The 111698-nt window shown below is 70.6% G+C and carries 106 protein-coding genes and 1 other RNA gene (2 of these 107 cut by a window edge); 66 read left to right on the forward strand and 41 right to left on the reverse strand.

The features are described 5' to 3' along the window. A protein-coding gene (locus ACODT0_RS05750; protein WP_489040827.1) for a hypothetical protein crosses the window boundary here: on the forward strand, positions 1-892 show its 3' end. The gene continues 2861 nt to the left of window position 1, outside the view; only the last 892 of its 3753 coding nucleotides appear in the window; its start codon lies off the left edge, out of view; the stop codon is at positions 890-892. Between the two features lie 364 nt (positions 893-1256). Here the strand turns inward: ACODT0_RS05750 and ACODT0_RS05755 are convergent, their stop codons facing one another. The 13 genes from ACODT0_RS05755 to ACODT0_RS05815 form a co-directional block, all read right to left on the reverse strand. After that, on the reverse strand, positions 1257-1526 hold the full coding sequence (locus ACODT0_RS05755; protein WP_489040828.1) for a hypothetical protein: 270 nt from the start codon (positions 1524-1526) through the stop codon (positions 1257-1259). 378 nt (positions 1527-1904) lie between these two features. Continuing rightward, entirely contained in the window at positions 1905-2876 is a 972-nt protein-coding gene (locus ACODT0_RS05760; RefSeq protein WP_489040829.1) for an NAD(P)H-dependent flavin oxidoreductase, read from the reverse strand. A 14-nt stretch (positions 2877-2890) separates the two neighbouring features. Then, positions 2891-3823 carry an electron transfer flavoprotein subunit alpha/FixB family protein gene (locus ACODT0_RS05765; RefSeq protein WP_489040830.1) on the reverse strand — a complete coding sequence of 311 codons (933 nt, stop codon included), beginning with the start codon at positions 3821-3823 and terminating at the stop codon, positions 2891-2893. 2 nt (positions 3824-3825) lie between these two features. Then, positions 3826-4575 (reverse strand): electron transfer flavoprotein subunit beta/FixA family protein, encoded by a 750-nt coding sequence (locus tag ACODT0_RS05770; RefSeq protein ID WP_489040831.1) that lies wholly within the window; start codon positions 4573-4575, stop codon positions 3826-3828. Positions 4576-4608: 33 nt separating this feature from the next. Next, on the reverse strand, positions 4609-5625 hold the full coding sequence (locus tag ACODT0_RS05775; protein WP_057595488.1) for a Bug family tripartite tricarboxylate transporter substrate binding protein: 1017 nt from the start codon (positions 5623-5625) through the stop codon (positions 4609-4611). A 76-nt stretch (positions 5626-5701) separates the two neighbouring features. Continuing rightward, complete coding sequence (locus ACODT0_RS05780; RefSeq protein ID WP_489040832.1) at positions 5702-7663, reverse strand: acyl-CoA synthetase; 1962 nt, start codon at positions 7661-7663, stop codon at positions 5702-5704. 50 nt (positions 7664-7713) lie between these two features. Next, positions 7714-8712: a Bug family tripartite tricarboxylate transporter substrate binding protein gene (locus ACODT0_RS05785; protein ID WP_057595483.1), complete on the reverse strand. Its 999-nt coding sequence runs from the start codon at positions 8710-8712 to the stop codon at positions 7714-7716. A 35-nt stretch (positions 8713-8747) separates the two neighbouring features. Then, positions 8748-9956 carry a CaiB/BaiF CoA transferase family protein gene (locus tag ACODT0_RS05790; RefSeq protein WP_057595481.1) on the reverse strand — a complete coding sequence of 403 codons (1209 nt, stop codon included), beginning with the start codon at positions 9954-9956 and terminating at the stop codon, positions 8748-8750. A gap of 73 nt (positions 9957-10029) precedes the next feature. Continuing rightward, positions 10030-10839 (reverse strand): oxepin-CoA hydrolase, alternative type, encoded by an 810-nt coding sequence (locus tag ACODT0_RS05795; protein ID WP_489040833.1) that lies wholly within the window; start codon positions 10837-10839, stop codon positions 10030-10032. After that, on the reverse strand, positions 10836-11978 hold the full coding sequence (locus ACODT0_RS05800; protein WP_489040834.1) for an acyl-CoA dehydrogenase family protein: 1143 nt from the start codon (positions 11976-11978) through the stop codon (positions 10836-10838). Before ACODT0_RS05800 ends, ACODT0_RS05795 begins: the two co-directional genes overlap by 4 nt. A 12-nt stretch (positions 11979-11990) precedes the next feature. Beyond that, complete coding sequence (locus ACODT0_RS05805; protein WP_261211448.1) at positions 11991-13199, reverse strand: acyl-CoA dehydrogenase family protein; 1209 nt, start codon at positions 13197-13199, stop codon at positions 11991-11993. Positions 13200-13209: 10 nt separating this feature from the next. Further along, on the reverse strand, positions 13210-14400 hold the full coding sequence (locus ACODT0_RS05810; protein WP_489040835.1) for an acetyl-CoA C-acyltransferase: 1191 nt from the start codon (positions 14398-14400) through the stop codon (positions 13210-13212). Between the two features lie 30 nt (positions 14401-14430). Further along, entirely contained in the window at positions 14431-16566 is a 2136-nt protein-coding gene (locus ACODT0_RS05815) for a 3-hydroxyacyl-CoA dehydrogenase NAD-binding domain-containing protein (RefSeq protein WP_489040836.1), read from the reverse strand. Between the two features lie 143 nt (positions 16567-16709). Between ACODT0_RS05815 and ACODT0_RS05820 the strand changes: the two genes are divergently transcribed. Next, on the forward strand, positions 16710-17612 hold the full coding sequence (locus ACODT0_RS05820) for a LysR family transcriptional regulator (RefSeq protein WP_057595471.1): 903 nt from the start codon (positions 16710-16712) through the stop codon (positions 17610-17612). Here the strand turns inward: ACODT0_RS05820 and ACODT0_RS05825 are convergent. After that, positions 17596-18324, reverse strand: coding sequence for a GntR family transcriptional regulator (locus tag ACODT0_RS05825; protein WP_489040837.1), 729 nt, complete (start codon positions 18322-18324; stop codon positions 17596-17598). The two genes, ACODT0_RS05820 and ACODT0_RS05825, sit on opposite strands and share 17 nt — an antisense overlap. 113 nt (positions 18325-18437) lie before the next feature. Here ACODT0_RS05825 and leuC point away from each other — a divergent pair, with 113 nt between their 5' ends. From leuC to ACODT0_RS05840, 3 genes are read left to right on the forward strand one after another with little or no spacing between them, the layout of a single operon-like run. Continuing rightward, positions 18438-19844 carry a 3-isopropylmalate dehydratase large subunit gene (gene leuC / locus ACODT0_RS05830; protein WP_489040838.1) on the forward strand — a complete coding sequence of 469 codons (1407 nt, stop codon included), beginning with the start codon at positions 18438-18440 and terminating at the stop codon, positions 19842-19844. Continuing rightward, positions 19841-20518, forward strand: a complete 678-nt coding sequence (leuD, locus tag ACODT0_RS05835; RefSeq protein ID WP_489040839.1) for a 3-isopropylmalate dehydratase small subunit — start codon at positions 19841-19843, stop codon at positions 20516-20518. Before leuC ends, leuD begins: the two co-directional genes overlap by 4 nt. Next, entirely contained in the window at positions 20515-21537 is a 1023-nt protein-coding gene (locus tag ACODT0_RS05840) for a tripartite tricarboxylate transporter substrate binding protein (RefSeq protein ID WP_489040840.1), read from the forward strand. Before leuD ends, ACODT0_RS05840 begins: the two co-directional genes overlap by 4 nt. On the opposite strand, the gene ACODT0_RS05845 is transcribed toward ACODT0_RS05840, so the two are convergent. Further along, entirely contained in the window at positions 21538-22311 is a 774-nt protein-coding gene (locus ACODT0_RS05845) for an IclR family transcriptional regulator (protein WP_489040841.1), read from the reverse strand. A 109-nt stretch (positions 22312-22420) separates the two neighbouring features. On the opposite strand from ACODT0_RS05845, the gene ACODT0_RS05850 reads away from it, so the two are divergent. From ACODT0_RS05850 to ACODT0_RS05870, 5 genes are all read left to right on the forward strand, one after another. Next, positions 22421-23404: a Bug family tripartite tricarboxylate transporter substrate binding protein gene (locus tag ACODT0_RS05850; RefSeq protein ID WP_057595460.1), complete on the forward strand. Its 984-nt coding sequence runs from the start codon at positions 22421-22423 to the stop codon at positions 23402-23404. Positions 23405-23420: 16 nt separating this feature from the next. Next, positions 23421-24491, forward strand: a complete 1071-nt coding sequence (locus tag ACODT0_RS05855) for an amidohydrolase family protein (RefSeq protein ID WP_489040842.1) — start codon at positions 23421-23423, stop codon at positions 24489-24491. Next, positions 24484-25167: a 4-carboxy-4-hydroxy-2-oxoadipate aldolase/oxaloacetate decarboxylase gene (ligK, locus tag ACODT0_RS05860; protein WP_489040843.1), complete on the forward strand. Its 684-nt coding sequence runs from the start codon at positions 24484-24486 to the stop codon at positions 25165-25167. Before ACODT0_RS05855 ends, ligK begins: the two co-directional genes overlap by 8 nt. A gap of 104 nt (positions 25168-25271) precedes the next feature. Further along, positions 25272-26525, forward strand: a complete 1254-nt coding sequence (locus tag ACODT0_RS05865) for a putative DNA modification/repair radical SAM protein (RefSeq protein ID WP_489040844.1) — start codon at positions 25272-25274, stop codon at positions 26523-26525. An 11-nt stretch (positions 26526-26536) separates the two neighbouring features. Further along, positions 26537-27979, forward strand: a complete 1443-nt coding sequence (locus ACODT0_RS05870; RefSeq protein WP_489040845.1) for a UdgX family uracil-DNA binding protein — start codon at positions 26537-26539, stop codon at positions 27977-27979. 6 nt (positions 27980-27985) lie between these two features. Here the strand turns inward: ACODT0_RS05870 and ACODT0_RS05875 are convergent, their stop codons facing one another. Continuing rightward, the gene (locus tag ACODT0_RS05875) at positions 27986-29812 is read right to left on the reverse strand and encodes an ATP-binding response regulator (protein WP_489040846.1); all 1827 of its coding nucleotides are present in this window, start codon (positions 29810-29812) and stop codon (positions 27986-27988) included. Positions 29813-30012: 200 nt separating this feature from the next. Between ACODT0_RS05875 and pyrC the strand changes: the two genes are divergently transcribed. From pyrC to ACODT0_RS05900, 5 genes are all read left to right on the forward strand, one after another. Next, positions 30013-31044 carry a dihydroorotase gene (gene pyrC, locus ACODT0_RS05880; RefSeq protein WP_489040847.1) on the forward strand — a complete coding sequence of 344 codons (1032 nt, stop codon included), beginning with the start codon at positions 30013-30015 and terminating at the stop codon, positions 31042-31044. After that, a complete protein-coding gene (locus ACODT0_RS05885) occupies positions 31041-31871 on the forward strand; it encodes an NYN domain-containing protein (RefSeq protein WP_489040848.1) in 831 nt (276 codons plus the stop codon). Before pyrC ends, ACODT0_RS05885 begins: the two co-directional genes overlap by 4 nt. A gap of 11 nt (positions 31872-31882) precedes the next feature. Then, positions 31883-32635 carry a DUF3025 domain-containing protein gene (locus ACODT0_RS05890; RefSeq protein WP_489040849.1) on the forward strand — a complete coding sequence of 251 codons (753 nt, stop codon included), beginning with the start codon at positions 31883-31885 and terminating at the stop codon, positions 32633-32635. A 182-nt stretch (positions 32636-32817) separates the two neighbouring features. After that, entirely contained in the window at positions 32818-33690 is an 873-nt protein-coding gene (gene htpX / locus ACODT0_RS05895) for a protease HtpX (RefSeq protein ID WP_057593941.1), read from the forward strand. 109 nt (positions 33691-33799) lie between these two features. Next, the gene (locus ACODT0_RS05900) at positions 33800-34261 is read left to right on the forward strand and encodes a DUF4304 domain-containing protein (protein WP_296737957.1); all 462 of its coding nucleotides are present in this window, start codon (positions 33800-33802) and stop codon (positions 34259-34261) included. Between the two features lie 10 nt (positions 34262-34271). On the opposite strand, the gene ACODT0_RS05905 is transcribed toward ACODT0_RS05900, so the two are convergent. The 6 genes from ACODT0_RS05905 to tehA form a co-directional block, all read right to left on the reverse strand. Beyond that, positions 34272-35258 (reverse strand): ProQ/FinO family protein, encoded by a 987-nt coding sequence (locus ACODT0_RS05905; protein ID WP_296737960.1) that lies wholly within the window; start codon positions 35256-35258, stop codon positions 34272-34274. 71 nt (positions 35259-35329) lie between these two features. Further along, a complete protein-coding gene (locus ACODT0_RS05910; protein WP_057593938.1) occupies positions 35330-35956 on the reverse strand; it encodes a flavin reductase family protein in 627 nt (208 codons plus the stop codon). A 23-nt stretch (positions 35957-35979) separates the two neighbouring features. Further along, entirely contained in the window at positions 35980-36471 is a 492-nt protein-coding gene (locus tag ACODT0_RS05915) for a VUT family protein (protein WP_296738129.1), read from the reverse strand. An 85-nt stretch (positions 36472-36556) separates the two neighbouring features. Continuing rightward, the gene (locus tag ACODT0_RS05920; protein WP_489040850.1) at positions 36557-38203 is read right to left on the reverse strand and encodes an NAD(P)/FAD-dependent oxidoreductase; all 1647 of its coding nucleotides are present in this window, start codon (positions 38201-38203) and stop codon (positions 36557-36559) included. A 95-nt stretch (positions 38204-38298) separates the two neighbouring features. After that, the gene (gene cysK / locus ACODT0_RS05925; protein ID WP_057593936.1) at positions 38299-39219 is read right to left on the reverse strand and encodes a cysteine synthase A; all 921 of its coding nucleotides are present in this window, start codon (positions 39217-39219) and stop codon (positions 38299-38301) included. Between the two features lie 80 nt (positions 39220-39299). Further along, a complete protein-coding gene (tehA, locus tag ACODT0_RS05930) occupies positions 39300-40301 on the reverse strand; it encodes a dicarboxylate transporter/tellurite-resistance protein TehA (RefSeq protein ID WP_489040851.1) in 1002 nt (333 codons plus the stop codon). 99 nt (positions 40302-40400) lie between these two features. Here tehA and ACODT0_RS05935 point away from each other — a divergent pair, with 99 nt between their 5' ends. Beyond that, positions 40401-41351 carry a cupin domain-containing protein gene (locus ACODT0_RS05935; protein ID WP_489040852.1) on the forward strand — a complete coding sequence of 317 codons (951 nt, stop codon included), beginning with the start codon at positions 40401-40403 and terminating at the stop codon, positions 41349-41351. A gap of 6 nt (positions 41352-41357) precedes the next feature. On the opposite strand, the gene ACODT0_RS05940 is transcribed toward ACODT0_RS05935, so the two are convergent. Further along, entirely contained in the window at positions 41358-42254 is an 897-nt protein-coding gene (locus ACODT0_RS05940; RefSeq protein WP_261211412.1) for a DMT family transporter, read from the reverse strand. Positions 42255-42372: 118 nt separating this feature from the next. Here ACODT0_RS05940 and ACODT0_RS05945 point away from each other — a divergent pair, with 118 nt between their 5' ends. The 8 genes from ACODT0_RS05945 to ACODT0_RS05980 all read left to right on the forward strand — a co-directional run bounded on the left by ACODT0_RS05945 (position 42373) and on the right by ACODT0_RS05980 (position 50363). Beyond that, complete coding sequence (locus tag ACODT0_RS05945; protein WP_057593932.1) at positions 42373-43167, forward strand: AraC family transcriptional regulator; 795 nt, start codon at positions 42373-42375, stop codon at positions 43165-43167. Positions 43168-43344: 177 nt separating this feature from the next. Continuing rightward, positions 43345-43673: RNase P RNA component class A (gene rnpB, locus ACODT0_RS05950), an RNA gene on the forward strand. Positions 43674-43804: 131 nt separating this feature from the next. Further along, complete coding sequence (locus ACODT0_RS05955) at positions 43805-44308, forward strand: MarR family winged helix-turn-helix transcriptional regulator (RefSeq protein ID WP_479671638.1); 504 nt, start codon at positions 43805-43807, stop codon at positions 44306-44308. Further along, positions 44309-46471, forward strand: a complete 2163-nt coding sequence (locus ACODT0_RS05960) for an FUSC family protein (RefSeq protein WP_489040853.1) — start codon at positions 44309-44311, stop codon at positions 46469-46471. Further along, positions 46468-46674 (forward strand): DUF1656 domain-containing protein, encoded by a 207-nt coding sequence (locus ACODT0_RS05965; protein ID WP_057593930.1) that lies wholly within the window; start codon positions 46468-46470, stop codon positions 46672-46674. Before ACODT0_RS05960 ends, ACODT0_RS05965 begins: the two co-directional genes overlap by 4 nt. Positions 46675-46681: 7 nt before the next feature. Further along, positions 46682-47653 carry an efflux RND transporter periplasmic adaptor subunit gene (locus tag ACODT0_RS05970; protein WP_489040854.1) on the forward strand — a complete coding sequence of 324 codons (972 nt, stop codon included), beginning with the start codon at positions 46682-46684 and terminating at the stop codon, positions 47651-47653. Then, on the forward strand, positions 47653-49140 hold the full coding sequence (locus ACODT0_RS05975; RefSeq protein WP_489040855.1) for an efflux transporter outer membrane subunit: 1488 nt from the start codon (positions 47653-47655) through the stop codon (positions 49138-49140). The genes ACODT0_RS05970 and ACODT0_RS05975 overlap by 1 nt, the downstream gene beginning before the upstream one ends. Continuing rightward, positions 49137-50363 carry a multidrug effflux MFS transporter gene (locus ACODT0_RS05980; protein ID WP_261211407.1) on the forward strand — a complete coding sequence of 409 codons (1227 nt, stop codon included), beginning with the start codon at positions 49137-49139 and terminating at the stop codon, positions 50361-50363. Before ACODT0_RS05975 ends, ACODT0_RS05980 begins: the two co-directional genes overlap by 4 nt. Positions 50364-50442: 79 nt before the next feature. On the opposite strand, the gene ACODT0_RS05985 is transcribed toward ACODT0_RS05980, so the two are convergent. The 3 genes from ACODT0_RS05985 to ACODT0_RS05995 form a co-directional block, all read right to left on the reverse strand. Continuing rightward, positions 50443-51027, reverse strand: coding sequence for a hypothetical protein (locus ACODT0_RS05985; RefSeq protein WP_489040856.1), 585 nt, complete (start codon positions 51025-51027; stop codon positions 50443-50445). A gap of 116 nt (positions 51028-51143) precedes the next feature. Beyond that, positions 51144-51860, reverse strand: a complete 717-nt coding sequence (locus ACODT0_RS05990) for an RNA pseudouridine synthase (RefSeq protein ID WP_489040857.1) — start codon at positions 51858-51860, stop codon at positions 51144-51146. Further along, positions 51857-53524 carry an MBL fold metallo-hydrolase gene (locus ACODT0_RS05995; protein ID WP_261211404.1) on the reverse strand — a complete coding sequence of 556 codons (1668 nt, stop codon included), beginning with the start codon at positions 53522-53524 and terminating at the stop codon, positions 51857-51859. The genes ACODT0_RS05990 and ACODT0_RS05995 overlap by 4 nt, the downstream gene beginning before the upstream one ends. 118 nt (positions 53525-53642) lie before the next feature. On the opposite strand from ACODT0_RS05995, the gene ACODT0_RS06000 reads away from it, so the two are divergent. Further along, positions 53643-54650, forward strand: coding sequence for a Bug family tripartite tricarboxylate transporter substrate binding protein (locus ACODT0_RS06000; RefSeq protein WP_261211402.1), 1008 nt, complete (start codon positions 53643-53645; stop codon positions 54648-54650). 24 nt (positions 54651-54674) lie between these two features. Here the strand turns inward: ACODT0_RS06000 and ACODT0_RS06005 are convergent, their stop codons facing one another. Further along, positions 54675-55553, reverse strand: a complete 879-nt coding sequence (locus tag ACODT0_RS06005) for a TorF family putative porin (protein ID WP_489040858.1) — start codon at positions 55551-55553, stop codon at positions 54675-54677. A gap of 155 nt (positions 55554-55708) precedes the next feature. Between ACODT0_RS06005 and ACODT0_RS06010 the strand changes: the two genes are divergently transcribed. The 4 genes from ACODT0_RS06010 (at position 55709) to ACODT0_RS06025 (ending at position 59408) form a co-directional block, all read left to right on the forward strand. Continuing rightward, complete coding sequence (locus ACODT0_RS06010; protein ID WP_057593924.1) at positions 55709-56659, forward strand: LysR family transcriptional regulator; 951 nt, start codon at positions 55709-55711, stop codon at positions 56657-56659. Positions 56660-56730: 71 nt separating this feature from the next. After that, a complete protein-coding gene (add, locus tag ACODT0_RS06015; protein ID WP_489040859.1) occupies positions 56731-57810 on the forward strand; it encodes an adenosine deaminase in 1080 nt (359 codons plus the stop codon). An 11-nt stretch (positions 57811-57821) separates the two neighbouring features. Then, entirely contained in the window at positions 57822-58811 is a 990-nt protein-coding gene (locus tag ACODT0_RS06020; RefSeq protein WP_413761453.1) for a Bug family tripartite tricarboxylate transporter substrate binding protein, read from the forward strand. Between the two features lie 51 nt (positions 58812-58862). After that, the gene (locus ACODT0_RS06025) at positions 58863-59408 is read left to right on the forward strand and encodes a shikimate kinase (RefSeq protein ID WP_489040860.1); all 546 of its coding nucleotides are present in this window, start codon (positions 58863-58865) and stop codon (positions 59406-59408) included. Here ACODT0_RS06025 and ACODT0_RS06030 read toward each other — a convergent pair. The 4 genes from ACODT0_RS06030 to ACODT0_RS06045 all read right to left on the reverse strand — a co-directional run bounded on the left by ACODT0_RS06030 (position 59405) and on the right by ACODT0_RS06045 (position 62285). Further along, positions 59405-60175, reverse strand: coding sequence for an ATP-grasp domain-containing protein (locus ACODT0_RS06030; protein ID WP_489040861.1), 771 nt, complete (start codon positions 60173-60175; stop codon positions 59405-59407). The two genes, ACODT0_RS06025 and ACODT0_RS06030, sit on opposite strands and share 4 nt — an antisense overlap. Positions 60176-60203: 28 nt before the next feature. Further along, complete coding sequence (locus tag ACODT0_RS06035) at positions 60204-60515, reverse strand: DUF1272 domain-containing protein (protein ID WP_489040862.1); 312 nt, start codon at positions 60513-60515, stop codon at positions 60204-60206. Between the two features lie 3 nt (positions 60516-60518). After that, entirely contained in the window at positions 60519-61457 is a 939-nt protein-coding gene (locus ACODT0_RS06040; protein WP_489040863.1) for a DMT family transporter, read from the reverse strand. A 63-nt stretch (positions 61458-61520) separates the two neighbouring features. Further along, positions 61521-62285, reverse strand: a complete 765-nt coding sequence (locus tag ACODT0_RS06045; protein ID WP_479671650.1) for a GntR family transcriptional regulator — start codon at positions 62283-62285, stop codon at positions 61521-61523. 166 nt (positions 62286-62451) lie between these two features. Here ACODT0_RS06045 and ACODT0_RS06050 point away from each other — a divergent pair, with 166 nt between their 5' ends. From ACODT0_RS06050 to ACODT0_RS06080, 7 genes are all read left to right on the forward strand, one after another. Continuing rightward, a complete protein-coding gene (locus ACODT0_RS06050) occupies positions 62452-62664 on the forward strand; it encodes a DUF3311 domain-containing protein (protein WP_057593917.1) in 213 nt (70 codons plus the stop codon). Then, on the forward strand, positions 62661-64136 hold the full coding sequence (locus ACODT0_RS06055; RefSeq protein ID WP_489040864.1) for a sodium:solute symporter family protein: 1476 nt from the start codon (positions 62661-62663) through the stop codon (positions 64134-64136). The genes ACODT0_RS06050 and ACODT0_RS06055 overlap by 4 nt, the downstream gene beginning before the upstream one ends. A 32-nt stretch (positions 64137-64168) precedes the next feature. Continuing rightward, positions 64169-65371: an amidohydrolase family protein gene (locus ACODT0_RS06060; protein ID WP_489040865.1), complete on the forward strand. Its 1203-nt coding sequence runs from the start codon at positions 64169-64171 to the stop codon at positions 65369-65371. Further along, complete coding sequence (locus ACODT0_RS06065) at positions 65368-66639, forward strand: cyanate transporter (RefSeq protein ID WP_489040866.1); 1272 nt, start codon at positions 65368-65370, stop codon at positions 66637-66639. The genes ACODT0_RS06060 and ACODT0_RS06065 overlap by 4 nt, the downstream gene beginning before the upstream one ends. Before the next feature lie 23 nt (positions 66640-66662). Then, entirely contained in the window at positions 66663-67133 is a 471-nt protein-coding gene (locus ACODT0_RS06070; RefSeq protein ID WP_412179316.1) for a nucleoside deaminase, read from the forward strand. 282 nt (positions 67134-67415) lie between these two features. Then, entirely contained in the window at positions 67416-71219 is a 3804-nt protein-coding gene (locus ACODT0_RS06075; protein WP_489040867.1) for an autotransporter outer membrane beta-barrel domain-containing protein, read from the forward strand. A 127-nt stretch (positions 71220-71346) separates the two neighbouring features. Next, positions 71347-71604, forward strand: a complete 258-nt coding sequence (locus ACODT0_RS06080) for a hypothetical protein (protein WP_409976535.1) — start codon at positions 71347-71349, stop codon at positions 71602-71604. Positions 71605-71635: 31 nt separating this feature from the next. Here the strand turns inward: ACODT0_RS06080 and ACODT0_RS06085 are convergent, their stop codons facing one another. The 3 genes from ACODT0_RS06085 to ACODT0_RS06095 form a co-directional block, all read right to left on the reverse strand. After that, positions 71636-71878 (reverse strand): tautomerase family protein, encoded by a 243-nt coding sequence (locus ACODT0_RS06085; RefSeq protein WP_057593911.1) that lies wholly within the window; start codon positions 71876-71878, stop codon positions 71636-71638. An 11-nt stretch (positions 71879-71889) separates the two neighbouring features. Continuing rightward, complete coding sequence (locus tag ACODT0_RS06090) at positions 71890-72651, reverse strand: SDR family NAD(P)-dependent oxidoreductase (protein ID WP_489040868.1); 762 nt, start codon at positions 72649-72651, stop codon at positions 71890-71892. A 125-nt stretch (positions 72652-72776) separates the two neighbouring features. Further along, a complete protein-coding gene (locus ACODT0_RS06095) occupies positions 72777-73748 on the reverse strand; it encodes a LysR family transcriptional regulator (RefSeq protein WP_296738080.1) in 972 nt (323 codons plus the stop codon). A gap of 100 nt (positions 73749-73848) precedes the next feature. Between ACODT0_RS06095 and ACODT0_RS06100 the strand changes: the two genes are divergently transcribed. Together ACODT0_RS06100 and ACODT0_RS06105 are read left to right on the forward strand one after the other, a co-directional pair. Then, complete coding sequence (locus ACODT0_RS06100; RefSeq protein WP_489040869.1) at positions 73849-75072, forward strand: YbfB/YjiJ family MFS transporter; 1224 nt, start codon at positions 73849-73851, stop codon at positions 75070-75072. 38 nt (positions 75073-75110) lie between these two features. Continuing rightward, positions 75111-75464: a hypothetical protein gene (locus ACODT0_RS06105; protein ID WP_296738084.1), complete on the forward strand. Its 354-nt coding sequence runs from the start codon at positions 75111-75113 to the stop codon at positions 75462-75464. 26 nt (positions 75465-75490) lie between these two features. On the opposite strand, the gene ACODT0_RS06110 is transcribed toward ACODT0_RS06105, so the two are convergent. Next, on the reverse strand, positions 75491-75898 hold the full coding sequence (locus ACODT0_RS06110; protein ID WP_296738086.1) for a RidA family protein: 408 nt from the start codon (positions 75896-75898) through the stop codon (positions 75491-75493). 59 nt (positions 75899-75957) lie between these two features. Continuing rightward, positions 75958-76473 (reverse strand): TonB C-terminal domain-containing protein, encoded by a 516-nt coding sequence (locus tag ACODT0_RS06115; protein WP_489040870.1) that lies wholly within the window; start codon positions 76471-76473, stop codon positions 75958-75960. A gap of 483 nt (positions 76474-76956) precedes the next feature. On the opposite strand from ACODT0_RS06115, the gene ACODT0_RS06120 reads away from it, so the two are divergent. Beyond that, positions 76957-77337: a helicase SNF2 gene (locus ACODT0_RS06120; protein ID WP_422098038.1), complete on the forward strand. Its 381-nt coding sequence runs from the start codon at positions 76957-76959 to the stop codon at positions 77335-77337. A 96-nt stretch (positions 77338-77433) separates the two neighbouring features. Here the strand turns inward: ACODT0_RS06120 and dkgB are convergent, their stop codons facing one another. Together dkgB and ACODT0_RS06130 are read right to left on the reverse strand one after the other, a co-directional pair. Beyond that, on the reverse strand, positions 77434-78258 hold the full coding sequence (gene dkgB / locus ACODT0_RS06125) for a 2,5-didehydrogluconate reductase DkgB (protein ID WP_489040871.1): 825 nt from the start codon (positions 78256-78258) through the stop codon (positions 77434-77436). A 126-nt stretch (positions 78259-78384) separates the two neighbouring features. Beyond that, complete coding sequence (locus ACODT0_RS06130; protein WP_203204371.1) at positions 78385-79587, reverse strand: MFS transporter; 1203 nt, start codon at positions 79585-79587, stop codon at positions 78385-78387. Between the two features lie 238 nt (positions 79588-79825). On the opposite strand from ACODT0_RS06130, the gene ACODT0_RS06135 reads away from it, so the two are divergent. Then, on the forward strand, positions 79826-80170 hold the full coding sequence (locus ACODT0_RS06135; protein WP_489040872.1) for a hypothetical protein: 345 nt from the start codon (positions 79826-79828) through the stop codon (positions 80168-80170). 64 nt (positions 80171-80234) lie between these two features. Here the strand turns inward: ACODT0_RS06135 and ACODT0_RS06140 are convergent, their stop codons facing one another. Then, positions 80235-81083, reverse strand: a complete 849-nt coding sequence (locus ACODT0_RS06140) for an alpha/beta hydrolase (RefSeq protein ID WP_412179317.1) — start codon at positions 81081-81083, stop codon at positions 80235-80237. A 214-nt stretch (positions 81084-81297) separates the two neighbouring features. Here ACODT0_RS06140 and ACODT0_RS06145 point away from each other — a divergent pair, with 214 nt between their 5' ends. After that, positions 81298-81933, forward strand: a complete 636-nt coding sequence (locus ACODT0_RS06145; RefSeq protein WP_209542583.1) for a 2-hydroxychromene-2-carboxylate isomerase — start codon at positions 81298-81300, stop codon at positions 81931-81933. 189 nt (positions 81934-82122) lie between these two features. On the opposite strand, the gene ACODT0_RS06150 is transcribed toward ACODT0_RS06145, so the two are convergent. Further along, positions 82123-83040: a LysR family transcriptional regulator gene (locus tag ACODT0_RS06150; RefSeq protein WP_422098031.1), complete on the reverse strand. Its 918-nt coding sequence runs from the start codon at positions 83038-83040 to the stop codon at positions 82123-82125. Between the two features lie 194 nt (positions 83041-83234). Here ACODT0_RS06150 and ACODT0_RS06155 point away from each other — a divergent pair, with 194 nt between their 5' ends. From ACODT0_RS06155 to ACODT0_RS06215, 13 genes are all read left to right on the forward strand, one after another. Further along, positions 83235-83954: a pirin family protein gene (locus tag ACODT0_RS06155; protein ID WP_489040873.1), complete on the forward strand. Its 720-nt coding sequence runs from the start codon at positions 83235-83237 to the stop codon at positions 83952-83954. Between the two features lie 54 nt (positions 83955-84008). Next, a complete protein-coding gene (locus tag ACODT0_RS06160; protein ID WP_489040874.1) occupies positions 84009-84662 on the forward strand; it encodes a hydrolase in 654 nt (217 codons plus the stop codon). 41 nt (positions 84663-84703) lie between these two features. Then, positions 84704-84991 (forward strand): DUF1427 family protein, encoded by a 288-nt coding sequence (locus ACODT0_RS06165; RefSeq protein ID WP_057597235.1) that lies wholly within the window; start codon positions 84704-84706, stop codon positions 84989-84991. An 80-nt stretch (positions 84992-85071) separates the two neighbouring features. Continuing rightward, entirely contained in the window at positions 85072-86979 is a 1908-nt protein-coding gene (locus tag ACODT0_RS06170; RefSeq protein ID WP_489040907.1) for an amidohydrolase, read from the forward strand. Positions 86980-86984: 5 nt separating this feature from the next. Further along, positions 86985-87383 carry a DoxX family protein gene (locus ACODT0_RS06175; protein ID WP_203204380.1) on the forward strand — a complete coding sequence of 133 codons (399 nt, stop codon included), beginning with the start codon at positions 86985-86987 and terminating at the stop codon, positions 87381-87383. Beyond that, positions 87376-88962, forward strand: a complete 1587-nt coding sequence (locus ACODT0_RS06180) for an MFS transporter (protein ID WP_489040875.1) — start codon at positions 87376-87378, stop codon at positions 88960-88962. Before ACODT0_RS06175 ends, ACODT0_RS06180 begins: the two co-directional genes overlap by 8 nt. Before the next feature lie 53 nt (positions 88963-89015). Beyond that, entirely contained in the window at positions 89016-89837 is an 822-nt protein-coding gene (locus ACODT0_RS06185) for an alpha/beta fold hydrolase (RefSeq protein ID WP_093353337.1), read from the forward strand. A 93-nt stretch (positions 89838-89930) separates the two neighbouring features. Then, positions 89931-90806, forward strand: coding sequence for a diaminopimelate epimerase (dapF, locus tag ACODT0_RS06190; RefSeq protein WP_489040876.1), 876 nt, complete (start codon positions 89931-89933; stop codon positions 90804-90806). Beyond that, the gene (locus ACODT0_RS06195; RefSeq protein WP_261211342.1) at positions 90803-91504 is read left to right on the forward strand and encodes a DUF484 family protein; all 702 of its coding nucleotides are present in this window, start codon (positions 90803-90805) and stop codon (positions 91502-91504) included. Before dapF ends, ACODT0_RS06195 begins: the two co-directional genes overlap by 4 nt. Next, positions 91501-92160: a YdcF family protein gene (locus ACODT0_RS06200; RefSeq protein ID WP_489040877.1), complete on the forward strand. Its 660-nt coding sequence runs from the start codon at positions 91501-91503 to the stop codon at positions 92158-92160. Before ACODT0_RS06195 ends, ACODT0_RS06200 begins: the two co-directional genes overlap by 4 nt. Continuing rightward, the gene (locus ACODT0_RS06205) at positions 92144-93190 is read left to right on the forward strand and encodes a tyrosine recombinase XerC (protein ID WP_057597028.1); all 1047 of its coding nucleotides are present in this window, start codon (positions 92144-92146) and stop codon (positions 93188-93190) included. Before ACODT0_RS06200 ends, ACODT0_RS06205 begins: the two co-directional genes overlap by 17 nt. Next, positions 93187-94410, forward strand: coding sequence for a class I SAM-dependent rRNA methyltransferase (locus tag ACODT0_RS06210; protein WP_489040879.1), 1224 nt, complete (start codon positions 93187-93189; stop codon positions 94408-94410). The genes ACODT0_RS06205 and ACODT0_RS06210 overlap by 4 nt, the downstream gene beginning before the upstream one ends. A 121-nt stretch (positions 94411-94531) precedes the next feature. Next, positions 94532-95584: a CobW family GTP-binding protein gene (locus ACODT0_RS06215; RefSeq protein WP_057597015.1), complete on the forward strand. Its 1053-nt coding sequence runs from the start codon at positions 94532-94534 to the stop codon at positions 95582-95584. 52 nt (positions 95585-95636) lie between these two features. Here ACODT0_RS06215 and ACODT0_RS06220 read toward each other — a convergent pair whose 3' ends face one another. Continuing rightward, a complete protein-coding gene (locus ACODT0_RS06220) occupies positions 95637-97085 on the reverse strand; it encodes a YdgA family protein (protein ID WP_489040880.1) in 1449 nt (482 codons plus the stop codon). A 362-nt stretch (positions 97086-97447) separates the two neighbouring features. Here ACODT0_RS06220 and dksA point away from each other — a divergent pair, with 362 nt between their 5' ends. The 12 genes from dksA to ACODT0_RS06280 all read left to right on the forward strand — a co-directional run. Further along, positions 97448-98482, forward strand: coding sequence for an RNA polymerase-binding protein DksA (dksA, locus tag ACODT0_RS06225; protein WP_261211337.1), 1035 nt, complete (start codon positions 97448-97450; stop codon positions 98480-98482). Positions 98483-98528: 46 nt separating this feature from the next. Beyond that, positions 98529-100190: an STAS domain-containing protein gene (locus ACODT0_RS06230; protein WP_261211336.1), complete on the forward strand. Its 1662-nt coding sequence runs from the start codon at positions 98529-98531 to the stop codon at positions 100188-100190. Between the two features lie 58 nt (positions 100191-100248). Continuing rightward, positions 100249-100794, forward strand: a complete 546-nt coding sequence (gene hslV, locus ACODT0_RS06235; protein ID WP_057597019.1) for an ATP-dependent protease subunit HslV — start codon at positions 100249-100251, stop codon at positions 100792-100794. 11 nt (positions 100795-100805) lie between these two features. Further along, the gene (gene hslU / locus ACODT0_RS06240) at positions 100806-102128 is read left to right on the forward strand and encodes an ATP-dependent protease ATPase subunit HslU (protein ID WP_057597020.1); all 1323 of its coding nucleotides are present in this window, start codon (positions 100806-100808) and stop codon (positions 102126-102128) included. A 272-nt stretch (positions 102129-102400) separates the two neighbouring features. Further along, positions 102401-102829, forward strand: coding sequence for a division/cell wall cluster transcriptional repressor MraZ (gene mraZ, locus ACODT0_RS06245; RefSeq protein ID WP_057597021.1), 429 nt, complete (start codon positions 102401-102403; stop codon positions 102827-102829). An 8-nt stretch (positions 102830-102837) separates the two neighbouring features. Further along, a complete protein-coding gene (rsmH, locus tag ACODT0_RS06250; RefSeq protein ID WP_261211332.1) occupies positions 102838-103761 on the forward strand; it encodes a 16S rRNA (cytosine(1402)-N(4))-methyltransferase RsmH in 924 nt (307 codons plus the stop codon). A 108-nt stretch (positions 103762-103869) separates the two neighbouring features. Continuing rightward, complete coding sequence (ftsL, locus tag ACODT0_RS06255; RefSeq protein ID WP_057597023.1) at positions 103870-104235, forward strand: cell division protein FtsL; 366 nt, start codon at positions 103870-103872, stop codon at positions 104233-104235. Next, positions 104232-105980, forward strand: a complete 1749-nt coding sequence (locus ACODT0_RS06260) for a peptidoglycan D,D-transpeptidase FtsI family protein (RefSeq protein ID WP_489040881.1) — start codon at positions 104232-104234, stop codon at positions 105978-105980. The genes ftsL and ACODT0_RS06260 overlap by 4 nt, the downstream gene beginning before the upstream one ends. A gap of 2 nt (positions 105981-105982) precedes the next feature. After that, positions 105983-107539 carry a Mur ligase family protein gene (locus ACODT0_RS06265; RefSeq protein ID WP_489040882.1) on the forward strand — a complete coding sequence of 519 codons (1557 nt, stop codon included), beginning with the start codon at positions 105983-105985 and terminating at the stop codon, positions 107537-107539. Further along, positions 107536-108996 (forward strand): UDP-N-acetylmuramoyl-tripeptide--D-alanyl-D-alanine ligase, encoded by a 1461-nt coding sequence (locus tag ACODT0_RS06270; protein WP_489040884.1) that lies wholly within the window; start codon positions 107536-107538, stop codon positions 108994-108996. The genes ACODT0_RS06265 and ACODT0_RS06270 overlap by 4 nt, the downstream gene beginning before the upstream one ends. Before the next feature lie 22 nt (positions 108997-109018). Continuing rightward, a complete protein-coding gene (mraY, locus tag ACODT0_RS06275) occupies positions 109019-110197 on the forward strand; it encodes a phospho-N-acetylmuramoyl-pentapeptide-transferase (RefSeq protein ID WP_057597027.1) in 1179 nt (392 codons plus the stop codon). A 10-nt stretch (positions 110198-110207) separates the two neighbouring features. Further along, positions 110208-111698 carry the 5' portion of a Mur ligase family protein gene (locus ACODT0_RS06280; RefSeq protein WP_489040885.1) on the forward strand. Its footprint extends 804 nt past the window's final position, so only the first 1491 of its 2295 coding nucleotides appear in the window; the start codon lies at positions 110208-110210; the stop codon falls past the right edge of the window.

A 111698-nucleotide genomic window follows, 5' to 3' on the forward strand; every position in this document is an offset into this window, starting at 1 on the left:
CACTGGAGACGACCTCACCGTTGCGTTGATGCGCTATCTAGCCGAAGGCAGGGCGATGGGCGCGATGGCCGCAGGGCACAGCCGGTTGGCCGAAGTGGACTCGCCAACATTGTTCCGCATGCTTGACGAGGCCGTTGCCCAGATCAACATGGCATTGTCCGCGAGCGGCACGATGACTACGTACTACATAGAGGCAGTTTTCAAGGCCCTTGAGGGACGCTCAGATGTCTCTGATGACGAGGTTGCCCAGCGGGAGTATGCGTACTTACCTATATTCGATCGCCGGAAGGGTCCGCTGAAACTTCATCAACTCATTGTTCAACGTCCGGAACTGTTCCTTGAGTTCATTAAGCTGGTATTCAAACCCGCATCGGGTGAGGCGCCGCAAATGGACGACGCCAAGCGTCGTCACGCGACAGCAGCGTATCGACTGCTGAGTGGCGTGAACATCGTGCCAGGCCAGACAGGGAGCGACGTCGACGAAAAAACCGTTGTGGAGTGGTGTCTTGCGGTCCAGAAACTCGCTGCTGAGGCAGATCGAGTGCGCATCACGGAGCAGTACATCGGCCACGTTCTCGCTCATGCGCCAAACGACGATTCGGACAAGGGGTGGCCACACAGCGCGGTGCGAACCGCAATCGAAAGACTGGCAAGTGACGACGTTGATAGCGGCATCATTGTGGAGCGGCACAACATGCGTGGCGTTTTCGGCAAGGCGATTGGCGAGGGAGGCGAGCAAGAAAGGACGTTTGCAGAGCAAGCGAAGAAGTGGGCAAAGATCGCTGCTGGCTATCCGCGGACTTCGGCCATGCTGTTCAATCTGGCGAATAGCTGGGAAAAGAGTGCCGAGGGTGAAGACATCCGCGCGGCGAAAGACCGGCTCCGGAATTGAGTGTTCGAATCAGGTGGCGCTGTTCATCGGGTAATGTGCTTCGATTGATCAAGGTCGAAGCCATTAATCCATTGGCAGTTGGTCTACTGCATTGTTGTTGCCACGATGGATCATTTTTGCCGGGAATGTCTGCTGTGCGCCGACTGGCACTGGGCCGGAAGACGCAATAGACTGGAATCGCTGCAAACTGATGCTTGCATTGTCTGTCGATGATCAGCATGGAGTGCATCGCTCTCACCCGGTCCTGTCCCACACGCAACCTCAGCTAAACCAGATTCCCTACAGCGCGAGGATTTCAGCCGCGTACCTCAAAGAACCCGTTCACTAGGGCAGGCTGCGAAATCCGCAGCCCGCAGACCAGCCCCTACCCGCCAGCCTCAAGCGCCCCATGTCGCGCCTTCTCGCTCATCTGAAACAACTCCCCCGCCTCGCGCGCAAGTCCAGCCGCAAGCCAGATCAGGTTGTCCAGTTGTCGAGGCCCATCACCGCTGCACCAATCGATGTCTTTCCCGTGGCAGACCCACAGCAGCGCTTCGAGTTGAGAGAGGGTGTTTTCGAGGAGATCCGCCGGGCCTTGGGCGGTTTCTCCGGGAGATACCGGCGTGCGACGCCGGGCTATAGTCTTGGTAGCCATTTATGTGCGCTCCTTAGAGGTGGTTGCACGTTTTTGGTTAGACGGCCGGGGTGCTCACTACACCCTGGCCGTCGCCTTTTGATACCTCGCATCCGCATCGCTGCTTTCGCACCGACGACCTGCCGCGAGGCAAGCAGCCTTCGAACATCTCAGTGGATTGGTGTGTTGCGCCTTTCTGCTCCCACGGTTGGGGTAGCGAGTGACAGGGGCATCAACTCTAGGGAAGAAGTGGGCGGGTTGCCGTGCCGTTCGGCACGAAGTCGCGGCAACCGCCAATAAATGCAGCTTCGGCAATGCACGGCGCACAGGCCTCGAAGAGGCCGTGGCGTGCAGGTCCCGGTCGGCGTGATCGCCGCCGGGATGCGGGCAGGAAAAGACTCAGTCCATCCAGGACCGCGCCCGGTCCAGATGCTCTCGGCACTCGCGCACCATGCGTTCCAGCAGCTCCGCGCAAGTCGGGATGTCGTCGATCAGCCCGATGCATTGGCCGGCCGAGACCACGCCGTCCTGCACCGCGCCCGACTCCAGCGCGGCGCGGCCGCGCGCGCCAGCCACCAGCGGGCGGATCTCCTCGAACTCGCAGCCACCCGGACGGTTCTCCGTGGCCACCACCTCTTCGGAGATCGCGTTGCGGAACACGCGCGCGGTGTTGCGCATGGTGCGGAACATCAGCTTGGTGTCGCGCTCGCTCGCATCCACCAACGCCCGCTTGATGTTGTCGTGGATCGGCGCTTCCCTGGTCACGCAGAAGCGCGTGCCCATGTTCACGCCCTCGGCGCCGAGCGCGAGCGCGGCCGCCATGCCGCGGCCGTCGGCGATGCCGCCCGAGGCGATGATGGGGATGCGCAGCTTGCGTGCCGCGATCGGCAGCAGGATCAGGCCCGGCACGTCGTCCTCGCCCGGATGGCCCGCGCACTCGAAGCCATCGACCGACACGGCGTCGACGCCATTGCGTTCGGCCGACAGCGCGTGGCGCACGGAGGTGCACTTGTGGACGATCTTCACGTCGTGGCGCTTGAGCGCTTCGATGAAGTCCTTCGGGCTGTTGCCCGCGGTCTCCACGATCTTCACGCCGCTGTCGATGATCGCCTGCACGTACTCGGCATAGGGCGGCGGCTTCACGGCCGGCAGGATCGTGAGGTTCACGCCGAAGGGCTTGTCGGTGAGCGCGCGGGTGCGCTCGACCTCGCGGCGCAGGTCGTCGGGCGTGGGCTGCGTGAGCGCGGTCACGATGCCCAGGCCGCCGGCGTTGGAGACGGCCGCGGCCAGTTCGGCGCGGCCCACCCACTGCATGCCGCCCTGCACGATCGGGTAGCGGATGCCGAGCAGCTCGGTGATGCGGGTCTTCATGCGGGCGCTTCCTCTTACAGCGTCTTCACCAGCTCGGGCACGGCCGTGAACAGGTCGGCCACGAGGCCGTAGTCGGCCACCGAGAAGATCGGCGCTTCCTCGTCCTTGTTGATCGCCACGATCACCTTCGAGTCCTTCATGCCGGCCAGATGCTGGATCGCGCCCGAGATGCCCGCGGCGATATACAGCTGCGGCGCGACGATCTTGCCGGTCTGGCCCACTTGCCAGTCGTTCGGCGCGTAGCCCGCATCGACTGCTGCGCGGCTGGCGCCGAGGCCCGCGTTGAGCTTGTCGGCCAGCGGGGCCATCACTTCGGTGAACTTCTCGGCGCTGCCCAGCGCGCGGCCACCGGAGACGATGATCTTGGCGGCCGTCAGTTCGGGGCGCTCGCTCTTCGTGACTTCACGGCCGACGAAGCTGCTCTTGCCGCTGTCTGCGACGCCTTCGGCCGTTTCGACCGTTGCGCTGCCACCGGTGGCGGCGGCTGCATCGAAGCCGGTGGTGCGAACGGTGATGACCTTGGTCGCATCGCTGCTCTGCACGGTGGCAATGGCGTTGCCCGCATAGATCGGACGCTCGAAGGTGTCGGGGCTGTCGACCTTGGTGATGTCGCTGATCTGCGCGACATCGAGCTTGGCGGCCACGCGCGGCGCGACGTTCTTGCCGTTGGCGGTCGAGGGGAACAGGATGTGGCTGTAGTTGGAAGCGATCGCGAGGACTTGCGCCGCGACGTTCTCGGCGAGGTTCTCGGCGAGGCTGGCGCTGTCGGCGGCGATGACCTTGGTGACGCCAGCGATCTGGGCAGCGGCCTTGGCGGCTTCGGCCGCGTTGGCGCCAGCAACGAGCACGTGGACGTCGCCACCGCAGGCGAGCGCGGCGGTCACGGTGTTGAGGGTGGCCGGCTTGATGCTGGCGTGGTCGTGTTCGGCAATGACAAGTGCGCTCATGTTCAGATCACCTTCGCTTCGTTCTTCAGCTTGTCGACCAGCGTTGCAACGTCGGGCACCTTGATGCCGGCGCCGCGCTTCGGCGGCTCCGAGACCTTCAGCGTCTTCAGCCGCGGCTTGACGTCCACGCCCAGGTCCTCGGGCTTGAAGGTGTCGAGCTGCTTCTTCTTGGCCTTCATGATGTTGGGCAGCGTGACGTAGCGCGGCTCGTTCAGGCGCAGGTCGGTCGTGATGACGGCCGGCAGCGTGAGCGAGACGGTCTCGAGGCCGCCGTCGACTTCACGCGTCACGTTGGCCTTGTCGCCGGCGACTTCGACCTTGCTCGCGAAGGTGGCTTGCGGCAGGTCGGCCAGCGCAGCCAGCATCTGGCCGGTCTGGTTGGCATCGTCGTCGATGGCCTGCTTGCCCAGGATGATGAGCGAGGGCTGTTCCTTGTCGACCAGCGCCTTGAGCAGCTTGGCGACGGCCAGCGGCTGCAGCTCTTCCGAGGTTTCGACCAGCATGCCGCGGTCGGCGCCGATGGCCATCGCGGTGCGCAGGGTTTCCTGCGACTTGGCGTCGCCGCACGAGACGGCGATGACCTCGGTCACCACGCCCTTCTCCTTCAGGCGCACGGCCTCTTCGACGGCGATCTCGTCGAAGGGGTTCATGCTCATCTTGACGTTGGCGATGTCCACGCCCGTGCCGTCGCTCTTGACGCGCACCTTCACGTTGTAGTCGACGACCCGTTTGACGGGCACGAGAATCTTCATGGCTGGTCCTTCAATGAAAAACGGAGGAGAGGTTCACTCGAGCTTCGCGCCCGACTGCTTGATGAGGCGCTCCCAGATCGGCCGCTCGGCCTTCCAGGCGGCGGCGAAGAGTTCGGGCGAGCTGTCCTTGATCTCGAAGCCCATGGCCGCGATGCGCTCGCGCACGTCGGGCTGCTGCGTGGCCTTGCGCACTTCCTCGGCGATGCGGTCCACGATGGGCTTGGGCGTCTTGGCGGGCACGGCGATGGCGAGCCAGCCGGTGACGCGGTAGGCCTCGTCCTTGAGGCCCTGCTCGGCCAGCGTGGGCACGTTGGGCAGGGTGCTCATGCGGCGCTCGCCGCTCACGCCGATGGCGCGGATCTTCCCGGAGTCGATGTGCGGCTTGGCAACCAGCGCGCTGGCATAGGCCATCTGGATCTGGCCGCCGATCAGGTCCTGCATCATCGGCGCCTCGCCCTTGTAGGCGACGTGGCTCATGTCGGACTGCGTGGCAAGGCTCATGTGCGCGCCGGCCAGGTGCGGATAGGCGCCGATGCCGTACGAGCCATAGGCGACCTTGCCCTTGTTGGCGACGACGTACTTCAGCAACTCGGGCCCGGTCTTGGCGGGCACGCTGGGATGCACCACCAGCACCAGCGGCGCGGCCGCGATCTGGTAGACCAGCGTGAGATCGCGCGCCGTGTCGTAGGGCAGCTTCTCGTAGAGGAATTCGTTGGTCATCAGCGAATTGCTCAGCCCCAGCACGATGGTGTAGCCGTCGGGCGCCGACTTGGCGACCGCGTCGGTGCCGATGATGCCGGCCGCGCCGGGCTTGTTGTCGACGACGATGGGCTGGCCGAGACCGGCCGACATCTTCTGGCCCAGCACGCGCGCGAGCACGTCGGTGGCGCCGCCGGCCTGGAAGGGCACGACCATGCGGATCGGCTTGTTCGGATAGGGCGCCTGGGCCTGCGCCGGCGCATGGGCCAGCGCGAACAGGGCGGCAGCACCTGCGGTGGTGGCGGTGGCGCGCAGCAGCGCGCGACGGGTCGGGTGTCGGGTGATGGTCATGGTGTCCCTGATGGTTCTTGGGGTCGGAGAAACGAAAGGCGGCGGGCCGTGCGCTGCGGCCCGCCGTGCGGCGGCTTCAGGCCGTCGCCACGCGGGTCTTGAAAGGCAGTGGCTCGAGCGCCTTCTGCAGCCGCTCCGAGAGAGCAGCGGACTGCGCGCCGGCGGCGGCGGAGTCGATGGTCACGCGCACCAGGCTCTCGCCCTCGTGCGTCACGCTCGGGCGCGCGGCTTCGGGCAGGCCGAGTTCGGCGCACAGCTCGGCCACGGTGGCGGCCACCACGCGGCTCGCGGCCATGGCGCGCAGCTCGGGCTTGTAGATCTTGCCGACGTTGGTCATCGGCAGCGCATCGACCAGCGCCACCCACTTGGGCTTGGCCGGTGCCTCGTCGACGCGCGCGGCGGTGAAGGCCAGCAGCTCGTCCTCGGTGGCCACGCCGCCGGGCACCAGGGTCGCGAACACCACGGGCAGTTCGCCCGCGTAGGCATCGGGCGCGCCGACCGCGGCGCAGACCTGCACCGCCGGGTGGGCGCTCAGTGCATCCTCGATCACCTTGGGATCGATGTTGTGGCCGCTGCGGATGATCAGGTCCTTCGAGCGGCCCGTGAGGTTGAGCCGCTCCTCGCTGTCGATCCAGCCCAGGTCGCCGGTCGCGAGCCAGCCGTCGGCCGTGAAGGCCTTGGCGTTGTCGGCCGGATCGACGAAGCCCGAGAACACGTTGGGCGACTTGAACAGCACCATGCCGGTCTCGCCGCGCGCCACCTCGCGGTTGCTCGCGTTGCCGTGCTCGTCGAGCGCCACCACGCGCATCTGCATGTAGGGCAGCCGAAAGCCGACGCAGCCCGCGGGGCCATCGACGCCGGGCGGCGTGATGGTCGAGATGCCGGCCATCTCGGTCATGCCCAGGCTCTCGTGCACGTGCAGGCCGAACAGGCGCTCGAAGCGCGCGGCGAGTTCGGGCGAGAGCACGGCCGCGCCGGTGCGGCAGTAGGTGATCGATGAGATGTCGGCGCCGTCCAGCGGCACGTTGGCCAGCGCGGCCAGCACCGTGGGCACGGCCGACAGCGAGGTCGGGCGGTACTTGGCGACCAGCTTCCAGTAGTTGGCCAGCACCTGCTTGTTGCGCAGCAGCGAGGGCGTGGGAATCACCACCTCCACGCCGGCCGACAGCGACGCCAGCGAGGCCGGCAGCACGCCCGCGACGTGGAACAGCGGATAGCCGTTGATCGAGATGCCGTGCTCGTTCATGCCCGCGACCTGCACGCTGGCCCAGGCGGTGAACACCTGCGCGCCGTGGCTGTGGCGCGCGAGCTTGGGCGCGCCGGTGGTGCCGCCGGTGTGGAAGTAGGCGGCGATGTCGCTCGAGGCGATGTCGCGGCCGCTCACGAGGCGGTCATCGGGTTGTGCCGCGCGCAGCGCCTCGAAGTCGGCCACGCCCTCGGGCAGCGCGCCCGCCGCGCCCGGTGCCTCGTCGTGCGGCGCCACGCGCAGCAGGGTGGTGAGCCCGGGCACCTGGCCGCGCAGCCGCAGCGCCTTCGACCACATGCCCGACTCGGCGTCCGAGCCATAGGCGATCAGCACCTTGGCGCGGGCCGCGGTCATCAGCGCGACCAGCTTCTCGTCGGTGAGCAGCGGATTGAGCGGCTGCACGATGCCGGCCGCCTCGCCGCCCCAGAGCGCGAGGTGGTATTCGAGGCAGCCCGGCAGCAGCACCGCCACCGCATCGTTCGGGCCCACGCCCAGGCCATGCAGCAGGTTCGCGGTCTGGTGGATGCGCGCGAGCAGCTCGGCATACGACCAGCGGATCGGCGCGTCGTCCGGGTTGCCGGTGCGCAGGAAGGTCAGCGCCGTCTTGTCGCCGAAGGCATGGCCCGCGTTGCGAAAGATCTCGTAGGTGCTGCGCACCGTGAGCGCCTGCGCCAGCGGCGTCTGCTCGAGCGCGTGGATGTCGGCGAGGCTGCGCACGGGGCGCGCGGGCCGGAACGGCGCGCCCACGGGCGTCGCGTAGTCGTTGTCGTGCCGGTCGTTCCTGTCGGTCATGGCCTGTCTCCTTGTTCCCTTGAAATCGTCGCCGTGTCGGCCCGGCTGTTTTACTGGTTCGTGATGTGGTTGTCGCGGATGACCTTGCCCCAGCGCTCGAAGTCCTGGCGCATGCGCTCGGCGGTCTGGTCGGCGGTACGGTAGGCCGCGAACGAGCCCACGCCCTGCAGCTTGTCCTGCACTTCCTTGTCGGCCAGCGCCTTCTTGAGTTCAGCGCTCATGCGCTCGACCACGTCCTTGGGCGTGCCGGCCGGTGCCAGCAGGCCGCCCCACGAGGTGGCGTCGAAGCCCGGGAAGCCCTGTTCGGCCACCGTCTTCACGTCGGGCAGGAGGCTCACGCGCTGGCCCGAGCCGACCGCGATGGCGCGCAGCTTGCCCGCGCGGATGTGCGGGATCACGGCCACGAGGTCGGAGAACATCGCGGGCACCTGGCCGCCGATCAGGTCGGTCACAGCGGGCGCGCTGCCGCGGTAGGGCACGTGCTGCATCTCGAACTTGCCGATGTTCTTGAGCTGTTCGGTCGTCAGGTGGCCGAAGCTGCCGGCACCCGCGGTCGTGTAGTTGAGCTTGCCGTTCTCGGCCTTGGCCTTGGCGATCAGGCCCTGCAGGCCGGTCACCTCGGGCAGCGCCTTGGGATTGACCACCAGCACGATCGGCAGGTCGTAGACGCTGCCCACGGGCGTGAAGTTCTTGAAGATGTCGTAGCCGGTCGGGCCGTAGAGGTGCGAGGCCAGCAGCGTGGGCGTGGCCAGCATCACGAAGGTGTAGCCGTCGGCCGGCGCGCGCGCGGCGGCGGCCGCGCCCACGGTGCCCGAGGCGCCGCTGCGGTTGTCGATCACGATGTTCTGGCCGAGCGCGGCCGACATCTTCTGCGCCACGATGCGCGAGGCCACGTCGGTGGGACCGCCGGGCGGGAAGGGCACGATCAGCGTGATCGGCTTGGCCGGCCAGGCCTGCGCGAAGGCGGCACCGGCGGCAAGGGGAAGGGCGAGCGCGAGGAGTGCACGGCGAAGGGGACTGCGGAGGGTACGGAGAGAGAGGGAGGCCATGGACTTCTGCTTCAGGGGAACAAGAGATGGCGCCGTCAGACGACGCCGCTGCTTTTCAGCGCTGCCAGCTTTTCATCCGACAGGCCGAGCAAGGACTGGAGCACGTCGTGCGTGCCTTCGCCCAGGGTGGGCGGCGCGCTGCGCACCGGCAGGCGCTCGCCATCGAAACGGTAAGGAGGCGCGAGCACGTCGACCGTGCCCGCGACCGGATGCGGCTGGCGCGTGACCAGGCCGGCGTCGGTGGCGCGCTTCGATTGCAGCGCCTCGAGCAGGCCCAGTACCTCGCCGCAGGGAATGCCGGCGGCACTCAGTTTTTCGAGCAGCGCGGCGCGCGGGCGCTTCGCGAGTTCGGCATGCAGCTGCGGCAGCAGCACCGCGCGGTTGGCCGAACGCAGGATGTTGGTCTTGAAGCGCTCGTCGGCCGCGAGGTCGGGCCGCTCGATCACCTCGGTGCAGAAGCGCGCGAACTGCGCGTTGTTGCCCACGGTGATGACCAGCGGGCCGTCGGCCGCGTCGAACACGCCGTAGGGCACGATCGAGGGATGCGAGTTGCCGTAGCGCGGCGGGTCCTCGCCCAGCAGCAGCGCCTCGAGGCCGTAGTAGGCGGTGATCATCAGGCCGCAGTCGAACAGCGCCATCTCCACATGCCGGCCGCGGCCGGTCTTCTCGCGCTGGTAGAGCGCGGCGAGGATGGCCTGCGCCGAGTACATGCCGGTGAACAGGTCGACGGCCGCGACGCCGAACTTCAGCGGCGGCTGGTCGGCCTCGCCGTTGAGCGCCATCAGGCCGGCCTCGCCCTGCACCACGAGGTCGTAGCCGGGGCGCGCGGCCTCGGGGCCGGTGCGGTCGTAGCCCGAGATCGAGCAGTAGACGAGGCGCGGGTTCTCCTTGCTCAGCTGCTCGTAGCCCAGGCCCAGCTTGTCGATGCCGCCGAACTTGAAGTTCTGGATCAGCACGTCGCACTGCTTCGCGAGATCGCGCGCGAGCTGCTGGCCCTCGGGCGTCTGCAGGTCGAGCGTGACCGAGCGCTTGTTGCGGTTCACGCTGTTGAAGTAGGCGGTCTCGGTCTTGCCCACGCGCAGGCCCCAGTCGCGCGTGTCGTCGCCGCGGCCCGGGTGCTCGACCTTGATGACCTCGGCGCCCATGTCGGCCAGCACCATGCCGCACCAGGGGCCCGCGAGGATGCGGGAGAGGTCGAGGACGCGCACGCCGGCGAGCGGCAGCGAGGAATTCAGCGAGGGCATGGTGGCTCCGGAAAGACGTGAGACCTCGGCGCGGGTCCGCGCGAGGCCGGGGAAGAAGCGGTGGCGGCCAGCGTCAGGACTTGTCCTGCCGCCGCAGCGCGGCGAAGTCGGCCTTGCGCTTGCCGAGGAAGGCACCGATGCCTTCGGCGGCTTCGGCATCGGCCTGCGACTCCACCATGTAGACGGCCTCGGCCTCGAGTTGTTCCTCGAGCGTGGCGCGGTGCGCCTGGCGGCACAGCGACTTGATGCGCGCGCTCGCGCGCTGCGGGCCGTTCGCGACCTTGGCCGCGAGCGCGATCGCCTCGGCCAGTGCCGCGCCCTTGTCGGTCAGTCGGTTGACCGCGCCCAGCGCATGCAGGCGCTCGGCCGGCAGGCGGTCGCCGGTCAGGCACAGCTCGGTCAGCAGCTGGCGCGAGACGAACTCGGCCAGGAAGGCGGTGGCGCCGCCATCGGGCGTGAGGCCGACCTTGACGTAGGCCACGGTGTAGAAGGCATCGCGCGCCGACACGAGCATGTCGCAGGCCAGCGCCATCGACAGGCCCGCGCCCGCGGCGCCGCCCTCGACGGCCGCGATCACGGGCTTGCCGCAGTCGCGCAGCGCGCGGGTCAGGTTGTGCAGGCCCTCGAGCTTCTCGCGGCGTTCCGACGCGGGCAGCTCGCGGCGCTTGGCCAGCAGGTTGAGGTCGCCGCCCGAGCAGAAGAAATCGCCGGCGCCGGTGAAGACGATGGCACCGACCTCGGGGTCGTCCTGCGCATCGGCCAGCGCGGCCGCGAGCTCGGCATACAGCGTGGGCGTGATCGCGTTGCGCGCGGCCGGGTTGCTGTTGGTCAGGATGCGGACGGCACCCTCTTGCGAGATCAGCACGGTCTTGTCGTTGCTCATGCCGCCACCTCCTTGCCGAGCGAGATGTAGCGCTGCAGATGATGGTCCTCGTCGCCGAGCTGGTGGTCGATCATCACGAGGCGCTTGGCGTAGTGGGGCAGAGGCAGCTCCCAGGTCATGCCGATGCCGCCGTGCATCTGGATGCTTTCCTCGGCCACCAACGCGCCGATGCGGCCGATGCTGAACTTGGCGGCCGACAGCGCGCGCTCGCGCGCGAGGCGGTCGCTGCCGTCGATGGCGGCCGCGGCATTGATGACCGCCGAGCGCGCCTGCTCGATCTCGAGCAGCAGGTCGGCCATGCGGTGCTGCAGCGCCTGGAAGCTGCCGATCAGCGTGCCGAACTGCTTGCGCGTGCGCAGGTAGTCGAGCGTGGCGGTCTTGGCCGCTTCCATCGCGCCCACGGCCTCGGCGCACAGCGCGAGCACGCCGCGGCCGATGGCGCGCTCGAGCGTCGCGGCGCCCTGGCCCTCGGCGCCCAGCAGCGCATCGGCGGGCAGCTTCAGGCCGTCGAACGAGAGTTCGGCGACACGGCCGCCGTCGATCGACGGGCAGCCGCGCACGGTGAGGCCTGCGGTCTTCGCGGGCACGAGGAACAGCGAGATGCCGGCTTCGTCGTCCACCGCGCCCGAGGTGCGGGCCGAGACCAGGAACAGGTCGGCCTGCTCGCCCTGCGGCACCACGGCCTTGGCGCCGTTCAGCACCCAGCCGTCGCCACTGCGCTCGGCCTTCGTCTGCACGCGCGTGCGTTCGTAATGCGTGTCGGCCTCGTCGTGCGCGAAGGCCGCGACGGTCACGCCATTGATGATGTCGACCAGCTTCTCTTTCTGCGCATCCGTGCCGGCCGCGCCGAGCGCCTCGCCGACCATCACCGCGCCCAGCAGCGGCTCGACCACGAGACCGCGGCCCAGGGCCTCGAAGACCACGGCGATGTCGAAGCCGCCGCCACCGAAGCCGCCATCGGCCTCGCCGAACAGCGCGCCGATCACGCCGAGTTCGGCGAACTGCTGGAAGATCTCCTTGCTGAAGCCGTGCTCGGACTTTGCGATGCGGTCGCGCGCATCGAAGGCGTACTGCTCGCTGATGAAGCGGTTGAGGCTGTCGGCGAGCATGCGCCGGTCTTCGCTGTGTTCGAAGTTCATTGCATCTCTCCTTTACAGGCCCAGGATCATCTTGGAGATGATGTTCTTCTGGATCTCGTTCGAGCCGCCGAAGATCGACAGCTTGCGGTTGTTGAAGTAGCGCGAGGCGGCGGCCGAGGCGTAGGCCGGGCCGAAGGTCTCGCCGGTGAAGCCGTCCTTCAGCGCCTCGGCGATGAAGGGGCGGCCATGCACGCCCATCGCGCGGCGCGCCAGCGACGAGATCTCCTGGCGGATCTCGGTGCCGCGGATCTTGAGCATCGAGCTCTCGGCGCCCGGCACGCCGCCGCCGGCCACGGCCGCGATCACGCGCAGGTTGGTGGTCTTCATGTTCTCGAGGTCGATCTCCACGCGCGCCATGCGCGCCGCGAAGGCCGGGTCTTCCGACAGCGGTTTGCCGTTCTTCGTCTGCGTGGCGGCGATGCCCTTGAGCTGTTCGAGCGCGGCCACCGAGAAGCCCACGCCCGCGATGTTGGTGCGCTCGTAGGTCAGCAGGTACTTGGCGCAGGTCCAGCCCTTGTTCTCCTCGCCCACGAGGTTCTCGGCCGGCACGCGCACGTCGGAGAAGAACACCTCGTTGACCTCATGCTCGCCGTCGAGCGTGATGATCGGGCGCACTTCGACGCCGGGCGACTTCATGTCGATCAGCAGGAAGCTGATGCCCTCCTGCTTCTTCGCCTCGCGGTTGGTGCGCACCAGGCAGAAGATCATGTTGGCGTGCTGGCCCAGCGTGGTCCAGGTCTTCTGGCCGTTCACGATGTAGTGGTCGCCCTGGGCATCGATGCCGCGCACGGCCGAGGTCTTGACGGCCGCGAGGTCGGAGCCCGCGCCGGGTTCCGAATAGCCCTGGCACCACCAGTCGGCGCCGTTGAGGATGCGCGGCAGCCAGTGCTTCTTCTGCGCCTCGTTGCCGTACTTGATCAGCACCGGCCCGAGCATGTTCACGCCGAAGGGCACGATGCGCGGCGCGAAGGCCAGCGCGCACTCGTTCTCGAAGATGAACTTCTCCACCGCCGTCCAGCCCGGGCCGCCGTACTGCTCGGGCCAGTGATTGGCGAGCCAGCCGCGCGCGTCGAGGATGGCATGCCATTCCTCCATGTCGGCCTTCTCGAGGATCTTGCCGCCGCGCACCTTGTCCGACAGCCGCGCGGGCAGCTTGTCGGCCAGGAAGGCACGCACCTCGCCGCGGAAGGCTTCTTCTTCGGGGGTGAAGTTCAGGTCCATCGCGCGCTCCTCAATAGATTTCGAACAGGCCGGCCGCGCCCATGCCGCCGGCGATGCACATCGTGACCACGGCGTACTTGGCGCCGCGGCGCTTGCCTTCGATGAGCACATGGCCCGCGAGGCGCGCGCCGGTCATGCCGAAGGGGTGGCCGATCGAGATCGCGCCGCCGTCGACGTTGAGGCGTTCCGAGGGAATGCCCAGCCGGTCCTGGCAGTAGATCGATTGCGAGGCGAAGGCCTCGTTGAGTTCCCACAGGTCGATGTCCTCGACCTTGAGGCCGTGGCGCGCGAGCAGCTTGGGCACGGCGAACACCGGGCCGATGCCCATCTCGTCGGGCTCGCAGCCCGCGACCGCGAGGCCGCGGAAGGCGCCCAGGGGTTTGATGTTGGCGCGCTCGGCGTCCTTGGCTTCCATCAGCACGCAGGCCGAGGCGCCGTCGGAGAGCTGCGAGGCATTGCCCGCGGTGATGAACTTGTCGTCGCCCATCACGGGCTTGAGCTTGGCCAGCGCGTCGTAGGTGGTGCCGCGGCGGTTGCAGTTGTCCTCGGTGGCCGTGACCTCGCGGTGCGTGACCTCCTTGGTCTCCTTGTCGGTCACCGCCATGGTGGTGGTGCAGGCGACGATCTCGTCCTTGTAGCGGCCGGCAAGCTGTGCTTCCTCGGTGCGGCGCTGGCTCTCGGCCGAGAAGCGGTCCTGCGCCTCGCGGCTGATGTTGTAGCGCTGGGCCACGATGTCGGCGGTCTCGATCATCGCCATGTAGAGCGCGGGCTTGTGCTCGACGATCCACGGGTCCATGCCGTTGTCGCCGCTGTCGGTGGCGCTGCGGCTGCGGATCTGCGAGATGCTTTCCACGCCGCCCGCGATCATGGCCGGCGCGCCGTCCACCACGATGCGGCCCGCGGCCATGGCGATCGCCTGCAGGCCCGAGGCGCAGAAGCGGTTGACGGTGGTGCCGGCGATCGAGATCGGCAGGCCCGCGCGCACGATGGCCTGGCGCGCGATGTTGCGACCCGTGGTGCCCTCGGGATAGCCGCAGCCGAGGATGGCGTCCTCGATCAAGGCCGGGTCGAGGCCCGAGCGCTCGACCGCGGCCTTGACCGCGAAGGCCGCCAGCGTGGGGCCGGGGGTGATGTTGAATTCGCCGCGGTGCGCCTTGGTGAGCGGGGTGCGGGCGGTGGAAACGATGACGGCTTCACGCATGGGGATGTCTCCTGGAGGCTGGCTCTGTGATTACTCGGATTGATTGAGGCTCGCGAAGTCGGCGCCGCGCTCGACCAGCTGCACCAGCAGCGGCGACGGCTTCCAGAAGATCGGGTCTTCCTTCGCGAACTCCTGGATGTCGGCCAGCACCTTGGGCAGGCCCACCATGTCGGCGTACTTCATCGGGCCGCCGCGGTGGCGCGGGAAGCCGTAGCCGTAGAGGAAGGTCACGTCGACGTCGAGCGGGCGCAGCGCGATGCGCTGCAGCACGACGTTGGCGCCTTCGTTGATCATCGCGGCCATGTAGCGGCGCATGATTTCCTCCTCGGTGAAGGCGCGTGGCGTGACGCCCGCGCGTTCGCGCTCGGCGTCGATGATCGCGAGCACCTCGGGGTCGGGCTGGCCGGTGCGCGCGCCTTCGGGATAGAGGTAGTAGCCGCGCTGCGTCTTCTGGCCGAACCAGCCGCGCTCGCAGATGCGGTCGGCCACCTGCACGTAGCGCGCCTTCGGGTCGCGCGTGGCGGCCTTGCGCTTGCGCGTGGCCCAGCCGATGTCGCCGCCCGCGAGGTCCGAGACCTGGAACGGGCCCATCGGGTAGCCGAAGTTGCGCACGGCCGCGTCGATCTCGTAGGGCGAGGCGCCGTCCTCCATCATGTGGTCGGCCGCCTGGCGGTACACGGCCAGGATGCGGTTGCCGATGAAGCCGTCGCACACGCCCGCGCGCACCGGCACCTTCCTGAGCTTCTTCGCGAGCTCGAAGCCGGTGGCGACCACGTCGGCGCGCACCTTGGCGGGCACCACGATCTCGAGCAGCTTCATGATGTTGGCCGGCGAGAAGAAGTGCAGGCCCACCACGTCCTGCGGCCGCGAGATGCTGGCGGCGATCTCGTCGATGTCGAGGTACGAGGTATTGGTGGCCAGCACCGCGCCCTGCTTGCAGACGCGGTCGAGTTCGGCGAACACGGCCTTCTTCACGCCCATGTCCTCGAACACGGCCTCGACCACGATGTCGACGCCGGCGAGCGCGTCGTACGAGGTCGAGCCCGAGAAGCGCGCCATCACGGCGGCCTTGGCCTCGGGCGTGATGCGGCCCTTGGCGATCAGGCCGTCGTAGACCTTCTCGACGTTGGCGCGGCCGCGTGCGAGCTGGGTGTCGTCGCGCTCGATCATGGTCACGGGCAGGCCGGCGTCGAGCATCGCCACGGCGATGCCCGCGCCCATGGTGCCGCCGCCGACGATGCCTGCCGACTCGAGCGGCCGCGGGCTGGCGGAGCGGGTCTCGGGCGCCTTGAGCACTTCGCGCTCGGCGAAGAAGGCGTGGATCAGGCCCGCGCGCTGCGGGCTGTCGATGCACTGCAGGAACAGCTTGCGCTCGAGCGCCATGCCTTCGTCGAAGGGCAGCGTGAGCGCGCCCTCGACCGCCTCGACGATCTTCATCGGCGAGAACAGGCCGCGGCTCTTCTTGGCGGTGTCGGCGCGCGCGGCCTCGAGGGCGGCGCGGCTGGCTTCCTGGTCGGCCAGCGCGCCGGCCTCGCGCGTGCGGCGCACCGGGGCGTTGGCGGCGATCAGTTCCCTGGCATACGCCAGGCCTTCGGCGCGCGCGTCGGCCTCGCTGCCGAGGCGGTCGACCAGGCCCAGCGACAGCGCTTCCTTCGCGAGCGCGTGGCGGCCGCTGAGCATCAGCTCGATGGCGGGCTTCACGCCGATCAGGCGCGGCGTGCGCTGCGTGCCGCCCGAGCCGGGCAACAGGCCCAGCGCGACTTCGGGCAGGCCCAGCTTGGCGGTGGGGGAGGCCAGGCGGTAGTGGGCCGACAGCGCCACCTCGAGGCCGCCGCCGAGCGCGGCGCCATGGATGGCGGCGATCACGGGCTTGCTGCAGTTCTCGATCTTCAGGCAGGCCTCGGGCAGCGAGGGCGGCTGCGGCGCCTTGCCGAATTCGCGGATGTCGGCGCCGGCGATGAAGTTGCGGCCGGCGCCGACGATCAACACGGCCTTGGCCGCGGCGTCGGCCTCGGCCGCGTCGATGGCGGCCACCAGGCCGCGGCGCACGTCCACGCCCAGGGCGTTGACGGGCGGGTTGTCGATGGTCACGACGAAGACGTCGCCCTGGCGCTCGAAGGCGACGGGACCGGAGGACGTGGAGGGGCTGGAGGTCGGGGTGGCCATGTGCGTGTCGCTTGTCTCGGTGACGCGCCGGAGCGGCGCGAGGCTCTGGAGGGGTGAACCCCGCATTCTTTGCACCCATCCCCGTTTTGACAATTGCATAGCCGGTTGACAGACTGTCAAAGGATTTTTGACAAAATCCGGTCATGGACCTCCAATCGCTGACCCTGCTGGTCGAAATCATCGATGCCGGCAACCTGAGCGCGGCCGCGCGCCGGCTCAAGATGACCCGGGCCAACGTCAGCTACCACCTGAACCAGCTCGAGCGCTCGGTCGGCGCGCAGCTGGTGCGGCGCACCACCCGGCGCGCCGAGCCCACCGAGATCGGCTTGCGCCTGTACCAGCACGGCACCGCGATCCAGGGCGAGCTGCGCGCGGCGCGCGAATCGGTCACCACGCTGGGCGAGGGGCTGCAGGGCCAGGTGCGGCTGAGCGTGCCCAGCGGCTACGGGCAGCTGGTCATGGCCGACTGGCTGATCGACTTCAAGCGCCGCTACCCGGGCATCGTGCTCGACGTGGTGTTCGAGAACCGCATCGAGGACCTGCTGCGCGACGAGGTCGACATCGCGATCCGCGTGATCCCCGAGCCGCCGCAGAACCTGGTGGCGCGCGCGATGGGCCCGGTGCGCTACGTGGCCTGCGCCTCGCGCGACTACGCGGCGCGGCATCCGCTGCCCGAGCAGCTCGACGGGCTGCATGGCGCGCCGGTGGTCACGGCCGCGGTCATCGGGCGGCAGCTGCGGGTGTCGGCCTACCAGGGCGAGATCCGGCGCGAGGTGGTGCTCGAGCCGACCCTGATCTCGGAGAACTTCCTGTTCCTGCGCCAGGCCATCCTCGCGGGCCTGGGCATCGGGCTGGTGCCCGACTACGTGGTGGCCGAGGACGTGCGCCGCGGCGAGGTGCTGACCACGCTCGACGACTGGCGGTTGTCGATCTTCGGCACCCAGATGTTCATGCTCTACATGCCGAACCGCCAGCACACGCGCGCGATCCGCACCTTCATCGACTACACGCTGGAGCGCGTGCGCGAGGTCAGCCCCGGATCGTGACGTGCGAGTGGAAGCGGTCCGACGGGCCGCGCAGGCGCTGGAACTCGAAGGGCCGGTCGGCCTCGTCGTGGCCGATGCGCAGCACGTCGACCAGCGCCGAGGCCATCGGCACGCCGAGCAGCGCGGCCAGCGGCGCGTCGGCCAGCGTGGCGCGCGTGAGCATCTCGATGCGGCCGTAGCGGATGCCCTGGCCCTGCAACAGCTCGGTCAACGACAGCCGCGAGAAATCGGCCCGCGCGAAGCGCCGGCCCACGTCCTCGATGAGGTGGACGATGCTGTGCAGGATCGGCAGCCGCCCGGTGCTGCGCAGCCGCACCACCTGGAGCACCGGCGTGCCTTCCTCCAGCCGCAGTGCGGCCGCCACGTCGGCGGGCGCGGGCACGAAGCCGAACTCCTTCACCGACGGCTTGCTGCGCGAGCGGCGCTCGGCCATGGTCGCGAGGAAGGACTCCATCGGCATCGGCAGCGGCGCCGAGCGCAAGGGCGCCGACACGTAGGTGCCGCGGCCGCGCTGGCGCTTGAGCAGGCCGCGTTCCTCCAGCGACTGCAGCGCGCGCCGCACCGTGACGCGCGAGACGCCGTACTTCTCGCGCAGCTCCTCCTCGGTGGGGAGCTGGTCGCCGTCGCGCAGCCGCCCGCTGGCGACCATGTCCTCGATCAGGGTCGAGATCTGGTGATGCAGTGCCACGCCGGGCTGCCTGTTGAGGTCCATGGGCAAATCTTAGCGGTCGATGACGGGGCGGACCGGGGCGTTGGCTAAAAGTATTGATGTCAATACAATAGGACCAACAACGCTCCACGACGGCTCACGCCGACCGACCCCGCATGCCCGGCCGCACGCTCTTCGAGAAGATATGGGACGCCCACGTGGTGTCCGACCTGGGCGGCGGCTTCTCGCTGCTGCATGTCGACCGCCACCTGGTCAGCGATCCCGGCAGCAAGGCGCTGGCCGCGCTGCGCCGGCGCGGGCTGCCGGTGCGCCATCCCGAGCTGACCTTCGCGATGCCCGACCACACGGTGTCGACCGCGCCGGGCCGCGAGGGCCACACGCCGAACGCCATCCGCTACCTGGCCGACCTGCGCCACGAGACACGGCTGCAGGGCATCCGCCTGTTCGATGTCGGCCAGCCGGGGCAGGGCATCGTGCACGTGGTCGGGCCCGAGCTCGGACTCACGCTGCCGGGCGCCTCGGTGGTCTGCAGCGACAGCCACACCTGCACCCACGGCGCGCTCGGCGCGCTGGCCTTCGGCATCGGCGCCACCGAGTTCCAGCACGTGGCCGCGACCCAGACCATCGTGCTGCAGCGTCCGCGCCAGATGCGCATCCGCTTCGAGGGCACGCTGCCCGCGGGCACCAGCGCGAAGGACCTGATCCTGCATGCCATCGGCCGGCTCGGCGCCACCGGGGCCTCGGGCTGCGCGGTCGAGTACGCGGGCGCGGCCATCGACGCGCTCGACATCGAGGCGCGCATGACGGTGTGCAACCTGTCGGTGGAGATGGGCGGGCGCTTCGGCATCGTCGCGCCCGACGCGCGCACGCTGGCCTACGTGCGCGGCCGGCCGTTCGCGCCCGGCGGCGCGCAATGGGACCAGGCCGCGGCGCACTGGGCCACCCTGCGCAGCGACGACGACGCGGTGTTCGACCGCGAGGTGAGCATCGACGTCTCGGAGGTCGTGCCGCAGGTCACCTGGGGCACGAGCCCGCAGGACACCATCGGCATCGACGCGCGCATCCCCGACCCGGCGGCCGCCGGCGATCCGGCGCAGCGCGCCGCGCGGCAGGCCGCGCTCGACTACATGGGCCTGCGCGCCGGCGACGCGATCGCGGGCACGCCGGTGGACTGGGTGTTCATCGGCTCGTGCACCAACGCACGCATCTCCGACCTGCGGCTCGCGGCCGAGACCGTGCGCGGCCGGCGCGTGGCGAGCGGCGTGCGCGCCTGGATCGTGCCGGGCTCGGAGCTGGTCAAGCGCGAGGCCGAGGCCGAAGGGCTGGCGCGGGTGTTCCTCGACGCCGGCTTCGAATGGCGCGAGTCGGGCTGCTCGCTGTGCGTGGCGGCCAACGGCGAGGCCGTGCCGCCGGGCCTGCGCGTGGTGTCGACCTCGAACCGCAACTTCGTCGGCCGCCAGGGGCCGGGCGCGCGCACCCATCTCGCGAGCCCGCAGCTCGCGGCCGCCTCCGCCATCGCGGGCTGCCTGGTCGACCCGCGCGCCATGGAGGTCCGGCCATGAGCCCGTTCGGCGTGCTCACGGCCACCGCCGCGCCGCTCGTGCGCGACAACATCGACACCGACCTGATCGTGCGCGTCGAGCCGCTGTTCGGCGGCGTGCCGCGCGAGGAGCTCGGCCCCCATGCGCTGGCCGCGCTGCGCTTTCGCGCCGACGGCAGCGAGGACCCGGCCTGCGTGCTGAACCAGCCGCGTTACCGCGGCGCGGGCATCCTGCTGGCGGGCGACAACTTCGGCTGCGGCAGTTCGCGCGAAGGCGCGGTGTGGGCGCTGATGGCGCTGGGCATCCGCTGCATCGTCGCGCCGAGCTTCGGCGACATCTTCCAGGGCAACTGCTTCCAGAACGGCCTGCTGCCGGTGCGCCTGCCGCGCGCGCAGGTGGAGGTGCTCGCGCGCGCCGTGGCCGAGGGCGCCGATGCCGTGCTCACGGTCGACCTGCAGGCCTGCACCGTGCGGCGCGAGGGCCTGCCGACGCTGCCCTTCGCCCTGCCGCCGCGGCGCCGCGAGGGGCTGCTGCGCGGCCTCGACGACCTCGAGCTCACGCTCGCGCGCAGCACCGAGATCGACGCCTTCCAGCGCCGCGACCGGGCGCTGCATCCCTGGCTGCACCTCGACGGCGCCCGGCGCCCGAGCCTCGCCACCGACCCCGCCCCCCATACCGATAAGGAGACACCATGACACCCGAACAACCCCCGCGCCTGCCACCGGCAGCCGCCACCCGCCGCGGCCTGCTGCGCGCCGGCGCCGCCCTCGCCGCGAGCGGCGCGCTGCCCCTGCGCGCACTGGCGCAGGAGCCCGCTTCCGCCTTCCCCTCGCATCCCGTGCGGATGGTGATCCCGCTGCCTCCGGGCGGTGCCACCGACGTCATCGGCCGCCTGCTCGGGCAGAAGCTCGGCGAGCTCTGGCGCCAGAGCGTGATCGTCGACAACAAGCCCGGCGCCGGCACCATCGTCGGCACTCAGGCCATCGCGCGGGCGCCGGCCGACGGCTACACCTTCGGCATCGTCATCAGCGCCTTCACCATCAATCCCTCGCTGCGCAACGACCTGCCCTACGACGCCACCAAGGACTTCACGCCGCTGAGCCTGCTGGGCTTCCCGGTGATCGCGCTGGTCGCCATTCCCTCGTTCCCCGCCAACGACGTGGCCGGGCTGATCGCCAAGGCGCGCGCCAAGCCGGGCTCGGTCAGCTATGCCTCGCTGGGCATCGGCACCGCCACCCACCTGGCGGGCGAGATGATGAACGTGCGCGCCGAGACCGGCATGGTCCACATCCCCTACAACGGCAGCGCGCCCGCGTACAACGACCTGCTCAGTGGTCGGGTGCAGGTGGGCTTCGTGCTGCTCGACTCGGCACTGCCGCACGTGAAGGCCGGCAAGCTCAAGGTGCTGGCCGTGACCAATGCGAAGCGCAGCCGCATCTATCCCGACTACCCGACCGTCGGCGAGACCATCCCCGGCTATTCGCTCGAGAGCCTGTTCGGCTTCGTCGCGCCGCGCGGCCTGCCCGCGCCGATCGCGGCCAGGCTGTCGGGCGACCTCGTCAAGGTGATCCAGCTGCCCGAGGTGCGCCAGCGCCTGGCCGAGCTCAGCGTCGAGCCCGTGGGTTCGAGCGCGTCCGAGTTCGAGGCGACGATCCGCAGCGAGATCGTGAAGTGGGCGCCGGTGGTGAAGGCCGCGGGCGTGAAGGCCGACTAGTTAAGGGTGCCACTGGCTGCGCGCGCGGCCTTCGAGCGGTTCGTAGCGCGTGGCCGCGAGCGCATCCGACAACCTGCGTGCCGCCTCCATCAGCGTGGCCGCATGGCGCGCGAGTTCGCCGGCCGCGGCCGCGTCGGCCGGCACCGCCACGCTGAGCGCGCCCAGCACCGTGCCGCGCGCGGCGAACACCGGCGCGGCCACGCTCGCGGCGGCCGCGTCGGCTTCGCCCACGGTCAGGTGATGGCCACGCTGGCGGATCGCGTCGAGCGCGGCGCCCGGCGCGCCCGAGAACGCGAGGATCACCTGGCCGGCCGCGCCGCGCTCGAGCGGCAGCGGTTCGCCGACGCGGCTCGGGCTCACGAAGCCGTCGGCGCCGCGCACGCGAAGCAGGCGCACGCGCTGGCCTTCCTCGAGCGCGAAGAAGGAAGCGCTGTGGCCGGTCCGCTCGGCCAGATGCTGCAGCGCCGGCTCGATCACGTTGCGCAGGTCGAAGGCGCGCTGGTAGCGCGCGCCCAGCCGCGCGGCCGCCGGGCCCAGGCGCCAGGCACCGCCCTCGAGCGCCACGAGGTAGCCGGCCGTGGCCAGCGTGCGCGCGAGCCGCAGCGCGGTGGGCTTGGCGAGCGCGGTGCGGCGCGCGATCTCGGCCAGCGCGAGCTGCGCGTCGGCGGTGCCGAAGGCATCGAGGATGGCGAGCGAACGCGCCACCGCGGCCACGCCCTCGGCGCGCGGCACGGGCTTGGCGGTGCGGGTGGGAGCGCGTGCGGAGGAGGCCATCGTTTCGCGGAGTGGAACGGCATTGTGCGGCCGCGTTGCGAATCCTAGGCTCGCGGCTTTCCCGGGGCACTGGGCCCCATCGCTTCGAACATCCGCAGGAGACCCGCTCATGACACCCATCGCCCCGCTGCGCCGCCGCCTTGGCGCGCTCTTCCTGGCCTGCCTCGCCGCGCCCTCGCTGGCGCTCGCGCAGGCGCCGTATCCGAGCAAGCCGATCCGCCTGGTCGTGCCCTTCGCGGCCGGCGGCGCGGTCGACACCGTGGGCCGCGTGGTCGGCGAGCGGCTGTCGACGCAGATGGGCCAGCCGGTGATCGTCGACAACCGGCCCGGCGCCAACGCCAACATCGGCACCGAGAACGTCGCGCGCTCGGCGCCCGACGGCTACTCGCTGCTGGTGGCGGCCAACGGCGTGGTGACCAACAACACGCTCTATCCCAAGCTGTCGTTCAACGGCCTGCGCGACTTCGTCGCCGTGGCGCGCCTGGGCTATGCGCCGCTGGTGCTGGTGGTGCCGGCCAGCGCGCCCTACAAGAGCGTGCCCGAGCTGCTCGCGGCCGCGCGCGCCAAGCCCGGCGACATGAGCTACGGCTCGGCCGGCAACGGCAGCTCGGGCCACCTGGCCGGCGCGCTGCTGGCCTCGGTCGGCAAGTTCGATGCGCTGCACGTGGCCTACAAGGGCGGCTCGCCCGCGCTGGTCGACCTGATCGCCGGGCGCACCTCGTTCATGCTGCTGAACCCGCTCGAGGTGCTGCCGCACATCCAGTCGGGCCGGTTGCGCGCGCTGGCGGTCAGCGGCGCCCAGCGCGCGCCGATGCTGCCGAACGTGCCCACCATGGCCGAGGCCGGCCTGCCGAACTTCGACGCCAGCGTCTGGTGGACGCTGCTCGCGCCGGCCGGCACCGCGCCCGAGGTGGTCGCCAAGCTCAATGCCGAGACGCGCAAGGCGCTGGCCGATGCCGGCACGCGCGAGAAGCTGGGCGCGCTCGGCGCGGTCATCACGCCCTCGAGCCCGCAGGAGGCCGCGGCCTTCCTCAAGAGCGAATCGGCCAAGTGGGAGCAGGTGATCCGCGCGGCCGACATCAAGGCCGATTGAACACGGCGTCGACTTCATGATCATCGACTGCCACGGCCACTACACCACCGCGCCGGCCGCGCTCGAGGCCTGGCGCCGGCGCCAGGTCGAGGCCTTCGGCGCGGGGCGGCCCGCGCCGGCCGCGTCCGAGCTGCGCATCGGCGACGACGAGCTGCGCGAATCCATCGAGGGCAACCAGCTGCGGCTGATGGACGAGCGCGGCATCGACCTCACCGTCTTCAGCCCGCGCGCGAGCTTCATGGCGCACCACGTCGGCGACTTCGCGGTGTCGTCCGCATGGGCCGCGATCTGCAACGAGCTGTGCCACCGCGTGAGCGCGATGTTCCCCGAGCGCTTCGCGGGCGCGGCGATGCTGCCGCAGTCGCCGGGCGTGCCGGTCGCCTCGTGCGTCGCCGAGCTCGAGCGCTGCGTGCGCGACTACGGCTTCGTCGGCGTCAACCTCAACCCCGATCCCTCGGGCGGCTTCTGGAACAGCCCGCCGCTGACCGACCGCCACTGGTATCCGCTCTACGAGAAGATGGTCGAGCTCGACGTGCCGGCCATGATCCATGTGAGCACCAGCTGCAACGCCTGCTTCCACACCACGGGCGCGCACTACCTCAATGCCGACACCACGGCCGTGATGCAGTGCATCGAGGGCGACCTGTTCGCGGATTTCCCGACCCTGCGCTTCGTGATCCCGCACGGCGGCGGTGCCGCGCCCTACCACTGGGGGCGCTTTCGCGGGCTGGCCCAGGAGATGAAGAAGCCGCCGCTCGCGCAGCACCTGCTGCAGAACCTGTTCTTCGACACCTGCGTCTACCACCAGCCGGGCATCGACCTGCTCGCGCGCGTGATCCCGGTCGAGAACATCCTGTTCGCCTCCGAGATGATCGGCGCCGTGCGCGGCATCGATCCCGAGACCGGCCACGCCTACGACGACACGCGGCGCTACATCGAGGCCGCCGCGTTGAGCGCCGGCGAGCGCGCGCAGGTCTACGAAGGCAATGCGCGCCGCGTCTTTCCGCGGCTCGATGCGCAGCTGAACGCGCGCGGCCGGCTGTTCGATCCCCAATCTCATTCCTCGCAAGGAGCCCGCCATGCATGAACTCGGCGTCGTCCATCGCCACATCGAACGCGCCGACGCGAAGGTCGTCGACGCCCTCGCGGCCCTGGGCTCGGCCACGGTACACGAGGCCATGGGCCGGGTCGGCCTGCTCGCGCCGTACATGCGGCCGATCTACCCGGGCGCGCAGGTCAGCGGCAGCGCCGTCACCGTGCTGCTGCATCCGGGCGACAACTGGATGCTGCACGTCGCGGCCGAGCAGATCCGCCCCGGCGACATCGTGGTGGCGGCCGTCACCGCGCCGAGCAGCGACGGCTTCTTCGGCGACTTGCTGGCCACCAGCTTCCAGGCCCGCGGCGCGCGCGCGCTGGTGATCGACGGCGGCGTGCGCGACGTGCGCACCTTGCAGCAGATGGGCTTTCCGGTCTGGAGCAAGGCCATCAGCAGCAAGGGCTGCGTGAAGGCCACGCTGGGCTCGGTCAACATCCCCGTGGCCTGCGCCGGCATGTCGGTGCAGCCCGGCGATGCGATCGTGGCCGACGACGACGGCGTGGTCTGCGTGCCGCGCGCGATGGCCGCGGCCACGCTCGAGAAGGCGCGCCAGCGCGAGGCGCTGGAGGCGTCGAAGCGCGAGAAGCTCGCGAGCGGCGTGCTCGGGCTCGACATGTACGACATGCGGCCGGCGCTGGCGGCGGCGGGGCTGCGCTACATCGACTGAAAGGGCGCGGCGGGCAATGCCCGACCCGCGCGCATGGCCGCAGGGCCATCGGGGCGACGGGACGGTTAACATCTGTATAAACGTACAGTATTTTCCGCCCGCCCATGGACCTCCAGCACAAGCTCGCCATCCTGGCCGATGCCGCCAAGTACGACGCCTCCTGCGCGTCGAGCGGCTCGCAGCCGCGCGACTCGGTGGGCGGGCGCGGCATCGGCTCGACCGAGGGCATGGGCATCTGCCACAGCTATGCGCCCGACGGCCGCTGCATCTCGCTGCTCAAGGTGCTGCTGACCAACCACTGCCAGTACGACTGCCTCTACTGCGTGAACCGCGCCTCGAGCAACGTGCCGCGCGCGCGTTTCCGCGCCGACGAGGTGGTGCAGCTCACGCTCGATTTCTACCGCCGCAACTGCATCGAGGGGCTGTTCCTCTCGAGCGGCATCGTCAAGTCGCCCGACCACACGATGGAGCAGGTGGTCGAGGTCGCGCGCTCGCTGCGCGAGGACCACGACTTCCGCGGCTACATCCACCTCAAGACCATTCCCGATGCCAGTGACGAGCTGATCGCGCGCGCCGGCCGCTATGCCGACCGGCTCAGCATCAACGTCGAGATGCCGACCACCGAGGGCCTGCAGGCCCTGGCACCCGAGAAGGACGAGAGCGCGATCCGCCGCTCGATGGCGCGGCTGCGCTTGCAGATCGACGACACGCGCGAGGAGGCGCGCCGCGTGGTGCCGATCCGCGCGCTGCCGGGCGCGGCGCCCGTGGCCGCGAAGCCGCCGCCGTTCGCGCCCGCGGGCCAGAGCACGCAGATGATCGTGGGCGCCGACGCCACCGACGACCGCGCCATCCTCGCGACCAGCGCCACGCTCTATGGCGCCTACCGGCTGCGCCGCGTCTACTACTCGGCCTTCAGCCCGATCCCCGACGCGGCGCGCGCGCTGCCGCTCGCCGCGCCGCCGCTGCTGCGCGAGCACCGGCTCTACCAGGCCGACTGGCTGATGCGCTTCTACGGCTTCGAGCACGGCGAGATCGTGGCCGAGCGCGACGGCCTGCTGCGGCTCGACGTCGATCCCAAGATGGCCTGGGCGCTCGCGCATGCGGAGCGCTTCCCGGTCGACCTCAACCATGCGCCGCGCGAGCTGCTGCTGCGCGTGCCGGGCCTGGGCGTGAAGGCGGTCGATCGGCTGCTGCAGGCCAGGCGCGTGCGCCGCGTGCGCGCCGACGACCTGCGGCGGCTGCATGTGCCCGCGCGCAAGGTGCTGCCCTTCGTGGTGGCCGATGGGCACCGGCCCGCGGCCGGGGCGATGGCGGCGTCGGCGCGCGCCGAGCCCGCGCGGCAGGCCTCGCTGTTCTGAGCGCCATCGCGATGCAGGTGCGGCTCGACGACGCGGTCGACCTCGACGGTTTCCGGCGCCGCGCGCGGCAACTGCTGGCCGACGGCGTGCCGCCCGAGCGGGTCGAGTGGGGCGTGGCGCGGTCCGATGGCGGAGAGGGCCTGTTCGGCGATGCGCCCGAGCAGGCGATCGCACCGTCGACCGCGGCGCTGCAGCCCGTGCCCGCGGCTTTCGTCGCGCTGTGCGCCGACGTGATCCTGCACCGCGATCCCCAGCGCTTCGCGCTGCTTTACCGCCTGCTCTGGCGCCTCGCGCACGAGCCCGCGCTGCGCCACGATCCGCTCGACGCCGACATGATGCGGGCGCAGCGCATGGCCAAGGCCGTGCACCGCGACATCCACAAGATGCGCGCCTTCGTGCGCTTCACGCAGGTGACGGACGACGACGGGCTCGAGCGCCATGTCGCATGGTTCGAGCCCGAGCACCGCATCGTCGAGGCCAATGCCGACTTCTTCGCGCGCCGCTTCGCGCAGATGCGCTGGGCCATCCTCACGCCCGAGCGCTGCGTCGAATGGGACGGCCATGCGCTGTCGTTCCGCGCGGGCGCCGACCGCCGCGAGAAGCCGCCGCCCGATGCGGGCGAGCAGCTCTGGCTCACCTACTACGCCCACATCTTCAATCCCGCGCGGCTCAAGTTCGCGACCATGCAGCGCGAGATGCCGCGCCGCTACTGGCACAACCTGCCCGAGGCCGCGCTGATCCAGCCGCTGGCCGACGCTGCCGACGCGCGCAGCCAGTCGATGATCGAAGCGCCGGCCACGCCCGCGCGGCGCATCCGCGCGCCGATGGCGCTGCACCCGCTTCCGGCCGAGGGCGCGATGCCGGCCGACCTCGGCGAACTGCGCGCGGCCGCCCATGCCTGTCGCGCCTGCCCGATCGGCGCGCAGGCCACCCAGGCCGTGTGCGGCGAAGGGCCGCTCGCGCCGCGCCACATGCTGGTCGGCGAGCAGCCGGGCGACCAGGAGGACCTCGCGGGCCGGCCCTTCGTCGGCCCGGCCGGCCAGCTGCTCGAGCGCGCGATGGCGCAGCTCGGCTGGGCGCGCGAGGGCGTCTACCTCGCCAATGCCGTGAAGCATTTCAAGTACGAGCTGCGCGGCAAGCGGCGCATCCACAAGACGCCGGGGCAGCGCGAAGCCGAGGCCTGCGCCCATTGGCTCGATGCCGAGATCGCGCTGGTGCGGCCCGGCTCGCTGGTCGCGCTCGGTGCCACGGCGGCGCGCGCGCTGCTGGGCCGGCCGGTGGCGGTGCAGGCCGAGCGCGGCGCCTGGCTGCACGAGCGCGCGGACGGGCGGCCGGTGTTCGTCACGCTGCATCCGTCGGCGCTGCTGCGGCTGCCCGACGCGGAGCGCGAGGCGGCCCAGGCGCGCTGGCGCGAGGAGCTGGCCCGCGCGCGCGACACGGCGCCGGTTGCCTGAAGGGGATCAGGCGCCGGGCTCTTCCGCGCGGCGTTCGGCCGGCACCAGCTCGGCCATGGCCTGCATCAGCATGGCCGCGGTCACCGGCTTGAACAGCACCGGCACGCCCGAGGCGCGCACGCGCTGCAGCCGCTCGGGCGCGGTCTCGCCGGTGATCAGCAGCATCGGCGCGTCGAGCCGGAAGCGCTCGCGCAGCCGCAGGCCGAGCTCCAGTCCGTCGACGCCGCTCGACAGCCGGTAGTCGCACAGCAGCAGCGCGACCGGCGGGTCCTGCGCCGCGGGCCCGGTCAGCAGGGCCACCGCCTCGGCCTCGTCGGCCACCGCCGCGACCTCGATGCCGTAGGCGCTCATGAGTTCGGTCATGGCCTTGCGGATCTCCTCCTCGTCGTCGATCAGCAGCACGCGGCCGCGCAGCGCCGGCACCTCGAAGCGCTGGCGCACCGGCAGCTCGAGGTCCTGCGGACTGAAGGCACCCGCCGAGCCTTCCGAGGCTTCGGCGAGCGGCAGCACGACCCGAAAGCGCGTGCCGCGCCCGATGTGGGAGCGCAGCTCGATGCGGTGGCCGAGCAGGCGCGAGAGCCGCTGCACGATCGACAGGCCGATGCCCAGGCCGCGCGAGCGGTCGCGCCCGAGGTTGTCGACCTGGTAGAACTCCTCGAAGATGCGGTCGCGCTGTTCGGGCGCGATGCCGATGCCGGTGTCGCGCACCTCGATCCACGCCTGGTCGCCGCGCGGGCGCGCGATCACCGTGACGCCGCCCTGCGTCGTGTACTTGAGCGCGTTGTCGACCAGGTTCGACAGCATGCGGTAGAGCAGTTGCGGATCGCTGTGGATCCACAGGCCGCTGGCGCGCACGCGCAGCTGCAGCCGCTTGCGCTCGGCCTGTGCCGAGAAGGTGTGGTGCAGCGGGATCAGCAGGGCATCGAGCGACAGCGCGCGCGGCGCCGCCTGGACCACGCCCGCGTCGAGGCGCGAGATGTCGAGCATGGTGTCGAGCGAGGCGCCCAGCGCATCGACCGCGCGCATCAGCCGCTCCACGTTCTGGATCTCGGGCCGCCGCCGCAGCGTGCTGCCCAGCGCCGCGCCGAACAGCGCGATCGCATGCATGGGCTGGCGCAGGTCGTGGCTGGCGGCGGCCAGGAAGCGGGTCTTCTCGGCGCTCGCGCGCTCGGTGGCCGCGACCTGCTCGCGCAGCTGGGCGGCCAGCGCCTCGTTCTCGAACTGCAGGATCAGCGAGGCCGTCAGGCGCTCGTTCTGCTTCACGCCCTCGCGCAGCGTGAGCACCAGGTTGAGCAGCGCGAAGCCGGCCAGGAACCAGTTCAGCATGTGGCCGTACCAGACCAGCGCGGCGATCAGCCCGCTCATCATCGGGATGCCGTAGCCGAACATCGCGCCCTTGAGCGGCCAGCGCGCCTGCACCGCGCGGGTCCAGCTGCCCATGATCACGACCGTCACGAAGGTGGTCATGGCGGGGCTCTGCAGCGCCACCAGGAACAGGCTGGCCGGCGCGGTCACCGTGCTGACCAGCGTGACGTGGACGGTGTAGCGGCGCGCCCAGCGCGGGCTGTCGGCCAGCGGCACCTCGGGCGTCCAGCGCTTCGACAGCAGCACGTACAGGTCCATCAGCACGATGGCCGAGACGATGCCCAGCACCAGCGCGCGGTGCTCGGGCAGCACGTTGAAGTAGCCGAAGACGCCGATCGCGAGCGCGAAGACGCCGTGCGCCGCGATCGCGGTCGTGTGGCCGGCATAGACCGAGGCCAGGTGCTCGCGCAGCACGCGCAGCTCGAGCGTGGCGTCCCGTGCCAGGCGTCCCGGCATCGTGTCTTTCATCAAGCAGTCTCCCCGCGGGGTGGTTCCCCCGTCTCGCGTTCGCGGCCCGGCCGGGCCCATGGCCGGCTGCCGATGGTGCCCGCCGGCATGGTCATCGGCGCATCCTAGGCGGCCCCCTCGCCCCATGGTAAGTGCCCAAAGTCATGCCCGGCCCGGGCGTCCACACGGTGCGTGAGGGCGGGTGCGACAATCGCCGCGCCATGACTGACACCCTCACGATCACCCGCCCCGACGACTGGCACCTGCACGTGCGCGATGGCGCCGCCCTCGAAGCCGTCGTGCCCCACAGCGCGCGCCAGTTCGGCCGCGCGCTGATCATGCCGAACCTGCGTCCCCCCGTGACCACCGCGGCCCAGGCCGTGGCCTACCGCGACCGCATCCGCGCCGCCGTGCCCGAGGGCAGCGGCTTCGAGCCGGTGATGTCGCTCTACCTGACCGACAAGCTGCCGCCCGAGGAGATCGCGCAGGCGGCCGAGGCCGGCGTGCGCGCGCTCAAGCTCTATCCGGCCGGCGCCACCACCAACAGCGATGCCGGCGTGACCGACATCCGCAAGACCTACAAGACGCTCGAGGCGATGCAGAAGCACGGCCTGCTGCTGCTGGTGCACGGCGAGGTCACCGATCCCGCGATCGACCTGTTCGACCGCGAGGCCGTGTTCGTCGACCGCGTGATGATTCCGCTGCGGCGCGACTTCCCCGAGCTCAAGGTGGTGTTCGAGCACCTGACCACGAAGGAGGGCGCCCACTACGTGCGCGACGCCGGCCGCTTCACGGCCGCCACCATCACCGCGCACCACCTGCTGTACAACCGCAACGCCATCTTCACCGGCGGCATCCGCCCGCATTACTACTGCCTGCCGGTGCTCAAGCGCGAGACCCATCGCGTGGCGCTGGTCGAGGCCGCCACCAGCGGCAGCGACCGCTTCTTCCTCGGCACCGACAGCGCGCCGCACCCGGCGCACCTGAAGGAACACGCGCTGGGCTGCGCCGGCTGCTACACCGCGCTGACCGCCATCGAGCTCTATGCCGAGGCCTTCGACAACGCCGGCGCGCTCGACAAGCTCGAGGGCTTCGCGAGCTTCCACGGTCCCGACTTCTACGGCCTGCCGCGCCATGCCGACAGCGTCACGCTCAAGCGCGAGAGCTGGACCGTGCCCGAGACCGTGCCTTACGGCGATGCCACGCTCAAGCCGCTGCGCGGCGGCGAAACCATCCACTGGAGACTCGCATGACCCCCACGCTGCGGGTGATGCTGCTGATCGACGCCGACAACGTCTCGGCCGACGTGATCGAGCAGGCCGTGCAGCGCACGATGGACGAGTACGGCGCGATCCACGTGCGCCGCGCCTACTGCAATGCCGAGATGGCCGTGAACCGGCAGGCGCTGTTCAAGCGGCTGTCGGTGCGGCCGATGGTCAACCTCTCGGCCGGCAAGAACAGCACCGACATCGCGCTGTCGGTCGACGCCATCGACCTCGCGATCGCCGAGCGGCCCGACGTGGTGGTGCTGGTGTCCTCCGATTCCGATTTCGCGCCGCTGGTGATCCGGCTGCGCGAGAAGGGCTGCCGCGTCTGCGGCATCGGCCAGCAGGGCAAGACGGGCGAGGAGACGGTCGGCATCTACGACAGCTTCATGGACCTCGCGCACCACGGCGTGGCGCCGGCCGCGCGCACCGTGCCCGCCAGGAAGACGGCGGCGAAGAAGGCCGCCGCGAAGACCGCGCCGGCCAAGAAGGCGCCGGCGAAGAAGGCGGCCGCCAAGACCGCGAAGAAGACGGCGGCCAAAAAGGTGGCGAAGGCCGCGGCGCCGGCACCCGTGGCCGCCGTGCCGCCGCCGGCGCCCGAGATCTCCGAGGCCGCCGAATTCGTGCTGCGCGCCGTGCCCGCCCTGCGCGCCGGCACCGACGTGCCGCTCAACGAGGTGGCGAAGGCGCTGCGCGAGGCGGGCCTGCTCGGCAAGAACGGCAGCTCGCTCAAGCTGTTCGACAAGCTCACGGCCGAGTTCAGGCACACGCAGCATCCCGACCGCATCCGCTGGACGGGCGCGGACGCCGCCTGATCCTGCCGGCGATGGCGGGCACGGCCGCGATCGACTGGACCCGGCCCTGGCTCGCGCCCTACCGCGCGCAGGGCGAAGCGGCGGCCAGTGCCATCGCGCAAGGCCTGCCGGTGGCGCGGGCGCTGCAAGGCGCGGGGCCGCCGGGCTTCGTGCCGCAGCATGCGCTGCCCGCGGGCCGGGCCTACGAGGCCCACGTCTTCGCGACCGGCACCGTGCCCACGCGCGACAACCTGCACGACTTCTTCAACGGCCTCGTGTGGCGCGCCTTTCCGCGGGCCAAGCGCCGTCTCAACGAACTGCAGGCCGCGGAGATCGAACGCGCCGGCGTCGGTGCCACGCGCGGGCCGCTGCGCGACGCGCTCACGCTGTTCGACGAGAACGGCGCGCTGCTCGAGGCGCCGCCCGAACTGTGGCGCGCGCTGGCGGCGCGCGACTGGCCGGCGCTGTTCGTCGCGCGGCGCGGGCTGTGGGCGCAGGCGCGGCTGCGCGTGTTCGGCCATGCGCTGCTCGAGAAGCTGGTGGCGCCGCGCAAGGCCGCCACGGCGCACGTGCTGCTGACCGAAGGCATCGATGGGCTGGACGACGAAGCGCTCGCGCGTCGCCTCGACCCCGCCTGGCTCACCGCCAAGCCCTTCGTGCCGCTGCCGGTGCTCGGCGTGCCGGGCTGGTGGGCCGGCAACGAGGCGCCCGATTTCTATGCCGACGCCCAGGTCTTCCGCCCCGCGCGGCCGGCCGCCGAATCCCCCGCGCCAGGCCCCGGATAGCGGGCTGCTAGAACTTTTGCTCCTATCATCTGTCTACCCGCCTGCCGCCGCACGGCCGCGCGCGACGCCTTCCTCCAGAACCAACAACAACCCAGGCAGGGAGGCGGACGCGGCAGGAACGGCTTGAAGCGGGCCGCAAGGCCCTCATCTGGTCGGCAGCGTTCCCCCACGGAGAATTCAACTTGAAACGTATCCTTCTGTTCGTCCTGACCAATGTGATGGTCGTCGCGGTGCTCGGCGTGGTCGCCAGCCTGCTCGGCGTCAATCGCTTCCTCACGGCCAACGGGCTGAACCTCACGGCCCTGCTCGGCTTCGCGCTGATCATGGGCTTCGGCGGCGCGATCATCTCGCTGCTGATCAGCAAGCCCATGGCCAAGTGGACTGCGGGCCTGCAGATGATCGACAACCCCCAGACGCCCGACGAGGCCTGGATCGTCGGCACGGTGCGCAAGTTCGCCGACAAGGCCGGCATCGGCATGCCCGAGGTCGGCATCTTCGAGGGCGAGCCCAATGCCTTCGCGACCGGCGCGTTCAAGAATTCCTCGCTGGTGGCGGTGTCCACCGGCCTGCTGCAGAACATGACGCGCGAAGAGGTCGAAGCCGTGATCGGCCACGAGGTGGCCCACATCGCCAACGGCGACATGGTCACGATGACGCTGATCCAGGGCGTGATGAACACCTTCGTCGTGTTCCTCTCGCGCGTGATCGGCTACGCGGTCGACAGCTTCCTGCGCCGCGGCGACGACCGCTCCTCGGGCCCCGGCATCGGCTACTACGTGAGCACCATCGTGCTCGACATCGTGCTGGGCTTCGCCGCCGCGATCGTCGTGGCCTGGTTCTCGCGCCAGCGCGAGTTCCGCGCCGATGCCGGCGCCGCCGCGCTGATGGGCAACCGCCAGCCGATGGTCAACGCGCTCGCGCGCCTGGGCGGCCTGCCGGCCGGCGAACTGCCGAAGGCGGTCGAGGCGATGGGCATCACCGGCGCCATGGGCAAGCTGTTCGCCACCCACCCGCCGATCGAGGAGCGCATCGCGGCGCTGCAGAACGCGCGCTGAGATCGACCTCGGAACATGCCTCGAGGCATACGGCCGCCACCTTCGGGTGGCGGCTTTTTTCATGGTGCTTCTACACTGCGGCCCCCTCGATTCTCAGGAGTGCCGCACCATGTCCAAGTCGCCCAGCCAGCAGATGTCCGCCGCGCTCAAGGCCGTCCTGGTGCCCGTGTTGAACGAGAGCGGGTTCGACGGCCGCTTTCCGCGCTATCGGCGCGACCGTGCCGAGGTGCTGCATTTCATCAGCATGCAGTACGACAAGGCCGGTACTTCCTTCTTCCTCGAAGCCGCGTGGCAGCCGCCGGGCGACAAGATGACGAGCTGGGGCGAACTGGTGCCGCAGCGCGACCTGCTGCTCGAGCACGCACCGCTCGAGAACCGCGCGCGGCTGCAGCAGGTCGGCGGCCTCAGCAGCCAGCCGTCCGACTGGTTCTCGTACGCGGGGCGGGGCGACGATGCCGCGGGTTACCGGGCGGTCGCCGCCACGGTCGCCGGGCTGCTGCCGCAGGTCGAGGCCTGGCTGGCGCGCGGCGAGGTGGGGCCGAATCTCTCGCCCTACGGCGCGATGCCGTAGGGCCGGGCGCTCAATCCGCGGAGGGCGCGGCTTCCGGAGCGGGCGCCGCCGCCTCGGGCGCAGCCACGGTTTCGGCTTGCGCCACCACCGCCGCAGCGGGCGCCGGTGCCTCGCGTTCCTTGCGCGCGCGCTGCAGCGTGCGCGTCACCTCGCCGGGCTTCATGCCGTACATGTCGGCGAACTCCTGCTCGCCGCGGCCGCTGGCCTCGAAGGCGCGCAGCAGGGCTTCGCGCTTGGCGGCCTGCGCCGCCAGTTCGGCCAGCGCCTCGTCGACCACGGCATTGGCCTTCTCGTCGCGCGAGCGCACGAGCACGGCGTAGGCCTCGCGGTCCAGGCCCGAGCTCTCGATGGCGCGCGCGATGCGCGCCACCAGTTGCGGGCGCAGGTCGCCCTCGGTGCGCTGCGAGCGGCGGCGGTGCAGCTCGAGGATGGCGTGGTGCACGTGCTCGGGCGCGACCGGATCGAGCGCGTTGCCGTCGAGGTCGTGGCGCGGATGGCCGGCGGCCACGCTCTCGAGGTAGCGCGTGGAACGCGCATGCTGGCCCATCGCGACCTTGAGGTCCTCGGCCTTGAAGTCCTCGGGATGGCGCGCGAGCAGGTCCTCGTAGACGCCGAGCTTCAGCGGCACGAAACGCGCGCCGAACAGCTGCGGATAGAGCTCGAACAGGCGCTCGAGCACCGGGTTGACCTTGCGCGCCGGGCGCTCGGGCTGTTGGGGCTGCGCCTGGGCCTGCGGCTGGCGCTGCGGCGCGGCGCCCTGCGGGCCGCGCGGGCCCTGGCCGCGCTGCGGCCGCTGGGACTTGCGGCGCGGGTTGTTGTCGCGCTGCGCCTGGCCCTCGGGGCGGGCGCCGGCCGCGGGCGCGGCTTCGGCGCCGGGCTCCTGCGCGGCATCGGCACCGCCGCGCAGTTGCTGCAGCTGGGAGGCCAGGTCCGGGCGAGGGCCACGCGGCTTGTTGCGCGGATTCGTCTTCGGGGCGGTGGTGGGGGCGTCGGTCATGCTCGGGATTCGGCGCGGGGCGCGAAGTCGGAATTAGGGGTTGGAAGTCGGTGGGCGGCGCGCGGTGCGCGTCAGCGGGGCCGGAACATCTTGAACAGATTGTCGTGCCGGATCTCGAAATAGTCCGCCGGGCCGCCGCCGCGCAGGATCGGCTGCGCCGCGGCGGTGTCGTAGATGCCTTCGCGCAGCAGTTCGCGCGCGATGTGCACGCCCACCACTTCGCCGAGCACCAGCCAGGTCTCGATGGCGCGGCCGTCGGCGGCCTGCAGCTGCACGATCTGCGTCAGCCGGCATTCGAAGGACACCGGGCTCTCGGCCACGCGCGGCACCGCGATGCGGCGCGAAGGCGCGGGCGTGAGCCCGGCGAGCGCGAACTCGTCGACCTCGGGCGGCACCGCGGCGCAGCTCTGGTTCATCGGCTCGGCCAGCGGGCGCGTGGCGAGGTTCCAGCCGAACTCGCCGGTCTCGCGGATGTTGCGCAGGCTGTCCTTGGCCGTGATGCTCGCGAAGCCGACGATCGGCGGCGTGTAGTTGAAGCCGTTGAAGAAGCTGTAGGGCGCGAGGTTGAGCACGCCCCGCGCATCGCGCGAGGAGATCCAGCCGATGGGCCGCGGGCCGACGATCGCGTTGAACGGATCGTGCGGCAGGCCGTGGCCCAGCGCGGGCTCGTAGAAATGGAAGCGGTCGTCGTCCTGCATGGAAGGGATCCCGGGTTCTTCGGTCAGCGCAGGGCCGGGCGCATCGCCTGGCGGCCGATCAGCAGGCGGAACGGCAGCAGCATGAACACGCCGACCGCGAGTTTCACGCCGAGGTCGCCGAGCGCCCAGGTGAGCCAGGGGCCCTCGGTGCCCGCGAACGCAATGCCCCAGAACACGATGCTGTCGAGCACCGCCGCGACCACGGTGGCCACCAGCGGCGCGCGCCACCAGAGGCCGCGGCGCAGGCGGTCGAAGACGCGGATGTCGAGCAGCTGCGAGGCGATGAAGGCGCTGCCCGAGGCCAGCGCGATGCGTGCCGGCGCGAGCAGCAGCGACACCGCCACCGCCACCGCGAAGCCGATCCAGGCCACGCGGCGCGCCATGCCGGGGCCGAAGCGCCGGTTGACGAGGTCGCTCACGAGGTAGGCGACCGGGTAGGTGAAGGCGCCCCAGGTCAGCCAGTCGTTGATCGCGAACTGCACCAGGATGTTGGAGGCGAGCACCACCAGCGCCATCGCGCCGATGGCGAGCGCGAAGGCGCCGGTGCCCGGTCGTGCGAAGGCGAGGGGAGTGCGGTCGTTCGTGGTCGTCATGGCGTTCTCAGACGGCGGCGGTGCGCTGCCGTTCGGCCTCGGCACGCAGGCCGCGCGCCACGGCCTCCGCGACCTTGATGCCGTCCACGCCGGCCGACAGGATGCCGCCCGCGTAGCTCGCGCCCTCACCGGCCGGATAGAGGCCGCGCACGTTGAGGCTCTGGAAGTCCTCGCCGCGCGTGATCTTGATCGGCGAGGAGGTGCGCGTCTCGACGCCGGTGAGCACCGCGTCGTGCAGGTCGAAGCCCTTGATCTTGCGGCCGAAGGCCGGGAAGGCCTCGCGCATCGCTTCGATCGCGAAGTCGGGCAGCGCGCGATGCAGGTCGGTCGGCGTCACGCCGGGCTTGTACGAGGGCATCACCTCGCCGAGCTGGGTGGAGGGCTTGCCGGCGATGAAGTCGCCCACCAGTTGGCCCGGCGCGCGGTAGTCGCCGCCGCCGAGCACGAAGGCGTTGGACTCGAGCGCGCGCTGCAGCGCGATGCCGGCCAGCGGACCCTCGGGGTAGTCGCGCGGGTCGATGCCCACCACGATGCCCGCGTTGGCGTTGCGCTCGGCGCGCGAGTACTGGCTCATGCCGTTGGTGACCACGCGGCCCGGCTCGCTGGTGGCCGCGACCACGGTGCCGCCCGGGCACATGCAGAAGCTGTAGACCGAGCGGCCATTGCTCGCGTGGTGCACCAGCTTGTAGTCGGCCGCGCCCAGCATCGGGTGGCCCGCATGGCGGCCCCAGCGCGCGCGGTCGATCAGGCCCTGCGGATGCTCGACGCGAAAGCCGATCGAGAAGGGCTTGGCCTCGATGTGCACGCCGCGCTCGTGCAGCATCGCGAAGGTGTCGCGCGAGCTGTGGCCGAGCGCCATCACGACGTGGTCGGCGCGCAGCTCGTGGCTCCGGCCGGTGGCCTGGTCGAGCACGGTGAGGCCGCGCAGCTGGCCGTCCTCGATGCGCACGTCGGTCACGCGCTGCTCGAAGCGGATCTCGCCGCCGAGCGCCACGATCTGCTCGCGGATGTTCTCCACCACCTTCACCAACTTGAAGGTGCCGATGTGCGGATGCGCGACGTAGAGGATCTCGGGCGGCGCGCCGGCCTTGACGAACTCCTCCATCACCTTGCGGCCGAGGAAGCGCGGGTCCTTGATCTGGCTGTAGAGCTTGCCGTCGGAGAAGGTGCCGGCGCCGCCCTCGCCGAACTGCACGTTCGACTCGGGGTCGAGCACGCTCTTGCGCCACAGGCCCCAGGTGTCCTTGGTGCGCTGGCGCACGGTCTTGCCGCGCTCCAGCACGATCGGGCGCAGGCCCATCTGCGCCAGCATCAGCGCCGCGAAGATGCCGCAGGGGCCGAAGCCGATCACCACCGGGCGGCTCGCGCCCGCGGGTACGTCCGCCGGCAGCGTGTGGCGCATGTCGGGCGCGTTCTGGATGTGCGGATGGCCGGCGTGCCTGGCGAGCAGCGCGGCCTCGCGTTTCGCGTCGGCGAGCGCCACGTCGCAGATGTAGACCGTCAGCAGTTCGGCCTTGCGGGCATCGAAGCTGCGCTTGTAGACGGTGTGGGAGGCGATCGCCTCGGGCGGCACCTCGAGGGTGCGGGCGATCAGCGCGGCCAGCGCCTCGGGCGCATGGTCGAGCGGAAGTTTGAGTTCGGAGATTCTCAGCATGTCGTGGGGCTTGTGGTTATCAAGCAGGCCGACGATTTTACGCGTTGGGCCGCTATCAAAGGGATAGCTGGCCGCAACGCGGGGAAGCGAGGGGATCAGGCGGGCAGGAAGCCTTCGACCGACAGGTAGCGCTCGCCGGTGTCGTAGTTGAAGCCCAGCACCACCGCGTTCTCGGGCAGCGAGGGCAGCTTCTGCGCGATGGCCGCCAGCGTGGCGCCCGAGGAGATGCCCACCAGCATGCCTTCCTCGGTGGCGCAGCGGCGCGCCATCTCGCGCGCGGGCTCGGCATCGACCTGCAGCACGCCGTCGAGCAGCGCGGTGTCGAGGTTCTTCGGGATGAAGCCGGCGCCGATGCCCTGGATCGGGTGCGGCGCGGGCTGGCCGCCCGAGATCACGGGCGAGGCCACGGGCTCGACCGCGAACACCTGCAGCTTCGGCCACTTCTTCTTGAGCACGCGCGCCACGCCGGTGATGTGGCCGCCGGTGCCCACGCCGGTGATCAGCACGTCGATGCCCTCGGGGAAGTCGGCCGCGATCTCCTCGGCCGTGGTGCGCACGTGCACCTCGACGTTGGCCGGGTTGTTGAACTGCTGCGGCATCCAGGCGCCGGGCGTGCCCGCGACGATCTCCTCGGCGCGCGCGATCGAGGCCTTCATGCCGCCCGCGCGCGGCGTCAGGTCGAAGGTGGCGCCGTAGGCCAGCATCAGCCGGCGGCGCTCCACCGACATGCTGTCGGGCATCACCAGGATCAGCTTGTAGCCCTTGACGGCCGCGACCATCGCCAGGCCGATGCCGGTGTTGCCCGAGGTGGGCTCGACGATGGTGCCGCCGGGCTTGAGCGCGCCGCTCTTCTCGGCGTCCTCCACCATCGCGAGCGCGATGCGGTCCTTGATCGAGCCGCCGGGGTTGGCGCGTTCGGCCTTGACCCAGACCTGCTGCTTCGCGTTGCCGAACAGGCGCTGGATGCGCACGTGCGGCGTGTTGCCGATGGTCTGGAGGATGTTCTGGGCCTTCATGGATGGAATCTCCTTGGATGCGTTCGGTTCGATGGTTGTCGCAACGACAGCGCGCATTGTGAGACCAGCCCGCGGACCTTTCAGCGCGAAGGTGTTGCAACCGGCAGCAGCCGGCCGCGCACCAGCAGCGCCACGGTGCGCGCCACGAGCAGTCCGACGATCGCGTTGGCGGCCACGAACAGCAGCGGCGCGAGCCAGCGCACCGGCCCCGTGGCGCCGGCCGCCACCAGCCGCATCGCGAGCGTCGGCAGCGCGCCCACGCCGAAGCTGAAGGCCCAGTAGCCGGGCGTGAACGACTGGCGCGAGATCCACGGCAGCAGGCGCAGCAGCAGCAGGGCCTGGTAGAGGCCGTAGCCCAGCAGGATCTGCGCGAACAGGTCGGGCACGCCGCCGTTGACCGCGAGCCAGGTGCCGCCGCCGACCACGGCCGGCGCGAGCTGGATGCCCAGCAGCGGGCGCTGCGCCTCGGGCAGCGGATCTTGCGTGGCGGCGCGGTGCAGGATCAGCGATTCGAGCGCGAGCCACGAGAACAGCCCCGCGCCGAAGAACAGCAGGCCCAGCTGCGGCCAGCCGAAGGCCGCGGCCGCGGTGCCGGCGACGAAGTTCTGCGCCACCGCCGGCAGGTAGATCGCCGGCGTGACCGAGGCCGGCGCGCGGCCGCCCTGCCAGGTGCGGCCATAGAGCCGCAGGCCGAGCGCGAGCTGCGCCGTGACCGCCAGCGCGAACACGGCCAGCGCCACCGGGCGTGCGTAGGGCAGCAGCGCGACCGCCGCCAGCATGCTGGCCACCGGGCCCAGCGCCGCGAACGACGACTGCACCGGGTGCTCGAGCTCGGCGCGCGCCTCGTCGGGATGGCGCAGCCACTTGGCGGCGTAGAGCACCAGCAGCACCAGCCAGACGGCGATGCCGGCCCAGGTCAGGGCCTGCGCGGCCTCGGGTGGCAGCTGCCACAGCGGCGTCGCCGCGCGCCAGGCCGCGGCCAGCGCGAGCAGGCCGACGGCGATGCTGAAGAAGGAGACGGGAATCGGGCCGCGGGCCGATGCGGCGGCCGGTGCGGCGGCGGGGACGAGATCGGAAGTCATTCTGTTCACCTCGTGGAAGTCGGTGAATGAACTGTAGGCCTGCATGCTAGGATTTTGAATGCCGATCCGGCTGAAAAAATTGCTCCAACGTCTCACACCATGGATGCCCTGAGCGAACTCGTAGCCTGGCTGGCCCCGCGCGGCCGCATGGACCTGCGCTGCCTGTTCGGCCAGGACTGGGCCGCGCCGCACGAGGCCATCGGCCCGTGGCGCGCGCCCTTCCACATCCTGATGCGCGGGCGCTGCGAGCTGTGGCTGCCGGCCAGCGGCACGCTGCTGCCGCTGGAGGAGGGCAGCCTCGTGATCCTGCCGCACGGCCAGGCGCACGTGCTGCGCACCGCGGGGCGCGGGCCGGAGCCGGGAGAGCCGCCGGAGGACATGCGCCCGATCCGCCTGCGCAAGGGCGAGCTGGTCGACCTCAAGACCAACCTGCCGCGTCCCGCGAAGGCCGACACCGACATCCTCTGCGGCGAGTTCGAGTTCCCGGGCCGGCGCCGCAGCACCTTGCTCGACGCGCTGCCCGATCCGCTGGTGATCCCCTTCGGCCAGCGGCCCGAGTACGGCTGGCTGCAGGGCCTGGTGCGGCTGATGGCGCACGAGATCGAGCAGCAGAACGCCGGCGCGCAGGCCATCGTGGCGCAGCTCTCGGGCACGCTGTTCACGCTGGCGGTGCGCGCCTGCCTCGACACCCGGCCCGAGCTCTCGGGCGTGCTGGGCCTGATGGCCAGCCCGCGGCTGGCGGGCGCGCTCAAGGCCATGCTCGATGCGCCGCAGCACGACTGGACCGTGGCCTCGCTGGCCGAGCGCTGCCACCTCTCGCGCGCCACCTTCGGGCGCGAGTTCGCGCGCCGCACGGGCACCGGCCCGCTCGAGCTGCTGACCAGCCTGCGGATGGAGCTCGCGTCGCGCCTGCTCGCGCAGGGCGGGCAGGACACGGCCTCGGTCGGCGAGGCCGTCGGCTACCGCTCCGAGGCCGCGTTCAATCGCGCCTTCGCGCGCCATGCGGGCCTCACGCCGGGGCGCTTCCGGCGCGCCGCGGCGGCCGGCTGAAGCGGCTCAGGACCCGGCCAGCACCGGGCGCCGCAGTGGCGCCTTCCACAGCTCGGCCAGCAGCACGCCGGCCACCGTCAGCACGCCGCCGACCGCGTGATAGGCCGCGAGCGATTCGCCGATCACCGCCGCCGCGATCAGTGCGGTGAACAGCGGGATCAGGTTGAAGAACATGCTCGCGCGGCTCGGACCGATGTGGGCCACCGTGTGCATCCACACCAGCGGCGCGAGCATCGAGGCGCCGAGGCCCGCGAAGCCGATCAGCGGCAGGTTGGCGGCCGACAGGCCCATGCGCGGCGTCAGCAGGTACAGCGGCAGCAGCACGATCACCGCGCACACGATCTGCAGGTAGAGCAGCTGCAGCGCGGGCACTTCCTTCATGCCCCAGCGCTTGAGCAGGATCACGTAGACCGCATAGGCCAGCATCGCCAGCAGCATCAGGCCGTCGCCCAGGTTGGCGCCGCTCTCGAGCAGCGTGCCGAGGTTGCCCGAGGACACCACCACCGCCACGCCCGCGATCGACACCAGCGAGCCCGCCACCGCGCCGGCCGTGAGCCGCTGGCCCAGCAGCAGGATCGACAGCGCCAGCACCATCATCGGCGTGAGCGAGCCGATGATCCCCATGTGCGTGGCCGTGGTCATGTAGGCCGCGTAGTAGGCGAGGCTCTGGTAGACCACCATGCCCAGCAGGCCGAGCACCGCGATGCGGCCCAGCTGCGGGCGGATCGCGCGCCAGTTGCGCAGCACCGGGCGCAGCGCCAGCGGCGTGAACAGCAGGGCCGCGAGCAGCCAGCGGTAGAAGCTGATCTCGGCCGGCGCGATGGTGCCGGCCGCCATCTTGCTGACGACGGTGTTGCCCGACCAGATGACGACGGCGAGCAGGGGGAAGGCATAGGGCCACATGGGACAGGACTTTCAGGAGGAGGCGGGGCTATCATCGGTGCGTCCGTCCTGCGGCATATAGCTCGATCAGGACAACCGGTCCGGAATTCCGGACGCTCTTTCGAGGAACCGCCCCGCCATGGCCGATCGCGCGCGCTACCTGTCGATCCAGGACGTGGAGCACAAGGCCGGCCCGTTCTATTTCAACTGGGACGAATTCGGCGCCGACACCTTGGCCGCGCCGCACAGCCACAGCTGGGGCCATCTCAACTACACCGCGCACGGCACCATGCAGATGGAGGCCGAGGGCCTGCGCTTCCTCTCGCCGCCGCAGTACGCGGTGTGGATCCCGCCGCGGGTGGTGCACAGCTGCACGCTGCGCCATGCGGTGGTCTACCGCACCGTCTACATCGTGCCCGCGCTGTGCGCCGAGCTGCCCGCGCAGCCCTGCACCGTGCGCATCAGCCCGATCGTCCGCAGCGTGCTGGCCGACTTCGCCGCGCGCGATGTGAACGAGCCCGTCACGCCGGCCGACCTGCGGCTCGCGCAGGTGGTGGTCGACCAGCTCGCGCGCGCCGAGGTGCTGCGCTGCTACCTGCCCGCGGCCGCCTCGCCCGCGCTGGTCGGCGTGCTCGAGGCGCTGCAGGCCGAGCCCGGCGACCACCGCTCGCTGGCCGAGTGGGCCGCGAGCGTGCACATGACCGAGCGCACGCTCGCGCGCCAGTGCCAGCGCGAACTCGGCATGTCCTTCGGCGACTGGCGCCAGCGGCTGCGCTTCCTGCGCGCCATCGATGCGCTGGAGGCCGGCCGCACGGTGCAGGAGATCGCCTTCGACCTCGGCTACAGCACGGCCTCGGCCTTCATCGCGATGTTCCAGCGCGAGGCGGGCACGACGCCGGAGCAGTACCGGCGGGAGTTCTGCGGGATCGCTTGAAGGCAAACAGCCGGACGCAGAGGACGCGAAGATTCCGCGAAGGTCGCGAAAGGACTTCCATAAAAAATCTTTCGGGGTTTCTTTTGCGTCCTTCGCGACACCTTCGCGTCCTCTGCGTCCGGTTGTCCGATCCCGCTTTCGATCGCGGTCGCTTCCTGCGGCGATAATCCGTTCCGTGAAGCGTGCCAGACCGCCGCTGGTGCAAGTGCCGAAAGGCCGCACTGGAGGAACGTCCGGACTGCACAGGACAGCGCAGGAGCTAACGGCTCTCCACCGTGAGGTGAGGATCAGAGCAACAGAGACGAGCCGATTCAGTTCGGGTGAAACGGGCAATCTCTGCGCGCAGCAACACCAAGTAGGCCAGTATCGAGGTGGTTCCGCTGAGCTGGCGGGTAGGTGGCATCGAGCCGTCTGGCGACAGACGGCCCAGAGTAATGGCGGTCACGCCGGGCATTTCGCAAGAGAGGTCCGGTGCACAGAATCCGGCTTATCGGCGCGCTTCACACTTTTATTTCTTCCCCCAACGTTCTTCGTCGGGTCATGCCTCTCGGCGCATGACCCGCCCGTCGGCATGGCCGGCACGATCTGGGGTAAACCCGTATAATCGATAGCAAGCTAACTAATTGGGAGCCTTGCCATGGCCGAACCGGTCACTCCGCCCGCCGGCCGGAAGAAGAAAAAGGAAGCGCGCGAAGCCGCGCTGATGAAGCTCGGCATGCAGTTCTCGACCCTGCAGCGCGGCTACCGCGCCGCGGCCGACAAGGCGGTCGCGCACGTGGGCCTGTCGCAGACCCTGGCCTGGCCGGTGGTGATGATCGGCCGCATGGAGCAGGGCGTGCGCCAGGGCGTGCTGGCCGAGGCGCTGGGCATCGAGGGGCCCTCGCTGGTGCGCTCGCTCGACCAGCTCGTGGAGGCCGGCTATGTCGAGCGCCGCGAGGACCCGGCCGACCGCCGCGCCAAGACCCTGCATCTCACGCCCGCGGGCGAGGCCGCCTGCGAACCCATCGAGGCCGCGCTGAGCCTGATGCGCGCCGCGCTGTTCGAGGGCGTGTCCGACGAGGACCTCGCGGCCTGCCTGCGCGTGTTCGCGGTGCTCGAGGAACGGCTGGGCCGCGGCGCACCGGCCGAGGGGCGACGCTAGATGCCCTCGTTGAGCCTGCCGCGCTTCAGCCGCGCCGAGATCGTCTTCTCCACCAAGAGCTTCGCCGCCGCGATGCTCGCGATGTACCTCGCCAGCCGCGCCGGCCTGCCGCGTCCGTTCTGGGCCCTGATGACCACCTACGTCGTCGCCCATCCGCTGGCCGGCGCGGTGCGCTCCAAGGCGGTCTATCGCTTCTGCGGCACGCTGATCGGCAGCACCGCCACCGTGCTGCTGGTGCCCGCGCTGTCGAACGCGCCCGAGCTGCTGACGCTGGTGCTCGCGCTGTGGGTCGGCCTGTGCCTGTGCATCTCGCTGTTCGACCGCACGCCGCGCTCCTATGTCTTCATGCTCGCGGGCTACACCGCCGCGCTGATCGGCTTTCCCTCGGTGCAGGCGCCCGAGGCGCTGTTCGACACCGCCGTCGCGCGCGTCGAGGAGATCGGCCTGGGCATCTTCTGCGCCACGCTGCTGCACAGCCTGGTGCTGCCGGCCGGCATGGGCCCCACGGTGCTGGGCCTGCTCGACCGCACCCTGCAGGACGCGCGCAAGTGGCTCGGCGACCTGCTGCAGCCGCCCGCCAGCGCCACGGGCACGCCCGCGCGCCGCGCCGATGCCGACCCGAAGCGCCTGGCCGACGACCGGCGCCGCCTCGCGGGCGACATCACGCAGCTGCGCATCCTGTCGACCCACGTGCCCTTCGACACCACGCACCTGCGCTGGACCGCCGGCGCGATCCGCGCCATGCAGGACCGCGTGGCCGCGCTCACGCCCGCGCTGTCGGCGGTGGAAGACCGGCTGCTCGCGCTCGAGCAGGCCGAGGGCGCCATCGCGCCCGACGTGGCCGCGCTGCTCGCGCAGACCGGGCAGTGGCTGCGCGAGGAGGGCGCCGGCACTTCGGACGATGCGCGCCTGCAGGCCTTGCGCGCGACCCTTGCCGCGCTCGCCGCCACGCGACCCGATGCCTCCGTCTCCGCCTGGGGCCGCGCGCTGCGCATCGCGCTCGCGGGCCGGCTCGAGGAACTGGTCGAGGGCTGGCGCGCCTGCGCGCGGCTGCGCGCCGACATCGACGACGGCCTCAAGGGCGCGGTGCCGCCGCGCCGCATCGCCGCGCTCGGCAACCGCGTGCTGCACCTCGACCGCGGCATGGCGCTGCTGTCGGCGCTCGCGGCCGTGCTCGCCATCTGCCTGTGCGGCGCGTTCTGGATCCTCACCGGCTGGTCGATGGGCTCGGCGGCCACCATGATGGCCGCGGTCTTCTGCTGCTTCTTCGCCACCATGGACGACCCGGTGCCCGCGATCCAGGGCTTCCTCAAGTGGACGCTGTGGTCGATCCCGATCTCCGCGCTCTACGTGCTGGTGCTGCTGCCGCTGGTGCACGACTTCGGCATGCTGGTCGCGGTCTGCGCGCCGGTGTTCCTGGCACTGGGCCTGTACATGGCCCGGCCGGCCTACTTCATGGCCGCGATGGCGTTGCTGTTCGGCGTCGCGGGCACGCTGGCGATGCACGACACCGCCACCGCCGACATCGTGAGCTTCATCAACAGCATGCTGGGCCAGGTCTTCGGCGTGGTGGCCGCGGCCTTCGTCACACGGCTGGTGCGCTCGGTGGGCGCCGACTGGAGCGCGCGCCGCATCCAGCGCGCCACCTGGCGCGAGCTCGGCGAGATGGCCGGCGCGGCCGCGGCCACGCCCGCGAGCCTGTCGCCGTCGGCCCAGCGCCGTGGCGTGCCCGGCGACGCCTACGCGGTGCGCATGCTCGACCGCATCGGCCTGCTGGCACCGCGCATCGCGCAGGCCGGCGGCCGCATCGAGGGCGTGGCCGCCGACGACGCGCTGCGCGACCTGCGCATGGGTGCCGACATCGATGCGCTGCAGCGCGTGCGCGCGCAGCTGCCGCTGGCCTCGGCGAGCGCGCTGCTCGGCGACATCGCGCGCTTCTTCCGCCAGCGCGCCGGTGGCCGCGTGGCCGCGCGGCCCGCGAGCCTGCTGGCGCGCATCGACGAGGCGCTGGCCTCGATGCTCGGCACCGCGGGTGCGTCGAGTGCCGACGCGCGCTCGGCCGTCACCGCGCTGGTGGGGCTGCGCCGCAATCTCTTTCCGGAGGCACCGCCGATGCGCGCGGCCTCCGCTGTTCCAGTTCCCGCGCAAGGAGTGTCCCGATGATCGGCGAAGCGAGTTTCTACGGCCTCTACGTGCCCTGGCTGATGCTGCTGGCCGGCGCCGCGCTGCTGGCCCTGTGGGGCGTGCGCCGGCTGCTGGCCGCCACCGGCCTTTACCGCTGGGTCTGGCACCCGGCCCTGTTCGACATGGCGCTCTACCTGCTGCTGCTCTATGCGCTGAGCCGCGCCACGACCTCCCTGCAATGACCACACCATGACCGCCAACACATCCAACGACAACAACAAGGCCGGCGCCCGCACCTGGCCCGCCAGCGCGCTGCGCATCCTCGTCACCGCGGCCGTGGTGGCCGCCGCCGTCTGGGCCGGCTTTCGCCTCTGGGACCACTACGAGCTCGCGCCCTGGACGCGCGACGGCCGCGTGCGGGCCAACGTGGTCCAGATCGCGCCCGACGTCTCGGGCCTGGTCACGGCCGTGCCGGTGCAGGACAACCAGTCGGTGGCCGCCGGCACCCTGCTGTTCGAGGTCGACCGCGCGCGCTACGACCTGGCCGTGCGCCAGGCCCAGGCCGCGCTCGCCGCGCAACGCGCCATGAGCGCGCAGGCCCAGCGCGAGAACGCGCGCAACGCGGGGCTCGAGGCGCTGGTCTCGCAGGAAGCGCGCGAACAGACCCGCGCGCGTGTCGAGCAGGCGCGCGCCGCCGTCGCGCAGGCCGAGGTCGCGCTCGATTCGGCGCGGCTGAACCTGCAGCGCGCCGAGGTGCGCGCGCCGGCCGACGGCCTGGTCACCAACCTCGACCTGCGCCAGGGCAGCTACGCGGCCGCGGGCCGGCCGGTGCTCGCGCTGGTCGATGCGCGCTCCTTCTACGTCGAGGGCTACTTCGAGGAAACCAAGCTGCCGCGCATCCACTTAGGCGACCGCGTGCACGTCATGCCGATGGGCGGCGGCGCGGTGCTCGGCGGCACCGTCGAGAGCGTGGCCGCCGGCATCGCCGACCGCGACCGCTCGACCAGCGCCAACCTGCTGCCGAGCGTGAATCCCACCTTCAACTGGGTGCGGCTCGCGCAGCGCATCCCGGTGCGCGTGAAGCTCGATCCGCTGCCCGCGGGCGCGCGGCTGGTGGCGGGGCAGACGGTGACGGTGCAGGTGCTCGAGCGGGCCGAGGCGCAGCGCGAGAAGACCGCCGCCGATGCCGAGGCCAAGAGCGGCGCCAGGAAGGAAGGATGATGGCCAACGCATCCCGCGCCGTGCTGCGCATCGCCGCGCTGGCCGCCGCCGCGGCGCTCGCGGCCTGCGGCAGCGTCGGCCCCGACTACCGCCAGCCCGACGAGGCCATCGCGAGCCAGCCCGCGGCCGGCCGGCCCTTCGCCGAAGCCAACCCCGCCGCCGGCCTGCAGGCCGTGCCGCTGCCGCCGCACTGGTGGCGGCTGTACCGCGACCCGCGGCTCGACCGGCTGGTGGAGCAGGCGCTCGCGCACAACACCGACCTGCGCCAGGCGGTCGCCAACCTCGAGCGCGAGCGCGCCATCGAGGCCGAGGTGGCCGGCGGCAAGCGCCCCGTCATCGGCGTGAACGGCGGGCCCTCGTTCGGCCATGTCTCGGGCCTGCAATTGCTGCAGAAGGACTACGAGCCGCCGGACCGCTTCAATTACAGCAGCGGCCTGTCGCTGTCCTACCAGGTCGACCTGTTCGGCCAGATCCGCCGCGCCGCCGAGGCTGCCGAGGCCGGCACCGCGTCGGCCGCGGCCGCGCTCGACCTGGTGCGCGTGAACGTCGCGGCCGGCACCGCGCGTGCCTATGCCGAGGCCTGCTCCACCGGCCTGCGCTTGTCGATCGCGCAGAAATCGGTGCGGCTGCAGCAGGAGGCGGTCGACGTCACCGCGAAGCTGCACGAGGCCGGCCGTGCCGGCGCGCTCGACACCGGCCGTGCCCGCGCGCAGCTGCAGCAGCTCACGGCCGCGCTGCCGCCGCTCGTGGCCGAGCGCCAGAACGCGCTCTACCGCCTCGCCACGCTCACGGGCGAACTGCCGCAGGACTTCCCGCGCGAGCTCGCCGACTGCGCCGTGCCGCCGCGCGTGGCCGGCACCGTGCCGGTGGGCGACGGCGCCGCGCTGCTGCGCCGCCGGCCCGACATCCGCCAGGCCGAGCGCAGCCTGGCCCAGGCCACCGCGCGCATCGGCGTCGCCACGGCCGACCTCTATCCGAAGATCACCCTGGGCCTGTCGGCCTCGTCGGCCGGCCCGGCCGAGGACTTCGGCCGCAAGGGCACCTTCGGCTGGAGCCTCGGCCCGCTGATCTCGTGGACCGTGCCCAACACCGGCATCGCGCAGGCCCGCATCGCACAGGCCGAGGCCGGCACGCGCGCGGCGCTCGCGAAGTTCGACGGCACCGTGCTCACCGCGCTGCGCGAGACCGAGTCGGCGCTCGGCAACTACGCGCGCGAGCTCGACCGCCGCGCCGCGCTGCAGGCCGCGCGCGACGAGAGCGCCACCGTCGCCGCGCAGGCGCGCCAGCTCTACCGCAACGGCCGCACCGCCTACCTCGACGCGCTCGATGCCGAGCGTGCGCTGGCCGCGAGCGATGCCGCGCTGGCGGCCAGCGAGGCGCAGCTGTCGGACGACCAGATCGTGCTGTTCATGGCGCTGGGCGGCGGCTGGGAGACGGACGACGGCGACCGGCTCGCCGCCACCGGCAGCGAGGCACGCAAGCAGTGAGCACGAACGCCATTCCCGTGCCGCGCGCCGCGCACGCGCCGCTGTGGCTGCTCGCGCTCGTCACCTTCAGCGGCACCCTGGCCATGCACATCTTCGTGCCCGCGTTGCCGATCGCCGCGCGCAGCCTCGGTGCCGGCATCGGCGAGATGCAGATGACGGTGAGCCTCTACATCTTCGGCCTGGCCGTCGGGCAGCTGGTGTACGGCCCGCTGGCCGACCGCTTCGGCCGCCGGCCGGTGCTGCTCGCGGGCCTCTCCCTCTACACCGCCGCCGGCCTGGCCGCCGCGCTCGCGCCCGAGGTGCATGCGCTGATCACCGCGCGGCTGTTCCAGGCCATGGGCGGCTGCGCGGGCCTGGTGCTCGGGCGCAGCATCGTGCGCGACACCGCCGAGCCGCAGGAGGCCACGCGCCGCCTCGCGCTGATGAACCTGATGGTGACCGTGGGCCCGAGCATCGCGCCGCTGGTCGGCGGCGCGCTGGCCACCGCCCTGGGCTGGCGCTCGATCTTCTACGGCCTGTTCGCGCTCGGCATCGTCGGCCTGCTGTTCACCTGGCGCCTGCTGCCCGAGACCGGCCGGCCCGGCGCCGCCGTCAGCGCGCCCGCGCTCGCGCGCAACTACGCGCGCCTGCTGCGCTCGCCGGCCTTCCTCGGCTTCTCCGTCGGCGGCGGCTGCGCCACCACCTCGATGTATGCCTTCGTCGCCTCGGCGCCGTTCATCTTCGTCGACCAGCTGCACCGGCCCGCGCACGAGGCCGGCATCTACCTCGCCATCCTGGTCTCGGGCGTGTGGCTCGGCAGCTTCCTCACCAGCCACCTGATCGCGCGCGTGCGCGTCGACCGGCTGATGATCCGCTCCAACGCGCTCAGCGTGCTCGCGGCCTTCGTGCTGCTGGGCGCCGCGCTCACCGACCGGCTGTCGGTGCCGCTGATCGTGGCCAGCATGTTCCTGTTCACCGTCGGCGTCGGCATGGCTTCGCCGGCCGCGCTCACGCAGGCCATCGGCGTCAACCCGCAGATCATCGGCTCGGCCTCGGGCCTCTACGGCTTCACGCAGATGGCCGTGGGCGCGCTGTGCACCGCGCTCGCGGGCATGGGGCACCGCAATCCCGCGCTGGCCTCGGCGCTGGTGCTCGCGGGGGCGGGGATCGTGGCGCAGCTGTCGTTCGCGGTGGCGCTGCGGTCGCAGCGCAAGGTGGTGCCCGTTTCAGCTCATTCGGGCTGAGCCATTCCCACCCGTTCGGGCTGAGCCTGTCGAAGCCTCGCGCAAGGCTTCGACAAGCTCAGCCTGAACGGTGACGGGCTCACTTCGCGAACAACCACCCGCCCTTCGGCTGCCGCACCAGCTCGTGCCGCTTCACCGAACGCTCCTCCCCGTCGTCGCCCACGTAGACCACGTCGAAGCGCAGCAGCTTCGGCGACACCATCTTCCAGTTCTGGATCCGCTTGACGGTCACGCAGGCGGTCTTGTCGTGGTACTGCATCTGCGCCATCGGCCCGCCCTGGAAGCCCTGGGCGTCGAACAGCCGGCCCGGCGCCGCGAAGGGATTGAGCACCGCGCCGTTGCGCGCGGTGATGCAACCCTCGGTGCGCAGGAAGGACTCGATGGTCGGGGAGGCGCTGCGCACCACGCGGCCCACGGCCGGCGTCGGCGGCTTGGCGGCGATCTGCTCGCGGATGCGCTCGACCTGGTCCTCGGTGATCGGCGCCAGGCCGTCCCTCGACACGATGGGCGGCGGCGCGGGAGCCGGCGGCGGCGGGGACGCGGGCATCAGCGGCTCGAACACCGAGCAGCCGCCGAGCGAGGCGAGGGCGAGGGCCGCCACCGTGGCGGGCAGGCGGCGCGGGAAGGGCGCGGCCTCGGTGGCGGGAATCGATCCGAACTTCATGGCTTGGGGTCTCCTGTCGGCGGCGCGAAGCCGCTGGCTGAAAAAGCAGGCCGCGAACATGCGGTGCGAGGGTGGAAGCGCGCCGGCTTCCCGTTCTTCTTTCTTCTTCGGGGGCGTCAAAAGCGTTCCTGCGGCGCGAGGTAGCGCCACTGGCCGGGCGCGAGGCCGGCCAGCGGCACGCGTCCGATGCGGATGCGGCGCATCGCGAGGATGCGCAGCTCCATGCGGTCGCACAGGTGCGCGACCTGGCCCGGCTGCGCGCCCTTGAGCGCGAAGCGCAGCCCGGTCTGCTCGGGCGTCTGGCGGCCGATGCTCACACGCGCGGGCGTGCGCTCGAAGCGCGCGAGCTGCTCGGGCGACACGGCACCGGCCACGTCGACCATGATCTCGTGCTCGATGACGGCGGCGTCCTCGTGCAGCTTGCGCTCGATGCGGAATTCCTGCGTGAAGGCCACCAGGCCGCTGGCGCCGGTCTCCAGCGGCGTCATGCAGTGCTGGCCGCGCGCATGCGCGGGCAGGAAGCGCGGCATTCCGTGCGCGGGCGCGAGGTTGGCGGCCACCAGCAGCGTGTGCGCCTGCTCGATGCGCAGGCCGGCCGGCTTGTGCAGCAGCAGCGTCACCGGCAGCACCGGCTCGGGCCGCGCGCCCGCCTCGATCTCCACCTGCTGGTGCGGCTGCACGCGCGATTGCGGCAGCAGTGCCGGCTGGCCGTCGACGCGCACCGCGCCGTTCTCGATCAGCAGCTCGGCCTCGCGCCGCGAACAGCCCGCGAGCGCGGCCACGCGCTTGGCCAGACGGATGCCCTCGGCGTCCTGCCTTTCTGGAGCGCTCATGAACCGACGGCCGCCTGCTGCCGGATGCGCGCCACGTGCGCCGCCAGCGAGCGCGCGGCCACCGGCCACAGCCGCTCGGGCACGTCGTCGTAGGCCAGCGGCAGCCACTGCTCGGGCGTGCCCTCGGGCAGCTTCTGCATGGCGGCCGCGATCTTGGCCTCGCGCTTGAGGCGGTGCGCCTTCAGGTAGGCGATGGCCGTGCGCGCGAAGCCGATCACGTGGCCGTGCGCGGGCAGGATGAATTCGACGCCGCCGGCCTCGCAGTTCGCGTCGAGCTTGTCGAGCGAATCGAGGTAGGCCGTCATGTCGCCGTCGGGCGGATCGACCACCGTGGTGCTGCCGTTGAGGATGTGGTCGCCCGAGAACAGCAGCCCGTCCTCCTCGAGCACCAGGCACAGGTGATTGGCCGCGTGGCCCGGCGTGTGGATCACGCGCAGCGTGTGCGTGAGCGGCTGGCCCTCGGCATCGGTGCCCGCGAGCACCAGCCGCTCGCCGTCGGCCAGCTCGCGCTCGGCCGAGAAGCGCGCGCTCGAGCGCGCCGTGGGCGCCGACGACAGCCCCAGGATCGGCGGCTTCGCGGCGCCGGCCAGCGCCTGCAGCGGCGCCGCGCCCGGCGAATGGTCGGCATGCGAATGCGTGCAGACGATCATGCGGATGTCGCCCCTGGCGGCCTGCCACAGCCGCTCGATGTGGGCGGGGTCGTTCGGGCCCGGATCGATCACGATGTGGCCGGTGGCCGCGTCGCCCACGATGTAGCTGTTGGTGCCCGGGCCGGTCATCGCGCCCGGGTTGGGCGCGGTCAGGCGCTGCACGTTCTTCAGCAGCGCCACCGGCGCATCGCTCTTCCAGTCGAGCGAGTGCAGCATCTGGCCGTCGGGGCAGACCAGCGCGAGTTCGCCGAAGGGCGGGTCGTTCTCCATGTAGCGCTCGTCGCGGCCGTTGACGAAGCCGCCGCGCGGGCAACTGGTCCACAGCGGCTGCTCGCTCGCGCAGGCCGCCAGCACCGCGTCGACGCTCGCATACGAGGCCATGCGCTGCAGCGTGCGCACGGTCGGGAAGATCATGAAGAAGCTGCCGGCCGCGTGGCGCGCGAGTGCATCGGCCGGGCGCACCCAGCTCGGCTCGAACTGCTCGCTCTCGTCGGCCGAGGGCTCCTGCCCCTCGGGCATGCGCGCCACCAGGAAGGGCACGTCGAAGCGCTTGGGCAGGTCGCGGTCGGTGATCCAGTGCGCGAAGGTGAACACGCGGTCGGCCTCGAGCACCAGCCCGCGCGCCGCGCACTGCTCGGCGAAGGGCACGGCCGCGTGGCCGTCGCGGTCCATCGCGGCGATGTCCTCGGCGCCGGCCGGGCGGCCGTCGGCATGGTGCGCGAGCAGCACGCCGAGCTCCTCGAAGCATTCGCGGATCGCGGCCACCGCCTGCGTGGCCTGCAGCGGGCTCTGCGTGGGGCGGCGCGCGGCCGTGCGCGCGGCGACCTCGTCGGCCGCGTCGATGTGGCCGCCGGGAAAGACGTAGGCGCCGGGCGCGAAGCTGGCCTTGGCCGAGCGGCGCGTCATCAGCACCTCGATGCCGGACGCGGTATCGCGCAGAAGCAGCACGGTGGCCGCGGCGCGCACCGCCACCGGTTCGCGCTGGGGATGGATGAGTTGTGTGGGACGAACCATGGGGCGATTATGGAGAGGCGGCGCGCCGGAGGTGTGTCGCGCATAAGCACATGCCGAAGCGGGTATGAGCATCGCGCCAGAATCCGGGCCTGCACCGCCCGAACCGAGGACCACCGCCATGCCCCCTTTCCACTTTCCGAGCCGGCACCTGCGCGCGCTGCTGACGGCCGCTGCATTGTGCGCGTCGATCGCGCCCGTGGCGCATGCACAGGCCGATTGGCCGCAACAGCCCGTAACGCTGATCATGGGTTTTCCCGCCGGCTCCGGTGTCGACGTGGTGGCCCGCACCATCCAGGACCCGCTGACGCGCCAGCTCGGCAAGCCCGTGATCATCGACTACCGCTCCGGCGCGGCCGGCAACATCGCGAGCGAGTACGTGGCCCACGCGAAGCCCGACGGCTACACGCTCTCGTTCGGCACCGCCGCCACCCACGGCAGCAATGCCGCGCTCTACAAGAAGCTGCCCTTCGACGTCGAGGCCGACTTCGTGCCGGTGGCGCCGGTGCTCGACGTGTCGAACGTGCTCACGATCAATCCCGACGTGATCAACGTGAAGACGCTCAAGGAGTTCGTCGCGCTCGTCAAGGCCAACCCCGGCAAGTACAACTACGCCTCCACCGGCAACGGTGCCGGCACCCACATGGCCTTCGCCGAGTTCAATGCGCGGCTCGGGCTCGACATGGTCCACGTGCCCTACAAGGGCGGCCCCGAGGCCATCACCTCGGTGGTGCGCGGCGAGACCTGCTGCATCATGAACCAGGTCCAGACCATCCTGCCGCACTACAAGGCCGGCAAGGTGCGGCTGCTCGGCGTGACCACCGCCACGCCGGTGGCCGCGGTGAAGGAAGTGCCCACCATCGCATCGAGCGGCCTGCCGGGCACCCAGGGCTTCGACAGCTCGATCTGGTTCGGCATCTTCGCGCCCAAGGGCACCGACGCGCGCATCGTCGAGAAGCTCAACGCCGCCGTGAAGACGGTGCTCGAGCAGCCCGAGATCCGCGAGAAGTTCGAGAGCCAGGGCAACACCATCCGCATCGAGACGCCCGCGCAGTTCAGGAAGACGGTGCACGACAACCGCGTGAAGTGGGCGGAGGTCGCGAAGACGGCGAACATCAGCATCGATTGATGCCGAGGGCCGCCGGCGTCTTCGTCAGAGCGTCTTGGCCAGCGTGAGGATGAAGCGCGGCTTGTTCGGCGAGTAGACCTGCTGCACGGTGTAGAAGCCGAAGTCGTACAGCGGGCCGGCCGCGGCGTTGAAGGCGTTCTTCTGGTTCGCGCCCTGCACCGAGCCGGCGAGCGTGAGACCGCCGCCGAAGTCGTAGCTGGCGCCCACGTTGTAGTCGACATAGCTCTTGTAGGGCGTGTTCCTGCGGATGTCGCTCGACAGGGCCGTGTAGCCCACCGCGGCCTTGAGCGTCACCTTGGGCAGGATCTCCTTGCTGTAGCTCAGGTTCAGGTAGCCGGTGTTGCGGCCCTCGAGGCCCGAGCCCAGCTTGTTGCCGGCAAAGCCGAAGTAGTCCTTCGACACCGTGTGCGAGTACTTCAGGGTGAAGGAACCGAGGCTCTCGTCGGCATAGGTGGCCGCGCCATAGAGCTCGGTGGTGTTGCCGACCGAGTTGCCCGGATAGATGTAGGTCAGCGCACCGACGTCCATGTCCAGCGGGCCGGCCTTGAACTTGTAGCCGCCGTACAGGTCGACCTCGACGCTGTTGCCCTGGAGCCAGTTGACGCTGGAGTTCCAGTTGCCGACGTAGAAGCCGCTCTCGCCGAAGGCGTAGTCGAAGCCGCCCTGGATGGCGGGCTTGGCGCCGCGGGTCTTGGCGTAGTCGTTCCGGCCGAGCATGTCCTGGTCCTGGCCGCGGAACTTGTAGTTCGTGGTCAGCGAGATGTTGGCCGTGACCGGCGAGGCGGCCGGTGCCGGTGCATCGCCGGCCGCTTGCGCGAAGGCCGCGCCAGGCAGCGCGAAGGCGGCGGCAATCAGGGTGGGGAGGGCGAGTGCCGAGGAGGCGGCGCGGATCGATCGTTGCATCGAGAGAGCTCGGGGATGAAGGAAGAGCGACAGCGTAGGAGGGGGCGTATCAAAGCCGTGTAAAGACTTCGGGCCGCGGCGCAAAAATCGCGCATGCGGCGGGCGGGCAGAATCGCTGGCCCGCAGACGTTCCATTCCTCTTCGATCCGAACACCATGTCCCTGCCCGACACCGGCGAGCATGACCGCCGACTGGACGAATCGCTGCTGCGCTCGCTCCACGTGCTGCTGAGCGAGGCCAGCGTGTCGCAGGCCGCGGCCAAGCTCGGCGTGGCGCAGTCCGCGCTGAGCCGCCACCTCAAGGTGCTGCGCCAGCTCACCGGCGACGAGTTGCTGGTGCGCGTGGGCAACCGCATGGTGCTGACCGAGCGCGCGCAGGCGCTGGCTGCGCCCACGCGGCGCATCCTGGCCGACATGTCGCTGCTGACCGCCGAGGCCGGCCCCGTCGAGCCGCGCGAGCTGCGCCAGAGCTTCCGCATCGCGACCTACGACTTCCTGCCGCGCCAGTTCTTCGCCGACATCGCCGAACGCGTGGCGCGCCAGGCGCCCGAGTGCGACGTGGTGATCCGCGGCCTGGGCTCGCGCTTCGAGCACTACCGCCAGCTCGCCGACGGCGAGGTCGACATGGTCATCACCATCTGGCCCGAGCTGCCCGGCCACCTGCGCGCCGCCAGCCTGCTGACCGAACCCATGGTCTGCCTGGTGCGCGAGGGCCATCCGCTGGCCAGGGCGCCGATGACGCTCGACGACTACCGGCGCGCGCGCCACCTGTCCTCGCTCGAGCACGTGCCGGGGCAGGGCACCATCATCGATGCGCAGCTGGCCGAGCTCGGCGTGTCGGTCCACACGGCGATGCACACCCAGTTCCTCGGCATGGCGCCGGCCATCCTCGCGCGCACCGACCTCGTGTTCACCACCGGCCGCCTGCTGGCCGAGGACTTCGCGCGCCAGTACCCGCTCGCGATCGTGCCCTTTCCCGCGAAGATCAAGCCGCACCGCTACCGCCTCGTGTGGCACGAGCGCACGCACAAGAACCAGGCCATGCGCTGGCTGCGCGGCGAGCTGACGGCGGCCGCGCGCGAGCTGGCGCACCGGCCCAGGTCATGACGGCGCTGTCATAACCTGCTGCACAGCGCTGTGCTGGGCGCGGGCGGTGGGCGTGGCTATCGTCGCCGTCCATGTCCACCCCTTCCTCCCCCGCGCCGGTCCGTCCGGACCTGCTCGCCCGGCTGCCCAAGACCGACCTGCATTTCCACATGGCCGGCACCCTGCGCCCGGCCACGCTGGTCGCGCTCGCGCGCCAGTACGAACTGCCGCTGCCGCGCCCGGTCGACACGCTCTACAGCTACCGCGACTTCTACGACTTCATCGACGTGCTGCGCATCGCGGCGCAGGCGGTGCGCAGCAGCGCCGATTTCGAGCGCGTGGCCTACGAGGCCGTGGAGGGCGCCGCGCGCAGCAGCAACGCGCGCCATGTCGAGCTGTCGTTCAATCCGCAGTACTTCATGCCCACGGGCGTGCCGTACCGCGTGCAGGTCGAGGGGCTGGTGGCCGGCCTGCGCGCCGCGCGGCAGGACTTCGGCTGCTCGGGCCTGCTGATCGCCTCATTCGACCGCGGCCTGCCGCGCGACAGCGCCGAGCGTGCGATGGACGACATCCTCGGCCTGCGCTCCGACCTCGTCGTCGGCGTGGGCCTCGACGGCCCCGAGCGCGCGGGCCCGCCCGCCAGCTTCGCGGCCCTGTTCGAGCGCGCGGGCCGCGCCGGCCTGAAGCGCACCGCCCATGTCTGCGAGGACAACCAGACGCTCGAGGAGGCGCCGCCTTCCAACGTCGACGACTGCATCCACCTGCTGGGCTGCGACCGGCTCGACCATGGCTACAACCTGCTCGCCAGCGACGACGGCCTGCGGCGCGCGCGCGACCGCGGCGTGCATTTCTGCGTCTGCGGCATCACGAGCGTGGTGCGCAACCAGCGGCGGCGGCTCGACAGCGTGAAGCGCATGGTCGACGCGGGCCTGCCGGTCAGCCTCAACACCGACGACCCCGCGATGTTCCACACCGACCTCAGCCACACCTACGCCACCGTGCTCGAGGGCGGCGGCTGGGGCTGGGAGCAGGCGCGCGCCTTCAGCCTCGCGGGCGTCGACGCCTGCTGGCTCGACGACGACGCGAAGCGCAGCCTGCGCGCCGACTTCGAACGCGAGATCGCCGCGCTCGAGCGCGAGCAGGCTGCTCCCCTGGAAACGAACCGCGACTGAAGGATCCCACGATGCACCTCGACACCGCACGCCGCCGCGCACTGCTCGCGGCCCTGGCCTTCGCTGCCTGCACCACCGCTGCCATCGCGGAGCCCGCCTGGCCCGCGCGCCCGATCACCCTGATCGTGCCCTACGGTGCCGGCGGCAACGTCGACGTCATGGCGCGCTGGATCGCGCCCGAGCTCGCCACGCGGCTCGGGCAGCCGGTGGTGATCGAGAACGTGTCGGGCGCCGGCGGCGTCATCGGCACCGAGAAGGCCGTGCGCGCCAGGCCCGATGGCTACACCCTGCTGCTGTCGGTCGAGAGCACCGTCGTCATCGCGAAGATGGTGACGCCTTCCACCGTGCGCTACGACGGCCTCGCCGACCTCGTGCCCGTCACGCTGCTCGGCGCCCAGCCGCTGGCGCTGGTGGGCAAGCCCGCGCTGCAGCCGAAGACCAGCGAGGCGCTGTATGCCGACCTCAAGGCCGCGCCCGGCAAGTACAGCTATGCGAGCTCGGGCGTCGGTACCTCGCTGCATCTGGGCGGCGAGTTGCTCAAGCAGCGCGGCGGCGTCGACATGGTCCATGTGCCGTACCGCACCGGCGTGCAGATCGTGAGCGACCTCAGCGGCAACCAGCTCGACCTCGCCGTGCTGCCGCTGTCGATGGTCATCCAGCAGGCGCGCGCGGGCAAGCTGCGCGTGTACGGCGTGATGGCGGAGAGCGCTTCGGCCGCCATGCCCGAAGCCTTGCCGCTGGCCAGCGTGCCCGCATGGCGCGGCGCCGACGTGTCGGTCTGGCAGGGCATCTTCGCGCCCAAGGCAACGCCGCCGCAGATCGTTTCGCAGCTGCATGCCGCGCTGGCGCAGGTGCTCGCGAACCCGGGCGTGCGCAGGAATTTCGAGGAGGGCGGCGTCACGCCGCTGGGCGCGGGGCCGAAGGAGTTCGCGGCCTTCCTGAAGGGCGAGGATGCGAAGTTCGGCGCGATCGTCGCGAAGGGGAACATCAAGGCCGAGTAGCGCGATGCCTCAGAATGCCGCAGCGCCCCAGGCGCTTCTCGTTCCTTCGCATTGATCCCCTTCGTTCATCTCATCGGCCCCGGCGGCGCCGGCAAGACCACCGTCGGCCCGCTGCTCGCGCAACGGCTGGCCTGGCGCTTCGTCGATCTCGACCAGGTCTTCATCGCGCAACAGGGCGATGTCGCGGCCTTCCTGGCGCGCCATGGGTACGCGGGCTATGCGGCGCGCAACATCGAAACCTACGAACAGCTTCGCGCCGCGGCGACCGTGCCGACCGTGCTCGCGATGTCCTCGGGTTTCATGACTTATCCGGCCGACGCGAGCGAGCGCTACCCGGCATTGCGCGACGCGATCGAAGCCGATCCGCTCACCGCGCTGCTGCTGCCATCCTTCGAGTTCGAACGCTGCGTCGAACTCGTGGTCGAGCGCCAGCTGCGCAGGCCCTATCTCCGTGGTGATCGGGCGAGCGAAACGCGGCGCATCCGGGAGCGGCATCCGGTCTTCATGGCGCTGCGGTGCGAGCGCTTCATCAGCGAGGGTGAGCCTGCCGCAATCGCTTGCGAGGTCGAGCGCTTCGTGCGTCGCACGCTGACCTAGTCGCGAAGGTCTTTCGAGGCCTTGCGCGTGGCCAGCAACTCGGCCCACCGCGTCAGCAGCACCTCGGCATAGAGCGGTGCGGCGACCTGGTAAGCCCCCAGGGAATACCCGTCATTGGCTTCGACCAGGGCTGTCTCCCCGCTGGCGAGCACGCCGAAGTCGATGCCGTAGGCCGAAGGCGCCTCGCCGCTGCGTCGGTACGCGGCGACGGCCTCCTCGATGACCTGCATGCGGGGGCGTGCCTCCGGATCCCCTTGATAGTGATCGAGGGCGAGCACCTTCTCGCCGGCCACGTAGGCACGGAACTCGGAGCGCCACTGGACGACTTCGGAGCACCAGACCTGCTGTTGCCTCGCGGCACGGCCGAGGAAGTACAGGTCCGCCGGACTCTCGAAGACGCGTCCGGTGAAGGTCTTGAGCCGGTCCGCCGGCTTGACGAAGACGGGCCCCTGACGTCCTTCGTACAGCGCTCTTTCCATGTCTCCCAACGTGGCGGACCAGACGCGGCGGTGCAGCAGATGGCGCAGGGCTTGCGGATAGTCGTTGGGTGCGGGTATCTCGATGCCGAGCTGCTTCATCGCGCCGTGCATCGAAGGCGTCGTGCCCATGATGAAGGCGTGTTCGTCCAGGGCCAGGTTGCGCCGCTCGATCCGCTTGCGCGTGTAGAGCTCGACGGGTATGCCGCGCGATTCGAACACCTCGCGAACCAGCCGCTCTTCCACCTCGAGGCCGTTGCCGCGCTGTTCGAGAAAAGCGATGCGAAACATGGTGGACGGTCCGGCCGGAGGCGACAGCTCAGCGCTGCGCCGGCGGCACCTGCCGCACCTTCTCGATGAAGGCCTCCAGCTCCGCCCCGCGCTCCCACTTCAGATGCTTGCGCTGCACCGACGCCGGCTGCTTGCCCAGGAACACCCCGGGCCGCCTTTCGGTCGCCGGCCGGATCGGCCGCGGCGCGAAGCCGCCGCCGCAGTTGGGGCAGACGTCGTGCAGCACGTGCTGCGCGCAGTCGGCGCAGTAGGTGCATTCGTAGCTGCAGATGCGCGCGTCGGTCGCGTTCGGCGGCAGGTCCTTGTCGCAGTATTCGCAGTTGGGCCTGAGTTCGAGCATGGGTCATCTCCGGAGAAAGGGCAGGGGGATGGCGCCGCGCGCGGGCAGCGTCATCGCGATCACGCCGGCCATGATGCACGCAAGTCCGGCCCAGGCGGTGGGCGCGAGCCGCTCGCCGAGGAACAGCACGCCGATGGCCACGCCGATCGGCACGCGCAGGTAGGCCTGGGCGGAGGTCGACATCGGGCCCAGGGTGCGGATCAGCCGGAAGTAGATCGTGAAGGCCAGCGCGGTCGAGACCACGGCGAGCGCGAGCACGGCGGCAAGCGACGCGGCCGAGGGCGCGAGGGTCCAGGGGCGGTCGATCAGCAGGCTCGCGGGCAGCAGCAGCGCGGCGCCGCTCACGAGCGAGCCCGCGGCCGGCAGCATCGGGTCGAGGCCCTTGAACACGCGGCCGAACATCGCGGCGCAGCCGTAGCAGACCGCGGCCGCGACCAGCGCGAGCTGGGACCACAGCGACCGGCCGAGGCCGCCGAGCGCCTCCACACCGACGATCAGGCAGATGCCGATCAGCCCCGCCGCCACGCCGAACAGCCGCCGCAGCGTGGGCCGCTCGGCGCCGGCCAGGCCCAGGCTCAGCAGGAAGATGAAGATCGGCGAGGTCGAGTTGAGGATGGTCGCGAGGCCGGCGTCGACGCTGCGTTCGGCCCAGGCGATCAAGGTGAAGGGCAGCACGCTGTTGAGGCCGGCCTGCAGCGCGAAGCGGCGCCAGCTGGCCGCGTCGCGCGGCAGCCGCAGGCCGCGCAGCCGCAGCACGGCCAGCAGCAGCAGGCCCGCGACCAGCGTGCGCGCGGCGATCAGCGTGACCGGCGGAAGGGTCGCGACGCCGATCTTGATGAAGGTATAGGAAGCGCCCCAGCAGGTGGCGAGCAGCACAAGCAGCGCCCATTCGAGAACGGGGGCCTGGGGTTTGGCTGACGTGGCGAGGGTGGTGGTCGGCATGGCGCGCCGATCATCGCGAAGGCCGCGCGCGGACACTTCGGCCGCGGCCGAAACGTGCCTGCCTCAGTGGCCGTGCCCGTGGTGCGGGTCGTCCGCGCCGCCGTTGAGCAGCGTCGCGAGGTCGGTCTCCTGCTCGGCCGCCGCGCCCGCGATCACGCGTCGCTCGAGCTCGTCGAGGTGCTCGAGCGCCACGGCCAGCGCCTTGTCGAGCGACTTGCCGGCGGTCAGCGCATCGATGATCTGCTCGTGTTCGCGCGGCGCGCAGCTCGCGGCCTCGGCCGAGTCGTAGAGCGCCTTGTAGAGCTCGGTGTTCGCGATCAGCCGCCCGATGTAGGACAGCAGTTCCTCGCTGCCCGCCATCTGCGCCAGCAGCAGGTGGAAGTCGCCGGCCAGGCGCACGGCGTCTTCGCGCCGGCCTTCCTTGAATGCCTTCTGCTCGGCCTGCACGTGCTTGCGCAGGGTGGCCACCTGCTCGCGCGCGAGCTGGCCGAACAGCGTGGTCACGAGCCCGGCCTCGACGATGCGGCGCGCGCGGTAGGTGCCGCGCATGTCCTCGATCGAGGGGTTGGGCACGAAGGCGCCGCGGTTGTGCTCGAGCACCAGCCGCTTCTCGGAACCCAGCCGCGCCAACACCTTGCGCACCGCGCCGCGCGTGCAGCCCAGCGCCTCGGCCAGCGCGCGCTCGCGCAGCGGCGTGCCGGGCCGCAGCTTGCCGCTGAGCAGCGCCTTGGAGACGGCGGCATAGACGCGTTCGTCCACGTTGGCGCCGTCGGCGTCGGTGGGCTCGGGGGAGGGTGCGGGCGCGGAAGTCTTGCGGGTGGCGGGCATAGGCAGGCGGATTTTGCCTGCGTCGCGCCACCCCGGGGAAAGCCCCCGGATTGACGCGGCCCGGTCCGCTTCGTACCATTCGCGGAAATTTGGTTAACCAAAATAAAATGATATGGTTGACCAAAATTCCAAATATCCACAACCACACACGACAACGGAGACACACATGAAATCCGCCAAATGGCTGGCCGCGCTGCCGGTCGCCGCCTTCTTCAGCGGGGGCTGGCTGTCCTCCGTCGCGCCCACCTTCGTGCTCGGCATGCCCTTCCTGATGGTGTGGAACGTGCTCTGGCTGGTGCTGACCTCGCTGATCATGGTGGTCATCGACCGCGCCGAAGGCGACCTCGACGCACCCGCAACGCAGGGAGACGCGCGATGAACGCCGCGCTCGGCGTGATCGCGCTGTTCGTGGTCGGCGCGCTGGCCCTCGCGGTGCTGGCGCGGCGCGGCCGCACCATGAGCCTCGAGCAATGGGCGCTCGGCGGGCGCGGGCTCGGCGCGATCATGGTGTTCCTGCTGATGGCGGGCGAATCGTTCTCCACCTTCACCTTCCTGGGCGCCAGCGGCTGGTCGTACAGCAAGGGCTCGCCGGCCTTCTACATCCTGGCCTATGGCGGGCTGGCCTACCTCATGGCCTTCTGGATGCTGCCGGCCGTGTGGCGCTACGCGACCGCGCACAAGCTGGTGTCGTTCTCCGACTTCTTCGCCCACAAGTACGACAGCCGCCCGCTCGGCGTGCTGGTGTCGGTGGTGGCGCTCGGTGGCATGGTCGCGCTGCTGACCATCCAGTTGCGCGGGCTCGGCATCATCGTCTCGGAGGCCTCGTACGGCTCGATCGCGCCGCCGGTGGCGATCTGGATCGGCACGCTGGTGATGGTCAGCTACATCCTGTTCTCGGGCATCCACGGCTCGGCCAGCATCGCCATCGTAAAGGACATCCTGATCCTCGCGCTCGCCGTGTTCCTCGGCATCTACCTGCCGTGGCACTACTACGGCGGCGTCGCGCCCATGTTCACCGCCATCCACGCCGCCAACCCCGGCTTCTTCGAGTTTCCGAAGGAAGGCCTGAACCTCACCTGGTACAACTCGACCATCCTGCTGACGGCGCTGGGCTACTACCTCTACCCGTTCAACCTCACCTCGGTGTACGCGGCAAAGAGCGCGAGCGCGGTGCGGCGCAACACCATCCTGATGCCGCTGTACCAGGTGGTGATCGCCTTCCTGTTCCTGGTCGGCTTCGCGGCCATCCTGCAGGTGCCGGGGCTCAAGGGCTCCGACGTCGACCTGGCCCTGTTCGGCCTCGTCAAGCACAGCTTCGACCCCTGGTTCGTCGGCGTGATCGGCGGCACCGGCGTGCTCACGGCGCTGGTGCCGGGCTCGATGATCCTGCTCACGGCCTCCACCGTGATCGGCAAGAACGTCTACAAGGAAGGCTTCGCGCCGCATGCCACCGACCGCCAGGTGTCGCGCGTGGCGCGCGGCGTGCTGCCGCTGTTCGCGCTGGTGGCGGTGTACTTCGTGCTGCGCGGCGGCACCACCATCGTCGCGGTGGCGATCTTCGCTTCCAGCCTGCTCACGCAGCTGCTGCCCTCGCTGCTGTTCAGCCTCCTGAAGAAGCCCTTCGGCAACAAGCACGCGGCCTTTGCGGGCATCGTCGCGGGCGGCGCGGTGCTCGGCTTCCTGATGACCACCGGCGCGAACCTCGCTACGCTGTTTCCCGCGGCGCCGCTGGCCTTCAAGTCGCTCAACACCGGGCTGGTGGCGCTCGCGACCAATGCGCTGGTGTTCGTGATCGTGGCGCTGGTCACGCCGGGCCCGGCGCCGCGCGCGGCCGCGGCGCAGCCCGCCTGATGCTTCATACGACAAGGAACAAAGGAATCCCCATGCCATCGCTCCTGATCCGCAACGTTCGCCCGCTGGGTGCCGCGCCGGTCGACGTGCGGGTGCAGGACGGCCGCATCGCCGAGCTCGGCGCCGAGCTCGCCGCGCCGGCCGGTGCCGCCGTCGAGGACGGCCGCGGCGCGCTGCTGCTGCCCGGCCTCGTCGAGGGCCACACCCACCTCGACAAGACGATGTGGGGCCTGGACTGGTACCGCAACGAGGTCGGCACGAACCTGATCGACAAGATCGAGAACGAGCGCGCCTTCCGCCATGCCAGCGGCCACGACGCGGCCGCGCAGTCGCTGGTGCTGGCCAAGGCCTTCCTCGCGCTCGGCACCACGCGGCTGCGCACGCACGTCGACGTCGACACGCAGGCCGGCCTGCGCCACCTCGAAGGCACGCTGCGCACGCGCGATACCCTGCGCGATCTGCAGCAGATCCAGATCGTCGCCTTCCCGCAGTCGGGCCTGCTCGCGCGGCCCGGCACGGCCGAGCTGCTCGACCGGTCGCTGGCCGCGGGCGCTGACGTGCTCGGCGGGCTCGACCCCTGCGCCATCGACGGCGATCCCGTGAAGTCGCTCGACCTGCTGTTCGACATCGCCCACCGGCACCAGCGCGCTATCGACATCCACCTGCACGAGCCCGGCGCCATGGGCGCCTTCTCGCTCGACCTGATCCTGCAGCGCACCGAGGCGCTGGGCATGCGGGGCCGGGTGGCGATCAGCCATGGCTTCTGCCTCGGCGACGTGAGCGAGCGCGAACGCGATGCCCTGCTCGCGCGCATGGCGAAGCTCGGCGTGGTGCTGATCACCAGCGCGCCGCCCTCGCGCAACGTGCCGCCGCTGCTGGCCTGCCGCCAGGCCGGCGTGACCGTGCTCGGCGGCAACGACGGCATCCGCGACACCTGGTCGCCCTATGGCCGGCCCGACATGCTCGAGCGCGCGATGATCATCGGCCTGCGCTACAACCTGCGCCGCGACGACGAGATCGAGGTCGCGCTCGACACCGTCACGCATTCGGGTGCGCGCGGCTGCGGCTTCGAGGCCTATGGCCTGGCTGTCGGCGACCGTGCCGACCTGGTGCTGGTCGATGCGCAGACCGTGGCGCATGCCGTGGTGGAGCGCCCCGTGCGCCGGCTCGTGGTGGCCGGCGGCCGCATCGTGGCGCGCGACGGCGTGCTGCAGGACGACGTGGCCGCCTTGTGAAGGCGGAGGTTCGCCGCGATGCCGGCACCGCCTTCGCGGCCGTGATCGTTCTGGTGGCGCTGAACCTGCGCGCCTTCCTCACCTCGAGCAGCCCGCTGCTCGGGGCCATTCGCCTCGACACCGGCATCGGCTTCCATGCCGTGGCGCTGTTCACGGTGCTGCCGATGTTCGCGATGGGCGCCACCTCGCTGTGCGGCGCGGCCGTGGGTCAGCGCATCGGCGCGCGCGCCGGTGTCGCGCTGGGCCTCGCGGCCATCGCGCTCGCCTGTGCGAGCCGTTATGGCGCGAACGGCGCGGCGCCGTTGCTCGCCAGCGCGGCGCTCGCGGGCGCGGGCGTCGGGCTGGTGCAGGCGCTGATGCCGGGCGTGGTCAAGCAGGCCTATCCGGCGCGCATCGGCGTGATGACCGGGCTCTATTCGGCCGCGATCATGGGCGGCGGCGGCTTCGGCGCGATCGCCAGCCCCTGGGTCGCGCAGGCGCTCGGCGGCCCGCATCCCGACTGGCACGCGGGCCTTGCGATCTGGGCGCTGCCCGCGGTCTTCGCGCTGCTGTATTGGCTCAACATGCGGCGCATGGAGTTCACGGCCGATGCGCCGCGCCGCGGCCTCTCGTGGCTGCGCTGCTTCGCGAGCCCGCGCGCCTGGCTGCTGGCGATCTGCTTCGGCCTCGTCAACGGCGGCTACACCAGCCTCGTGGCCTGGCTGCCGCACTTCTATGCCCAGCAGGGCTGGAGCGCGCAGCAGGGCGGCTCGGTGCTCGCGCTGATGACGCTGGCGCAGGTGGTGGGCGCGCTCTCCATGCCCGCCATCGCGCGCAGCCGCGGGCGCGATCTGCGGCCCTGGCTCGCGCTCACGCTGGCCGCGCAACTCGCTGGCTTCTGCGCGCTCGCGCTGCATGCGCCGGTGCCGGCCCTGGCCATCGCGCTCGTGCTGGGCTTCGGCCTCGGCGGCGCGTTCTCGCTGTGCATGGTGCTCGCGCTCGACCACCTGCCCGACCCCGCGCAGGCCGGTGCGCTCGCGGGCTTCATGCAGGGCCTGGGCTTCATGATCGCGGCGCTCGCGCCCTTCGTCACCGGCTGGGTGCGCGAGCACACGGGCGGCTTCGCGCTCGCCTGGGCCTACCTCGGCGCCGTGGTGCTCGTGCTGTTGCCGCTGCTGCTGCGCTTCGATCCGCGCCGCTATGGCGCCGCCACCGCGGAGCTGTTCGCGCCGCGCGCCATGCCATCCTCCTCCCTCGCGCCCGAGGGCGCAGCCACTCGAAAGGTCTGAACACCATGTACCAGGAACGCTTCATGCAACGCGCGCTCGCCCTGTCCGCGCAGGCGCTGCACGAACCCGGCACCGAGCCCTTCGGCGCCGTGGTCGTGAAGAACGGCGCCATCGTCGGCGAGGGCTTCAACCATTCGGTCGCGCACCACGACCCCACCTCGCACGGAGAGGTCGAGGCCATCCGCGACGCCTGCCGCAGGCTCGGCAGCGTCGACCTCTCGGGCTGCGAGCTCTACACCTCGTGCGAGCCCTGCGCCATGTGCGTGGCAGCGATGCACATCGCGGGCATCGCGCAGCTCTACTACGCGGCCTCGCTCGCGCAGTCGGGCGAGGCCTTCGACGGCGTGACCGTGGCCGCGCGCCATCCCATCGACGTGGAGGCGCTGCGCATCGAGTCGGGCGCGACGCTCGCGCAGCGCAGGCTGCCGGCCGAGCAGCGGATGGAGGGGGAGGCGGTGCGGATTCTGGCCGAGTGGGCCGCGACGCGGCGATAGCGTCGCGCCGGCCGACGGCGAAGAAAGTACCAGCCGCCGGACAAGAGCGGCACGACGGGATGCGCCCGATGCAAACGGCCATGCCGCATCCGCATGGGAACTCCAGGTAAGCCTCGATTCCTGGCACATGTATTGCGCCCGACAGTGAGAGCCGCCAACGCAACACGGTGGCGATTTCCTGCCTCCAGGCAGTTCACTTTTGGGAGATATGTAATGCATAAATGCAAAAACGGTCGACGGGATGCGCACTCCAGTTTTAAAAAGCACAGCATCCATGCCGCCGTGGCGCTCGCGTTCGGTCCGGCCCTGTCCCTGCAGGCCGGCGCGCAGAGCTACCTGAACTACGACGGTTCCAGGAGCAGCGACCTCGGCGCGGCCGCCGCCACCTGGGCCAATGCCGCGGAGTTCAAGTCCGACTGGGGCCTCGGCGCCCTGAACGCGCAGTTCGCCTATGCGCTCGGGTTCAGCGGCGCGGGCGTGAAGACCGGCGCGGTGGACTCCGGCTACCTGCCCACGCACCAGGAGTTCGCGAGCCGCGGCATCACGGGCGTGGTGGTGTCGGGCACCTATGCCAACGACGGCCGGCAGCTCGAGAGCGGCGGCGACACCTGGAAGGCCGGCGATCCCTTCCTGCGCAACCCGGTGCCGGGCAGCTACATCCCCGGCGTGAACGACAACCACGGCAACCACGTCTCGGGCACCATCGCCGCCGCGAAGAACGGCCTGGGCATGATGGGCGTGGCTTTCGCAAGCCAGTACTACATCAGCAATTCCAACGGCACCGACGGTTCGATCTACGGATCGAACATGGACTACAACTACTTCCATGCCGCCTACGGCAACCTGGCCGCGGCCGGCGTGCGCGTCATCAACAGCAGCTGGGGTTCGCCGCCGGGCGCCGACGACTACGGCAGCGTGGCCGGCCTGGTGCAGGCCTATGCGCGCATCAACGGCGCGGGCAAGAAGTCCTGGCTGGAAGCGGCCGCCGACGTGACGCGGCAGTCCGGCGTGATGCAGGTGTTCGCGGCCGGCAATGCCGGCAAGGCCAACGTCAACATTCGCTCCGCGCTGCCCTACTTCCAGCCCGAGCTCGAGAAGAGCTGGGTCACGGCCGCGGCGCTGAACCAGAACCTCACGCTCGCGAGCTTCAGCAACCGCTGCGGCATCGCCAAGTACTGGTGCGTGTCCGCGCCGGGCGTGGACATCAACAGCGCCTCGGTGGCCGGCGACGACAAGTACACCAAGTCCTCGGGCACCTCGATGGCCGCGCCGCACGTCACGGGCGCGGTCGGCGTGCTGATGGAGCGCTATCCCTACCTCGGCAACGAGGAGATCCGCACCATCCTGCTGACCACCTCGAAGCACCTGGGCAGCGGTCCGGCGGACCAGCCCGACACCGACTTCGGCTGGGGCATTCCCGACCTGCAGAAGGGCATGGACGGCCCGGGCCAGTTGCTCGGCACCTTCACGGCGAAGCTGTCGGCCGGCAGCGCCGACACCTGGCGCAACGGCATCTCCGACGCCGCATGGCGCCAGCGCAAGACCGAGGAGGCGGCCGAGATCGCCGCCTGGGCCGGCGACAAGGCCGCGCTGCAGGCCAGGGTGCAGGCCGTGCCGGAAGCCGGCGCGCCCACGCCCGACCTGATCGCCGGCATGGCCCGCGGCCGCGCGCTGCTGCAGGAGGCGATCAAGTCGAACACGCGCGAGTTCTACACCGCCGCGCGGCTCGATGCCGCGCTCGCGGCCGCGCGCTCCGACCCCTACGGTGCCGTGCTGCTCGGCATGTACGAGGCGGCCCATCCCAACTGGACGGGTCCCTACAGCACCGCGACCGACTACGCCAACTTCATCGCGGGCCGCAGCGACACCGAGCTCGCGACGGCCAGCGTGAACGCGCAGCGCGACGCGATCCTGGCCGCCAACGCGGCGGCCCGCAGCGAGATCGAGATCCGCGGCGCGCGCATCGCCGCGCTGCAGACCAAGACCGATGCCGACTACGTGGGCCGCCTCGTGAAGGCCGGCGCCGGCACGCTGATCCTCACGGGCGACAACAGCTACACCGGCGGCACGCAGCTGCAGGGCGGCACGCTCGGCGTCGGCAGTTCGACCGCGCTGGGCACCGGCACGCTCGCCATGGCCGATGCCACCACCCTGCAGGCCGCGGCCGACGGGCTGGCGCTGGCCAATGCCATCACGGTGTCCGGCATCGGCAACATCGACACCCAGGCCTTCGGCCTCACCTTGGCGGGCGACATCGCCGACGGGGCCAGCCCGGGCGGCCTCGCCAAGCTCGGCACGGGCACGCTCACGCTGTCGGGCCGCAGCAGCTACTCCGGGCCCACCGGCGTGGTCGAAGGTGGCCTGCGTGCCGGCGCCGCGGGCAGCTTCTCGCCGCGCAGCGCCTTCTACCTGGCGAGCGCGGGCCGGCTCGAGCTGGCCGGCTTCGACCAGACCATCGGCTCGCTCTCGGGCGCGGGCGAGGTCGCGCTCGGCACGGGCACGCTCACCACGGGCGGCGACGGCACGTCGAGCGCCTATGCGGGGCGCATCGGCGGCAGCGGCGGGCTGGTGAAGACCGGCGCGGGCGCGTTCGAACTCGCGGGCACCAACAGCTACAGCGGCGATACCGTGGTCGCGGCGGGTGCGCTGCGCGCGGGTGCCGCCAACGCGTTCAGCGCCGCGAGCGCGATGCGCGTGCAGTCCGGCGCGGTGCTGGACCTCGCGGGCCACGGACAGCGCATCGCGGGCATGACCAACGCCGGCCTCGTGTCGCTGCAGGGGGCCGTGCCGGGCACCACGCTCACCGTGGCCGGTCCGTGGGTGGGCCAGAACGGCGTGCTCGGCCTCGGCACGGCCGGTGCCGACCGGCTGCTGCTCAGCGGTTCCACCGCCATCGCCAGCGGCCTCACCACGGTGCGGATCGCCAGCGTGGCGGGCCTGGGCGCACCGACCCTGGGCAAGGGCGTGACGCTGGTGGGCACCGAAGGCGGAGCCAGCGTGCAGGGCAATGCCTTCGTGCTGGCCGGCGAGCATGTCGATGCGGGCGCCTTCCAGTACCGGCTCCACAACGACACCAGCGGCAGCTACCTGAGTTCGTCCACGCCGCTCGGCCTCACGACCTACCGCGTCGAGGCACCGCTGTTCGCGGCGCTGCCCGCGCAGTTGCGCCAGGGCAACCTCGCGATGCTCGGCAACATGCGCCTGCGTGTCGGCGACGACCTGCGCGCCACGGGCGATGCAGCGCTACCCGGTGGCGATCGGCGCGCCTGGGGCCGCGTGATCTCGACCGACCTCGACATCCGGCAGCGCGGTCCGGTCTCGCCCGAGAGCGAAGGGCGCCTCAACGGCTTCCAGGCCGGCACCGACCTGCTGGCCACGCCGAACTGGCGCGCCGGCCTCTACGTGGGCCAGCTCGAGGGCAATGTCGCGGTGCGCGGTTTCGCGAGCGGCGTCGCAGGACTGGGCGCGGGCTCCAACGACCTGCGCAGCCAGTACTTCGGCCTCTATGGCACCTACAGCGCAGAGAGCGGCTTCTACGCCGATGCCGCGCTGCAGGCCGGCCGCCACCGCTACACGCTGCAACCGCTGCTGAACGCCGGCATCGCGGGCAAGGGCCGCAGCCTGCTGGCCTCGCTCGAGATCGGCCAGTCGGTGGCCCTCGGCGAGGGCGGCTGGAAGATCGAGCCGCAGCTGCAGCTGATCCACCAGCGCCAGAGCCTCGACGACGCGAACATCGTCGGCGCGCTGGTGCAGCAGCGCCCCGACAGCGGCTGGATCGTGCGCACCGGCGTGCGCGTCAGCGGCACGGTGGCCACCGGCGCGGGCAGCCTGCAGCCCTATGGCCGGCTGAATGTCTACAAGGCCCTCGACGGCAGCGATGTCGCGCGCTACCTCACGCCGAGCGCCGGCGCGGGCATCGCCACGCCCACCGGCGGCACGAGCACCGAGCTCGCGGCCGGCTTCACGCTGGCGCTGAGCCAGACCACCAGCCTCTATGGCGAGCTCGGCAAGCTCTGGGCTTCGGGCGGCGCGGTGCGTGCGCAGAGTGGTATCAACGGGTCGCTGGGTGTGCGCATGCGCTGGTAGCACGGGTCGGGAAGGGGCGAGGCTGTAGGGCAGCCCGCCCAGCGATGCGCGGCTGTCGCCGACAGTCCGCGCATGCCGATGGCATCACCATGGGTTCATCGACAACCTTTGGAGGACGCTTCCCATGATCAACAAGACCCTGCTCGCACTCGCCACCTCGCTGACCCTGCTGGCCGCCGGCACCGCCAATGCACAGATCGGCAAGGCCGCCTCCGAGGCGACCGATGCGGCCCAGCACAAGATCGACGAGAAGCAGGCCGACAGCAAGGCCAAGAAGAGCGGCCCGGTCGGCAAGGCCGTGAACAACGTGAAGTCGGGCTATCACAAGAACCGCTCGAAGGCTTCGGCAGAGAAGGCCAAGCAGTCGCTGAAGAACGCGGGTTGATCCGCGTTCTTCGATACCGCGCGGCGGCGGCTCAGGCCTGACGGGCCTGCCCCGCCGCTTCCTTCGCTTGCGCCGCCTCCCGCGCGCGCACGACCGTCGTCGTCTCGCCCGCATAGCCCCAGTCGTCGGTGTCGATCTCGTCGATCACGATGTGGGTCAGGTGCGGGTCCTTGCCGAGCACGCGCTGCAGCGTGTCGGTGATCTCCGCGATCACGGTGGCCTTCTGTGCGCGCGTGACGCCGTCGCGCGTGATGCGTACGTTGACGTAGGGCATGGCGTTCTCCTTCAGGCGACGTAGTTGCCGGCGCTGCCCGCGCCATCCACCGGCAGCACCGCGCCGCTGGTGAAGCCCGCATCCACCAGGTAGAGCACCGCGTCGGCGATCTCGTCGACCGTGCCCAGGCGGCCGGCCGGCTGCAGGGTCTTGAGGAAGTCGTGCGTCTCCGGCGCATGCATCGGGCTGTCGATGATGCCGGGCGCTACCGCGTTCACGCGCACGCCATGCGGCGCGAGCTCGAGCGCCAGCGCGCGCGTGGCCGCGTTCAACCCGCCCTTGAGCAGCACCGCCATGAAGGCCGGCACGTTGCCGCGCGGCTGCATCGCGATCGAGGCCGTGATGTTGATGATCGCGCCCGCGCCGCGGCCGATCATGTGGCGCGCCGCGGCCTGCGAGGCGTAGATCGTGCCCTTCACGTTGGTGGCGATCTGCTGCTCGACCTCCTCGGGCGTGAAGTCCACGAAGGGCTTGGCCAGGAAGATGCCCGCGTTGTTGACCAGCGCGTCGATGCCGCCGAAGCGCGTGACCGCGTGCTCGACCAGCGCGGTGGCGATGCGCGGATCGGCGATGTCGCCGGCCACGCCGGTGAAGCGGTCGCCGGCGCCGAACTGGCGCGCGGCCTCGACCAGCCGCGCGTCGCTGCGCGCGTTGCCGACCACGTTCCAGCCTTCGGCCAGCAGGCGGCGCGCGATCGCGAAGCCGATGCCGCTGCTGGCGCCGGTGACGACGGCGGTGCGGGCCTTGCCGCCTTGGGAATGGTGGGTGCTCATGGTGAAAGTCCTTCCGGTATTGCGCCGTGCGAGATGCGGCGGCGTCGTGGAAGGAAGTGTGGAGTCGCTCGATCGAGGAGTGAATGGCCGCGATTCGGCACTCACTCTTCCATCGAACGAGCGAATCAGCCGGTGCGGCGCCTGGCGCGTGGGGTTTCGGCCTTGGGCGTGCAGACCCTGCACCAGTCCGCGAAACCCGCGCGCAGCTTGGGCAGCGCGAAGTCGACGAAGGCCCGCACCTTCGGCACCGACAGCCGGCCGTGCGGCACCACCAGGTGCACCGGCAGCGGCGGCGGCTCGTCCTGCGCGAGGATGATGCGCAGCCGCCCGTCGGCCACCTCGTCGGCCACGTGGTACGAGAAGGAGCGCAGCACGCCGCGCCCCTCGGCCGCCGAGGCCACCGCCGCGCGCAGGCTGTTGACCACGAAGCGCGGCGCGAACTGCACCGTGCGCGGCAGGGTGCCGGCACCGCTGTTGCCGCCCGCGGGCGGAAAACTCCACGAGTCGATGCCGAAGTGCGTCATCGCCACCACCTGGTGCTCGGCGAGGTCGGCCGGCACCGCGATGCGCGGATGCTTCGCGAGGTAGCGCGGCGAGGCCGTCGTGACGCGGCGCACCTCGCCCACCGGCAGCGCCACCAGCGTCGAGTCGGCCAGGTGCGCGATGCGCAGCGCCACGTCGATGCCCTCGTCGATCAGGTTGGCCGGGCGGTCCAGCAGGTGCAGCCGCACCGACACCGTCGGGTGCGCGTTCATGAAGGCATCGAGGATCGGCCGCAGCAGCGCCTCGCCCACCGCGACCGCGGCCGTCACCGTGAGCCGGCCGCGCGGCGCCGAGCGTTCGCCGGCCGCCGCGATGTCCGCTTCCTCGAGGTCGGTGAGGATGCGCCGGCAGGCCACCGCATAGCGCTCGCCCGCATCGCTGAGCCGGATCGAGCGCGTCGTGCGGTGCAGCAGCTCGGCGCCCACATGGGCCTCGAGGAAGGCGATCGCGCGGCTCACGGCGGCCGGCGACTTGCCGAGCTTGCGGCCGGCACCGGCGAGGCTGCCTTCGGCCAGCGCCGCCACGAACACCTTCATGGCGTCGATGCGGTCCATGATTCTTCCTTCTCGCGAAATACTGAATGCCCGAGGATAGGGATTCATTCGCGCACCGGCAATCCGTAGCATCGAATCCATCGATTCGCCGGAGCACATCATGGCCACCCCCCGCAGTGCGGACGCGCGCACTGCCACCGCATCGCAACCGCGCGCCGCCTCCAACTGGCCCGCCATCCTCGCGGGCTTCTGCGCCACGCTCGTGGGCCTGGGCCTCGCGCGCTTCGCCTACACGCCGCTGCTGCCCGCCATCATCGACGCGCACTGGTTCGACGCCTCGGCGGCCACCTACCTCGGCGCCGCCAACCTCGTGGGCTACCTCGCGGGTGCGCTGCTGGGCGGCCCGATGTCGGCGCGCTGGCCGGTGCGCGGCGTGCTGCGCGCGATGATGCTCGCCACCGTCGCCTCGCTCGCGGCCTGCGCCTGGCCGCTCGACTTCGCATGGTTCTTCGGCTGGCGCATCGTCTCGGGCATCTCGGGCGGCGCGCTCATGGTGCTGGCCGCGCCCACCGTGCTCGCGCACATCCCGCCGCGCCAGCGCGGCCTCGCGAGCGGCCTGGTGTTCGCGGGCATCGGCCTGGGCATCGCGGCCTCGGGCACGCTGGTGCCGCTGCTGCTGCGCCAGGGGCTGGGCGCGACCTGGCTCGGCCTCGCGCTGCTGGCCCTGCTGCTCACCGCGCTCGCATGGAACGGCTGGCCCGCCGCGCCGGCACCCGTGGCCACCGCGCACGCCGCTGTCGCGCGCAAGCCGGCCACCGGCGCGCTGCGCGCGCTCACCGTCTCCTATTCACTCAATGCGGTGGGCCTCGTGCCGCACATGATCTTTCTCGTCGACTTCGTCGCGCGCGGCCTCGGGCAGGGTCTCGCAGTCGGTGCGCAGTACTGGGTGGTGTTCGGCCTCGGCGCGCTCGTGGGGCCGGTGCTCAGCGGCTGGCTCGCCGACCGCGTCGGTTTCGCCACCGCGTTGCGCATCGCCTTCGTGCTGCAGGCCGCGGCGCTCGCCTTGCCCGCGTTCGGCCTCATCGGCCATGGCGGGTTGATCGTGTCGAGCGCCGTGGTCGGCGCCTTCACGCCGGGCATCGTGCCGCTGGTGCTGGGCCGCGTGCAGGAGCTGCTCGCGCATCACCCCGCGATGCAGAAGCCCGCATGGAGCCGCGCCACCACCGGCTTCGCGGTGCTGCAGGCCAGCGGTGCCTACGGAATGTCGTGGCTGCTCGCGCACGCGGGCGGCGGCTACGCGCTGCTGTTTGCCGTGGGCGCCGTGGCGATCGTGCTGGCGCTCGTCACCGACATCGTCGCGCGGAGGCTGCACCCCATCGCCTGAGCTGGTTTCCCGCGGCGCATCGCTCTTACACTGGGGCGATGAAGCGAGCCCTGGAAGTCGAGCGCACCCTTCAGCCCGTGGTCGAGCTGAAGGAGCAGGGCGCCGCCTACGGCTACTCGGTGCGCGCGCCGCGCTCCAAGGGCGTGATCCCGCCGAGCTCCTACCGCGACAGCGGTTTCGCCACGCTGCCCGACTGCCTGCGCGACGTGGCCAAGGCGCTGGGCGGCGACTTCAAGCGCATCTACATCCGGCTCGAAGGGCATTGCGTGGGCGAGCGCGACATCGTCGAGCTGCGCGATGCGCCCGATGCGGTGGCCGAGGCCTTGAAGGCGGCTTGCCTCGAGGCCGATGCGGCGGTGAGGCCCGTGGGCGATGCCGCGTCGAAGGATTGAGGAACCGGCACCGCCGGTGCGCGCATTCAGCCCGCTGCCGCGTCGCGCGCCACCGCGATGCACTTGATCTCCACCAGCAACCCCGCGTGCGCGAGCGAGTGCACGCCGATGCAGGTCCAGGCGCACTGGCCGCGAGGAAAGAGGCGGTCCTTCACCGCGCGAAACACCGGCATGTGCGTCGCCATGTCGACGTGGTAGGTGGTCATCTCGACCACGTCCTCGAAGCCGCAGCCGGCTTCGGCCAGCACCGTGCGCAGGTTGTCCCAGGCCGCGACGAACTGCGCCTCGGGGTCGGCGATGACCTCGAGTTCGGGCGTGCGGCCGACCTGGCCCGCGCAGTAGACCGTGGCGCCGACCTTGACGGCGGGCGCGTAGCCCGCGCGTTCGGCGAGGCGCTGCATCGAGGCGGGGATGATGAGTTGTCGTTCCGTCATGGAGAGGCGTGGGGGAAAGGATCGAAGCGGCGAGGAGCCCATGGGCCGATCTCTCGCCGCTATCTGGGTCGCAGCGTGACCGTCAGTTTCGGCAATGTCTTCTCGTTGCCATCCAGCGGCAGCTTGTCGATGCGCTGAAGCGCGCCGAGGGCGATCTCGTCCCAGGCGCGGATGCCGCTGGTCCTGGCCAACTGCACCGCGGTGACGGTGCCATCGGCGGCCACGGTCAGTTCGAACTCGGCCGCGGGGTTGCCGGGAATGGCGCGCACGTCCACACCGGCCAGCCGGGCCGCGATCGTTGCGCGCAACCGGCTGGCGAAGTCTTGCCGGTCGCGCTGCCGTTCGCCGTGCGAGTTCCTGAGGTTCGGTATGGCGTTGATCCGCCACGGTGACACGAACACCAGCGCCTGGGGAGGAACCCGGCCGTCGAGCTCGGGGTAGGGCTGCAGCAATCGCAGCGCCACCGCGGCCGCGCGATCCCAGTCCTGGCTGCCGCTGGAAGAGAACATGGACACATCGAGCGCGGTGCCCTGCGGGGAGAGCGTGACGGTGAAGTCGGCCGAGTGGGTGGGCATCGTGCTTCCCGGCGGAAACTGGATCAGGGGACACAGCATGGCGGCTGTCTGCGTGCCCCATGGCGCGGCCGCCGGCATGGGCGGACACGGGGCGGGTGCCGGCGTGCCAACGTGGGGCGCTGGGGGCGCCGCGCAACCGGCGAGCAGGCCGGCGGCCAACAGCAGGGCCGATGCCATCGCGCCGCGCTGGCGGCTAGGGACTCCCTCAGGGTGCATGGTGTTGTAGTGGTTCTGGCCCGGGGCGCATGGGGCGCCGGCGCGTGCCGCATTCTGCCCAAGCCAGGTGGCGGGGCGCGCGGCGCCTTGGTCCGGCGATGCAATTTACTGTGAGCGTTCGCCCCCACGGATACACAGGCATACGCAACCGCGTTCGCGAGGGCCATGCCCCGAAAACAATCACTTCCGTCAGCAGCAACAACCCCTCTCCTCCAGCCACTGACGACTGTCCGTCTCCTTCTTCTTCAACCTTCCAGAAAGTCCATCATGAAGTCTTCCGTCCTCCTCTCCGTCGCCGTCCTCGCTTCCGTGTTCTCGCTCGGCGCCAGCGCCGAGCAATACCAGGGCGTGCTGCAGTTCCAGTCGACCGCGAGCCGCGCCGATGTGCGTGCCCAGGCCGTGGTCGCCGCCCACAGCGAAGACCCGTACAGCGAAGCCGCCCAGGCCGGCGTGCCGCCGGTGTTCCAGAGCCAGGTCGCGCGTTCGGACGCCCGCTCGCAGGCCGTGGCCGCCGCGCGTGCCGGCAACCTCTATGGCGACGTGAGCGGCGATGGCGTGGCCCGCGTCGTGGCCGGCAACGTCGACCGCCAGGCCGTGCGTGCAGAGGCGCGTGCGACGGCCGCGCGTGGCATCAGCGAAGGTTCTTGATGCGGGCAGCATGCCGCGCTTCGGGCGCAGCAGCTCCAGCGTGCGGGCCGGCCTTCATGGTGCGGCCCGCCGCGCTTTCTCTTTCTTCTTGTTCCCTCAATCCCACGCCGGCGACAGCCCGGCCGGATCCGTCAGCCGCTCGCCACGGTCGAGCGCCGCGATCTGCGTCATCTCCGCGTCGCTGAGCCGAAGCTGCCGCGCCTTCAGATTGCTCTCGAGGTTCGCGCGCTTGGTCGACGACGGAATCACCGCATAGCCCAGCTGCATCGCCCAGGCCAGCACCACCTGCGCCGTGGTCGCGCCATGCGCCTTGGCAATCGCCTCGATCGCGGGGTCGTGGATGACCTTGCCGTAGGCCAGCGTCATGTACGAGGTGATGTGGATGCCCTGGCTCTTCGCGAACTCGGCCACCTTGCGGTTCTGCAGGTAGGGGTGCAGCTCGACCTGGTTGGTTGCGATCTGCGCCGCGCCCACGGCCGCGATGGCTTCCTTCATCAGTGCGATGTTGAAGTTCGACACGCCGATGCGTTTGGTGAGCCCCTGCGCCTTGGCGTCGGCCAGCGCGCTCATGAACTCGGCCACCGGCACCGCGTTGCCGGGTGAGGGCCAGTGGATCAGCGTCAGGTCGACGTGGTCGGTGCGCAGCTTCGCGAGGCTCTCCTTGAGGCTGGGCACCAGCTTGTCCTTGGCGTAGTTGTCGGTCCAGATCTTGGTGGTGACGAACAGCTCGCCGCGCGCCACGCCGCTTTCGGCGATGGCCTGGCCCACCTCGGCTTCGTTGCCGTAGATCTGGGCCGTGTCGATAGTGCGGTAGCCGAGTTCGAGGCCGGTCTTCACCGAGTCGATGACCACCTGGCCCTTGAGGCGGAAGGTGCCGAGGCCGAAGGCGGGGATGGGGGAGGGGGTGTCGTGGTTGCTCATGGTGGGGTCCTTGGTTGAGAAGTACGTGGGTCGAATCGATTGACCGATGAATGGATGGATGGATGAAGGCGAAAGAAGAGAGAAGACGCCGCGCCCTCGTCGCGCGGCGCAGGCGCGCACCGCGCCTCAGTGTCCGACCGGCACCGGCCCCGAGGCGCGCACCGGGATGCCGCTGCGGCGGTCGAGCACGCCGCTCCACTGCGTGAGCGCCAGCGACACCAGCACCACCAGCGCGCCGATCCAGGGCGTGTGCATCAGGCCGAGGTGCGTGACGATCAGGCCGCCGGCCCAGGCCGCGCCGGCAATGCCGAGGTTGAAGGCCGCGATGTTCAGGCCCGAGGCCACGTCGACCGCCTGCGGCGTGAAGCGTTCGGCCTGCTTCACCACGTAGACCTGCAGGCCCGGCACGTTGCCGAAGGCCACCGCGCCCCACAGCAGCACCGCCACCACGGCAAACCACTTGTGCGGCGCCGCGAAGTTGAACAGCAGCAGCACCGCGGCCAGCAGCGCGAAGATGATCTTCAGCGCCGGGATCGGGCCCAGCCGGTCGGCCAGCTTGCCGCCCCAGATGTTGCCCACCGCCACCGACACGCCGTAGACCAGCATCACCCAGCCCACCGCGCCCGCGCTGAAGCCGGCCACGTCGGTCAGGATCGGCGCGAGAAAGGTGAAGGGAATGAACGAGCCGCCGTAGCCGATGGCCGTCTTGGCATACACGAGCAACAGGCGCGGCTCGGCCAGCACCTTGGCCTGCTGCGCCAGCGAGGCCGGCGCCGTGTGGCGGATGTCGCTGGGCACGAAGATCCAGCTGCCCACGAAGGCGATCACGCCGAGCGCCGACACCGCGAGGAAGGTTTCACGCCAGCCGAAGTGCTGCCCGATGAAGGTGCCCAGCGGCACGCCCGTGACCAGCGCCACCGTGAGGCCCGTGAACATGATCGCGATCGCGCTGGCCGCCTTTTCCTTGGGCACCAGGCCGGTGGCGATGGTCGAGCCGATCGAGAAGAACACCCCGTGCGCCAGCCCCGTGAGGATGCGCGCGGCCACCAGCGTTTCGTAGCTGGGCGCCTTCCAGGCCAGCAGGTTGCCGACCGTGAACAGCGCCATCAGGCCCAGCAGCAGCGCCTTGCGCGGCAGCTTGCCCGTGAGCGCGGTGAGCACCGGCGCGCCGATGGCCACGCCCAGTGCATAGAGGCTGACCAGCAGGCCGGCCGAGGGAAGGCCGATGCCTAGATCGGCGGCGACCGTGGGGATGAGGCCAACGATGACGAACTCTGTGGTTCCGATGGCGAAGGCGCTGAGGGTTAGCGCTAGTAGGGCGATGGGCATGAAGAGACTCCTTCTTGGATGTGGAGGAGTGTCTTGCGGTTACCTTTGCGGATAAATGGGGTTGGTGGCAGAAGATAGTTGCCTGTGGGTCAAGTATTTCTACGCTATCTCTTGTGCTCACCCGAGTAAGAGGCCGCTACGAAATTCGTTGCAGGTAGATACACTGCTCAGGTGGCGCCAGGTGGCGCGACCGGGTTTGGAAGCCTGATGAAGCTCTGCGCAACCAGGAGTCCATCACATGGCTGAATCCGTTTGCGCTTGCGCGCAATTTTCCGATCCTTCGACGTTCATTCGTCTCACGTCACTCGACCTGAGCACCCTCGCACTCCAAACCTGCGACGACGCCGACCACCTCAACGAAGTCCTCCGCGCCTACACCGCGCTAGAAAAGCTGGTCGAGCCCGCCAGCCTCCAGGACGGCGAAACCCTAGCCCCCACCCGCACCGAGCTCAGTGCCTTGCTGCGCCTGCTCAACCAATCCCTGATGTCCCGCATCGACACGATCCACGCCGCGGCCCTCACGCTGCGCGAGGCGATCGAAGACGCGAGCCAGCCCCCGACCCAGGCCATCGCCGCGCCATGAAATGGAAAAAAGCCGCCGGCAAAACCGGCGGCTTTCACGCATCAAGCAGTCGCCAGGCGCCAACTCAAGCCGCCATCGGCTCCGGCAACACCGAAGTCAACGCGAAGTCGATCAGCCGCAGCCAGGTTTCCTCCAGCCCCATGATGTTGTGGTGGTCGGAGTTCGCCACGGTCTTCACGCTCACGGGCGTCGGCCAGGCGTCGATGAGCTTCTGCGAGCGCTCGTGCAGCACCACGTCGTCGCGCTCGGCCAGCAGCACCTGGGTCTTGGCGGCGACCTCCTTGCTGTGCTCGATCGAATTGAAGCGATGGCGCAGCAGCAGCGACAGCGGCACGAGCGGAAAGCGCTTCTTCGCCACTTCGAGCATGGAGTCGTAGGGCGTCACGAGCTGCAGGCTCTCGAAGGGCTGGCGCGCCGACAGCTGGATGGCGACGCCGGTGCCGAGGCTGCGGCCGACGACGTGCAGGCGCGCCTGCGGGAAGGCACGGCGCAGGTGGCGCGCGAACTGCTCGGCGTCGGCCACGGAGGCGACCTCCGACGGGCTGCCCTGCGAATCGGCCACGCCGCGGTAGTTGATGGCGGCCATGCCGAAGCCCTCGGGCAGCCAGTGCAGGGCCTGGGCGGTCACGCGCACGTCCTCGCCGCGGCCGGCCAGGTAGAGGAAGAGGTCCTGCACGGCCGCCTCGCCCTGCGGGTGGTAGACGTAGCCACGCACCATGCCGCCGGGCACGGGGTGCGAGTAGGTGGAGAAGTCTTCCGACAGATGCACCACGGGCCGCTTGCGGGCATTGAAGAGGATGTGGCCCTGGCGCGTGGCCAGCAGGGTCCAGTAGGCGGCGAGGCTGCCGATGACGGCGGCCGAGGTCGACAGGGCGAAGCGGGCGATTCTTGCGTTGGTGTTGTATGAGGGCAAAGGGGCTCCCGGGAAAAAGGCCGGCATGTGTGACGCGGGCGGGAGGAGATAGTTTCGCCGCGTTGGGAAGACAGCGCGTAGCGTGGTGTATGACGGTGTTCGCCGATGTACGGCGAGGTTGGCTGCGCGATGTGGAATGCAGCGCCGCGCGACGCCGGTTTTTGTCGGCTTGCGCTGACGCCGGCCGCCAGGGCGCTGCAGATAATCCGGCCCCATGACGACCCTTGCCCTCGACTGCTTCTACAGCCTCTCCTCGCCCTGGGCCTACCTCGGTGGCCCGCAGTTGCAGGACATCGTGCGCCGCCACCACGTGCGGCTGGCGCTCAAGCCCTACGACTTCCAGGCGGTGGTGCCCCAGACCGGCGGCATTCCGCTGAAGACGCGGCCCGAGCCGCGCCGCACGTACCACGCGCTCGAGCTGGCGCGTTGGCGCGACTACCTCGGCATGCCGCTGAACCTGGAGCCGGCGCACTATCCGAAAGGCGCGCCGAGCGACCCGAACTGGAACAAGTACCCGGGCTGGATGGTGATCGCGGCGCAGCTGCAGGGGCTCGATGCGCTGCCGCTGTCGCACGCGCTGCTGCGCGCGCTGTGGGCCGAGGAGCGCGACACGTCGGCGGCGGCGGTGCGCATCGCGGTAGCCGACGAGAACGGCTACGACGGCGCGACCCTGCAGGCGATGGAGCAGTCGGCCGAGGTGCTGGCCGTGTACCGTGCCAACAGCGCGGAGGCGGTGGAGCTCGGGGTGTTCGGGGCGCCGACCTTCATCCTCGGCGACGAGCGCTTCTGGGGGCAGGACCGGCTGGGCTTTCTCGACCGGGCGCTCGACAAGCTGCGCGCGGCGGGGTGACCGGGCCGTGAGGCGGGGTTTCGACAAGCTCAGCCTGAGCGGTTGAGGTTGTTGGGCGGGGCTTCGACAGGCTCAGCCTGAACGGGTGGGGGTGTTCGAACGAAAAACCGCTGGGGCTGAGAAAGCCTTTCGAACCAAAAAAACCGTTCAGGCTGAGCTTGTCGAAGCCCCGCCCGATCTCAACGCCCCTCACTGCACCCACATCGAACGCGGCAGCAGCGCCGGCACCAGCGCCCGGTTGAGCCGCTCGCGCCACCAGCGCAGCGCCTGGCCCTTCGCGCCGGTCTTCCACGCGAGCCAGAAGGCCTCGGGCGGACGCGGCTCCTCGGTGGGCAGTTCGACCAGGGTGCCGCGCGCGAGCTCGAGCGCGATGCAGGCGCGCGGCAGGTAGCCGTGGCCCAGCCCTTCGAGCTGGCAGGCGATCTTGGCGACCATCGAGGGCACGGTGATGCGCGGCTGCCCGGCCAGCAGGCCGACGGTGCGGTCCGACAGCGTGCGCGCGCTGTCGCCCACCACGATGGCGTTGTGCTCGAGCAGGTCGCCGCGCTGCAGCGCTCGGCCGATGCGCGTGAGCGGATGGGTGGGCGCGACGCAGAAGGCGAACTCGAGGCTGCCGACCTGCGTGGCCTGGTAGCCGCCGCCGGCCGGGCCTTCGCCCGCGGCGATGACGATGTCGGCGCGGCCCTCGCGCAGCGCCTCCCAGGTGCCGGTGAGCGCCTCGCAGCCGATGCGCAGCCGGGTGCCGCAGCGCAGGTCCTCGAAGGCGCGCACGTCGCCGATCAGCGCCTGGGTGGGAATCAGCGAGTCGTGCACCAGCCGCAGCTCGGACTCGAAGCCGGTGGCGATCTGGCGCATGCGCGATTCGAGGTCGCTCGCGGCGCTCAGCAGCCAGCGGCCTTCCTTGAGCATTTCCTCGCCCGCGGCGGTGAGGGTGACGCGCGGGCCGTTGCGCTCGAACAGCAGCATGCCGAGCTGCTCCTCGAGCTTGCCCACGGCGTACGAGATGGTCGAAGGCACCTTGTTCAGGCGCGTGGCGGCGGCCGCGAAGGAGCCGTGGCGCGCGATGGCGTCGACGACCTCGATGGCTTCCAGGCTGAGCTTGAGCACGGGGCGGATTCCTGTGAATGAGTACGAAGGTTGAACGATCGAAATAGATGATCGAAAACTTCGATCATAGAAGCTGAAAAGTTTCGCCGATGACCGGGTTTCGGCCCGCGATGATTGATCCATGCCTAGGGGATGAGCCCCGAAGGCGATTGTGAATCACATCGATCAAAAACGTCATCGAAAGGTCATCAACCATGTTGGAACTTCGCGCCGCCACCGACCGTGGAACCGCCAATTTCGGCTGGCTCCAGTCGCGCCACACCTTCTCCTTCGGCCACTACCACGACGCACGGCAGCAGGGCTTCTCCGACCTGCTGGTGATCAACGACGACCGCGTGACGCCGGGCCGCGGCTTCGGCACCCATCCGCACCGCGACATGGAGATCTTTTCGTACGTGCTCGAAGGCGCGCTCGAACACAAGGACTCGATGGGCACGGGCTCGGTGATCCATCCGGGCGACGTGCAGATGATGAGCGCCGGCACCGGCGTGCGGCACAGCGAGTTCAACGCCTCGGCCGTGGACCCGGTGCATTTCCTGCAGATCTGGATCGTGCCCGGTGCGCGCGGCGTGGCGCCGCGCTACCAGCAGGTGCACTTCGGCGCCGAGCAAAAGCGCGGCCGGCTGCGGCTGATCATTTCGCCCGACGGCGACCAGGGCTCGCTCGCGGTGCATCAGGACGCCCGCGTCTACGCCGGCCTGTTCGACGGCGCCGAGACCGCCTCGCTGCAACTGGCCGCCGATCGCTATGCCTATGTGCACGTGGCCCGCGGCAGCGTGGAAGTCAACGGCCAGCGCATGGCCGAGGGCGACGGCGCCCGCATCCGCCTCGCGCAGCAGCTCGATTTTTCCAACGGCGACGACGCCGAGGTGCTGGTGTTCGACCTGCGGCCGAACGAGCTGCCGGCGCTCTGATTTCTTTTTTCCCCCTCTTTGTTTTCCCAACCTCGTTTTTTCAGGAGTCTTCCCATGTCCATCAAAGCCACCCCCACCGCTGGCGCCACCCTGCTGACCCCCACCGACCACACGCTGGTGATGATCGACTTCCAGTCGCAGATGGCCTTCGCCACGCACTCGATCGACGCGGTGAACCTGCGCAACAACGCCGCGCTGGTGGCACAGGCGGCGGCAGGCTTCGGCGTGTCGACCATCCTCACGACCGTGGCCGAGAAGAGCTTCTCGGGCCCGATGTTCGACGAGATCACGGCCGCTTTCCCCGGGCAGAAGATGCTGGACCGCACCTCGATGAACACCTGGGAGGACGCGGCCGTGATCGAGCGCGTGAACCAGATCGGCAAGCCGCGCATCGTGCTCGCGGGCCTGTGGACCAGCGTGTGCATCGTGGGCCCGGCGCTGTCGGCGCTGGACCAGGGTTTCGAGGTCTACGTGATCGCCGATGCCTGCGGCGACGTGTCGACCGAGGCACATGAGCGCGCGATGCAGCGCATGGTGCAGGCCGGCGCGCGGCCGATGACCTCGCTGCAGTACCTGCTCGAGCTGCAGCGCGACTGGGCGCGCGGCGACACCTACGAGCTCACGACCGGCATCGCGAAGAAGGTGGGCGGCGCCTACGGCATCGGCATCAACTACGCCAAGAGCATGTTCGGCGCCCACGAAGGCTGAGCCCCGGCAACGAACGGAACAACGAACAGAGAGCGCCGGCCATGAAGCCCTATGTCGTCTCCCTTGCGCTGGGCCTGCTGGTCGGCGTGATCTACGCGCTGTTCCAGGTGCGCTCGCCGGCGCCGCCGGTGATCGCGCTGGTCGGCCTGCTCGGCATCCTGCTCGGCGAGCAGCTCCCGCCGCTGGTGCGGCAGGTGTTCGAGCGGCCCGCGGCCACCTCGTGGCTGCATCACCAGGTCAAGCCGCATGTGTTCGGCGAACTGCCGAAGTGCGTGCAGCCCGAAGCGGCGAAGACCGCCGCCCACTCGTCCGACAGGAGCGATGCATGAGCACCCCCGACCCGCAACGCCGCCAGCTCCTGGGCGCCCTCGGCGCCTTCGCCGCCACCTCCCTCGCATCCACCCCGACCATGGCCAACACCCAGACCCCCGACCTCATCCTGCGCAACGGCCGCTTCACCACGCTGGACCGCGCCAACCCCACGGCCGATGCCGTGGCCATCAAGGACGGCCGCTACACCCGCGTGGGCCGCGCCGAAGACGTGCTGCCGCTGGCCGGCCCGAGCACCCGCGCGATCGACCTGCAGGGCCAGCGCGTGCTGCCGGGGCTGATCGACAACCACCTGCACATCATCCGCGGCGGCCTCAACTACAACATGGAGCTGCGCTGGGACGGCGTGAGGAGCCTGGCCGACGCGATGGGCATGCTCAAGCGCCAGGTGGCGATCACGCCGGCGCCGCAATGGGTGCGCGTGGTGGGCGGCTTCACCGAGCACCAGTTCGTGGAGAAGCGGCTGCCGACCATCGCCGAACTCAACGCGGTGGCGCCCGACACGCCGGTGTTCATCCTGCACCTGTACGACCGCGCGCTGCTCAACGGCGCCGCGCTGCGCGCCGTCGGCTACACCAGGGACACGCCGGCGCCGCACGGCGGCGAGATCGTGCGCGATGCCGCGGGCAACCCGACCGGCCTGCTGCTGGCCAAGCCCAATGCCGCGATCCTCTACGCGACGCTGGCCAAGGGGCCGAAGCTGCCCTTCGACTACCAGCTCAATTCCACGCGCCACTTCATGCGCGAGCTCAACCGCCTGGGCGTGACCGGCGCGCTCGACGCGGGCGGCGGCTTCCAGAACTATCCCGACGACTACGCGGTGATCCGGAAGCTGGCCGACGACGGGCAGCTCACGATCCGCCTGGCCTACAACCTGTTCACGCAGAAGGCCAAGGAGGAGAAGGCCGACTTCCTGAACTGGACCCGCACCTCGAAATACAAGCAGGGCGACGACTACTTCCGCCACAACGGCGCGGGCGAGATGCTGGTGTTCTCGGCCGCCGACTTCGAGGACTTCCGCGAGCCGCGGCCCGAGATGGGCCCCGAGATGGAAGGCGAGCTCGAGGAGGTGGTGCGCATCCTGGCGCAGAACCGCTGGCCCTGGCGCATGCACGCGACCTACGACGAGACCATCAGCCGCTCGCTCGACGTGTTTGAGAAGGTCAACAAGGACACGCCGCTGGCCGGCCTGAACTGGTTCTTCGACCATGCCGAGACGATCTCCGAGGAGTCGATGGACCGCATCGCCGCGCTCGGCGGCGGGGTGGCGGTGCAGCACCGCATGGCCTACCAGGGCGAGTACTTCGTCGAGCGCTACGGCGCGGGCGCGGCCGAGGCCACGCCGCCGGTCAAGAAGATGCTGGAGCGCGGGCTCAAGGTCTCGGCCGGCACCGACGCGACGCGCGTGGCTTCGTACAACCCGTGGGTGTCGCTGTCGTGGCTGGTCACGGGCAAGACGGTGGGCGGCATGCAGCTCTATCCGCAGCGCAACTGCCTCGACCGCGAGGGGGCGCTGCGCATGTGGACCGAGAACGTCACCTGGTTCTCGAACGAGGAGGGCAAGAAGGGCCGCATCCAGGCCGGCCAGCTCGCCGACCTGGTGGTGCCCGACCGCGACTACTTCGGCTGCGCCGAATCGGAGATCGCCGACATCACGGCGCTGCTGACGATGGTGGGCGGCAAGGTGGTCTATGGCGCGGGCCGCTTCGCGTCGCTCGACGAGGGCGCGCCGCCGCCCGCGATGCCGGACTGGTCGCCGGCGCGCACCTTCGGCGGCTATGCGGGCTGGGCCGACACGAAGGGCGTGCACGGCGCCGAAGGCGCGCCGATGCAGAAGGTCATGCGCAACGCGGCCGCGTCGTGCGGCTGCGCGAACAACTGCAACGTGCATGGCCACAGCCACGCGACGGCCTGGAGCAGCAAGCTGCCGATCGCCGACCTCAAGAGCTTCTGGGGCGCGCTGGGCTGCGCCTGCTGGGCGGTGTGATGGCGATGCGCTGGACCACCTCTTCGGCCGTGCGCTGGATCGCCTTGCTGCTGCTGTGCGCGGCCTACCTGCAGGGCGGGCTCAACAAGGCGATGGACTTCGACGCGGCGATCGCCGAGATGAACCACTTCGGCCTGTCGCCGGCCGGCCCGCTGGCCGCGGCGGTGATCGTGCTCGAGCTCGGCGCCGCGGCGCTGATCCTCGCGGGCTTCTGGCGCTGGCTCGGCGCGCTCGCGCTGGCGGGCTTCACGCTGATGGCGACCTTCGTCGCGCTGCGCTTCTGGGAGATGCCGCTGGGGCACGAGCGCTTCATGGCCGCCAACTCCTTCTTCGAACACCTGGGACTGGTCGGCGGCTTCGTGCTCGTGGCCTGGCTCGACCTCAAGGAACGCCGCGATGACTGAAGCCCTCAAGACCGCCAAGCCCGGCGCCTTCGCCCCGCTGCGCCAGCCGGTGTTCGCGGTGCTGTGGGCCGCCACGGTGCTCGGCAACATCGGCAGCTTCATGCGCGACGTGGCGAGCTCGTGGCTGGTGACCGACCTGTCGGCCAGCCCGACCGCGGTGGCGCTGATCCAGACCGCGGCCACCTTGCCGGTGTTCCTGCTGGCGATCCCGGCCGGCGTGCTGTCGGACATCCTCGACCGGCGCCGCTTCCTGATCTTCGTGCAGCTGGTGCTGGCGGCGGTCAGCGGCACGCTGCTGGTGCTCTCGCACACCGGCGCGCTCACGGTCGAGTACCTGATCGCGCTGACCTTCGTGGGCGGCATCGGCGCGGCGCTGATGGGGCCGACCTGGCAGTCGATCGTGCCCGAGCTGGTGCCGCGTTCGGACCTCAAGGGCGCGGTGGCGCTGAGCTCGCTGGGCATCAACATCGCGCGCTCGATCGGCCCGGCCGCGGGCGGGCTGATCCTCGCGAGCTTCGGCGCGGCCGTGACCTACGGCGTGGACGTGCTGAGCTACGTGTTCGTGATCGCGGCGCTCTTGTGGTGGAAGCGGCCGGCGGCCGTCGACAGCGGGCTGTCGGAGAACTTCCTCGGTGCCTTCCGCGCCGGCCTGCGCTACACGCGCTCCAGCAAGGAGCTGCACGTGGTGCTGCTGCGCGCGGCGGTGTTCTTCCTGTTCGCGAGCTCGGTGTGGGCGTTGCTGCCGCTGGTGGCGCGCCAGATGCTCGGCGGCAGCGCCGGCTTCTACGGCGTGCTGCTGGGCGCGGTGGGCGCGGGCGCCATCGGCGGCGCGCTGCTGATGCCGCGGATGCGCGAGCGGCTCGATGCCGACGGCATGCTGCTGCTGGCCTCGGTGCTGACGGCGGCGGTGATGGGCGCGCTGGTGCTGGCGCCGCCCCAGTGGCTGGCCGTGGCGCTGCTGCTGGTGCTGGGCCTGGGCTGGATCGTGGCGCTGACCACGCTCAACAGCGTGGCGCAGTCGATCCTGCCGAACTGGGTGCGCGGACGCGGCCTGGCGGTCTACCTCACGGTGTTCAACGGCGCGATGGCCGCGGGCAGCCTGGGCTGGGGCCTGGTGGCGCAGCAGATCGGCGTGCCGTTCACGCTGGTGGCGGGCGCCGTGGGGCTGGTGGTGGCGGGGTTGATCTTCCACCGCGTGAAGCTGCCCGCGGGCGAAGCCGACCTGCAGGCCTCGAACCACTGGCCCGAGCCGCTGGTGGCCGAGCCCGTGGCGCACGACCGCGGGCCCGTGATGATCCAGGTCGAGTACCGCATCCGCAAGGACGACCGGCCCGCCTTCATGGCCGCGATGAAGCGCCTGTCGCTCGAACGCCGCCGCGACGGCGCCTATGCCTGGGGCCTGCACGAGCACACGGCCGACCCGGAACGGATCATGGAATGGTTCCTCGTCGAGTCGTGGGCCGAGCACCTGCGCCAGCACCACCGCGTGTCGCAGGCCGATGCGGACCTGCAGGGCGAGGCGCTGCGCTTCCATGCGGGGCCGGGCAAGCCGGAGGTGCATCACTTCCTGTCGCTCTGAGCCTTTCTCCCGCCGACCTCCCGTTTCTTTCAACCACTCACCAAGGAAAAACCATGACCACACTGACCCTTCGCGACGGCACCGAGCTCTATTACAAGGACTGGGGCAGCGGCCAGCCGATCCTGTTCAGCCACGGCTGGCCCCTGAGCGCCGACATGTGGGACAGCCAGATGCAGTTCTTCGCCGAACGCGGCTACCGCGCCATCGCCTTCGACCGCCGCGGCTTCGGCCGCTCGAGCCAGCCCTGGACCGGCTTCGACTACGACACCTTCGCCGACGACATCGCCGAGCTGATCGAGAAGCTCGACCTGAAGAACGTGGTGCTCGCGGGCTTTTCGATGGGCGGCGGCGACGTCACGCGCTACATCGCGCGCCACGGCTCGGCGCGGGTGGCGAAGCTGGCGCTGATCAGCGCGGTCACGCCGCTGTTCATGAAGACGGCCGACCACCCGGTGGGTCCCGAGAAGTCGCTGTTCGACGGCATCCGCGCCGGCCTCGCGGCCGACCGGGCGCAGTTCCTCGACGACTTCAGCACCATCTTCTACGGCACCAACCGGCCGGGCGCGGCGGTGTCGCAGGGCGTGTTCAAGCAGACGCTGCAGATCGCGCTGCAGGCCTCGCTGAAGGCGACGATCGACTGCGTGACCGCGTTCTCCGAGACCGACTTCCGCCCCGACATGGCGAAGATCGACGTGCCCACGCTGGTGATCCACGGCGACGACGACCAGGTCGTGCCCTTCGAGGCCACGGGCAAGCTGGCGCACGAGCTGATCGCGGGCAGCCGGCTCGAGGTGTACGCGGGCGCGCCGCATGCGACCTGCACCACGCACCGCGACCGCGTGAACGCGGACCTGCTGGGCTTCGTGCAGGGCTGAGCGGGGGGCGGCCGGGCGCGGCGGCGGCGCCCGGCCGTTTTTTCCTTTGGGCCCGCTGGCGCCAGGGCCGGTGCCGCTGGCGATAATCCGTCGATGCGAATCCGCTTTACCAAGATGCAGGGAGCCGGCAACGATTTCGTCGTGCTCGACGAAACCCGCGGCACGCTGGGCCTCACCCCCGCGCAGTACCGCTTCCTGGCCGACCGCCATTTCGGCGTCGGCGCCGACCAGATCCTCACGGTGCGGCCCGCGCGCGCCGCGGGCACCGACTTCCAGTACGTGATCCACAACGCCGACGGCGGCGAGGTCGAGCAGTGCGGCAACGGCGCGCGCTGCTTCATGCGCTTCGTGCGCGAGCATGGCCTGACCGACAAGAACACAGTGCGCGTCGAAACCCTGGCCGGCGTGATCGAGCCGCGCATGGGCGACGACGGCCGCGTGACGGTCGACATGGGGGCGCCGATCTTCGAACCCGAGCGCGTGCCCTTCGACACCGCCGGGCTCGATCCGCAGCCCGAGGGCGGCTGGCACACCTGGCACCTGGCGCTGGGCACGCAGGCCGAGAGCGCTATCGTTTCGGTAGCGGTGCTGTCGATGGGCAACCCGCACGCGGTGCAGCTCGTCGACGACGTCGAGACCGCGCCCGTGGCCGAGCAGGGGCCGCAGATCGAACACCATCCGCGCTTTCCGCAGCGCGTGAACGCCGGTTTCATGCAGGTCGTGAGCCGCACGCAGGTGAAGCTGCGCGTGTTCGAGCGCGGCGCGGGCGAAACCCTGGCCTGCGGCACCGGCGCCTGCGCGGCGGTGGTGGCGGGCATCCGGCTCGGGCTGCTGGACCGCCGGGTCGACGTGCAGACGCACGGCGGCATTCTCACCATCGAATGGCAGGGCGAGGGCCGGCCGGTGCTGATGACGGGCCCGGCCACCACGGTGTTCGAGGGCGACATCGAGGTGCCGGACCTGCCATGACCTCCTTCACGAACAACCAAGACGCGAACGCCATGAACCCGATCACCGAAGACGACATCGCGAACTACCTGGCGAACACGCCCGACTTCTTCGAGCGCCATGCCCAGCTGCTGGCGCAGGTGCAGCTCACCAGCCCGCACGGCAACCGCGCCGTGAGCCTGCAGGAGCGCCAGGCCGAGATGCTGCGCGAGAAGATCAAGGCGCTCGAGCACCGCGTGATGGACATGGTGCGCCACGGCACCGAGAACGTGGTGATCGCCGACCGGCTGCAGCGCTGGACCGCGGGCCTCCTGACCACGCGCGACCCGCGCAGCCTGCCCTACCGCATCGCGGTCGACCTGCAGTCGCTGTTCCTGGTGCCGCAGACGGCCATCAAGGTCTGGGACTGCGGCACCGAATACCTCAACGAAGCCTATGCGCAGTGGGTCAGCGACGACGTGAAGGCGCTCGCGACCTCGCTGACCGCGCCGTACTGCGGCCTGAACGCGGGCTTCGAGGCGGCCAACTGGCTGCCCGAGCCGAATGCCGCGGCCTCGATCTCGCTGATTCCGCTGCGCGCCGAGCCCAATGCCCCGGCCTTCGGCCTGCTGGTGCTGGCCTCGCCCGACGCGCAGCGCTTCAACGCCGAGATGGGCACCGACTTCCTCGAGCGCATCGCCGAACTGGCCTCGGGCGCGCTGTCGCGGCTGCGGCCTTGATCCGTTCCGTCGCGGCGCTGGGGCGCCTGTGGCGCCGGGTGCCGCGCGTGCTGCGGGTCGCGGCCTGGACGGTGTTCGGCGTCGGCGTGGTGGTCTATGCGGCCGCCTGGACCGTGGTGTGGCAGGGCGCGCGCGAGGCGCTCGCCAACCCGCCGCAGCGCGCGGCCGACGCCGCGCTGGTGCTCGGCAACCGCGCCTACCTGCGCGGCAAGCCCAATCCCTGCCTGACCGGGCGCGTCGACGAGGGCGTGGCGCTGGCGCGCGCCGGGCTGGCGCGCGAGCTGCTGTTCTCGGGCGGCGTCGACAGCGAGGACGGCCGCATCGAGGCCGAGGTGATGGAGCATCATGCGCGCGCCGTGGGCCATACCGGGCCGATGCGGCAGGAGCGGGTGTCGAGCTCGACGCGGCTGAACCTCGCGCTCTCGGCGCCGATGCTGCAGGCGGCCGGCGTGCGCAGCGTGATCGTGGTGTCGGAGCCCTACCACCTGTGGCGCGTGAAGCGGCTGGCGCGCAACAGCGGCTTCGACCGCGCCTTCGACGTGCAGTACGCGGCCGCGCCCTCGAGCTGCTGGCGACGCTGGGGCATGGTCTTCAAGGGCGCATTGCGCGAGCCGCTCGCGGTCGTGAACAATGCCGCGCATGGCTACCTCTTCTAGCGCGGCCGGGGCCGAGGCCCCGCCCGCCGACTCGGGCTGGATCGAGAAATACCTGGAGTACGTGCGCGTGGAGCGCCGGCTGTCGGCGCGCACGCTCGAGCTCTACAGCTACCACCTGAAGGAACTGGCGGCGAACGCGGCCGAGGCAAAGCTGCCGCTGGATCGCGTGCAGACCGCGCACGTGCGCCGCTGGATGGCGCAGCTGCATGGCTCGGGCCGCGAGCCGCGCGGCATCGCGCTGGTGCTGTCGTGCTGGCGCAGCTTCTACCGCTGGCTCGGGCACGAGAAGCTGATCGGCTTCAATCCGGTGCAGGACGTGCACGCGCCCAAGGCCGACCGTCCGCTGCCCAAGGCGCTGGGCGTGGACGACGCGGTGCGGCTGGCCGAGCTGCACGACACCGAGGCCGATCCCTGGACCGAGACCCGCGACCGCGCGATCGTCGAGGTGCTCTACGGCTGCGGCCTGCGCGTGAGCGAGCTCACGGGGCTCGACGCGCGCGCGAGCCAGACCGCGCGCGGCTGGATCGACATGGACGCCCACGAGGCCAGCGTGCTCGGCAAGGGCAGCAAGCGCCGCATGGTGCCGGTGGGCTCGAAGGCCATCGAGGCCCTGGCGGCCTGGCTCGCGGTGCGCGGCGACTGCGCGGCGCTCACGGCCGCCACCCTGCGCGAGCCGGCCGAGGCGGCGGCGCTCTTCATCAGCGCCAAGGGCGTGCGCATGTCGTCGCAGGCGGTGTGGAAGCTGTTGCGCGGGCGCAGCCTCAAGGCCGGCCTCGCGACGCCGGTGCATCCGCACATGCTGCGCCATTCCTTCGCGAGCCACGTGCTGCAGTCGAGCAGCGACCTGCGCGCGGTGCAGGACTTGCTGGGGCACGCGAACATCGCGACCACGCAGGTCTACACGCGGCTCGATTTCCAGCACCTGGCGCGCGCCTACGATGCGGCGCATCCGCGCGCGCGGGCCCGCGACGACGATGGCGGCAGTGGCAGCAGCCGTGGCGCCAGGAAAACCCCCGACAAGAAAACATGAAAACCCTCCGACTCAAGCCCGGCAAGGAGCGCTCGCTGCAGCGCCGCCATCCCTGGGTGTTCGAATCCGCCATCGCGCGCGGCGGCGCCGATGCCGGCGAGACCGTGCGCATCGAATCGCACGACGGTGCCTTCCTCGCCTGGGCGGCCTTCAGCCCCGATTCCAAGATCCGCGCGCGTGCCTGGAGCTTCGTCGAGACGCAGCGCATCGACGCGGCCTTTCTCGCGTCGGTGGTGGCGCGCGCGGTCGCGGCGCGCGGCCTGTTCGATTTGCAGAGCGACGGCGTGCGGCTGGTGCATGGCGAGGCCGACGGCCTGCCGGGCCTGATCGTGGACCGCTACGGCGACACGCTGGTGGCGCAGTTCCTGTCGGCCGGCGTGGAGCGCTGGAAAGCCGTGCTGGCCGATGCGCTGCTGAAGGCGACCGGCCTGTCGAAGCTCTACGAGCGCTCGGACGCCAGCGGGCGCGAGCGCGAGGGGCTCAAGCCCGTGACGGGCTGGCTGCGCGGACAGGACGAGGCGACCGAGATCGTGATCCGCGAGCACGACTGGAAGCTGTCGCTCGACATCGCCACCGGCCACAAGACCGGCTTCTACCTCGACCAGCGCGACAGCCGCCGGCGCTTTGCCGAGATGGCGCGGCACCGGCGCTTCCGGCGCGTGCTCAACTGCTTCTGCTACACGGGCGGCTTCACGGTGGCGGCGCTCGCGGGCCTGAAGGCGGCGGACGCGGTGAAGGGCGCCTCGCTGGTGTCGGTCGATTCCTCGCTGCCGGCGCTCGAGCGCGCGCGCGGCCACCTGGCGCTCAACGGCTTCGACGCGGCGGCCGACGGCTTCGAGGCCGAGTTCCTCGACGCCAACGTCAACACCGTGCTGCGCGAGTTCCTCGACCAGGGGCGCAGCTTCGACGCCATCGTGCTCGATCCGCCGAAGTTCGCGCCCACGGTGGCGCATGCCGAGCGCGCCGCGCGCGCCTACAAGGACATCAACCGGCTCGCGCTCAAGCTGCTCGAGCCGGGCGGGGTGCTCCTGACCTTCTCGTGCTCGGGCGGCGTGGGCGCCGACCTGTTCCACAAGATCGTGGCCTCGGCCGGGCTCGATGCCGGCGTGGACGGCTACATCGCCGAGCGCCTGGGCGCGGCGCCCGACCATCCGATGACCATCGAATTCCCCGAGGGCGAGTACCTCAAGGGGCTGGCGGTGGTACGAAAACCCGCTTGACCGTGCCGACCGAAGGGGGCTTGGCCCCCGCGGCAACGCAACTCAGTGGCACTGGCTACACTGCCCGCCAGTTTCCCGCTTTCCGATCCATTCCATCCGTTTTCCGCTTCCGGAGCACCCCATGGCCCTGATTCCCGCCACCATCCTCACCGGCTTCCTCGGCTCGGGCAAGACGACCTTGCTCAAGCGCATCCTGACCGAGGCCCACGGCCAGAAGATCGCGGTCATCGAGAACGAGTTCGGCGAGGAGAACATCGACAGCGACATCCTCGTGACCGAATCGAAGGAGCAGATCGTGCAGATGAGCAACGGCTGCGTCTGCTGCACCATCCGCGAAGACCTGCGCGAGGCGCTGCAGCTGCTGGCCGCCAAGAAGCGCCAGGGCCTGCTGGAGTTCGACCGCGTGGTGATCGAGACCACGGGCCTGGCCGATCCCGGCCCGGTGGCGCAGACCTTCTTCATGGACGACGAGATCGCCGAGAGCTACCTGCTCGACTCGATCCTGACGCTGGTCGACGCCAAGCACGCGCCGCAGCAGCTCAACGACCGCCAGGAGGCGCGCCGCCAGGTGGGCTTCGCCGACCAGATCTTCATCAGCAAGAGCGAGCTGGTGTCGGCCGAGGAGACCGAGGCGCTGATCCATCGCCTCAAGCACATGAACCCGCGCGCGCCGCAGCAGAAGGCGCATTTCGGCGACGTGCCGCTCAAGGACATCTTCGACCTGCGCGGCTTCAACCTGAACGCCAAGCTCGACATCGACCCCGACTTCCTGAAGGAAGACGACCACGACCATCACGACCATGACCACGCGCATGGCGAGCATTGCGACCATCCCTCGCACAAGCACGAGGGCCACGGCCACCATCACCACACGGACGACGACGTCAAGAGCTTCGTCTACAAGGCCGACCGCGCCTTCGACCCGGCCAAGCTGGAAGACTTCCTGGGCGCGATCGTCAACATCTACGGCCCGCGCATGCTGCGCTACAAGGGCGTGCTCAACATGAAGGGCACCGAGCGCAAGGTGATCTTCCAGGGCGTGCACCAGCTGATGGGCAGCGACCTCGGTCCCGAATGGGGCAAGGACGAGCAGCGCGAGAGCCGCATGGTGTTCATCGGCATTGAGCTGCCGCGCGAGATTCTCGAGCAGGGGCTCGAGCAGTGCCTGGTGTGAGCTGAGGCTTCCCGATGAAGAAAAGGCGCCGGCCGCGAGGCCCGGCGCCTTTTTACTTGGCGGGCAGCTCGACGGGCTTGCCGATCAGCTTGAGCTGGCCGTCGCTGAATTCGACCTGGCTGGTCACGTCGTCGCCCGCGCGCTTGAGGTAGCCCTGCTGCTCGAACTGTTCGATCATCAGCGCGACCATTTCGGGGGACGCGGCCTGGTCGCCGCTCGCGGTCCCGGCGATCTTCTCGATCCATTTCACCGGCAGCCGCGCGTCGGCCTTGAGCACGCCGCGCTTGAGCATCAGCGCGCTACCGGGCAGCTGCAGGTCCTCCTCGGTCACGCCGGCCATGGCGGCCGAATAGCTGAACTCGGCGTGCTGGCCATCGATCTCGAGCCGCAGCCGGTCGAGGCCGATCTCGGGACCGTGGCTGGCCATGGTCTTGAGGTCGGGCGCGACCCGGTCGAGCAGCGCACGCAGCGCGGCCTGCGAGGCCTTGCCGCCGCGGATGCAGCCGTTGGCGGCGGCCGAGCGGGTCCAGATCTCGGCCAGCTTGCGGTAGGCGCCGACGTCGATGCGGCGCATGCTGCTGACCATCTCGAAGTCGTCGATGCGCGTCGCGCCGACCGAGCCCGTGCCCTTGAAGGTGGCGGTGCCGGCGTAGAGGCCGTTCTCGATGGTGGCGTCGCTGGCGGCGTCGAGGCCCTGCAGCACGATGGCGGGGAAGGGCCTGGCGGGGGCGGCGTCGGGATCGGCCTTCCTGCCGGTCGCCGTGAATTCCAGCGCCTCGAGCCGGCCCGTGCTCTTGCCGGTGGCCAGCATCCAGCCGTGACGGATGTCGAGGTCGGCCCGGGCGCCGAGCTTGCCCATCTTGAGGTTGACGCCGTTGCGCAGGTCCGCGGCCTCGAAGCCGGGCAGGGCGAGTTCGTAGTGCGCCTCGGTGCGCGCGCCGTCGACCCGTACGCGCAGTTGCGCGCCCTGCCAGGAGACGCGGGTCCTGTCCTCGTCGACGAACTGGCCGGGCGCGAGCGCGATCTCGCTGGCGTAGCCGCCGTCGAAGCCGACCCGGGTGTGGGCGCTGAACGGCCGGGCGTCGCCGAACACCTTCCTGGCCTCGGCCTGGCCCTTGATGTCGAGCCGCAGTTCGCTGTCGATGGTGGCCGCGGCCAGGCTGCCGCCGGCCAGCGGGCCGTGGCGGATGGTGTCGCGAAAGCTCAGGCGCAGCGGCTTGGCCGGGGCTGGCGCGGCGTCCTCGCCGTCGTCGTCTTCCGAGGCTTCGGGCCGCGCGGCATCGGCCGGGCAGCCCAGTTCCAGCGTCACGGTGCTGACCGCGCCGAGGAAACCGCGCTCGTAGCCGCGCTCGACCACGCGCACCAGCGCGGTCTGCTCCGGCAGCTCCGCGAAGGCGTTGTCATAGACGGATTTCACCTTGTTGCCGGCCCACCAGGTGCTGCCGGCATAGGCCAGCGCGATCGCGGCGGCCAGGACTCCCAGGACGGTCTTCTTGCTCAAGTTCGGCTTTCTTGTAGGGGTATCCGGGGCCATGAGGCCCCTGGCGCCGGCCCTCCGCCGGCGCGGCGCGATGCTACCGGAGCGCCGTGGGGGTCAAACGCATCGCCCGCGCATTCGAGTTCTCTATACAATCGCGCGCCTGTTGAAAACGCCAGGTCCCCCCGCAAGGGGGCGGCAGGGGTCGACGACAGGAGGGCGCCGCATGTTTGCGGCGGGCTTTCGGGGGTATAACCCCGGGGTTCGCCGACCGGCGGATGCCCTCGACAACGTGGAGCCCGCGCGGCCGACCAGGTCCGCAGTGGCTCCCATGGGAGGAGACACCAGTGAAAGCGCGTTCCAGTTCGTCCAAGGAGCCAGTCACCGTGAAGAAGCCCGCCGCCAAGGCCACGCCAGCATCCAGGACCGACGCCACCAAGGCGACGGCCGCGAAGCCGGCTGTACCGGCGGCCAAGAAAGCATCTTCCGCGACGGCGACCGTGGCGAAGAAGGAAGGCGCCGCAGCGAAGAGCGTCAAGACAGAGAAGACCGCAACGCCCACGGCCAAGGCCGCGAGCGCAACGGCGAAGAAAGCAGTTCATCCCGCCACCAAGCCTGCCAGCGAGCCGGCGGCAAGCGTCCCGGCCAAGAGCGCGAGCAAGACAGCCAAAGCGGGTCCATCGTCCACCAAACCCGTCGGCCCGCGTGCCGTTTCACCTGTTCCCTCGATCCCCATGAAAAAAACGGCTGCCGCCTCTTCCCCCGCCCCGGCGACACCTTCGACCCCCGAGCCCGAAGTCGCCACGGCAACGGCCGCGCCCGCTCCCGCCCGCGGCGGCCGGGTGTCCCGCCTGTCGCAACTGACGGTGCCCTCGATGCCGCAATCGGTGGCATCGACCGCCGCCAAGTCCAGCTTTATCCAGACCGCCTCGCAGGCGCTGGTGCCGCCTCCCCCCGTGAATGTGAAGAAAGATCCGAAGTTGGCCAACAACTGGAAGACCAAGTCCGTCGAAGAACTCAGCGATGCCGAAGTCATCGCGATGCCCGATTCCGAGTACATGAACGAAAAGCAGATGGCGTTCTTCCGCCTGAAGCTCGTCGAACTCAAGCGCGGCATTCTCGAGAATGCCGGCGAAACCACCGAGCACCTGCGTGAAGACACGGTGGTCGTGCCCGATCCGGCCGACCGCGCCACCATCGAGGAAGAGCATGCCCTCGAACTGCGCACCCGCGACCGCGAACGCAAGCTGCTGAAGAAGATCGAGCAGTCGATCCAGCGCATCGACGCCGGCGACTACGGCTACTGCGACGAAACCGGCGAGCCGATCGGCGTCGGCCGCCTGCTGGCCCGCCCGACCGCCACGCTGTCGCTCGAAGCGCAGCAGCGCCGCGAGCTCAAGCAGAAGATGTTCGGGGACTGAGCGCCGGTTCTCCGGCCCGGCCCCGACCGTCGTCCATCGCCCGCGAATGCCAAAGGAAGAAACGGGCCGCCTGCTCTCCAAGGTGGCGAAGTTCGTCCGCAATCCGCTCAAGGATTGGTCGGAGCTGGACAACCCCCCCTCGAATTCGAACGCCTCCGACTCCTCGCTGCCCGACCCGGCCTACAGCCGGGAAATGCTCAAGGAGATGATCGAGCGGCGCCAGCGCAACGATTTCGTGCGCCGGCGCGAGTTCGACATGCTGCGCAAGCTGCGCCAGCGCGAGGCCGCCGCCCACGCCTTCGACGCGACGGTCACGCCGTCGTCGTTCAACATCAACAGCACCTCGGAGAAATCCGAGGGCCGCGCGCTCACGCTCAAGAAGATCGACGAGATCGAGGAGCAGATGTCGCAGCAGTGGTGGAAGGGGCGCGGGCCGAACGGCGAGACGCTGGTCAAGTCGCCGCCCGACGCGGGCGCCGAGACGCTGGCGCCGGCGGACACCGACGCGCTGCTCGAGCCGCCCTCCCGGCCGGTGCCCGCACCGGTGGCGCCCGCGGCCGTGGCCACGGCCTCGCCGAGCGGCAGCCACATGGCGAGCCGGCTCGCGCAGGACGGCGCGCTCGAGGAGGCGGTGATCCGCTTCGCGCACGGCGATGACGTCGGTGCCGAGGCGATCCTGCTGCAGGCGCTGGCCTCCGAGGGCGCAAGCGGCACCGACGAGACCCATGCCGCGACGGTCGAGCGCGACGACGCCCGCTGGCGCGCGCTGTTCGACCTCTACCGCGCCACCGGCGACGCCGCCAAGTTCGCGGCCGCGCGCATGCGCTATGCCCAGCGCATGCGGCGCATGGGCCCCGACTGGGTGGCGCTCGACGAACTGGCGCGCAGCGTGAAGGCGGTGGCGGCCAGCGAGGAGGGCGACAGCGCTCCCGCCGAAGGCGCCGCCGACTGGGCCGCGCCGGCGAAGCTGGGGCGCGATGGCCTGGTGGCGCTCACGCGGGCGCTGTCGCAGGCCGGCTCGGTCTGGACGCTCGACTGGCGCGCGCTGGGCGCGATCGGCTCCGATGCCGCGGCGCCGCTGCGCGTGCTGTTCGCGCACTGGGCCGATTCGCCGGTCAAGCTGCGCTTCATCGGCGCGGCGCAGTTGCTGGCGGTGCTGGCCGAGTCCGCGCCCAACAACGAGCGCGGCATCGACGACGTCTGGTGGCAGCTGCACATGGCCGCGCTGCGCCTGATGCACCTGCCCGACGACTTCGAGCTGGTGGCGCTCAACTACTGCATCACCTACGAGGTGTCGCCGCCGTCCTGGCAGGACCCGCGCGGTGAATACAGCGCCGTGGCCGCGCCGGTGTCCACGCCGTCGCGCATGGGCTCGGTCTGGTCGCTGCTGTCGGTGGGCGGCGAGTCCGAGAGCTTCCCCTCGGCCGGCAGCGGCTTCGCCGCGCTCGCGGGCGACCTGCGCGGCGAGGCGCCCTCGAACCTGCAGCGGCTCGACGCCGACCTGCGCGGGGGCACCGCGCCGGTGATCTCCTGCGCCGCGCTGCTGCGCATGGACCTGGCCGCGGCCGGCGCGCTGCTGGGCTGGGTGCGCGAGCGCGACGCCAAGGGCGAGCGGGTGCAGTTCGTCGACGCGCACCGGCTGATCGCGACCCTGTTCGGCCTGGTGGGCATCGCCGACCACGCGACGGTCGCGGTGCGCAAGAACTAGGCTTCCAAGCCGTCCTGCGCGGACTTGCATTGCCCCGTCCAGGCCCCAGATGGCTGCGATGGAACAATTTCACGGCACCACCATCGTGAGCGTGCGCCGCAAGACCCCCCAGGGCGACCAGGTCGCCATCGGCGGGGACGGGCAGGTCACACTCGGAAACATCGTCATCAAGGGCACGGCGCGCAAGGTGCGGCGGCTCTATCACGGCAAGGTGCTGGCCGGCTTCGCCGGCGCCACGGCCGACGCCTTCACCCTGTTCGAGCGCTTCGAGGCCAAGCTCGAGAAGCACCAGGGCCACCTGTCGCGTGCCGCGGTCGAACTGACCAAGGACTGGCGCACCGACCGCGTGCTGCGCCGCCTCGAGGCCATGCTGGCGGTGGCCGATGCCACCACCTCGCTGATCATCACCGGCAACGGCGACGTGCTGGAGCCCGAGAACGGCGTCATCGCCATCGGTTCGGGCGGTGCCTACGCGCAGTCGGCGGCCAAGGCGCTGCTCGACAACACCGAGCTCACGGCCGAGCAGATCGTGAAGAAATCGCTGGAGATAGCGGGCGAACTCTGCATTTACACGAACATGAACCACACCGTCGAGACGCTCTGAGGCCCGCCACCATGTCCATGACCCCCCAGGAAATCGTCTCCGAGCTCGACAACCACATCGTCGGCCAGCCGCAGGCCAAGCGCGCCGTGGCCATCGCCCTGCGCAACCGCTGGCGCCGCCAGCAGGTCGACGACAAGCTGCGCGCCGAGATCACGCCCAAGAACATCCTCATGATCGGCCCCACGGGCGTGGGCAAGACCGAGATCGCGCGCCGCCTCGCGCGGCTGGCCGATGCGCCCTTCATCAAGGTCGAGGCCACCAAGTTCACCGAGGTGGGCTACGTCGGCAAGGACGTCGACTCGATCATCCGCGACCTGGCCGAGATCGCCGTCAAGCAGACCCGCGAGACCGAGAGCGCCAAGGTGCGCGCGCGCGCCGAGGACGCGGCCGAGGAGCGCATCCTCGACGTGCTGCTGCCGCCCGCGCGGCTGGCCGACGGTACCGCGCCCGACAGCGGCAACGCCACGCGCCAGGCCTTCCGCAAGAAGCTGCGCGAGCACCAGCTCGACGACAAGGAGATCGAGATCGACCTGGTCGAGACGCGCGCGCCGCTCGAGATCATGGGCCCCGCCGGCATGGAGGAGATGGCCGAGCAGCTCAAGGGCATGTTCGGCCAGATGGGCCAGGGCAAGCGCAAGACGCGCAAGCTCAAGATCGCCGAGGCGATGCGCTTCCTGATCGACGAGGAGGCGGCCAAGCTGGTGAACGAGGACGAGATCCGCACCCAGGCGATCGCCAACGCCGAGCAGAACGGCATCGTGTTCATCGACGAGATCGACAAGGTCGCCACGCGCAGCGAGGCGCAGGGTACCGACGTCTCGCGCCAGGGCGTGCAGCGCGACCTGCTGCCGCTGGTCGAGGGCACGGCCGTGAGCACCAAGTACGGCGTGGTGCGCACCGACCACATGCTGTTCATCGCGAGCGGCGCCTTCCACCTGAGCAAGCCCAGCGATCTGATTCCCGAGCTGCAGGGGCGCTTCCCGATCCGCGTCGAGCTGCAGTCGCTCTCGGTGGCGGACTTCGAGAGCATCCTCACGCAGACCCGCGCCTCGCTCGTGAAGCAGTACCAGGCGCTGCTGGCCACCGAGGGCGTCACGCTCGACTTCACGCCCGAGGGCGTGACCCGTCTCGCGAGCATCGCCTTCGAGGTCAACGAGCGCACCGAGAACATCGGCGCGCGCCGCCTGTCGACGGTGATGGAGCGTCTTCTCGATGAAGTAAGCTTCGACGCGGCCCGTCTCGAGGGCCAGACGATCCGCATCGATGCCGCCTACGTGGACCAGCGCCTGGCGGCACTAAGTCACGACGAAGACCTGTCGCGCTTCATCCTCTGAAGTCGCCGCCCTTGCCCCTGTTACAGGGGTAATGCTTCACGCATCACATTCACTGCGTGAGCTAAGTCCTTCTTCCTCAACGAAATTCGCCGATTCCAGAATCTTGGAATCGGCGCTAAGTCGTTGATTCCATTACAAAAAATACCCCGCACGCCTGGTTGCGCCGGAAGTGTTTCCTGCTACAGTGCAAAAAAGTGCAGTTAAGTGGGAAAAAGTGCGAGTAGTGTGCCCTTCGGGCGCTGCGGCCTTCCCACCACAGGGGTTTCTCGGTCGTGTTTCAAGGCGCGTCATCGCTCAGTCTGGATGCCAAGGGGCGGCTTTCGGTGCCGACCCGGCATCGCGACGTCCTGAGCGCCACGGCGGGCGGCCAGCTCACGATCACCAAGCACCCCCATGGCTGCCTGATGGTGTTCCCGCGCCCGGAATGGGAGAAGTTCCGCGAGCGGATCGCCGCGCTGCCGATGTCGGCGCAGTGGTGGAAGCGGGTGTTCCTCGGCAACGCGATGGACGTCGAGATGGACGGCACCGGCCGCATCCTCGTGTCGCCCGAACTGCGTGCGGCCACGGGCATCACGCGCGACACCCTGCTGCTGGGCATGGGCAACCATTTCGAACTCTGGGACAAGGCCACCTACGAGGCCAAGGAGGCCGAGGCCACCCAGGGCGAAATGCCGGATGTGTTTCAGGACTTCGCGTTCTGAGGGGCATCGTGAATACCGCATGGACCCACACGACCGTTCTTCTGGACGAAGCGGTCGAAGCCCTTCTCGCAGGCCAGACGGCCGCGCCCGGCACCTTCGTGGACGCGACCTTCGGCCGGGGCGGGCATTCGCGCGCGATCCTCGCGCGGCTGGCGCCGGAAGGCAGGTTGATTGCCTTCGACAAGGATGCGGAAGCGGTGACCGAAGCAGCGCGCATCTCGGATGCGCGTTTTTCCATCCGGCACCAGGGATTCCGTTCGCTGGGCGAGCTGCCCGGCGCGAGCGTGGCGGGTGTGCTGCTGGACCTGGGCGTGAGCTCGCCGCAGATCGACAACCCGGCGCGCGGTTTCAGTTTTCGTTTCGACGGCCCGCTCGACATGCGCATGGACACCACGCGCGGCGAGAGCGTGGCCGAGTGGCTGGCAACGGCAGAACTCCAACAAATTGCAGAGGTGATCCGTGACTATGGCGAAGAACGGTTTGCTGTTCAGATTGCAAAGGCGATTGTTGCTCGCAGACAAGAACGGGGCGCAATTTCAACCACCACCGAACTGGCCGAGCTCGTGGCTGGCACGGTCAAAACCCGCGAGCCGGGCCAGAACCCTGCAACGCGCACATTTCAGGCTCTTCGGATTTTCATCAACGCCGAGCTTGAAGAGCTGCAACAGGCGCTAGAGGCGAGCCTGTCGGTGCTGCAACCCGGCGGCCGGCTCGCGGTGATCAGTTTCCATTCGCTCGAAGACCGGATCGTGAAGCAGTTCATCGCGAAGCACTCGAAGGAGGTCTACGACCGCCGCGCGCCGTTCGCGGCGCCGAAGGCGATGCGGCTGCGCGCGCTCGAGCGCATCAAGCCCTCCGAGGCCGAGGTCGACGGCAATCCGCGCTCGCGCAGCGCGATCCTGCGCGTGGCCGAACGAACGGAGACGCCATGACACGGCCCCGCGTCCACGGCCTCGGCCGCCCGATTTCCAGCCGCCGCATCCCGGGCGGCTTCGTGCCTTCTGCGCCCGCCACGCGCGGCGAACGGGGAGGCCGCTGAGATGGCACGCCTGAACCTGCTGCTGCTGCTGTCCGTGATCGCCACGGCGCTCTACCTCGTGCACACGCAATACCTCTCGCGCCAGCTCTACACCGAGCTCGATCGCACGATGCAGGAGACGCGCCGGCTCGAGCTCGACCACGACCGGCTGCAGGTCGAGAAGCGCGCGCAGGCCACGCCGCTGCGCGTGGAGAAGCTCGCGAAGGAACAGCTGCAGATGCGCACCACCTCGCCGGCCATCACGCAGTACGTGCGTCCCGACGGCAGCGTGATCCCGGCCGTGGTCGCACCGCCGCCCGCACCACCCGTCAACAAGCCAGCCGCCAACAAGCCGGCCGCCGCCGCAGCCGCAAGGGGGCAGCGATGAGCCGCCGCAGCGTGCGCTACACCACCAGCCCCCTGCTGGCGAGCAAGACGCCGGTGTGGCGCAGCAAGTTCATCGTCGGCGGCATCGCGCTGGGCTTCGTCGTGCTCGCGGGCCGCGCGGCCTACGTGCAGGTGTTCGGCAACAGCTTCTTCCAGCGCCAGGGCGAGGTGCGCTTCGCGCGCACGCTCGAGCTGCCGGCCAACCGCGGCCGCATCCTCGACCGCAACGGCCTGATCCTCGCGTCGAGCGTGGTGGCGCCCAGCATCTGGGCCATTCCCGAGGACGTGGAGCGCGACGATCCCGAGGTGCGCGCCAAGCTCAAGCAGGTGGCCAAGCTGCTCGAGATGTCGCAGAAGGACTTCGACAAGAAGCTCGAGGACGAGGACAAGACCTTCGTCTGGATCAAGCGCCAGGTCGACGAGCCGATCGCCAAGCAGATCGCCGCGATGAACCTCAAGGGCATCTACCAGCGCAAGGAGTACAAGCGCCAGTACCCCGAGGGCGAGGCCGCCGCGCACGTGGTGGGCTTCACCAACGTCGAGGACAGCGGCCAGGAAGGCATCGAGCTCGCGTTCGACAAGGACCTGGCCGGCAAGGCCGGCTCGCGCCGCGTCATCAAGGACCGCCTGGGTCGCGTGGTCGAGGGCGTGGGCGAGCAGGTGCCGCCGCTCGACGGCAAGGACATCCAGCTCAGCGTCGACAGCAAGGTGCAGTTCTTCGCCTACCAGAAGCTGCGCGACGCCGTGACCGCGCGTAAGGCCAAGGCCGGCAGCGTGGTGGTGCTCGACGCCGTCACCGGCGAGGTGCTGGCGCTGGCCAACTACCCGAGCTACGTGCCCGACAAGCGCCAGAACCTCACGGGCGAGCAGCTGCGCAACCGCGCGATGACCGACACCTTCGAGCCCGGCTCGACCATGAAGCCGATCACCGTGGCGATGGCGCTGGAGGCCGGCCGGGTCAAGCCCACGACGCCGATCGAGACCGCGCCGGGGCGCTACCAGCTCGGCGGCTTCACCATCAGCGATACCCACAACTACGGCACGCTGACGGTCGAGGGCGTGATCCAGAAGTCGAGCAACGTCGGCGCGCTCAAGATCGCGCAGAAGATGACCCCGCACGAGATGTGGGACACCTACACCGCGCTCGGCTACGGCCAGAAGCCGCAGATCCAGTTCCCCGGCGCGGTCACCGGCCGGCTGCGGCCCTGGAAGACCTGGAAGCCGGTCGAGCAGGCCACCATGGCCTACGGCTACGGCTTGTCGGCCTCGCTGTTTCAAATGGCACATTCGTACACCGCGTTCGCGCACGATGGCGCGATCATTCCGGCGACGATCCTCAAGAACACCGAGCCGCCGGCCGGCGTGCGCGTCTTCTCGCCGTCGAATGCGCTCGCGGTGCGCAAGATGCTGCAGATGGCCGCGGGCCCGGGCGGCACCGGCACGCGCGCGCAGACGGTCGGCTACTCGGTCGGCGGCAAGTCGGGCACGGCCCACAAGCAGGTCGGCAAGGGCTACGCGAGCAACAAGTACCGCGCCTGGTTCACCGGCATGGCGCCGATCGAGAAGCCGCGCATCATCGTCGCGGTGATGATCGACGAGCCGACCGACGGCCAGTACTTCGGCGGCCTGGCCGCGGCGCCCGTGTTCAGCGAGGTCGTGCAGCAGACGCTGCGCATGATGAACGTGCCGCCCGACCTGGCGGTCAAGCCCCTGGTGATGACCCAGGGCGTGGACGAGAGCTTCTGAGCATGCTGACCTTCACCTCCCCCCCACTGGCCGCGGCCTGGCTCAAGGAGCGGGTGCCGCAGGGCGCGCTGCATGCCGACAGCCGCTCGGTCGGCGCGGGCGACGTGTTCGTCGCCTGGCCCGGCGCCGCGACCGACGGCCGCAAGCACGTGGCGGCGGCGCTGGCGCGGGGCGCGGCGGCCTGCCTGGTCGAGCACGAGGGCGTCGAGGCCTTCGGCTTCGACGGCGACGAGCGCATCGTCAGCTATCCCGGCCTCAAGGCCGCCACCGGCCCGATCGCCGCGGCCTTCTACGACCATCCCTCGGCCCGGCTCGACCTGCTGGCCGTGACCGGCACCAACGGCAAGACCTCCACTGCCTGGTGGCTGGCCGAATCGCTGTCGACCCTGCGGCCGGCCGGCGGCGTGCGCCCGATGCGGCCCGACGGCACCGTGCAGCGCGATGCGCCCTCGCCGTGCGCCGTGATGGGCACGCTGGGCATCGGCGTGCCGCCCGAGCTGACCTACACCGGCCTCACCACGCCCGACCCCGTGATGATGCAGCGCGAGCTGCGCGCGCTGGTCGAGCGCGGCTTCGGCGCCTGCGCCATCGAGGCCTCGTCGATCGGCATCGCCGAGCGCCGGCTCGACGGCGCCCGGATCGCGGTGGCCGTGTTCACCAATTTCACGCAGGACCACCTCGACTACCACGGCAGCATGGATGCCTACTGGCAGGCCAAGGCCGAGCTGTTCCGCTGGCCCGGCCTGCGCGCCGCGGTGATCAACATCGACGACACCCATGGCGCCAGCCTGTGCGCGAACCTGATCGATGCCGGCGTCGGCGCGCTCGACGTCTGGACCGTGTCGGCCGACGGCAACCCGGCGCGCCTGATGGCGCGCGACATCGGCTACGACGCCCAGGGCCTGCAGTTCTCGGTCGCCGAGCACGGCACCGCGGCCGTCGAGCGCGTGACCACCGGCCTGATCGGCCAGTACAACGTGGCCAATCTGCTCGGCGTGCTCGGCACGCTGCGCGCGCTGGGCCTGACGCTCGCGCAGGCCGTGGCGGCGTGCGCGAACCTGAGCAGCGTGCCGGGCCGCATGGAGCGCGTGGGCACCGGGGCCGGCGTGCCGCTCGCGGTGGTCGACTACGCCCACACGCCCGACGCCATCGACAAGGCGCTGGCCGGCCTGCGCCCGCTCGCGCAGCAGCGCGGCGGCAAGCTGTGGTGCGTGTTCGGCTGCGGCGGCGACCGCGATCCGATCAAGCGCCCGATGATGGCCGCCGTGGCCGAGCGCCAGGCCGACCACGTCGTGGTGACCAGCGACAACCCGCGCGGCGAGAAGCCCGACGCGATCGTCGCGCAGGTGCTGCGCGGCCTCTCGCGCCCCGACGCCGCCCAGGTGCAGGTCGACCGCGCCCTGGCCATCGCCGACGCCATCGCGCAGGCCGCGCCCGAGGACGTGGTGCTGATCGCGGGCAAGGGCCACGAGGCCTGGCAGGAGATCGCGGGCCAGCGCCTGCCCTTCTCCGATCGCAGCCATGCGCGCGACGCGCTCGAGAAGCGGAGGGGCGCATGAGCGACACCACCTCCCTCGCGCTGACGCTGGCGCAACTGCAGCAGTGGATTCCGGGCGCGCGCCTCGTCGGCGATCCCGCGACCGTGATCGCGCGCGTGCACACCGACACCCGAACCCTGGCCGCGGGCGACCTGTTCGTCGCGCTCAAGGGCGAGCGCTTCGATGCCAACGACTTCCTGCCGCAGGCGCGTGCCAGCGGCGCAATGGCCGCGGTCGCGCACGGCGGCCTCGAGGCCGCGGGCCTGGCCGGCCTCGAGGTGCCCGACACCCTGGTGGCGCTCGGCGCCATCGGCGCGCACTGGCGCGCGCAGTTCTCGCTGCCGCTGATCGCCGTGACGGGCAGCAACGGCAAGACCACCGTCACCCAGATGATCGCGGCCATCCTGATGGCCTCGAAGCCCGAGCGCGCGCTCGCGACCGCCGGCAACTTCAACAACGAGATCGGCGTGCCGCTGACCCTGCTGCGCCTGCGCGCGCAGCACCAGCGCGCGGTGGTCGAGCTCGGCATGAACCACCCGGGCGAGATCGCGCGGCTGGCCGCCATCTCGCGCCCGACCATCGCGCTGGTGAACAACGCCCAGCGCGAGCACCAGGAGTTCATGGTCAGCGTGGAGGCCGTGGCGGTCGAGAACGCCGCCGTGTTCGCGGCGCTGCCCGACGACGGCACGGCCGTGTTCCCGCACGGCGACGAGTTCACCACGCTGTGGAGCGACATGGCGCGCGACGGCGCCGCGCGCCGCTGCCTGACCTTCGGCGAGCACGACGATGCCGACATCGGCCTCGAGCATGCCGAATGGACGCAGGGCGCCTGGCAGGTGCGCGTGCGCACGCCGCTCGGCGGCTTCGCCACGCGGCTGCGCATCGCGGGCCGCCACAACGTGATCAATGCGCTCGCGGCCACCGCCTGCGCGCTGGCCGCGGGCGTGTCGCTCGACACCATCGCCGCCGGCCTCGATGCCTTCGAGCCGGTCAAGGGCCGTTCCAAGGCCAGCGCGTTCGCGCTGGCCGGCGGCCGCGCCATCACGCTGGTCGACGACAGCTACAACGCCAACCCCGACTCGGTGCGCGCCGCGATCGACGTGCTCGCCGCGCTGCCGGGCCCGCGCCTGCTGGTGCTGGGCGACATGGCCGAGGTCGGCGAGCGTTCGGACGAATTCCATGCCGAGGTCGGCGACTGGGCGCGCCAGCGCGGCATCGAGACCGTCTACACGCTCGGCAGCGCCTCCGAGCACAGCATCGCCGCCTTCCAGCGCGGCGATGCGGCCACGGTGGGCGGCGGACGCCATTTCGAGGACATCGACACCCTGAACGCCGCGGTGCTCGCGCGGCTGCCGCTGGTCGGCAGCGTGCTGGTCAAGGGCTCGCGCTCCATGAAGATGGAACGCGTGGTCCAGGCCATCGCGGCGCAGGGTGCGACCCCGCAGACACAACCACAACAAGAAGGAGGCCGTCCCTGATGCGGGGGCGGTGCGCAATTTCATGTTCATGAGCCTGGCCCAATGGCTGCAGACCCTCTCGCCGGAACTCGGGTTCCTGCGGGTGTTCCAGTACCTGACCTTCCGCGCGCTGATGGCGGCGCTGACCGCGCTTGTGGTCGGCCTCGTGGCCGGTCCGTACGTGATCCGGCGCCTGACCGCGCTGAAGATCGGCCAGCCGGTGCGCGGCTACGCGATGGAGACCCACCTGAGCAAGAGCGGCACGCCCACCATGGGCGGCGTGCTGGTGCTGTTCGCGATCGCCTTCGCCACCATCCTGTGGTTCGACCTCTCGAACCGCTTCGTCTGGATCGTGCTGTGGGTCACGCTGGGCTTCGGCGCGATCGGCTGGGTCGACGACTGGCGCAAGGTGGTGCACAAGGACCCCGAGGGCATGCGCTCGCGCGAGAAGTACTTCTGGCAATCGGTGGTGGGGCTGCTCGCGGCCTTCTACCTGCTGTTCAGCATCTCGGAGAGCTCGAACTGGCGCGTGCTGCAGCTGTTCTTCGCCTGGGTGCAGTCGGGCTTCGACCTCGACTTCCCGCCCAAGATCAACCTGCTGGTGCCCTTCTTCAAGGAAGTCAGCTATCCGCTGGGCGGCATCGGCTTCGTGATCCTGACCTACCTGGTGATCGTGGGCGCGAGCAACGCGGTGAACCTCACCGACGGCCTCGACGGCCTGGCGATCATGCCGGTGGTGATGGTGGGCTCGGCGCTGGGCGTGTTCGCCTACGTGACCGGCAGCGCGGTCTACTCGAAGTACCTGCTGTTCCCGAACATCCCGGGTTCGGGCGAGCTGCTGGTGTTCTGCTCGGCGATGGCCGGCGCGGGCCTGGCCTTCCTCTGGTTCAACACCCATCCGGCGCAGGTCTTCATGGGCGACGTGGGCGCGCTCGCGCTCGGCGGCGCGCTGGGCACCATCGCGGTCATCGTGCGCCAGGAGATCGTGTTCTTCATCATGGGCGGCATCTTCGTGGTCGAGGCGATCTCGGTGATGGCCCAGGTCACCTACTTCAAGTACACGAAGAAGCGCTTCGGCGAGGGCCGCCGCGTGCTCAAGATGGCGCCGCTGCACCACCACTTCGAGAAGAGCGGCTGGCGCGAGACGCAGGTCGTGGTGCGCTTCTGGATCATCACGATGCTGCTGTGCCTCGTGGGCCTGTCGACGCTGAAGCTGCGCTGAGAGACAACGCATGCGGCACCTGAAAGACCTCCCCGTCCTCATCCTCGGCCTCGGCGCGTCCGGGCTGGCGATGGCGCGCTGGTGCGCGCGCCACGGCGCGCAGGTGACGGTGGCCGACACGCGCGAGGCGCCGGCCCTGCTCGACACGCTGCGCGCCGAGTGGCCCGAGGCGGTGTTCGTTGGCGGCCCGTTCACGGCCGCGCTGATCGAGGGCACGCCCATCCGCGCCGTCTACCGCTCGCCGGGCCTGAGCCCCGAGGCCATCGCGCCGGTGGCCGATGCGGCGCGCGCGGTCGGACTGCCGGTCGGCGGCGAGCTCGACCTGTTCGCGCGCGCGCTGGCGGATCTCGCGATCGTCGAGACACCTGCGGTGGTCGAGGTTGAAGAAGAAAGCGCGGCGCAAGGCGAGCTGGCGCTGGAGGCGGCGGTGCCGGCCGAGAGCGAGCCGGTGCCAGAGGCGCAGGCGCCTGCCGTGCTGCCCGAAGTCCAGGCGCCGGCGGCGGAAGAAGCTCCCGCAGCGGCAGAAGAGGCCGTGGTCGAGACGCCGGCAATGGCCGAAGCCGTCGAAGCCGTGGCGCCCGCGATCGAGGCGCAGCCCGCCGAACCCGAAGCCCTCGAACAGACCTCCGAAGCACCGCGCGCTCCTGCCGCCTTGCCCGAATCGATGCCGCGCGATCCCTCGCTGAGCGTCCCCGTGCTGCAACCGCCGGAACCCGAGGCGCCGGTCGCCGATGCGCCCGTGGTTCAGGAAGGCGTCGAGGCAGGCGCCGAGCCCGTCGCGGCCGATACGCCGGATGCCGCCGAAGGCACCCAACCCGAGCCCGCCGAGCCCGCGCCCGTCGCCGCACCGGCCCCCAAGCCCGCGTCGAACCTGCCGGCCTTCACCGTCGGCAAGCCCTACGTCCCCACGGCCGCGAAGGAGGCGGCCGACTTCGTCGCGAAGATCGCCGAGTTCGCCGCCACCAATCCCGCCTCGGCCGTGGCCGAGGAGGAGCCCGCGCCGCAGGCCGAGGCCCAGCCCGAGCCGGAACCCGCGCCCGAGCCCGCCAAGGGCTACACGCCGGTGGTGCTCGCGATCACCGGCACCAACGGCAAGACCACGGTCACGGCGCTGACCGGCCAGCTCATCGAGCGTGGCGGCAAGAGCGTGGCGGTGGCCGGCAACATCGGCCCGACGCTGCTCGACACGCTGAGCGCGCATCTCGACGCCGGCACGCTGCCCGAGGCCTGGGTGATCGAGCTCTCGAGCTTCCAGCTCGACGGCGTGCAGGGCTTCGAGCCCGCGGCCGCGACGGTGCTCAACCTCACGCAGGACCACCTCGACTGGCACGGCGACATGCCGGCCTATGCGCAGGCCAAGTCGCGCATCTTCGGCAAGACCGCGCTGATGGTGCTCAACCGCGACGACCCGGCCGTGATGGCGATGCTCGCCACCGCGGGCCAGGAACCGGTCAAGCCCGTCGAGGAGGTGGTGAACGCCCGCGGCGCGCGCCGCGCGCCG

The organism is Variovorax sp. FG153 (assembly GCF_057809595.1).

Coding starts and splice junctions, on each gene's coding strand:
- ACODT0_RS05755 (WP_489040828.1), bottom strand. CDS start 1,526: ATGGCTACCAAGACTATAGCCCGGCGTCGCACGCCGGTATCTCCCGGA.
- ACODT0_RS05760 (WP_489040829.1), bottom strand. CDS start 2,876: ATGAAGACCCGCATCACCGAGCTGCTCGGCATCCGCTACCCGATCGTG.
- ACODT0_RS05765 (WP_489040830.1), bottom strand. CDS start 3,823: ATGAGCGCACTTGTCATTGCCGAACACGACCACGCCAGCATCAAGCCG.
- ACODT0_RS05770 (WP_489040831.1), bottom strand. CDS start 4,575: ATGAAGATTCTCGTGCCCGTCAAACGGGTCGTCGACTACAACGTGAAG.
- ACODT0_RS05775 (WP_057595488.1), bottom strand. CDS start 5,625: ATGACCATCACCCGACACCCGACCCGTCGCGCGCTGCTGCGCGCCACC.
- ACODT0_RS05780 (WP_489040832.1), bottom strand. CDS start 7,663: ATGACCGACAGGAACGACCGGCACGACAACGACTACGCGACGCCCGTG.
- ACODT0_RS05785 (WP_057595483.1), bottom strand. CDS start 8,712: ATGGCCTCCCTCTCTCTCCGTACCCTCCGCAGTCCCCTTCGCCGTGCA.
- ACODT0_RS05790 (WP_057595481.1), bottom strand. CDS start 9,956: ATGCCCTCGCTGAATTCCTCGCTGCCGCTCGCCGGCGTGCGCGTCCTC.
- ACODT0_RS05795 (WP_489040833.1), bottom strand. CDS start 10,839: ATGAGCAACGACAAGACCGTGCTGATCTCGCAAGAGGGTGCCGTCCGC.
- ACODT0_RS05800 (WP_489040834.1), bottom strand. CDS start 11,978: ATGAACTTCGAACACAGCGAAGACCGGCGCATGCTCGCCGACAGCCTC.
- ACODT0_RS05805 (WP_261211448.1), bottom strand. CDS start 13,199: ATGGACCTGAACTTCACCCCCGAAGAAGAAGCCTTCCGCGGCGAGGTG.
- ACODT0_RS05810 (WP_489040835.1), bottom strand. CDS start 14,400: ATGCGTGAAGCCGTCATCGTTTCCACCGCCCGCACCCCGCTCACCAAG.
- ACODT0_RS05815 (WP_489040836.1), bottom strand. CDS start 16,566: ATGGCCACCCCGACCTCCAGCCCCTCCACGTCCTCCGGTCCCGTCGCC.
- ACODT0_RS05820 (WP_057595471.1), top strand. CDS start 16,710: ATGGACCTCCAATCGCTGACCCTGCTGGTCGAAATCATCGATGCCGGC.
- ACODT0_RS05825 (WP_489040837.1), bottom strand. CDS start 18,324: ATGGACCTCAACAGGCAGCCCGGCGTGGCACTGCATCACCAGATCTCG.
- leuC (WP_489040838.1), top strand. CDS start 18,438: ATGCCCGGCCGCACGCTCTTCGAGAAGATATGGGACGCCCACGTGGTG.
- leuD (WP_489040839.1), top strand. CDS start 19,841: ATGAGCCCGTTCGGCGTGCTCACGGCCACCGCCGCGCCGCTCGTGCGC.
- ACODT0_RS05840 (WP_489040840.1), top strand. CDS start 20,515: ATGACACCCGAACAACCCCCGCGCCTGCCACCGGCAGCCGCCACCCGC.
- ACODT0_RS05845 (WP_489040841.1), bottom strand. CDS start 22,311: ATGGCCTCCTCCGCACGCGCTCCCACCCGCACCGCCAAGCCCGTGCCG.
- ACODT0_RS05850 (WP_057595460.1), top strand. CDS start 22,421: ATGACACCCATCGCCCCGCTGCGCCGCCGCCTTGGCGCGCTCTTCCTG.
- ACODT0_RS05855 (WP_489040842.1), top strand. CDS start 23,421: ATGATCATCGACTGCCACGGCCACTACACCACCGCGCCGGCCGCGCTC.
- ligK (WP_489040843.1), top strand. CDS start 24,484: ATGCATGAACTCGGCGTCGTCCATCGCCACATCGAACGCGCCGACGCG.
- ACODT0_RS05865 (WP_489040844.1), top strand. CDS start 25,272: ATGGACCTCCAGCACAAGCTCGCCATCCTGGCCGATGCCGCCAAGTAC.
- ACODT0_RS05870 (WP_489040845.1), top strand. CDS start 26,537: ATGCAGGTGCGGCTCGACGACGCGGTCGACCTCGACGGTTTCCGGCGC.
- ACODT0_RS05875 (WP_489040846.1), bottom strand. CDS start 29,812: ATGAAAGACACGATGCCGGGACGCCTGGCACGGGACGCCACGCTCGAG.
- pyrC (WP_489040847.1), top strand. CDS start 30,013: ATGACTGACACCCTCACGATCACCCGCCCCGACGACTGGCACCTGCAC.
- ACODT0_RS05885 (WP_489040848.1), top strand. CDS start 31,041: ATGACCCCCACGCTGCGGGTGATGCTGCTGATCGACGCCGACAACGTC.
- ACODT0_RS05890 (WP_489040849.1), top strand. CDS start 31,883: ATGGCGGGCACGGCCGCGATCGACTGGACCCGGCCCTGGCTCGCGCCC.
- ACODT0_RS05900 (WP_296737957.1), top strand. CDS start 33,800: ATGTCCAAGTCGCCCAGCCAGCAGATGTCCGCCGCGCTCAAGGCCGTC.
- ACODT0_RS05905 (WP_296737960.1), bottom strand. CDS start 35,258: ATGACCGACGCCCCCACCACCGCCCCGAAGACGAATCCGCGCAACAAG.
- ACODT0_RS05910 (WP_057593938.1), bottom strand. CDS start 35,956: ATGCAGGACGACGACCGCTTCCATTTCTACGAGCCCGCGCTGGGCCAC.
- ACODT0_RS05915 (WP_296738129.1), bottom strand. CDS start 36,471: ATGGCGCTGGTGGTGCTCGCCTCCAACATCCTGGTGCAGTTCGCGATC.
- ACODT0_RS05920 (WP_489040850.1), bottom strand. CDS start 38,203: ATGCTGAGAATCTCCGAACTCAAACTTCCGCTCGACCATGCGCCCGAG.
- cysK (WP_057593936.1), bottom strand. CDS start 39,219: ATGAAGGCCCAGAACATCCTCCAGACCATCGGCAACACGCCGCACGTG.
- tehA (WP_489040851.1), bottom strand. CDS start 40,301: ATGACTTCCGATCTCGTCCCCGCCGCCGCACCGGCCGCCGCATCGGCC.
- ACODT0_RS05935 (WP_489040852.1), top strand. CDS start 40,401: ATGGATGCCCTGAGCGAACTCGTAGCCTGGCTGGCCCCGCGCGGCCGC.
- ACODT0_RS05940 (WP_261211412.1), bottom strand. CDS start 42,254: ATGTGGCCCTATGCCTTCCCCCTGCTCGCCGTCGTCATCTGGTCGGGC.
- ACODT0_RS05945 (WP_057593932.1), top strand. CDS start 42,373: ATGGCCGATCGCGCGCGCTACCTGTCGATCCAGGACGTGGAGCACAAG.
- ACODT0_RS05955 (WP_479671638.1), top strand. CDS start 43,805: ATGGCCGAACCGGTCACTCCGCCCGCCGGCCGGAAGAAGAAAAAGGAA.
- ACODT0_RS05960 (WP_489040853.1), top strand. CDS start 44,309: ATGCCCTCGTTGAGCCTGCCGCGCTTCAGCCGCGCCGAGATCGTCTTC.
- ACODT0_RS05965 (WP_057593930.1), top strand. CDS start 46,468: ATGATCGGCGAAGCGAGTTTCTACGGCCTCTACGTGCCCTGGCTGATG.
- ACODT0_RS05970 (WP_489040854.1), top strand. CDS start 46,682: ATGACCGCCAACACATCCAACGACAACAACAAGGCCGGCGCCCGCACC.
- ACODT0_RS05975 (WP_489040855.1), top strand. CDS start 47,653: ATGGCCAACGCATCCCGCGCCGTGCTGCGCATCGCCGCGCTGGCCGCC.
- ACODT0_RS05985 (WP_489040856.1), bottom strand. CDS start 51,027: ATGAAGTTCGGATCGATTCCCGCCACCGAGGCCGCGCCCTTCCCGCGC.
- ACODT0_RS05990 (WP_489040857.1), bottom strand. CDS start 51,860: ATGAGCGCTCCAGAAAGGCAGGACGCCGAGGGCATCCGTCTGGCCAAG.
- ACODT0_RS05995 (WP_261211404.1), bottom strand. CDS start 53,524: ATGGTTCGTCCCACACAACTCATCCATCCCCAGCGCGAACCGGTGGCG.
- ACODT0_RS06000 (WP_261211402.1), top strand. CDS start 53,643: ATGCCCCCTTTCCACTTTCCGAGCCGGCACCTGCGCGCGCTGCTGACG.
- ACODT0_RS06005 (WP_489040858.1), bottom strand. CDS start 55,553: ATGCAACGATCGATCCGCGCCGCCTCCTCGGCACTCGCCCTCCCCACC.
- ACODT0_RS06010 (WP_057593924.1), top strand. CDS start 55,709: ATGTCCCTGCCCGACACCGGCGAGCATGACCGCCGACTGGACGAATCG.
- add (WP_489040859.1), top strand. CDS start 56,731: ATGTCCACCCCTTCCTCCCCCGCGCCGGTCCGTCCGGACCTGCTCGCC.
- ACODT0_RS06020 (WP_413761453.1), top strand. CDS start 57,822: ATGCACCTCGACACCGCACGCCGCCGCGCACTGCTCGCGGCCCTGGCC.
- ACODT0_RS06030 (WP_489040861.1), bottom strand. CDS start 60,175: ATGTTTCGCATCGCTTTTCTCGAACAGCGCGGCAACGGCCTCGAGGTG.
- ACODT0_RS06035 (WP_489040862.1), bottom strand. CDS start 60,515: ATGCTCGAACTCAGGCCCAACTGCGAATACTGCGACAAGGACCTGCCG.
- ACODT0_RS06040 (WP_489040863.1), bottom strand. CDS start 61,457: ATGCCGACCACCACCCTCGCCACGTCAGCCAAACCCCAGGCCCCCGTT.
- ACODT0_RS06045 (WP_479671650.1), bottom strand. CDS start 62,285: ATGCCCGCCACCCGCAAGACTTCCGCGCCCGCACCCTCCCCCGAGCCC.
- ACODT0_RS06050 (WP_057593917.1), top strand. CDS start 62,452: ATGAAATCCGCCAAATGGCTGGCCGCGCTGCCGGTCGCCGCCTTCTTC.
- ACODT0_RS06055 (WP_489040864.1), top strand. CDS start 62,661: ATGAACGCCGCGCTCGGCGTGATCGCGCTGTTCGTGGTCGGCGCGCTG.
- ACODT0_RS06060 (WP_489040865.1), top strand. CDS start 64,169: ATGCCATCGCTCCTGATCCGCAACGTTCGCCCGCTGGGTGCCGCGCCG.
- ACODT0_RS06070 (WP_412179316.1), top strand. CDS start 66,663: ATGCAACGCGCGCTCGCCCTGTCCGCGCAGGCGCTGCACGAACCCGGC.
- ACODT0_RS06085 (WP_057593911.1), bottom strand. CDS start 71,878: ATGCCCTACGTCAACGTACGCATCACGCGCGACGGCGTCACGCGCGCA.
- ACODT0_RS06090 (WP_489040868.1), bottom strand. CDS start 72,651: ATGAGCACCCACCATTCCCAAGGCGGCAAGGCCCGCACCGCCGTCGTC.
- ACODT0_RS06095 (WP_296738080.1), bottom strand. CDS start 73,748: ATGGACCGCATCGACGCCATGAAGGTGTTCGTGGCGGCGCTGGCCGAA.
- ACODT0_RS06100 (WP_489040869.1), top strand. CDS start 73,849: ATGGCCACCCCCCGCAGTGCGGACGCGCGCACTGCCACCGCATCGCAA.
- ACODT0_RS06105 (WP_296738084.1), top strand. CDS start 75,111: ATGAAGCGAGCCCTGGAAGTCGAGCGCACCCTTCAGCCCGTGGTCGAG.
- ACODT0_RS06110 (WP_296738086.1), bottom strand. CDS start 75,898: ATGACGGAACGACAACTCATCATCCCCGCCTCGATGCAGCGCCTCGCC.
- ACODT0_RS06115 (WP_489040870.1), bottom strand. CDS start 76,473: ATGCCCACCCACTCGGCCGACTTCACCGTCACGCTCTCCCCGCAGGGC.
- ACODT0_RS06120 (WP_422098038.1), top strand. CDS start 76,957: ATGAAGTCTTCCGTCCTCCTCTCCGTCGCCGTCCTCGCTTCCGTGTTC.
- dkgB (WP_489040871.1), bottom strand. CDS start 78,258: ATGAGCAACCACGACACCCCCTCCCCCATCCCCGCCTTCGGCCTCGGC.
- ACODT0_RS06130 (WP_203204371.1), bottom strand. CDS start 79,587: ATGCCCATCGCCCTACTAGCGCTAACCCTCAGCGCCTTCGCCATCGGA.
- ACODT0_RS06135 (WP_489040872.1), top strand. CDS start 79,826: ATGGCTGAATCCGTTTGCGCTTGCGCGCAATTTTCCGATCCTTCGACG.
- ACODT0_RS06145 (WP_209542583.1), top strand. CDS start 81,298: ATGACGACCCTTGCCCTCGACTGCTTCTACAGCCTCTCCTCGCCCTGG.
- ACODT0_RS06155 (WP_489040873.1), top strand. CDS start 83,235: ATGTTGGAACTTCGCGCCGCCACCGACCGTGGAACCGCCAATTTCGGC.
- ACODT0_RS06160 (WP_489040874.1), top strand. CDS start 84,009: ATGTCCATCAAAGCCACCCCCACCGCTGGCGCCACCCTGCTGACCCCC.
- ACODT0_RS06165 (WP_057597235.1), top strand. CDS start 84,704: ATGAAGCCCTATGTCGTCTCCCTTGCGCTGGGCCTGCTGGTCGGCGTG.
- ACODT0_RS06170 (WP_489040907.1), top strand. CDS start 85,072: ATGGCCAACACCCAGACCCCCGACCTCATCCTGCGCAACGGCCGCTTC.
- ACODT0_RS06175 (WP_203204380.1), top strand. CDS start 86,985: ATGCGCTGGACCACCTCTTCGGCCGTGCGCTGGATCGCCTTGCTGCTG.
- ACODT0_RS06180 (WP_489040875.1), top strand. CDS start 87,376: ATGACTGAAGCCCTCAAGACCGCCAAGCCCGGCGCCTTCGCCCCGCTG.
- ACODT0_RS06185 (WP_093353337.1), top strand. CDS start 89,016: ATGACCACACTGACCCTTCGCGACGGCACCGAGCTCTATTACAAGGAC.
- dapF (WP_489040876.1), top strand. CDS start 89,931: ATGCGAATCCGCTTTACCAAGATGCAGGGAGCCGGCAACGATTTCGTC.
- ACODT0_RS06195 (WP_261211342.1), top strand. CDS start 90,803: ATGACCTCCTTCACGAACAACCAAGACGCGAACGCCATGAACCCGATC.
- ACODT0_RS06205 (WP_057597028.1), top strand. CDS start 92,144: ATGGCTACCTCTTCTAGCGCGGCCGGGGCCGAGGCCCCGCCCGCCGAC.
- ACODT0_RS06210 (WP_489040879.1), top strand. CDS start 93,187: ATGAAAACCCTCCGACTCAAGCCCGGCAAGGAGCGCTCGCTGCAGCGC.
- ACODT0_RS06215 (WP_057597015.1), top strand. CDS start 94,532: ATGGCCCTGATTCCCGCCACCATCCTCACCGGCTTCCTCGGCTCGGGC.
- ACODT0_RS06230 (WP_261211336.1), top strand. CDS start 98,529: ATGCCAAAGGAAGAAACGGGCCGCCTGCTCTCCAAGGTGGCGAAGTTC.
- hslV (WP_057597019.1), top strand. CDS start 100,249: ATGGAACAATTTCACGGCACCACCATCGTGAGCGTGCGCCGCAAGACC.
- hslU (WP_057597020.1), top strand. CDS start 100,806: ATGTCCATGACCCCCCAGGAAATCGTCTCCGAGCTCGACAACCACATC.
- ftsL (WP_057597023.1), top strand. CDS start 103,870: ATGGCACGCCTGAACCTGCTGCTGCTGCTGTCCGTGATCGCCACGGCG.
- ACODT0_RS06260 (WP_489040881.1), top strand. CDS start 104,232: ATGAGCCGCCGCAGCGTGCGCTACACCACCAGCCCCCTGCTGGCGAGC.
- ACODT0_RS06265 (WP_489040882.1), top strand. CDS start 105,983: ATGCTGACCTTCACCTCCCCCCCACTGGCCGCGGCCTGGCTCAAGGAG.
- ACODT0_RS06270 (WP_489040884.1), top strand. CDS start 107,536: ATGAGCGACACCACCTCCCTCGCGCTGACGCTGGCGCAACTGCAGCAG.
- mraY (WP_057597027.1), top strand. CDS start 109,019: ATGTTCATGAGCCTGGCCCAATGGCTGCAGACCCTCTCGCCGGAACTC.